This window comes from Pleomorphovibrio marinus, from assembly GCF_003347495.1.
Lineage (GTDB): Bacteria > Bacteroidota > Bacteroidia > Cytophagales > Cyclobacteriaceae > Pleomorphovibrio > Pleomorphovibrio marinus.
On record NZ_QCXY01000011.1, the window covers coordinates 115343 to 230685 of the forward strand.

Annotated in this window: 104 protein-coding genes and 3 pseudogenes (1 of these 107 cut by a window edge); 79 read left to right on the plus strand and 28 right to left on the minus strand. The window is 44.9% G+C overall.

The window, feature by feature from the left end; translation table 11 throughout:
• From DB520_RS21905 to DB520_RS21940, 7 genes are all read left to right on the plus strand, one after another.
• On the plus strand, positions 1-369 hold the 3' portion of the coding sequence (locus DB520_RS21905) for a VapE domain-containing protein (protein WP_198675414.1). It extends 837 nt beyond the left edge of the window; 369 of the gene's 1206 nt are visible here — the last part of the coding sequence; the start codon falls outside the window, past its left edge; its stop codon occupies positions 367-369.
• Positions 370-577: 208 nt separating this feature from the next.
• Positions 578-1453, plus strand: coding sequence for a toprim domain-containing protein (locus DB520_RS21910; RefSeq protein ID WP_114751931.1), 876 nt, complete (start codon positions 578-580; stop codon positions 1451-1453).
• A gap of 639 nt (positions 1454-2092) precedes the next feature.
• Complete coding sequence (locus tag DB520_RS21920; protein ID WP_114751933.1) at positions 2093-2656, plus strand: GNAT family N-acetyltransferase; 564 nt, start codon at positions 2093-2095, stop codon at positions 2654-2656.
• Positions 2657-2661: 5 nt separating this feature from the next.
• Positions 2662-3582 (plus strand): LuxR C-terminal-related transcriptional regulator, encoded by a 921-nt coding sequence (locus DB520_RS21925; protein ID WP_114751934.1) that lies wholly within the window; start codon positions 2662-2664, stop codon positions 3580-3582.
• Between the two features lie 745 nt (positions 3583-4327).
• Entirely contained in the window at positions 4328-7858 is a 3531-nt protein-coding gene (locus DB520_RS21930; protein WP_114751935.1) for a hypothetical protein, read from the plus strand.
• 3 nt (positions 7859-7861) lie between these two features.
• Positions 7862-13279 carry a hypothetical protein gene (locus DB520_RS21935; RefSeq protein ID WP_114751936.1) on the plus strand — a complete coding sequence of 1806 codons (5418 nt, stop codon included), beginning with the start codon at positions 7862-7864 and terminating at the stop codon, positions 13277-13279.
• 343 nt (positions 13280-13622) lie between these two features.
• Positions 13623-16151, plus strand: coding sequence for a hypothetical protein (locus DB520_RS21940; protein WP_198675415.1), 2529 nt, complete (start codon positions 13623-13625; stop codon positions 16149-16151).
• A gap of 39 nt (positions 16152-16190) precedes the next feature.
• On the opposite strand, the gene DB520_RS21945 is transcribed toward DB520_RS21940, so the two are convergent.
• Positions 16191-17447, minus strand: a complete 1257-nt coding sequence (locus DB520_RS21945; protein ID WP_114751938.1) for an IS701 family transposase — start codon at positions 17445-17447, stop codon at positions 16191-16193.
• A 330-nt stretch (positions 17448-17777) separates the two neighbouring features.
• On the opposite strand from DB520_RS21945, the gene DB520_RS21950 reads away from it, so the two are divergent.
• The 3 genes from DB520_RS21950 (at position 17778) to DB520_RS21965 (ending at position 20139) form a co-directional block, all read left to right on the plus strand.
• Positions 17778-18554 carry a phage tail protein gene (locus DB520_RS21950; RefSeq protein WP_114751939.1) on the plus strand — a complete coding sequence of 259 codons (777 nt, stop codon included), beginning with the start codon at positions 17778-17780 and terminating at the stop codon, positions 18552-18554.
• A gap of 292 nt (positions 18555-18846) precedes the next feature.
• The gene (locus DB520_RS21955) at positions 18847-19152 is read left to right on the plus strand and encodes a hypothetical protein (protein WP_114751940.1); all 306 of its coding nucleotides are present in this window, start codon (positions 18847-18849) and stop codon (positions 19150-19152) included.
• 447 nt (positions 19153-19599) lie between these two features.
• Positions 19600-20139 (plus strand): hypothetical protein, encoded by a 540-nt coding sequence (locus DB520_RS21965; protein WP_157972200.1) that lies wholly within the window; start codon positions 19600-19602, stop codon positions 20137-20139.
• Positions 20140-20470: 331 nt separating this feature from the next.
• Here the strand turns inward: DB520_RS21965 and DB520_RS27320 are convergent, their stop codons facing one another.
• The 3 genes from DB520_RS27320 to DB520_RS26825 all read right to left on the minus strand — a co-directional run bounded on the left by DB520_RS27320 (position 20471) and on the right by DB520_RS26825 (position 23107).
• Positions 20471-20677, minus strand: coding sequence for a hypothetical protein (locus tag DB520_RS27320; RefSeq protein WP_157972201.1), 207 nt, complete (start codon positions 20675-20677; stop codon positions 20471-20473).
• 245 nt (positions 20678-20922) lie between these two features.
• The gene (locus DB520_RS21975) at positions 20923-21612 is read right to left on the minus strand and encodes a helix-turn-helix domain-containing protein (protein ID WP_198675416.1); all 690 of its coding nucleotides are present in this window, start codon (positions 21610-21612) and stop codon (positions 20923-20925) included.
• 1267 nt (positions 21613-22879) lie between these two features.
• Entirely contained in the window at positions 22880-23107 is a 228-nt protein-coding gene (locus tag DB520_RS26825; RefSeq protein WP_157972202.1) for a hypothetical protein, read from the minus strand.
• Between the two features lie 351 nt (positions 23108-23458).
• On the opposite strand from DB520_RS26825, the gene DB520_RS21980 reads away from it, so the two are divergent.
• The 3 genes from DB520_RS21980 to DB520_RS21990 all read left to right on the plus strand — a co-directional run bounded on the left by DB520_RS21980 (position 23459) and on the right by DB520_RS21990 (position 26536).
• The gene (locus DB520_RS21980; protein ID WP_114751944.1) at positions 23459-23770 is read left to right on the plus strand and encodes a hypothetical protein; all 312 of its coding nucleotides are present in this window, start codon (positions 23459-23461) and stop codon (positions 23768-23770) included.
• Between the two features lie 773 nt (positions 23771-24543).
• Positions 24544-25113 (plus strand): hypothetical protein, encoded by a 570-nt coding sequence (locus tag DB520_RS21985; protein WP_114751945.1) that lies wholly within the window; start codon positions 24544-24546, stop codon positions 25111-25113.
• A gap of 451 nt (positions 25114-25564) precedes the next feature.
• Positions 25565-26536, plus strand: coding sequence for a hypothetical protein (locus DB520_RS21990; protein WP_114751946.1), 972 nt, complete (start codon positions 25565-25567; stop codon positions 26534-26536).
• Positions 26537-26710: 174 nt separating this feature from the next.
• On the opposite strand, the pseudogene DB520_RS27570 reads toward DB520_RS21990, so the two are convergent.
• Positions 26711-27604 (minus strand): annotated as a pseudogene (locus DB520_RS27570) (IS1595 family transposase).
• Between the two features lie 482 nt (positions 27605-28086).
• Here DB520_RS27570 and DB520_RS22000 point away from each other — a divergent pair.
• The 10 genes and pseudogenes from DB520_RS22000 (at position 28087) to DB520_RS22045 (ending at position 36155) form a co-directional block, all read left to right on the plus strand.
• Complete coding sequence (locus DB520_RS22000) at positions 28087-28416, plus strand: hypothetical protein (protein ID WP_114751947.1); 330 nt, start codon at positions 28087-28089, stop codon at positions 28414-28416.
• Positions 28417-28838: 422 nt separating this feature from the next.
• Entirely contained in the window at positions 28839-29138 is a 300-nt protein-coding gene (gene tnpA / locus DB520_RS22005; protein ID WP_114751948.1) for an IS66 family insertion sequence element accessory protein TnpA, read from the plus strand.
• 3 nt (positions 29139-29141) lie between these two features.
• Positions 29142-29489, plus strand: coding sequence for an IS66 family insertion sequence element accessory protein TnpB (tnpB, locus tag DB520_RS22010; protein ID WP_114751949.1), 348 nt, complete (start codon positions 29142-29144; stop codon positions 29487-29489).
• Positions 29490-29564: 75 nt separating this feature from the next.
• Entirely contained in the window at positions 29565-30890 is a 1326-nt protein-coding gene (gene tnpC / locus DB520_RS22015; protein WP_114751950.1) for an IS66 family transposase, read from the plus strand.
• Between the two features lie 90 nt (positions 30891-30980).
• Positions 30981-32270 carry a site-specific integrase gene (locus DB520_RS22020; protein ID WP_114751951.1) on the plus strand — a complete coding sequence of 430 codons (1290 nt, stop codon included), beginning with the start codon at positions 30981-30983 and terminating at the stop codon, positions 32268-32270.
• Positions 32263-33234, plus strand: coding sequence for a tyrosine-type recombinase/integrase (locus tag DB520_RS22025; protein ID WP_157972203.1), 972 nt, complete (start codon positions 32263-32265; stop codon positions 33232-33234). Before DB520_RS22020 ends, DB520_RS22025 begins: the two co-directional genes overlap by 8 nt.
• A pseudogene (locus DB520_RS27330) lies at positions 33221-33493 on the plus strand (site-specific integrase); the annotation flags it as partial. The gene DB520_RS22025 and the pseudogene DB520_RS27330, both read left to right, overlap by 14 nt.
• A 66-nt stretch (positions 33494-33559) precedes the next feature.
• On the plus strand, positions 33560-34231 hold the full coding sequence (locus DB520_RS22030; protein WP_232835109.1) for a tyrosine-type recombinase/integrase: 672 nt from the start codon (positions 33560-33562) through the stop codon (positions 34229-34231).
• Positions 34232-34351: 120 nt separating this feature from the next.
• Positions 34352-34576, plus strand: coding sequence for a transposase domain-containing protein (locus DB520_RS22035; protein ID WP_394340952.1), 225 nt, complete (start codon positions 34352-34354; stop codon positions 34574-34576).
• A 319-nt stretch (positions 34577-34895) separates the two neighbouring features.
• Positions 34896-36155, plus strand: coding sequence for an MFS transporter (locus DB520_RS22045; protein ID WP_114751954.1), 1260 nt, complete (start codon positions 34896-34898; stop codon positions 36153-36155).
• A gap of 48 nt (positions 36156-36203) precedes the next feature.
• Here DB520_RS22045 and DB520_RS22050 read toward each other — a convergent pair whose 3' ends face one another.
• The 3 genes from DB520_RS22050 to DB520_RS22060 form a co-directional block, all read right to left on the minus strand.
• Complete coding sequence (locus DB520_RS22050; protein WP_114751955.1) at positions 36204-37253, minus strand: hypothetical protein; 1050 nt, start codon at positions 37251-37253, stop codon at positions 36204-36206.
• On the minus strand, positions 37250-38728 hold the full coding sequence (locus DB520_RS22055) for a hypothetical protein (protein WP_114751956.1): 1479 nt from the start codon (positions 38726-38728) through the stop codon (positions 37250-37252). The genes DB520_RS22050 and DB520_RS22055 overlap by 4 nt, the downstream gene beginning before the upstream one ends.
• A 782-nt stretch (positions 38729-39510) precedes the next feature.
• Positions 39511-39855 carry a hypothetical protein gene (locus DB520_RS22060; protein WP_114751957.1) on the minus strand — a complete coding sequence of 115 codons (345 nt, stop codon included), beginning with the start codon at positions 39853-39855 and terminating at the stop codon, positions 39511-39513.
• Between the two features lie 127 nt (positions 39856-39982).
• On the opposite strand from DB520_RS22060, the gene DB520_RS22065 reads away from it, so the two are divergent.
• From DB520_RS22065 to DB520_RS27335, 3 genes are all read left to right on the plus strand, one after another.
• Positions 39983-40144 carry a hypothetical protein gene (locus DB520_RS22065; protein ID WP_198675417.1) on the plus strand — a complete coding sequence of 54 codons (162 nt, stop codon included), beginning with the start codon at positions 39983-39985 and terminating at the stop codon, positions 40142-40144.
• Between the two features lie 370 nt (positions 40145-40514).
• Entirely contained in the window at positions 40515-41765 is a 1251-nt protein-coding gene (locus tag DB520_RS22070; RefSeq protein ID WP_232835094.1) for an IS5 family transposase, read from the plus strand.
• A gap of 620 nt (positions 41766-42385) precedes the next feature.
• Complete coding sequence (locus DB520_RS27335; protein WP_232835110.1) at positions 42386-42451, plus strand: hypothetical protein; 66 nt, start codon at positions 42386-42388, stop codon at positions 42449-42451.
• A 375-nt stretch (positions 42452-42826) separates the two neighbouring features.
• Here the strand turns inward: DB520_RS27335 and DB520_RS22080 are convergent, their stop codons facing one another.
• The 4 genes from DB520_RS22080 to DB520_RS22095 all read right to left on the minus strand — a co-directional run bounded on the left by DB520_RS22080 (position 42827) and on the right by DB520_RS22095 (position 48552).
• Positions 42827-43687, minus strand: a complete 861-nt coding sequence (locus DB520_RS22080) for a hypothetical protein (protein WP_114751958.1) — start codon at positions 43685-43687, stop codon at positions 42827-42829.
• Positions 43688-43879: 192 nt separating this feature from the next.
• Positions 43880-44227: a hypothetical protein gene (locus DB520_RS22085; RefSeq protein ID WP_114751959.1), complete on the minus strand. Its 348-nt coding sequence runs from the start codon at positions 44225-44227 to the stop codon at positions 43880-43882.
• A gap of 220 nt (positions 44228-44447) precedes the next feature.
• Positions 44448-45524, minus strand: coding sequence for a hypothetical protein (locus DB520_RS22090; protein ID WP_114751960.1), 1077 nt, complete (start codon positions 45522-45524; stop codon positions 44448-44450).
• Positions 45517-48552, minus strand: coding sequence for a phage tail tape measure protein (locus DB520_RS22095; RefSeq protein WP_114751961.1), 3036 nt, complete (start codon positions 48550-48552; stop codon positions 45517-45519). The genes DB520_RS22090 and DB520_RS22095 overlap by 8 nt, the downstream gene beginning before the upstream one ends.
• 1487 nt (positions 48553-50039) lie before the next feature.
• On the opposite strand from DB520_RS22095, the gene DB520_RS22105 reads away from it, so the two are divergent.
• The 23 genes from DB520_RS22105 (at position 50040) to DB520_RS22215 (ending at position 68560) form a co-directional block, all read left to right on the plus strand.
• Positions 50040-50420, plus strand: a complete 381-nt coding sequence (locus tag DB520_RS22105) for a plasmid mobilization protein (protein WP_114751963.1) — start codon at positions 50040-50042, stop codon at positions 50418-50420.
• Positions 50420-51922 (plus strand): relaxase/mobilization nuclease domain-containing protein, encoded by a 1503-nt coding sequence (locus DB520_RS22110; RefSeq protein ID WP_114751964.1) that lies wholly within the window; start codon positions 50420-50422, stop codon positions 51920-51922. Before DB520_RS22105 ends, DB520_RS22110 begins: the two co-directional genes overlap by 1 nt.
• Positions 51923-51933: 11 nt before the next feature.
• Positions 51934-52578 carry a ParA family protein gene (locus DB520_RS22115; RefSeq protein ID WP_114751965.1) on the plus strand — a complete coding sequence of 215 codons (645 nt, stop codon included), beginning with the start codon at positions 51934-51936 and terminating at the stop codon, positions 52576-52578.
• Entirely contained in the window at positions 52557-52904 is a 348-nt protein-coding gene (locus DB520_RS22120) for a hypothetical protein (RefSeq protein WP_232835095.1), read from the plus strand. The genes DB520_RS22115 and DB520_RS22120 overlap by 22 nt, the downstream gene beginning before the upstream one ends.
• A 1-nt stretch (position 52905) precedes the next feature.
• Complete coding sequence (locus DB520_RS22125; RefSeq protein ID WP_114751966.1) at positions 52906-53247, plus strand: hypothetical protein; 342 nt, start codon at positions 52906-52908, stop codon at positions 53245-53247.
• A 1-nt stretch (position 53248) separates the two neighbouring features.
• Positions 53249-53569 carry a DUF4134 family protein gene (locus tag DB520_RS22130; protein ID WP_114751967.1) on the plus strand — a complete coding sequence of 107 codons (321 nt, stop codon included), beginning with the start codon at positions 53249-53251 and terminating at the stop codon, positions 53567-53569.
• Positions 53570-53624: 55 nt separating this feature from the next.
• On the plus strand, positions 53625-53930 hold the full coding sequence (locus tag DB520_RS22135) for a DUF4134 domain-containing protein (protein WP_114751968.1): 306 nt from the start codon (positions 53625-53627) through the stop codon (positions 53928-53930).
• The gene (locus tag DB520_RS22140; protein ID WP_114751969.1) at positions 53930-54241 is read left to right on the plus strand and encodes a DUF4133 domain-containing protein; all 312 of its coding nucleotides are present in this window, start codon (positions 53930-53932) and stop codon (positions 54239-54241) included. The genes DB520_RS22135 and DB520_RS22140 overlap by 1 nt, the downstream gene beginning before the upstream one ends.
• Positions 54213-56711: a TraG family conjugative transposon ATPase gene (locus tag DB520_RS22145; RefSeq protein WP_114751970.1), complete on the plus strand. Its 2499-nt coding sequence runs from the start codon at positions 54213-54215 to the stop codon at positions 56709-56711. Before DB520_RS22140 ends, DB520_RS22145 begins: the two co-directional genes overlap by 29 nt.
• Positions 56712-56722: 11 nt before the next feature.
• A complete protein-coding gene (locus DB520_RS22150) occupies positions 56723-57382 on the plus strand; it encodes a hypothetical protein (protein WP_114752058.1) in 660 nt (219 codons plus the stop codon).
• A gap of 3 nt (positions 57383-57385) precedes the next feature.
• A complete protein-coding gene (locus tag DB520_RS22155; RefSeq protein WP_114751971.1) occupies positions 57386-58033 on the plus strand; it encodes a hypothetical protein in 648 nt (215 codons plus the stop codon).
• Positions 58030-58689 (plus strand): hypothetical protein, encoded by a 660-nt coding sequence (locus DB520_RS22160; protein WP_114751972.1) that lies wholly within the window; start codon positions 58030-58032, stop codon positions 58687-58689. Before DB520_RS22155 ends, DB520_RS22160 begins: the two co-directional genes overlap by 4 nt.
• Positions 58686-59486, plus strand: a complete 801-nt coding sequence (locus DB520_RS22165; protein WP_114751973.1) for a hypothetical protein — start codon at positions 58686-58688, stop codon at positions 59484-59486. The genes DB520_RS22160 and DB520_RS22165 overlap by 4 nt, the downstream gene beginning before the upstream one ends.
• Positions 59483-60646, plus strand: coding sequence for a plasmid transfer protein (locus DB520_RS22170; RefSeq protein ID WP_114751974.1), 1164 nt, complete (start codon positions 59483-59485; stop codon positions 60644-60646). Before DB520_RS22165 ends, DB520_RS22170 begins: the two co-directional genes overlap by 4 nt.
• 12 nt (positions 60647-60658) lie before the next feature.
• A complete protein-coding gene (traK, locus tag DB520_RS22175) occupies positions 60659-61270 on the plus strand; it encodes a conjugative transposon protein TraK (RefSeq protein ID WP_114751975.1) in 612 nt (203 codons plus the stop codon).
• Positions 61248-61688 (plus strand): hypothetical protein, encoded by a 441-nt coding sequence (locus DB520_RS22180; RefSeq protein WP_114751976.1) that lies wholly within the window; start codon positions 61248-61250, stop codon positions 61686-61688. The genes traK and DB520_RS22180 overlap by 23 nt, the downstream gene beginning before the upstream one ends.
• Positions 61678-62865, plus strand: a complete 1188-nt coding sequence (locus tag DB520_RS22185) for a conjugative transposon protein TraM (protein ID WP_114751977.1) — start codon at positions 61678-61680, stop codon at positions 62863-62865. The genes DB520_RS22180 and DB520_RS22185 overlap by 11 nt, the downstream gene beginning before the upstream one ends.
• Positions 62866-62884: 19 nt before the next feature.
• Positions 62885-63727: a conjugative transposon protein TraN gene (gene traN / locus DB520_RS22190; protein ID WP_114751978.1), complete on the plus strand. Its 843-nt coding sequence runs from the start codon at positions 62885-62887 to the stop codon at positions 63725-63727.
• Positions 63728-63764: 37 nt separating this feature from the next.
• Positions 63765-65747 carry a type IV secretory system conjugative DNA transfer family protein gene (locus DB520_RS22195; protein ID WP_114751979.1) on the plus strand — a complete coding sequence of 661 codons (1983 nt, stop codon included), beginning with the start codon at positions 63765-63767 and terminating at the stop codon, positions 65745-65747.
• Positions 65748-65868: 121 nt separating this feature from the next.
• Positions 65869-66048, plus strand: a complete 180-nt coding sequence (locus DB520_RS22200; RefSeq protein ID WP_114751980.1) for a hypothetical protein — start codon at positions 65869-65871, stop codon at positions 66046-66048.
• Positions 66038-67033 carry an ArdC family protein gene (locus tag DB520_RS22205; RefSeq protein WP_114751981.1) on the plus strand — a complete coding sequence of 332 codons (996 nt, stop codon included), beginning with the start codon at positions 66038-66040 and terminating at the stop codon, positions 67031-67033. The genes DB520_RS22200 and DB520_RS22205 overlap by 11 nt, the downstream gene beginning before the upstream one ends.
• Positions 67030-67941, plus strand: a complete 912-nt coding sequence (locus DB520_RS22210) for a DUF4099 domain-containing protein (RefSeq protein WP_232835096.1) — start codon at positions 67030-67032, stop codon at positions 67939-67941. Before DB520_RS22205 ends, DB520_RS22210 begins: the two co-directional genes overlap by 4 nt.
• Positions 67916-68560, plus strand: coding sequence for a hypothetical protein (locus DB520_RS22215; protein ID WP_114751982.1), 645 nt, complete (start codon positions 67916-67918; stop codon positions 68558-68560). Before DB520_RS22210 ends, DB520_RS22215 begins: the two co-directional genes overlap by 26 nt.
• Here the strand turns inward: DB520_RS22215 and DB520_RS22220 are convergent.
• On the minus strand, positions 68544-68765 hold the full coding sequence (locus tag DB520_RS22220) for an addiction module protein (RefSeq protein WP_114751983.1): 222 nt from the start codon (positions 68763-68765) through the stop codon (positions 68544-68546). The two genes, DB520_RS22215 and DB520_RS22220, sit on opposite strands and share 17 nt — an antisense overlap.
• Positions 68766-69159: 394 nt before the next feature.
• On the opposite strand from DB520_RS22220, the gene DB520_RS22225 reads away from it, so the two are divergent.
• From DB520_RS22225 to DB520_RS22270, 9 genes and pseudogenes are all read left to right on the plus strand, one after another.
• A complete protein-coding gene (locus DB520_RS22225) occupies positions 69160-69645 on the plus strand; it encodes a hypothetical protein (protein WP_114751984.1) in 486 nt (161 codons plus the stop codon).
• 311 nt (positions 69646-69956) lie between these two features.
• Positions 69957-70448 (plus strand): RNA polymerase sigma factor, encoded by a 492-nt coding sequence (locus tag DB520_RS22235; protein WP_114751986.1) that lies wholly within the window; start codon positions 69957-69959, stop codon positions 70446-70448.
• Complete coding sequence (locus DB520_RS22240; protein WP_114751987.1) at positions 70432-70758, plus strand: hypothetical protein; 327 nt, start codon at positions 70432-70434, stop codon at positions 70756-70758. Before DB520_RS22235 ends, DB520_RS22240 begins: the two co-directional genes overlap by 17 nt.
• Before the next feature lie 15 nt (positions 70759-70773).
• Positions 70774-71505, plus strand: a complete 732-nt coding sequence (locus DB520_RS22245; protein ID WP_114751988.1) for a Spy/CpxP family protein refolding chaperone — start codon at positions 70774-70776, stop codon at positions 71503-71505.
• 602 nt (positions 71506-72107) lie between these two features.
• The gene (locus DB520_RS22250) at positions 72108-72761 is read left to right on the plus strand and encodes a JAB domain-containing protein (RefSeq protein WP_114751989.1); all 654 of its coding nucleotides are present in this window, start codon (positions 72108-72110) and stop codon (positions 72759-72761) included.
• Positions 72762-73057: 296 nt separating this feature from the next.
• Complete coding sequence (locus tag DB520_RS22255) at positions 73058-76972, plus strand: DUF6443 domain-containing protein (RefSeq protein ID WP_262511330.1); 3915 nt, start codon at positions 73058-73060, stop codon at positions 76970-76972.
• On the plus strand, positions 76959-77339 hold the full coding sequence (locus DB520_RS22260) for a hypothetical protein (protein ID WP_114751990.1): 381 nt from the start codon (positions 76959-76961) through the stop codon (positions 77337-77339). Before DB520_RS22255 ends, DB520_RS22260 begins: the two co-directional genes overlap by 14 nt.
• A gap of 15 nt (positions 77340-77354) precedes the next feature.
• Positions 77355-78179 (plus strand): annotated as a pseudogene (locus DB520_RS22265) (RHS repeat domain-containing protein); the annotation flags it as partial.
• A 2-nt stretch (positions 78180-78181) separates the two neighbouring features.
• Positions 78182-78634 (plus strand): hypothetical protein, encoded by a 453-nt coding sequence (locus DB520_RS22270; protein WP_114751992.1) that lies wholly within the window; start codon positions 78182-78184, stop codon positions 78632-78634.
• 39 nt (positions 78635-78673) lie between these two features.
• On the opposite strand, the gene DB520_RS22275 is transcribed toward DB520_RS22270, so the two are convergent.
• On the minus strand, positions 78674-78946 hold the full coding sequence (locus tag DB520_RS22275; protein WP_114751993.1) for a helix-turn-helix domain-containing protein: 273 nt from the start codon (positions 78944-78946) through the stop codon (positions 78674-78676).
• Positions 78947-78974: 28 nt separating this feature from the next.
• Here DB520_RS22275 and DB520_RS22280 point away from each other — a divergent pair, with 28 nt between their 5' ends.
• On the plus strand, positions 78975-79322 hold the full coding sequence (locus DB520_RS22280) for a hypothetical protein (protein ID WP_114751994.1): 348 nt from the start codon (positions 78975-78977) through the stop codon (positions 79320-79322).
• Positions 79323-79873: 551 nt separating this feature from the next.
• Here DB520_RS22280 and DB520_RS22290 read toward each other — a convergent pair.
• Complete coding sequence (locus DB520_RS22290) at positions 79874-80107, minus strand: transcriptional regulator (protein WP_232835098.1); 234 nt, start codon at positions 80105-80107, stop codon at positions 79874-79876.
• Positions 80108-80280: 173 nt separating this feature from the next.
• Here DB520_RS22290 and DB520_RS22295 point away from each other — a divergent pair, with 173 nt between their 5' ends.
• Positions 80281-81978 (plus strand): RHS repeat-associated core domain-containing protein, encoded by a 1698-nt coding sequence (locus DB520_RS22295; protein ID WP_198675419.1) that lies wholly within the window; start codon positions 80281-80283, stop codon positions 81976-81978.
• A 5-nt stretch (positions 81979-81983) separates the two neighbouring features.
• Complete coding sequence (locus DB520_RS22300) at positions 81984-82409, plus strand: hypothetical protein (protein WP_114751997.1); 426 nt, start codon at positions 81984-81986, stop codon at positions 82407-82409.
• A 27-nt stretch (positions 82410-82436) separates the two neighbouring features.
• Here the strand turns inward: DB520_RS22300 and DB520_RS22305 are convergent, their stop codons facing one another.
• Positions 82437-82643, minus strand: a complete 207-nt coding sequence (locus DB520_RS22305; RefSeq protein ID WP_198675420.1) for a hypothetical protein — start codon at positions 82641-82643, stop codon at positions 82437-82439.
• Positions 82644-82858: 215 nt separating this feature from the next.
• Here DB520_RS22305 and DB520_RS22310 point away from each other — a divergent pair, with 215 nt between their 5' ends.
• Positions 82859-84010 (plus strand): hypothetical protein, encoded by a 1152-nt coding sequence (locus DB520_RS22310; RefSeq protein ID WP_232835099.1) that lies wholly within the window; start codon positions 82859-82861, stop codon positions 84008-84010.
• Positions 84011-84119: 109 nt separating this feature from the next.
• On the opposite strand, the gene DB520_RS22315 is transcribed toward DB520_RS22310, so the two are convergent.
• The 4 genes from DB520_RS22315 to DB520_RS22330 are packed head-to-tail and all read right to left on the minus strand — an operon-like array spanning position 84120 to position 85742.
• Positions 84120-84659 (minus strand): hypothetical protein, encoded by a 540-nt coding sequence (locus DB520_RS22315; RefSeq protein WP_114751999.1) that lies wholly within the window; start codon positions 84657-84659, stop codon positions 84120-84122.
• The gene (locus DB520_RS22320) at positions 84656-85174 is read right to left on the minus strand and encodes a stage II sporulation protein M (protein ID WP_114752000.1); all 519 of its coding nucleotides are present in this window, start codon (positions 85172-85174) and stop codon (positions 84656-84658) included. Before DB520_RS22320 ends, DB520_RS22315 begins: the two co-directional genes overlap by 4 nt.
• A 7-nt stretch (positions 85175-85181) precedes the next feature.
• Positions 85182-85445: a hypothetical protein gene (locus DB520_RS22325; RefSeq protein ID WP_114752001.1), complete on the minus strand. Its 264-nt coding sequence runs from the start codon at positions 85443-85445 to the stop codon at positions 85182-85184.
• A 24-nt stretch (positions 85446-85469) separates the two neighbouring features.
• Positions 85470-85742: a hypothetical protein gene (locus DB520_RS22330; RefSeq protein ID WP_232835100.1), complete on the minus strand. Its 273-nt coding sequence runs from the start codon at positions 85740-85742 to the stop codon at positions 85470-85472.
• A 226-nt stretch (positions 85743-85968) separates the two neighbouring features.
• Here DB520_RS22330 and DB520_RS22335 point away from each other — a divergent pair, with 226 nt between their 5' ends.
• From DB520_RS22335 to DB520_RS22390, 11 genes are all read left to right on the plus strand, one after another.
• Positions 85969-86184: a helix-turn-helix domain-containing protein gene (locus tag DB520_RS22335; RefSeq protein WP_114752003.1), complete on the plus strand. Its 216-nt coding sequence runs from the start codon at positions 85969-85971 to the stop codon at positions 86182-86184.
• Positions 86185-86324: 140 nt separating this feature from the next.
• Positions 86325-87674 carry an ApeA N-terminal domain 1-containing protein gene (locus DB520_RS22340; protein ID WP_114752004.1) on the plus strand — a complete coding sequence of 450 codons (1350 nt, stop codon included), beginning with the start codon at positions 86325-86327 and terminating at the stop codon, positions 87672-87674.
• A 508-nt stretch (positions 87675-88182) separates the two neighbouring features.
• A complete protein-coding gene (locus DB520_RS27715; protein WP_394340953.1) occupies positions 88183-88506 on the plus strand; it encodes a DUF6904 family protein in 324 nt (107 codons plus the stop codon).
• A gap of 370 nt (positions 88507-88876) precedes the next feature.
• The gene (hsdR, locus tag DB520_RS22355; RefSeq protein WP_232835101.1) at positions 88877-92086 is read left to right on the plus strand and encodes a type I restriction-modification system endonuclease; all 3210 of its coding nucleotides are present in this window, start codon (positions 88877-88879) and stop codon (positions 92084-92086) included.
• 9 nt (positions 92087-92095) lie between these two features.
• Positions 92096-93559 (plus strand): class I SAM-dependent DNA methyltransferase, encoded by a 1464-nt coding sequence (locus DB520_RS22360; RefSeq protein WP_114752008.1) that lies wholly within the window; start codon positions 92096-92098, stop codon positions 93557-93559.
• On the plus strand, positions 93556-94854 hold the full coding sequence (locus tag DB520_RS22365) for a restriction endonuclease subunit S (RefSeq protein ID WP_114752009.1): 1299 nt from the start codon (positions 93556-93558) through the stop codon (positions 94852-94854). Before DB520_RS22360 ends, DB520_RS22365 begins: the two co-directional genes overlap by 4 nt.
• A gap of 47 nt (positions 94855-94901) precedes the next feature.
• Complete coding sequence (locus DB520_RS22370; RefSeq protein ID WP_232835102.1) at positions 94902-95312, plus strand: hypothetical protein; 411 nt, start codon at positions 94902-94904, stop codon at positions 95310-95312.
• The gene (locus DB520_RS22375) at positions 95309-95746 is read left to right on the plus strand and encodes a helix-turn-helix domain-containing protein (RefSeq protein WP_114752011.1); all 438 of its coding nucleotides are present in this window, start codon (positions 95309-95311) and stop codon (positions 95744-95746) included. The genes DB520_RS22370 and DB520_RS22375 overlap by 4 nt, the downstream gene beginning before the upstream one ends.
• Positions 95743-96201: a preprotein translocase subunit SecB gene (locus tag DB520_RS22380; protein WP_114752012.1), complete on the plus strand. Its 459-nt coding sequence runs from the start codon at positions 95743-95745 to the stop codon at positions 96199-96201. The genes DB520_RS22375 and DB520_RS22380 overlap by 4 nt, the downstream gene beginning before the upstream one ends.
• A gap of 21 nt (positions 96202-96222) precedes the next feature.
• Positions 96223-97719: a P-loop NTPase fold protein gene (locus DB520_RS22385; RefSeq protein WP_114752013.1), complete on the plus strand. Its 1497-nt coding sequence runs from the start codon at positions 96223-96225 to the stop codon at positions 97717-97719.
• Between the two features lie 25 nt (positions 97720-97744).
• Entirely contained in the window at positions 97745-98938 is a 1194-nt protein-coding gene (locus tag DB520_RS22390; RefSeq protein ID WP_114752014.1) for a tetratricopeptide repeat protein, read from the plus strand.
• A 442-nt stretch (positions 98939-99380) separates the two neighbouring features.
• Here the strand turns inward: DB520_RS22390 and DB520_RS22400 are convergent, their stop codons facing one another.
• Complete coding sequence (locus DB520_RS22400) at positions 99381-101831, minus strand: S8 family peptidase (protein WP_114752016.1); 2451 nt, start codon at positions 101829-101831, stop codon at positions 99381-99383.
• A 9-nt stretch (positions 101832-101840) separates the two neighbouring features.
• Positions 101841-102809, minus strand: a complete 969-nt coding sequence (locus DB520_RS22405) for an AAA family ATPase (RefSeq protein ID WP_114752017.1) — start codon at positions 102807-102809, stop codon at positions 101841-101843.
• A gap of 390 nt (positions 102810-103199) precedes the next feature.
• Here DB520_RS22405 and DB520_RS22410 point away from each other — a divergent pair, with 390 nt between their 5' ends.
• Positions 103200-104372, plus strand: a complete 1173-nt coding sequence (locus DB520_RS22410) for a DUF4221 family protein (protein ID WP_114752018.1) — start codon at positions 103200-103202, stop codon at positions 104370-104372.
• A 694-nt stretch (positions 104373-105066) separates the two neighbouring features.
• Here DB520_RS22410 and DB520_RS22425 read toward each other — a convergent pair.
• Positions 105067-105492, minus strand: a complete 426-nt coding sequence (locus DB520_RS22425; protein WP_198675421.1) for a helix-turn-helix transcriptional regulator — start codon at positions 105490-105492, stop codon at positions 105067-105069.
• A 206-nt stretch (positions 105493-105698) separates the two neighbouring features.
• Between DB520_RS22425 and DB520_RS22430 the strand changes: the two genes are divergently transcribed.
• The 3 genes from DB520_RS22430 (at position 105699) to DB520_RS22445 (ending at position 107666) form a co-directional block, all read left to right on the plus strand.
• Positions 105699-106013 (plus strand): hypothetical protein, encoded by a 315-nt coding sequence (locus DB520_RS22430; RefSeq protein ID WP_232835103.1) that lies wholly within the window; start codon positions 105699-105701, stop codon positions 106011-106013.
• Positions 106014-106295: 282 nt separating this feature from the next.
• Complete coding sequence (locus tag DB520_RS22435) at positions 106296-106982, plus strand: SOS response-associated peptidase (protein WP_232835104.1); 687 nt, start codon at positions 106296-106298, stop codon at positions 106980-106982.
• 426 nt (positions 106983-107408) lie between these two features.
• Positions 107409-107666 (plus strand): hypothetical protein, encoded by a 258-nt coding sequence (locus DB520_RS22445; protein WP_114752020.1) that lies wholly within the window; start codon positions 107409-107411, stop codon positions 107664-107666.
• Positions 107667-108048: 382 nt separating this feature from the next.
• Here the strand turns inward: DB520_RS22445 and DB520_RS22450 are convergent, their stop codons facing one another.
• From DB520_RS22450 to DB520_RS22465, 4 genes are all read right to left on the minus strand, one after another.
• The gene (locus DB520_RS22450; RefSeq protein WP_114752021.1) at positions 108049-109044 is read right to left on the minus strand and encodes a CBS domain-containing protein; all 996 of its coding nucleotides are present in this window, start codon (positions 109042-109044) and stop codon (positions 108049-108051) included.
• A 476-nt stretch (positions 109045-109520) separates the two neighbouring features.
• Positions 109521-110297, minus strand: coding sequence for a hypothetical protein (locus tag DB520_RS22455; protein ID WP_114752022.1), 777 nt, complete (start codon positions 110295-110297; stop codon positions 109521-109523).
• Positions 110298-111053: 756 nt separating this feature from the next.
• Positions 111054-111986, minus strand: coding sequence for a CBASS system CD-NTase-associated NAD(+) hydrolase Cap12 (gene cap12, locus DB520_RS22460; RefSeq protein ID WP_114752023.1), 933 nt, complete (start codon positions 111984-111986; stop codon positions 111054-111056).
• Positions 111983-113041, minus strand: coding sequence for a nucleotidyltransferase family protein (locus DB520_RS22465; RefSeq protein ID WP_198675422.1), 1059 nt, complete (start codon positions 113039-113041; stop codon positions 111983-111985). Before DB520_RS22465 ends, cap12 begins: the two co-directional genes overlap by 4 nt.
• A 565-nt stretch (positions 113042-113606) precedes the next feature.
• On the opposite strand from DB520_RS22465, the gene DB520_RS22470 reads away from it, so the two are divergent.
• Together DB520_RS22470 and DB520_RS22475 are read left to right on the plus strand one after the other, a co-directional pair.
• Positions 113607-113846, plus strand: coding sequence for a hypothetical protein (locus tag DB520_RS22470; RefSeq protein WP_114752024.1), 240 nt, complete (start codon positions 113607-113609; stop codon positions 113844-113846).
• A complete protein-coding gene (locus tag DB520_RS22475; protein WP_157972205.1) occupies positions 113843-114076 on the plus strand; it encodes a hypothetical protein in 234 nt (77 codons plus the stop codon). The genes DB520_RS22470 and DB520_RS22475 overlap by 4 nt, the downstream gene beginning before the upstream one ends.
• 38 nt (positions 114077-114114) lie before the next feature.
• On the opposite strand, the gene DB520_RS22480 is transcribed toward DB520_RS22475, so the two are convergent.
• Complete coding sequence (locus tag DB520_RS22480; protein WP_114752026.1) at positions 114115-114345, minus strand: hypothetical protein; 231 nt, start codon at positions 114343-114345, stop codon at positions 114115-114117.
• Positions 114346-115343 lie beyond the last annotated feature (998 nt).

Consider the following 115343-nt stretch of genomic DNA (forward strand, 5'->3'; position numbering starts at 1 on the left):
AGGGTGTGGGCACAGGCTTATCGACTCTTTCTATCAGACTTCCCCTACGAGATGACCGCCACGGAAATCCAGGAAAACGAAATCCTGAACAACGAGTACAAAACCATTTCCCCGGAAGTGGAGCTGGTGCAGAAGTTCTTTTCCCCGGGTACCAAGGAGGACCATGACAAATTCATGACCGCTACGGAAATCTGCCACCACCTGGTGCTTAACATCTCCGGAAACCTCAAGGTCAGTCCTGTTGAGATCGGAAAGGCCCTCAAACTCCTGGGCCATATCCAATACCAAAGGCGAAGAAACGAAAGCCAAACCTTCCCGGAAAAGGGATATTACATTAAACACAATCAACCTACTACTTACTACAAATAGCCTTTAAACAAATGAAAATCAGTCCATTAAACTGTAGTAAGATAAAATAAATCAAGTTACTACAACCTACTACAAAAAGGCATTTGTAGTAAGATGGATTTTGATTGGTATTGGCATTAACTACCTGAATATCAATAGTTAAACACTAAAATGTAGTAATGTAGTAGGTGTAGTAGGTGGTTTTTTCAAAAAATTAAACATTAAAGCCATGAACGCAAATGAAGCAAACAGCTTGTCCATCGTGGACTATTTGGGCCAGAAGGGATTCCGACCAAGCCAGGTAAAACCGGGTTATTGTTTTTACCTGTCACCATACCGGGAGGAAATGACCCCTTCCTTTAAGGTAAACCTCATCAAAAACCTATGGGTAGATTTTGGGGATGCCAATGCCGGTGGGACACTGATAGATTTGGTAATGAAAATAAACCCGGGCTACACTATTTCAGAGGCCATCAGGGAGATATCCACAGTTGCCGGGTCTTCCTTTTCTCTTCGCCAGCCAACAGTTTCCGGTGCCGAACCCCCCGACAAGGAACCCTCGGGAATAACAGTTCTCAAAACTAAACCGCTTGGGAACAACAGGGCCATTACGGACTACCTGCATTCCAGGTGCATTTCCTTGGATACTGCGAAGGAATTCTGTCGGGAGGTTTATTACAAAATCGGTGAGAAGAGGTATTTCGGCCTGGGCAACTCGCACGAAAATGGCTGGGCCATACGAAACAAATACTGGAAAGGCTGTACGGCCCAGGGGGTTTCCCATTACCAGAACAAATCCGATGACCTTTGCCTGTTTGAAGGGATCTTTGACCTGTTGAGTTATGTGGAGATGAGAAAAGGGGATCCCTACCGTCCTGACTTTATGGTCCTCAACTCCCTGGCCAACCTAAAAGGGGCAATGCCCCAACTCAAACCGTACCGTCAGGTGAACCTTTTCCTCGACAGGGATAGTGCTGGCAAAGAGGCAGCAGGAACCTTGATGTCTTCTCTTCTCCATTGTAGGGACCAGTCGGACCTCATCCGCCCATTTAAGGACTTAAATGAGGCATGGATGAACAGGGTGAAACAGGGGTTAAAAAGGTAATGCTGATCATTTGGGAAGTCTATTGGACAAGCTTTGAGCAAATCCTGTATCGTAATTTGGTGTAGGAAGGAAATACCTTTGGTGAAAGGTTTGGGTACCTTGCCTCATATTCAGGAATATCCAATTATCCATATACATCTTGAGCTATCTACATGGCGCAACATGTATACGCATATATAGCTATCTGGATAAAATGCGGTGTCGAAAATTAATTTTTCGGAAGGTCTGTACTGACCCAGACATTCTTCTATACATGGATATTCAGGTATCCAGATACAGGAATAGCTGCATAGTTGGTAGCTGGTATATGTGTAAATTTACTTATATATATTTGTTTTTAATTAGATAAAAACGTAGTTTAGTTAAAAAAATGGTATTATTCGTTTAAGATATCATTGTAAAACCGTTCTTAATTCTACAGCCCCAGGGCCGGATTTCTTCCAAAATTAGGTCTTGGTTTAACCCTAAAATCTGCTGTGCGCGGTCTTTGCAAGTTGTGTCTTTGTCCGACAAAAAACCTATCGGTTTTTTTCTGCCAAAAACGAACTTGCCCCTCCCTTTTCCCAACATGTCCAACGGTTTTGGAAAGGGGGCGGAGAGGAAAAATCCTCGCAACTCGGATTTTTAACACACCAACTTATGAGAAAGGCAACCCAAAATGACCGGGAGAAAGTGGTATCCATTCTTCTGGAAGCGTTCAAAAAAAATAGAAGTGTCAACTACATCGCCGGAAAGGAAGCACACAAAATCCGCTATTTGATGGAGTACTCTTTTGAAAACTGTATGGATGCGGGGGAGGTGTTTATATCGGATGATGAGAACGCTTGTGCTATGATCCAGTTTCAGGACCGGAAAAAGTTCTCCTTGAGAAGCGCATATCTGGATATACAGTTAATCCTGAAAACCATAGGGGTTAGTAATATCCCCAAAGCCTTGGCAAGGGAATCATTTATTAAAAAGCACTATCCCAAGGAGCCTTTTACCTACCTCTGGTTTGTGGGGGTCAGTCCGGAGAAACAGCGCAATGGCTTCGGATCGGAGATCCTGAAGTATGTGCTGGATTACTCCAAAACCCTCAATCGGCCCGTATACTTGGAAACCTCAACGGAGAGTAACCTTCCATGGTACCAAAAACACGGCTTGTACATCTATACCGTATCCGACCGTTTCGGGTTTCCCTTTTATTTTCTGAAAACAGCCTGAACATCATGACTGTCTTCAATACCGAAATACATATTGTAACCCTAGTATTTGTTATCCTGGAAGTACTTATGTTTGTCGTCCAGATGGTTTTTTACCTCCAAAAACCCAACGAGAAAAAAAGAAAATACTACCTGATCCTTCTTTTTCTGTTGATAATCTACAACATTGCCGGTGGACTGTTCCCCGATGAAAATTTACCCATGTCCATAAAGTTGCAATATATCCTCGCCTATGGGACAGGCTTTTTCATGGGTGCCTATTTTCCCTATTATTTTTATAGGGCCTACACCATCACCCACCTGAAATTTCATGCCAGATATGGGGTGGTGATATTTTTGATCCTGCCCTTTATCCTTTTCTTCTGCATTCTTTATCCCTTTGGTTTGGATTTAATGACAGTCATCTATGTGGGCATGATCATACCTTTTATTTATGCGTTCTATATGGTGTACAATATTCTTCTGGGCATCCGCAAGAGATACAAGCACAGAAAAACATCCTTTGATGCCATTTTGTCCTATATCGCCGTCGCTCCCTGGGCGCTGATGCCGCTGCTGGCCTATTTGCAGGTAACCCAGCTTACAGAGGTCTTATTCACCAACGGTGGTTTCCTGATCATCACCTTCCTTTTTTTCCGGAACATGATCGAAGAGAGCAGAAAGGACCTGGAAACCTTGGACATGATGCAAACCAAAGATGAGGATGAGATATTTATCATCCGATGTGAGAAATTGGGTCTTACCAAAAGAGAAATCGAGGTCTGTAAACTAGTAAGGGATGGCCGGATCTACAAAGAAATCGGCGAGACCCTGTTTATCTCCGAAAGGACCGTCAACAAACACATGCAGAACATCTATAAAAAGGCAGGAAGTAATAATAAGTTTGACCTGCTGAATAAGATTACCAGAGATGTTAGGTCGGCGTGAAAGGGGTTGAATTACAAAGCATGGGCTTAAAATTTAACAGATAGGCTAATTTTTGCTAAAGCAGTATCCAGTAGATATTTTTTTTCAACTCCTTACCCTTCACTCCATTTTACAACCTCTATTTCACCCTTTTAACCCCAAAAATACCAAAGCTTTGGTATTGCATGGCCCTTCTGTTGAACTTACCTTGTTTGTCAATATGTATTTTCCATTTTGGGAGTGAGGGGGCGAAGCTGAAGGTTCTTAGCTTAATGTAAAAGGCTGAACTTAATTAAGGGGCTTGCACGACTATAACTTGGGAAAAGAAATAACGAAAGAGAAATTTATTGGCCTTTAGATATAAAACAAAGTTTGTGTCTAAAAAGTAGTTCAGTGGAAAAAGTCTCCAGGTATTAATTTGAATACTTTATATAGAACAACTAATACAACGAAGTAGAGGTCAAAACCAAGGTGTCAAGTGGTTAGAGAATAAAGACTCAGCCCCCAAAAATGTTAGGTAAAATCCGGAGATAAGGAGAAAAATTAAACAGATTGTCTAAAGATTCAGAATTTAGACAATTTTTTTCATACACAAAAATACATCAAAGCATACACGGAGTTGGGTAAGTTATAATACGAAAAAAAAAGATGATAATAATACTAAATATTATCTTAACAAGAAAAAAAAGAGTAATAAATACAATATTATGATTATCTTACTTTTATTCAGGATAATAGTTTATAACTTCCAAATAACGAGCAACACATGACAAACCTCCTTTCCTTTACTCGTCGTATCGCTGGAGCCACAGAGGAGCCGCTGGTCTCCCTGCGGTGGGATCCGCAGGTGGAAGGTCCTCTCGCAACTGTACCACTACAGGCACGCGCATTCTACCCTGGGGAACGCACCACGGATCTGGGGCGACTCTCTGCAGTCATGTTGGACGGCGAAAATACAGATGAGCACGAAGTAAAAATAACGATTAACCTTCCAATCGAGACCATCGAAATCGAGCAGGGGGACGAAAACGCACAGGTCTTGGTTGAAGAGATCCAATGGCTGCTCGTCCGAGGCCTCGGAGATCACTTCGATCCCGAACCAGACATTAACGAAAACAACAACGACGGGGCAGCGCAAGAGATTCGCCAGACCCGCACTCAACACCTCAATAACGGGTTGGAGATTTACGCTGGAATCGCAGGAGCTTGGCGTCTGCAGGTCCGGGTGGAAATGGCGGACGGAACCGTCAGGCTAGGCCGCATCCCGCTGTCGGTGCCACTACACGTCCCAGTTGACTGCAGGGTTGAGGCGGTGGCTACCGCATTGGAAGAAATTGGAGTCCCTGTGGAAAACCGAGCAACCTTATGGGAGAACGTCGTCGAAAAGGCTGAGCTCATCGCTTCTCACATCCTTCGTCCGCTTAACATCCGGCTCTGGTGGCTAGCAACCCAGGGTGATGACCTACCCCCCCCCTTTCAGTTAGCCTTGACGGAGATCGAAGAAGACCACGAAATTGACTTGGGTACAGCCCTGCTGTCTGGAGGGACAGTGGATGATATCCGCCAGGAAGCGCGTAACCATGCTGTAATAGTGGCATCTCCCGACGTTGACTTTCCAGAGCAGTTCCCATGGTTAGCAACCATTTGGAGAGGGATGACATCGCGGCAATTTCCACAACCTGATGCCGAGTGGTACTATGAGCGTTTTCCAAATATCGTGCGGACGGGAGCAGTACGAATCGGACTCGGCGCCTGGACATTTGACGGTGTTGCGGCTGAAAGTGGGGGTGCAGTCGACCAGGTGCTCGCACACGCCTCCGTTCTAGCCGCAGCGGCTGGATTCGTTGTCGGACACCCCGCAACCGCCCGGTGGATCGAGCTGAACGCCCGGCTGCTCGGCGTGGCCGTCGCTCGCGCCGCCGCGTTAAGCGCAGGTGTTTCTTCGCAGTCCTTGCTGCCCGCAGCACAGGCGGAATTAAACCGCCGCCCGGGCATCGACATCATGGACCAGACGCCCAACGAGCCCCTCCGCCAGCTGCTGGGGCTGAATCGTCCAAACGGCGCTCCGATCGCCGACCTCTTCGCCCCGCATCAGGAAGACAGCGAGAACAATCCTACTGAAGAAGGCCCACGGGGGCTCGACTCCCAAGCCGTCGATCCCGAAAGCCACGACCTGCGTAGGTCGTGGACCGACCTTGTCGCGCTCTACCCCCGGCTCTTTCAGTTCGACATCCATCCGCCCCCCAACCACCCCGAAGGAGCCCGGCTGACGGCATATGATGTGCTAGCAGGGCTGGTGCATAATACCACGCTCGACAGTGCAGCGCGTCGGCTACAGTTACCTCCCCCGTACCGCGGGTACTCACTGATCCCCGACGATCGTGACGACCAATCCCGCTATGAGGGGGCGGTACGAACCTCGATCACCACAGACGACAACCGCCACATCCAAGATCTGCAGTATAGCCTTCGGCAGGTCGGAATCACTGTGGGACTTCACGACCCCGGCCGCATAGGCTCCCGCCGTATTGTCGAGCCGAACGCGAATAACCTCAATACGCGACGCAATCTCATGAGGGGTGCCACCGAATGGGCTGTACGAGAGTTTCAGATCGCGATGGGGGACCCCAACGACGTGCGCGTCTGCCTTGACGGGGCACTTCCGTATGCTCACGACCTGCAAGTAGTTCGGGAAGACAATGCGGACATGGATGTGCCTGAGGTCACTGGCCGGGTCGACCCACTTACGGCATCTGAGCTCCGGAGATGGTGCTTCGGACGTCGTGTGTATCCCATCGTAATCGAGGCCCGCGAGCCGGCCCAGGTGGGTCTTGGCGAGATCGTAGCATATGACTCAAGGAACGGCACCTTCAGGAGGGTCAACAATCCTGATCATCTCGCTCCAAATGAGCCTTTCGAACCGACCGATAACCTCATGGGAACCAATGCTATACAACGCAATCAACCGATTTTGTACGCTGTGGATCGTTCCGGCCGGCCTGCCATGGACCCTCCCATCAACCACGAAGGATTGGGGCGGCATCCCCTCGGCCGGTGGGTGCAGCAGGCAACGACTGGCGAAGAGCCTGGTCGGCACTGGTCAGGACCCCGCGTCTACGAGGCCCAGGGCCAGCGACCGCTCGGCGTCAACCATGTGCTCGGCGACAACTGGAATCCTAACGACCTCGCTCCTGGTCATCCGGAACGCCCTGCCCGCGAGCAGGCGCTGCACATTTATAAGGCACTCTTACCCACTGCCCAGGAAGAATCCCAAGGACACTTCGACATCCTCCAGTCCTACGACAGGGCAGTCACCTCCCTGCCCTTATTGCATTTCACCGCCGGACTCGGCAATTTTGGACAAGCTAACGGTCAGCTCGGTGGATTCTTGAGCTTCTTGGAAGCTGCGGGGGACCTTGCCAGTATCGAATTCCAACTCAACGATGAGGATGCAATCATTGTGGGACGGCGCTTGGGTGCAGCAGCAGAGCGCTTGTTCGGCCGATTCGGGGTTCGTGCCGGGCCCGTTAACCGTAACGCCGTCAACATCAACGAAACTTCCAGACTGATACTCAACGGTCGTCAGCCACCCCCAGCGGAGAGAGCTGATGAAAGCAGAATGTGGATCCAATGGTTCCGTACTTGGCCGTGGCTCCACCGGATAACGCGAGCAATACGAGCGGATGCCGACCTTCGCGCGGCAATGTACATCTATGGAGTACGTAGGATCTGGAAGCTCGCCCTTTGGGAGAACCCGAATGGCCAGCGCCGTACAGCGCAACATACCTCACAACGTGCGATGGCAGTCCTACTACGCCAGCATATTTACATGCCAGCAGATGCTCAGGCCGCGGCCCAACTTGTCGCCGAGGGTGACACCCAAGACGACATTGTCGCTCATCACCTCGGAGTGGGATGGCAACATCGCAACGGTCTAATAAATGCGTTGCAGTGGAACGGGGAAGACGAGGCGGCGTTCGGTCATCCGGAACAGGTCCGCTACCAGATCATGCGACGCGACCGTTTCGGGCCGATCGACGCACAGGGTCGGCTGCTAGATGAGGACAATTTCGTTCTTCAAACCAACAATAACGGCCGCACCCGAATCACGGACGCAAATGGTAACTACGTAAGACAGACCGATGCAACTGGCAACCCTACCTTGAGCGCGCCACAGGTCGAGACACGTATTGTGCAGACTCGGCTATCTGGAAACGCTAACTCCCTGCCTGAGCCTAATTCGATCCGCGACCACATTGCCGCACAATTGCGGCGTCTTATGGAAGAAGAAAACTAGACGATGAGAACCTCAGCAATCCATGCATTACATTGGCGCGGAATCGCCGACGGACTCCTTAACCGCCTCTTTTCAGGTGAATCGCTAAGACTCACTGAGGTTTACGAAGAGTGGATTTTCACAGACGCGACACCAAGTCAGGTACGCATCGCTGGTACAGTCGCCTTAAACTCCTCGACCGAGTTCTTGGTCGGCGGATTAGGGATTCGCTTCGGAATGGAAAGCGACTATGGTCTCGAAGTACCCTTTGCTATTGACCTGCCCGCTGCTCCCGTAGCGGTGCTACTTGCCGCACTTTGTATTAAAGCAGGATTTGCAAAGCCTAATGACTTCGTTGACCTCGACGTTGCAGCGGCTGCCGAATGGCTACCTAATGCTGTTGATGGAGTGTCCACTTTTTCCGATCTTGATCTCGATTTACTTGGTGACATGCGTATGTTCCTTTTTGGCGATGATCCAGTCCGTGTGACGTTAGGTCCGTTGCCGGCTTTCCTTGTTCTTCCTGAATCATGGATTGAACAAGGGCGACACATCCTTGATGCAAACAACAACATTACCGGGGTAGAGTCTGATCCGGAAGCGGGTCCGATAAGCATCAAATTGGGTGAAGCCATGCTCCAGGTCAGCGCTGCGGGAATAGATGTTACAATCGAGGGCGGCGGCCCGCTGACACTGCCACCCCTGATGATCAAAGGCACTGGCCTGGCACTCGAACTCAAAGGGCTCAGCATCAAAACAGGGGATGGCAATCTGCCTTCCGAGATCGCATCTCTTGGAGCCGACCGGGGCTTCGATGAAAGCTGGCGCGGTGTCTTTGCTTCCGAGATTACTCTCTGGAACCTCGATAGCGTCTTTCCGGGAGGTCCCGTCGGTGATGCTGCTGGAGCAGGCCATCGTATTACCGCCAGTTACTTTGCAATAGACGGCCGTGGTCTCACCGGTGACATCGCCTGGTCCCGAATAACACCAGAGAATGAGATGCTGGTTCTGAATCGGGTGTCCATTACCTTTGACCGCGCCTGGTACCCGTCAGGGATCGAGGGGGGGGGGATCATGGCTTTCCGGGAACTTGGAGCTGTGGAAAACCTAAAATTCCTTGCCCGTCTCGAACTTGATCCCTTTGCCTCTGACTCGGATCGCTGGAGATTACTCCTCGAGGCCGAAGCACTAACGCCCGGTGAACCCCTGGTTTCCTTTAAATCCCCGTCTTCTGAACTTATTGCTGCAGTTTCCGTTTTGGCAGAGTCACTCGGCGACAGCGACTTAGCTCTTCTGCTTGCTGCGATGGCCGCCGGTGCCGGTAGCCATGTGCGCCTGATCAGGTGGAAAAATATCGAAATCCGCTCAGCCCAGGCAAGCGGATACCGAAAAAATTCCGGAACCTTCAAATTCGAGGGATCTATCTCTATTTCAGCGGAATTGGAAATATTGTTGGGTGGAGAGCCGCAGCCATTAAGTGTGAAACTGGGCAAAATAGAGGTATCCTATGATCAAGCGGCTGAACCGGGACTAAGGGCAAAAAGTTCATGGAGCCTGGATGATGGCTTGATTCTTACACTTCCCCTAGAAGTTGAGGTCGGTGGCGCCGTCACCATCGACCGGATTGGTCTGCGCAAAAGTGATGAAAACACCCTTCTTATTGAGCTCGGCGTGGCTATGGAAGGTACTGGAGACATTTCCATAAGCGGGCTGCCAAATGTGGTCACAATAGTTTATGATCGGGATACTAATGAAATCAGCCTCAAGCTCTCTCGGGACGGCCAGCCGTTTATATTGTTGGTTCCCGGGGTTCTCTATGCTACGGGAACGCTTGTAGAGAGTGGCGTGGAATTCCCTCTTCTTAACGGCGAGGTCGGGGATTGGAGCAAGTCCTTACGCGCTGCACTTACTGCATACCTTGTGGGCAGTGGCAAAGCAGTTGCGCCATTGGACCACATGAAGAAGGAAAACTATCTTTTCGCCCTTGACCTGGGATTATTGACGGCAACCCGCAGCTCTGACGGGATGAAAGCGGTGGTGCTCACAGGCGATCTTTGCTTCAATCCTGGAATCCCAATCGGTTCCACAGGGACAGCATTGTACGGTCTGGGATTAACCTATGGGCAGAACACTGTACCAAATGCACAAGATGGCGATTACACCGGCTGGTTCCTTAGTCCCAACGATGATAGTCTTGCGTTTTCGACGCATGCAAAAAAATGGGTCCCCCAAGGCCATAGCTGGGGTTTTGGAGCCTCCGTTGCGATTGGCTCGCTGCCCGACGCTGGACGGGCATGGAACGTGGCGGCTGGGCTTTTCTTGTTATTACCTGGACCTGTGGTGATGATCACGGGAAAAGGTAATCTTTTCTCCCCACCTCCTGAATTACCGAAAGGGGAGAATGGAGGAAATGTGGAAGCACCTTTCGCTGCAGCAGTAGCCCTCGATTTTCTGCGTGATCGTCTAAGTGCCGAACTCGTAGCAGAGATTAAGATCGGCCCGAATACTTCGCCCCTATTAGAATTGAACATACCTGCTCGGATCGAAGCATCTCTTTCCAGAGCACTAGATATGGAATTGGCTGTAGGACGATTCTCGCCGGAAAATGAACGGGTTTCCGGCCGAGCGCTGGGGCTTTTCGACATCACCACCTATGTGATGGTGACCACGCGGGGAATCGACAACTTCCCCAACCAAGGACGCCGGCTCGAACCCTTCGCCATGGCCTATGGTGGGGCAGGAGGATTATCAGCTGGCTTTGGCTCCAGACTCGCCGAGTTACGACTGAGTGTGCAGGCGGGCTTCGACCTTGGGGCCAGCCTCTCCATTCCACCTCTGATGGTAGGCCAGATTTACGCAAGTGGGCAGCTCGTGGCTCGGGTAATTTGCGTGAGTGTCAACCTGGGTATTGAAACCAAGTTGTTTGTTGTGGCTCCAAAACCTTTTGAATTAAGCGGCACAGCCAATTTCCGTGTGGGCCTGCCCTGGCCATTGCCTGACTTTAAATTCTCTGGATCATTCTCCATCGAAAAACAAGCAGACTGGCCAAAAGCAGAAAACCCGATTCAAAATATTTCACTCTTCCCCCGTACTAATGGCACAGCGGTGTTGGCCAATGGAGAAAGCTTTGATGGGGTGGTATTAGAAGAACAGGGCGAACAAAAAGTAGATGGGGTACCTGTAGATGCAGGCATCTTGATCGCCTTCCGCGCACCTATAGGGAATGAACATCCAGTAATCGGGATGGTCAGCACCCAATCAGACGACATGGCAGATAAGGTGTGGGAAGTCGCCACTACTGGGACCAACAAGAATGGTGACACCGAGCGTATAGGTTGGCGGCACGTTTTGACTAAAGTTAGTCTATTTGAGATTCAGGAAGGCTTTGAAGAGATTGAAATCGAAATCCACGGGGGGTGGAGTTACCGGGGAGTTGACGGAACAACTGAGTATAGCGCAAACGATGCACCGGGAGGTCAGGCTCTACGTACCTCACTGAGGCTTCTTACTCCCCTGGATCCGATTGAGGAACGACGCATTGGCACTGGAGCAGAAGTTCTCGGGAGTATTTTTGAAAGCTGGCAACCCTGCGAAAAAAGCCCGAACCCAAAGGATTACGAGATAGTCTTTGCAATTCCTAGTCCAGATGACTTGGGTACCAATCAGTGGTTAGTTCCAGGGAAAAGTACAGTGCTAGATCGCCGCTCGCTGGTTCCTGGTCCAAATGGCGCAATTTCATACTCTGGTCCACAATCAAGATCATCAAGTTTTTTCGCCGCGTATACCTTCCTATCCCCTGGAGTATTTTATCGCCAAAATTCATTGAGTTTCCCGCTTACAGAGGTGCTGGCTTCGCAGCATTTCATCATCACGGTGCCCGCCATGGTTTTTGGTCGTTTGGTTGATTTGAACGCTGGTGGAATCGACATTTCTTACGAACCTCCTTGCGGATGCCTCGAGATCACGGTTCCAGGCGGAGGATGGAGTCGATTCGCCTACTTTGTTGTACGCCGCGGCGTGGAGTTCGTTCTCGTTGATCATTTAAATGAGGTGAACGTGGGCACCGTACCCCATCAAGATGGGACTTTATATGTTTCAGAAGATGAGATCTTGGAGCTTCATCGTGTCACCCTCGGGCCTGATGCGACTGTCCTACGCGCCCACACGGTACAGACCCAAGCAATCAATCCCGGGTTGATAGGTCGTTTTGGTGCTGCATTTCTTGGTGCGTCATACTATGCCGAGCACGAAACTAGGGAGGCGGCCATAGATCGTCGACAGGAAGCGTCATTCCGACTAATTTCGGACCTCGGCTCACGGGCTGAAGACTGGGCTTCCGGAGGTACAGAGGGGCTGCTCAAACCAGACACAGATTACAAACTTGAGGTAGTTGTTGATAGCTATAAAGTAAAGCAGACTGACAATGGGGATCTGGTGATCGGAGAACCAGAGCCAATCCAACGTCATAGTAAGATCGTTAATTTCAAGACGGAAGCCGACATCAAGCAGCCCCTAGCTGCTTACTTTCCCGGTCCGTCATGGGGAGAGGACTTAGAACAGAATTGGAATATCAAGACTCTACCTGATTCTCAGGCTTTCCACTACCGGGGGAACAAAATCAAGGTTCATGTAGGTGACGCCGTTGTGGTGGGTCGTATTTCCGCCCACAAACGAGCAGTGTCGCTCAGGCTCACCCATGAGTCGGGAAACACCCCCGAGATCAGAGCGGAGGAGTTGCTTGCGGAAAAAAAAGAGGGGATATCGGAGTTGCAAGACATCATCTCAGAAGCCATGGATAAATGGGAATGTCTTGATGGGGAGGCTCCCATTTATCTGAAACTTACATATTACTTCGATACGCTGCTCAAACCGGGGGGATACCTTGCGGAGCTTGTAGCTGAGGATTTTAGTGGAGAAAGAGTGGACAAGCTCCTGTATCGTTGGCGTTTTATCGCCTCACGCTGGTCGAGCCTGGAAACCCATGTGAGAGCCCATCAAGTTAGAAGATTACCACGTGGTGGCTTATCAGCAGAGGTACTTATAAATGTAAAAAGTCGCCTAGGCGCATCTGTTCCTAAGATCATGGTGGATGACATGTTGCTTGACGATTTGCTCACGATAACATTTGGAGAGCCACCGTCGATTTCCCCGGATGACCCCTTATTACTCCTCTGGGTGCGCCAGGATGGAGTTGCAGGTTTGATGCTAGATGGTCCTGAACCTTTTCTAGGGCCAGGTGTGACATTGGAGTTAGCAGGTTCAAGGAACGTTGTACTGCATACTGTCGTGAGGAATGTGCTTGGCAGCCGCGCACTCATAATACCAGAATCAGTTGTCTCTCCTGGCCCGCTCCACCTTCGGATCAAAAAGGAACCTAATACCTACGAGATCGGATTGGAAGTACCCTCATTCTCCGATCTAACCGAGGGGGCGAGAGCATAAATATTTTTGTCTACGGCTTCCGACGAAACTTACCTTTCTACTCTGTAATCTGGTGCTGGCTAATCGATATTCTAATCCTTCAAATTCAACAGTTAATCAAATGATACTTGCAGATCGATCTCTCCTATCACTTTCAACATTATGCCTCTCCGAGGGAGCCGATCCGGCACTTCCCGCAGGAAGTCACCTTCGCTGGCATTTGACTTCTGACCTCGGGTTCCCTCATGCTGGCTTCCGTGTCCGTTCACGACCAACATCCAATTGGCCATGGCCGAAAACAGAATATGAAGAAGGCTATTTCACACGGGGTGAGATCGCGACCTCCGTCACCGGTGTACACGTGGTGAAAAACCCGCTACGTGCTGAGAACGCTTTTCTGACAGCAGAACATCACCTATATTGCTCCTCGCCATCTAATCCCATTCGCTTCGTCTACGAACAGCGTAATGATCGTACCGAGCCGGTTTTCCAGCCGTGGGTACGCTTCGCTGTTTTGGTAAACGCCCAAGAAGAAAGATCAAGTAGCATGGTCCGGCTAAAGGGTTTCGCAACGAGCAATGGAGTCCAAGTTGAAGTAGCCGAAATGAGTCGTCGTTTCAGTTCACTTCCCCGTCTTGACCCACGGAATACCAATAGCCCCCGGGCGATCTTTTTGGAACATGGTGAAATTGATCTGGTTACATTTCAGGCATCGGATGACATCATAGCTATCGGTGCTCTTTATACTACCGCTAATTTCTTCGATGGACTTGAAGATTGGAAAGTCCTTGATTATATAGGACCCCTTACTGCAGCAAATACTGATGATGTGTTAGCTCCAGCAGACCCTATAGAACTCGCACGTGCTCGATTAAAAAACATGCGTCCAATAAGACGAGTTGCCGAACCAGGGACAGGTGGGCTCGGCTCGAATATCACGAACCACAATCAATTTGAAGAAAATTTATCCCGACAGGCTGAGGAATGGGCGGAAATGATGAAGCTCGCATATAAGTGCGAAATTAATGAAACGGGTCCGCGCCCACCAGGCACAATTACCGTAGATGATCTCGTCGATACTGACTTTGATGGGGAGCACCCCGATAGCAAACTTAAAATCCCATTCTATGGTCTGATCCAGGCGTCAAGCTTTCAACCTCATATCGCCGCTATACTGGGCCTAGGTTATTTCGATGAAGAAGGCAAGGACGGGATAAGTCGGGACTATGCTGTTGATGGGGTCATTTCGACCATCTGGCACCGATATGGAGCCTATACTGAAGCCGCGCGAACTCAACAAAACCTCCAGCAGATTCGCAAGCACCACATTGCTCATGGTCTAGGTTCCGATTCTTGGATGGAACTAACGAGACTAAATCCGCTGCTATTTCAGCGTCTTGTCAGCTATGCTATTAACATAAAGGCAGGGAATCCCGATCCTATTCCGCATCCAATGCTAAATTTGCGTTCAATTCCCGACGCGTCCCAGTCGCCGGTCCAAGCCCGGGTAGAGTTGACAGTAAGCAGTACGGCCACCGAGACCCGGCCACTTGTTTGGCGTACCAAGCCAAACTCATCCGGGGAGGTAGAATTAGACCTTATGCCACTGGATGGAGAAAGTGGTCTGCTATTGGCAGCACTTCCCTCAGAAGAAGGCAAAGTAAGTGTCTACGACGGGAGCCTCCCAAGTTATGGTATAACACAGTACGGTGCTGTTAATATTGACGTCTTTGGCCGGGCTAGTGCAGTAATCAACGCATCAATCAACGTGAGGGACCTCGTGCCGCCACCATCCCCGGGCACGCCAGAAGTCACGTTGGGCCAGACGGAGACTCCGGAAGGCCGCATTTTTACCGGCAGTAGCGTGAGCTTTCTGTGGAGCAAAGGTGCGGCGGAGGCGGCAGCTGATGTCGTTGGCTTCAACCTATTGTGGAAAGCCGGTTATCATTTACCAGCTGAAGTACTTAGGCGACCGGATGGCCAGAAGGCTATTGCCTGGCAACCATCTCCCAATGAAGGATATACCGAGGATACGATATTGACTGAAAATTTAGATCTGCCTACTGTTTACCGAAATCGCCGACGTGAAGTTACAGTGGTCTGCACCGCAAAGGACAGGGCGGGAAACTTCTCAGCACCATCGCCCCCCGGACATGGCATCCGTATTGATGAGATCAAGGTGGCCGCTCCTACCCAGCCCGATGAACCGGAGTGGTCGAGTTGGCCAGATGCAAAAGGTGAAGTCCGATGGCGATGCAGGTGGGCGGTACCGGCCGACGTACAAGCCTCACGTCTTCTGGTAGCCTCGGAAACACGAATCTTAAGCCTTTCATCCACTGATCGAACTGCACATTTGGCACTCTCACCCGCAGCTCGCGCCACTGCTCTAAAAAGGATTGCAAGCAGAACACCGTATGCCTTTATGCCAACAGAGCTGGCCCTGCCTGCGCCAATTGATCATGCGGATGTGGTGATGAAGTCAGGTAGTCAGGACTGGTGCGTGGCTGTAATCGAGTTCATCGGCGCTACTGGCCAGAAGGCAGATTGGCCGGAAAGAGAAGATGCCTTCGCAGTTATCCGGCCAAGAGGTCTGGAATTGCTACCCCCACCTTTACTGAGAATTAATCTGGAGAATAGGATTGCCAAGTTCACTGCCGAAGGAAGTGTTCCGGGCAAGGTTGAGATCTTCACTGTAGCCCACCCACGCCTTATCGAGGCGGCGACGGCACTTGGACCCGTAGCTAATATCCTTGTCCCACGAGGTGAGGATCAAGAGACACCTAGTGTTGATCTTGAAGAGTGGCAAAACGAATGGGTTGGGTTTGCAGCTTGGCTATGGGCCGACGACGGCCGACGGTCGGAGCTCTCTCCAATCCTATGGAGACGACTTTAAAAATAAGATCTTTAGAATTAATAATACTACTTTACTAACTTAAGTTTTTTTATCGTTTTGGTAATGCCTATCGATGTCCGCCTTTCTGTTTTTATGCCTGATTTCCATCTGCTCCAGTCTTTTCTCATAATCTTCGGGAGTTCCGAACAGCAGCACGATCATCAGGATCCTCAGGTCCCTGACACTCAACAGGGGGCAGTTTATCCCGTTGGCGATCCTTTCGGTCATCATAAAGAGGGTGGCCATAAAGACAAGTGAATGGTGGTGGTGCCAGCCACTCCACTTCCTCACCTGGTAATCGGAAAGCCCAAGCTCGTTCTTGCTGTCGTCGAAAGTCCTTTCCACCCAGTATCTCTGTGCCTGAAAATACCCGTAATCCTTTGCCCCGTATTCATCCACCCCACCGTTGCTGAAACTGTACTTGATTTTGGGTTTTTTACCGGTCGTTTTAGTAATTACAAGCGTCCTTTCCCTGGCCCTGTCCTCCCGGCCGTCCCAGGACCATACCCGGCAGGTGTGTACCATAAGCCTGAGCCATCCCTTGGCCGTTTTTCTGATCTTTGCCTTTTTCCAGTGCTGGTCCAAAAGGCAGCCGCAATAGGTGTCCAGCCGGAAGGGGATCCTGTCCGTTTTCGGGTTTGTGAGCTTCCGTCCCCTGTTGCTTACGGGCTCCGGAACTGCTATCGGGGGCTCCTCCAGATAGACCATTTCATCCCTGTGCACGTCAAGGACATAAAACAGCCCCCTTTCATCCAGGCCCCTGGTCAGTTCCCCGCTGTGGCCGTACAGGCCGTCGCCCCTGATCCAGTCAAAGCAAACACCGTTTCCCACACATTCGTCTATCATTTCCAGGGACAGTTCGGGCTTTGTCCTGAATTCACGCCGGTCCATTGGAATTCCGGCCCTGTCACATCTACGGGTGTCTTCTGTCCAGCTCTCCGGCAAAAAGAGCTTTTCGTGGATTAGGGTGGCGGAGGTATCGTTATTCAGGCTGGCATATACACCCACCTGGCAGTTGTCGACCTTGCCCACTGACCCCGCATACTGCCGGGACACGCCTACCGACTCATTGCCCTTCTTGACGTGCGAGGACTCGTCGATGAGCAGGCCCACAGGAAGTTTGTTTATCTTCTTTTGCGCCGCCAGGGCTTCCAAGGCCTGTGCCTGGACCTTATGGATCACTGCCTGATGGTCCCATTTGGAAAGGGTGAGGAAATGCTGGTACCTCCTGTACTCGGCTGAATCTATCTCTTCTTCCATCCGCTCCATGTTTGCCGTGTTTTTTTCACAGGTCATAAGTCCCAGGGTGTATTCAAAAGCAGTTGGGGTGTTGTCGTGCCGGTGACAGATAAAACAGGATTGGCAGGAATTGACAAAGTTTTGGAGCTTATCAGTTGATTTACAGATATTTAACCTAAAATCAAATTTTTTTTATCCGATTGAAAAAGCATGGGCTTAATTCAATCGGTCATGGTTTAAGATTCTTTATATTTACCCGAATATAGCAATTTTGGGACTCCCAGCCAAGTAATTTTTAACTCCGTAAAGTAGTAATAAATAATGGAAAAAAAGGAAATAGAAAAGATCATAGAAGAAGAATACTTTTTTATTAGGTAAACAAATTCGTTGAAATTTATAGGTGGCTTCATTGGCGCAATATTAGCTATTCTTGGGATTTCATTCTATACCTTCGTTACAATCCTTAACTCTAAGGGAGTTTCTGAATTAATTTCACGAATAGAAAATAACAAGATAGAATCCGATAAACTTCATGAGTCTATAAGAACAAATGATGAGATTATTTCTCAAATCGATGCAATCAATTTGCCAGTAGGGTCAATAATCGCTTTTGGGGGAAGTTTGGAAACTTTGAAAAATTCAAAAAAATGGCACGTATGTGACGGGAAAGAGTTAGATAGAAAGGAATATAATGAACTGTATGAGTCGATAGAGATCAATTGGGGTTCTGGTAACAGTATGAATACATTTAACATACCAGATTTGAGAGGTCAGTTTCTACGTGGTGTTGATATGGAAAGTAATAATGACCCTGATACAAGGAGTAGATCAGCCAAGTATATCGGTGGCAACGAAGGTGATAATGTAGGTAGTTTTCAAGATGATATATTTAAATCTCATGGTCATAAATCAGATGCATCAAGGGGTGTAATATCGAACTGGGCCGGTGGCGCACAACTAGGTGAAATAATGAGTGAACCCGCAATATTTGAAGAAACTGGAGGAAGTGAAACCAGACCTAAAAATGCATATGTATTTTGGATTATTAAAATAAAATACAATCTATTAAAAGACTACGAGCCATATATAAGAAGTTGTTCAATTAATGTAAATGTTTGCTTTCGGATGCCGGAGAGCAGATCCCAAATCACATCATTTAATTGAGTATTATTCATTTTTTTTTAGCTATAAATCGCATTTACTCAATAAACCATTAACCTAAGAGGAGCAATGCGGTTTTTTGGTTTGGGATCCCGGGTTGAGCCAACAAATTTTTAAATCAACCAAAAATTAATTCGGAAAAATGAAAGGTCAGTACACCTAACCTCTAATTATTCCAGAAAATGCATTATCAGAAGCCAGTATCGACCAGCTGGACCACTTCCTCGAGCAGCGTCACAGGCTCAACCTTAATAGACTATACGGAAAAGGCATCATACCCGGCCTCGATGTTGAAATGGGTGCCAACCATGCTATTACCATTAAGGAGGGATTTGGGTTCACTTCGCAGGGCTTGCCCATGGAAACTGGCGAAACCGAATATACCCACTTTACACCTTATCATCCCCCACCGTTTCCTTCTTGGTTCGCTGATTTATTGCAACTTGAAGCAAACAATAACATGAACCTGTCATTTTATCAATCCAATAGTATTTACCGACTGATTAAGGAAGATGAAGCCGATAAGGATAATGTTACCCACCTAAAAAATAAAGAGGACTTATCTGAATTTGTGGTCACTTGTTTTTGGAAGCCAGTGTAAAAAAGGCAAGCAAGGATAATCCATACATTTTTGATTTCCCTTAATTGCCATTTAACAATGATATTCTGACTTATTATTGATTTGTGCTGTGGCGATAGAAAAAGTGCTTGTTTCCTAAATTTAATCTGTCCAACCACCCCCCTTTTCCCCCTCCTAAAACAGGAGGAGGTATATGTGAATTACTATCCTTCCTCCTATTGCTTGTTTGGTTTCACGAAACTGCTTCCCAATTCCAAGTTAATTAAATTCTATTTTTCTCAATACCCATTCGCCTTAATTCCAGGCACCAATTAACCTCAATAAGAAGAAAAAACCACATTATTGGACTGACTAGCCCCCCTCCTGCTATAAGGAGGGTGGTAGAAAATACCAAATCTTTGGTATTGCCTGGATCATAAAGAAAAATTACCTTGACAATGCGATATTTATTGAATAGCAAATTGGGTCTTGAAGAGAATCAATCCTAAGCAAGCATATTCATTTTATATCATCAATACCCACACCATGTACCTAGCACCAGAAGCATATACTAAAATTCGCGAACAGGTACTGGAGATCCTTCATGAAAAATATCCCGGCCAGTTTATCGTGGGGGAACCCTGGGACTATATAGCCCTATTTCCAGCCAAACATGAAAAAGTGGGCTATTTGAAATTGTACCAGGACATAGAGTTCATCACCTATGTAGTGCAATATGTCAATCATGGACACCTGAATTGCCCCGAAGACGAAACCCCGGATTATACCGCCAACTACATGAAATGGGAGGTAGTGGAATTGCTCGAGGATCTTTTGAACGACAACATGTTATTCGGTGTGGACAGGGGACTGACCTTTTCCATGGGTATTCCAAGATGCCCGCCGGAAAATTGGGAAGACTATATGGAACCCGGAGTCGACTATTTTGTATGGTCTGGGCCAATTCCAAATTTAGCGGAAGAAAAGGGTAAGGATACTGCTGTTTTCAGAAAACGGCTCGAAGAATAAAAGGCTTCCACCCTACTCATTGTAATGGTGTAATATCAACATTATAATCCGTGAACAACTCCTCCAGGCAATGAAGACTAAATACGGGGACACCTTTAAAATAGGCGACCCATTGGACTACGTTGCCCAGTTCCCCGCCAAACTATCCCACAATAATGGAAAAGGATACAGGTAAATAGGGGTAATTTGAAATTACCCTATGGATCAAATCGGAACAACAAATAAAAATCCAGTCTGAAACATGAACCTGATCCATTTTTCCCTGCACTAAAGGAAGTCAAAAATGGATTTGGAATCGTATTCAACCAACTCAGTTTTCATGGATTCCCTTCTATTCACACCACGGCATACTCCATTCGATGTGTGAAGGACTAGGAGCAACATGAACACCACCGTCGTACCCAAGCCCCAAATAGTCCTGTCTGCATATAAAGGTAGGGTGGCATAAAAAGTCCCCAAGAGACTGCCGATATACAGCACCACACTCAACTCGCAGCACTGGCCGGTGCAAGGGCAAAAACCCGTAAGTGAGTTTCATTTTCCATCGATTTTTCCGATCCTTATAAAAGCTCCGTTCATATCGTCCGTACCTACGGCACTATCCCGTTGGTGATGCACGTACCAAATCCATGGGTTAATAACCATGGTTAGTACATCGTTCGCACCTACGCAGCTGTTGGATCCTTCCATCACAAAAACTGAATAAAATTAAATAGAACCACAATCTATTCCTTTAATTTCCTAAGGATATCCCATCACTCAATAGAGGAATCCATCAATAACCTACACCAAGTCAAACGCATATGCATATTCCAGGATATCCCTGAGGCTGCGGATTTCCAGTTTTTTGTTAATGTTCTTTCGGTGCTCCTCCACGGTGCGCCGACTGATAAAGAGTTTTTCCGCAATGCAGGGGTTGTTCACCCCCTCCGCCAAGAGCTTCAGCACTTCCATTTCCCTCCTCGTGAGGGAATCAAAAAGTAGCTGATGGTCCCTTTTAAACAGTTCCTCCGAGATTACCCTTTTGATTTTAGCAGATATATCCAGCTCCTTATCCAAGGGAAAAATAAAGGAAAGGTATCCTATCCGGAACTTTTTGGTAAGTACCAGGCAAATGGTATAGCATTGCTCCCGGGGGTGGTACAACTGCTGGTAGTTTGAATAGATTTTGTCCCCCCGATCGCTCTTATAAAAGCTCCTTATTTTTGGGAGTTCGTAGGCCAGGGTATCGGGATGATAAAAGGCATCCAGATTGCCGTTTTTCAGGTCTTTCATTTTTTGCGCATTCAGTCCAAACCAGTCCCTTCCTTCGGGATTGAGGTAAAGGCAGCGAAAATCCTCGTCGCTATGCTGCAAAATATCCCCACATTTCCCTCCCACCTCCTCCAGGGATTTGTCACTTTTGGTAATCAATCGATCGTACTTGATCAGTTGCTGTTGCTGTTGGGTTAACATGGAAGCCAAAATTTCCATAGTTGAAAATGGGTTTATACATGACACAGTTCTTCCTCCCCACCCCTATAGGGAGGATTACTTAAACATCATCGTATCCTTTGAAAACATCAGAACAGGTTCAAACGAATAGTAGGGTTAAAACAATCAGTTTGCACCTTTCAAAGAATAGGTCATAAAATCCACTAAAGTTGCGTGGAACCAGTTGGTTTAGGTTAAATAACTTGATCAGGCCCACAAGAAACAAGCATTCCATATTGGGAAAATAATCTTGTTCACCTATCAATGATCAATAAATAATTTTATGATTTCAAATATAAAATATTAGAGTTAAGATGCAAGAAAATACAGATCAAATAATAGTCTTTGGATAAAAAATAAATTAATTATTTGTAAAAAGATTATTTTTTCCCAATATTATTCAAAAACGTTTTTGAATTTACAACTCAAAACGGTTTTCTCCCCTAAAAAGCTTAAGCTACTATTTGATATCCGAAAGTGGTAGTTGGTCTAAATTAAATTCTTTTAATGGGACCAAAAACGTCGTTCATAATTAAAAGGACCCTTCCTCAGTAACCCTTCTTAATTGGTAAAAGACTAAATCAAATACCCCAATGCGATAGGTACGCCATGTAAATAATGTTTTCCGGGTTGAGAGTTTGAGAATGGAAAGTCCCTAAATCGTCGCTAAATGCTCCCACCTTAACTAAAAACAAATGTACAAAGGTTTAAGGGGGTCCCATTTTAAGAGTGATTGTCATATTTCTGGGTTTGATGCTTTACTTGAATTCAGCATTTTAGTATTTGAAAATGATTGGGGTGGTCACTACTACCAGGACTGGTGGTAGTGCTGGAAAGCAGAAGGTTGGACCAGCCTGGGCCGCCACCAAAATTTTAATTGGATGCCTGTGCAGACGCCGAAGGTGTTTAAGAAGGTATCGTTTGGTTGACGCTTTGATGAAAATATGGATATATACTTTTTATTGTTCCACCTAACCTTACCTCCGTTTTCCAATCATTATCACTTCCTTTTTCACAAAATATACCAAAGCTTGGGTATTGATTGGCTTTGGTATAATAGCTACTTTGGTTGTCTATATGGTAGTTTCCATTATGGGGGTGAGAGGGCGAAGCTGTAGGTTATTAGGTTAATGAAAAGGAGGAATTTAGTAGATGATTAGGATGATTTGGCCCTGGAAAATATATCATATTAGCCATCATTGTTGTTTCTCAATACTGGCGTTACCCCCATATGGATTTTCTTTTCTGGTCGTAAGCCGTAGCTAAGTTACTCGAACGTAAGTTCGTATTTGGTCATCAGCACTTGGTTTACCGACAGTTGAAGCCACCTATCTATTCTGAGGGAATCCCCAGTATTCTGGACTTTCTGTTGCTCTTTGGAATTTCCACTCCCTTGATAGGTTTCGGTAAACGTGTGGTTCAGAATAGATGTGGCGATAATGTCCCTGTGGCTTTCCAGATGGGAACGCCTTTCTGTGACCTTTATGCCGTCCACCACTGCAGAACCCTAGTTCTGCATCACCTGTCGGTAGGCTTTGTGGAGGTTCTTACGGTTGATTACTTTTTCTATCATGATTTAAACTATTAAACAAGTGAAAGGAGACTTTCACGCATTCCGTACGAACGGGTTGGGAACGTAGAGGTGAAACCCCAGTGTGGTTCAATTATAAGCAAGTTTAAAAAAGACAATGGTTAAAAAAGGCTGATTACCAGTAGTGACTAGACAAATAATCGAATTTAAATGGAGTCCTGAAACCATTAAAAAAACGGGGCGTCACCGAAAAGCCTTACGAGTAGGAAAGTCAAAACCCATTACAATGGCAAAAAAATTAAAGTAAATCAAAAAATGTGGAGTGAAATTACTCCTGAAGAGCAAGGTGAGATTAAAGATGACCTTGTTAAAGCAGGTCTTATTGAGAAATCCGATACAATTGTCGGTGATCCTTCTATTGACGAATTAGAAGAAGACCAAATTGATGCATTTGTTGCAAAATTGGAAGCTAAACATGTAAAAAATCCGTGCAGAACTGCGTGTAAAACTGCTTACGATATTGCGCGAAATGCATGCAATTTACATCCTAGAAGTAAAAAACGGAAAAAATGTAGAAATGCAGCTATGAATGCTTATCAATTGTGCTTGTATGCGTGTGGCGAATAATTTCGAAATGTGAAAATAAGTGTAAGGATAGAAGAATTGCTTTTATCCTTACACACTACACTCATTTTCAAAAAGATTTGAACCGGACGATCATCCAGCACATAGTCGAGTAGGTAAAGTGAATTACCACCCCAAAACCTTTCAAAAGTTTAACCTGCCCAATAAGATAACAAGGGGGAGGTCGGCGTGAAATGGATTATTCTTGGGGAGTTGAATAAAAAGAAATTGGTACCTGGGTTCTAAAAAATAGCATCAAAATGGGTTATGATTGGTATCAAGAAAATATTGCAAATCCGATTATTTATATTCATATTTGACCACAAACAAATTCATTTTTAGGAGTCAAAAATATCAAAAAAACATGTTGTGCAAAGCACTGTCTTTCAGCTTGTTTAAGATAGTAATTTAAGTGCAAAAAAAGAAGTCTAAAAAAGACATTAATTAGTCTATTTCATGTTTTTACTTTATTTTTTTTAGTCTTTTATTAAAAGCATTAAACTAAGTTCTTTTTAGAAATATTATATCAATGTCGTTTAGTTAAGAAAGTAACGATTAAATTTCATATATTGTAGGGGTATATAAGGGGTAACTTAACTACGAGCCAGAACAAAGATTATAGACTAAACATAACCAAACATATTGACCATGAGCTTGTCGCAGAAGCATTTATTAGCCGTACAAAAGACGACCATAAGGGGGTGTTTTCCAGAAACAGAGATCCGATTATCAGGCAGTTATATTTTTTATCATGTCATTCAAGACTGCTTTGCAACGTGATCGGGACAGGTTCTATAAAGCACTTTCCAACAGTGATTTCAAATAGGGAAGTCACAAAATCTCCCTTGAGCCAGGCAAGGGCTAAACTTAACCCAGGGGCATTCAGAAGACATAATGAAGTTGCCGTTAACGGATTTTACGGGGAGGCCTCCTACTACATCTGGTACGGGATGCGAGTGTTGGCAATGGACGGTAATAGACTTATGCTTCCCAAGTTCAAAACTGTAGTGAAAGAGTTCGGCAGACTCTACCATTACCGCTGGAATGAGGAGGAGGCTTACAAGCTTCTCAAGAGCAGGATGGAATTGGAAGCTTTCTCTGGAAAAACCGCAATTGCCATTAAGCAGGACTTCCATGCAAAAGTATTCATGATGAGCATGTGCGCGGTTTACGCGTATCCGATCGAAGAAAAGGTACTGGCTGAATATAAAGCGGAAAAAGATAGAAAATTCCAACAAAAGATCAACAGAACAAATGCACTAGCCACGGTGATGGACATGTCCATACCCATGTTCCTTAAACGGAAGTTTCAGGAATCTTTGGATGCTTTTGATGAATTGGTGTAAAACACAAGGGAAATTGTAAGGCCGGGAAGAAAACTACCAAGACCCAAAAGGCCTAAAAAAGTGCATCATATGAATTACAAACCGCTTTTTTTATTTCGCATCAGCGTCAGTGGCTTTTCCTTCCATTGTTCCGCCTATTTCATCACCAATAATTTGGCTCTTCAATAGAACGACTGCTTCCCTGGTGAATGCGCATTGAAAAATTATATTAATAGCCTTTGTTGCTATCCTTAAATTTTGAGAAATGAATGAAATTTATAATCTTGAAATAAAAAATGCGGAAAATGTATGGATGCTTATTAATTGTAGTTTTATGCCGGTGACGATTAATTCGAAATACGAAAAAGAGTGAAAGGATAAAAGAATAGACTTTTATCTTTTCACTCTTTTTCAAAAGGATTTATTAAATTAAACATTTTACGAGAGGACTGACAGGAAAACGGCTTTGGATATGCTCGTAGTCTTAATTCTAACCTTAGACAGCATTGATAATGATTTAGTGAATATGATAGGAAGGACAAATAAAAGACTTTTGATAGGTGTATCAAGTCCTGTAGGATATCTTTATGAAAAAGTAGAAGTTCATGGCAAACCCGCCCCAGTTTTGGAAAGCCCATTGAGCTATTTTTTACTTTATGACGAGATTTGGTTTCTGTCGAAAAATCTATGTCCCAATAATATGGAAAAACTAGATTTCGTTCATTTTGTTGATAGGGAATTGATGTCAGAAGGACTTCCCGTGGACTTTTCAATGGGAATGAATCCAAATCCGTTCGGTGATTTTTCTTGGACAAATTGGAGAGAAGTTATTAGAAACACCATCGGATTAAGATGGCGCTGCGACAATCATACAAGAAGTTTTAATTTTGGTGAACTTTCACTTTTCCCTACACCTGGAAAATATTTAAATCTGCTCGTAGACAGATATATAGCGACAAGTTTTGATATGGATTTAGTTGAGAATTCTGCAAATTTTATTTGGAGTCAAGAAATAGATCAAGCTCAGCTCAAATTAAATGTCAGTGAACAGCTTTTGACGTCTTCCATTTCATCTTTTCAGACAATTGATGGTCCTTGGCATCCTGAAATATTAAATCTTAGAGGAGATAACCTATTAAAAAAGTACAGGAAAAAAATACAAAATGTGACATTGGATGATATACAAGATGTTGATAAAAGAGTGGGAGAGCTATCAATGGAATTTGAAAAAGTTACATCTAATATAGTTTCAGAACATTTCGACACCAGTGGGATGTTTAAGAGTACAGCTATGTTCTTGGTGGGACTAATTCCATTTGTAGGAAATTTTATTGGTGGTGGACAGGTTATGAAGGAAATATATGATAAGATTAGGCTAAGACAAGAAAAGGGGTGGATTGGGTTTTTAGGTAGGGCACAAGGGTCATTGCAGGGAAAGAAATAACTGTTGCCAACAATTTAGCTGTCATTGCGGGAGTTGCCCAAACAACGAAAATGCTTAATCACGAAATCGGTGAAGTTCTTTGAGGGATTTGGCCAGGTTTTAAATGTTTAATAAATAAAACTTTTAAATAGCCCGGGAAAATCTGACCAAATATAGCTTTTTTTAATAAGGCACTTAATAAGTAAACTTCTTGTATGGATACGGTGGCTTTATCACCATTCTCTGGATTAAATTCTCGAAGATCCCTTCGCCCATTTTGTGACGGTTGAACCTGTTGGTGTACTCGTTGATGTAGTGCTGCAGGTTCAGGACCGAATGATGGTGGGTACCCCTAAGCCATGCTTTCAACATCATGATTACTCGGTGCGTCTGCTTGAAGTTCTCCCCCTTCTATCCCGATTTTTCATGAGACAGTCTGGGATAATGGGCTTCAATGCCCTTATACTTATTCCAATAGTCAGTCTTGTTCGGTATCGCTTTTAATTCGATCCTTCATAAATCATCCCAAAATAACCTTGGAGGCAGTTTCTATCACCCTTACATACCAGCAGGAAACACCTATTGCACCCCTTTCTATGCCCACCCACTACCATGATTCCCTTTTCCCCTCGTTTCTTCCTAATGCTTGGTCGTCTTGACCGCCAACATAGGTTTCGTCCACTTCTACTTTTCCCGTCATGGGAAAGTTTGGCTGCTTTCCATCGCATTCATCACTTTGCGCTTAAAAAGCCAGCAGGTTTTTTGCCTAAGCTCAAGCCTACGGCTCAATTCGCCGCTACTGACGCCATTCTTGTCAGTAGAAACATAATAAACAATATAAAATGCCTTGCGAAGAGAGAATTTGCAATTATGAAAAAGGGTGCCAGCCTTTGGAGACTCTAGCCGACCACATTTAGTACATTCCCTGTCAAATTCTTTTACTCCTTTGCAATAGTGGGTATGATCACACTTTCTACAACTAAATCCAACCTTCCACTTGATATTTGCCAAATATTCATAACATGACCTATCGTCAGGAAACCGCTCCTGAAACTCAAATATTGACAAACTCCTATACCTCTTTTCCATAAAATCGTCATTTAATTGTAATATAGCCCTATTTTGTTTATTAAAAAAGCACCTTATTAAGAGGATTATTTAATCTCAATATTATTCAATTATTTTCTTTAAATTTAAATACACTTGTAAATCAGAGTCCTAATTTATTCCTAAAAATTTGGATCACTGGACTTTACTTAAATAATTTCGAGGATTTATCTTAAAATAGAACTAAAAACCGAGTTAAGACACCAAGTGAATTTGGAGGTTGTTTGATTAGGTTGATTTTAATAAATATCACATTTGGGGGGTTGGCCTTGGAGAGTGTGGAATAGCTGATACGAGTAAAGCAATATCCTTAAAAAATTTTATAACCTATCCCCTCCCAACTTGCCAACATTTCATTTTATTAATTCTCCATTTTTAACCAAATATACCAAAATTTGGTATTGAATGAGTATTGTTTAAAGTCTACCTTGTTTAAAATAAGATAATGAATTAAACTAAATATTATGAATATCATTAAAAATCCATTTAACACCTATCGAATCACGTACGGTATCGTAAGTCACGACAGGACCGACTTCAAGGACTACGCACATATCGATTGCTACCGCGGAACGAAAAAGGTGGGGCAGATACTATTTGGCTCGTCGATTAGCCCTGGGAACAATGCAAACATAGACCATATAAACCAAATAAATCTCTATTTCCCCCTTACGCATTTTACGCCCCTTTTACAGGTCCTAAAATTTTGCGGTTCACAATCCATCGCTCTCTATGTTGAAATGAATGAGCATAAAAACACGGCTTGTATGGGGGGAATAGCAACGGAAACCTAGGCTGAGTTTGGAGATTCAATCTAGCGTTCAAAGTCCTACACAAGCAGATAAAAGAGGGCGATGATTTTTCAACTATGGTAATGTTGGTTGCCTAAAACCTCAGCTCCTATGTCAGCTTTTAAAAGTTTTTACTTTACCCCGAGCCTTATTTTAAAAGCATATTTAAAAAAGATCTTCAAAACTTGCAGACCAAACTCTTGCTTTCAAGGTAGAGGTACATTTTGGGAATTAACAAAAAAACCCCTTAAAAAGATATCAAGATGCTTTATTTTAATTTCTTAAATTAGTCGGACGACAGTAGTAATTATATTTAATTTAAAACAATATATTGCGTGAAATCTCTTTTAAGATTATGCAGTTAACGGTATCCATCCGATAAACCCCATCTTCCACGGCTGGCAAATTGTGGTTAGACTTGCACCATGAAAAGACAGAGCGAACAAGAAATGAGAAACCTGTACCTGGAATGGTTGTCATCCGGCAGGAACAAGTCGGATTTTGCGGATTCAGTTGGCTTGGTCCGCACCACTTTTTACTATTGGGCCAAAAAATTCAGCACCGAAGGGGAAGCACCCCCTGCCGGCAGCGGTTTTCAACAGCTGGACCCGGGACCAGTCGTTGGCCGTGGGCGCGTGACGGCCCATATCCATTACCCCTCGGGGGTGAGCCTGGAGCTCTACGAGGGTGTTTCCGCCGAATACCTAAAAACCCTGCTCGGGTAACCCATGCTGGCCCTATCCACTTCCTGCCGCTACTTTCTCTACGGCAGCCCCACCGACATGCGCTTCGGGATCAACTCCCTGTCGGGGCTTGTCCGTAACAAACTCGGCACCGACCCGATGAACGGCGACGTGTTCATTTTCATAGGCAAGCGGTCCAACCAGGTCCGGCTGTTGCAATGGGACGGGGACGGTTTTGCCCTGTACATAAAAAAGCTGGAGCGGGGTACTTTCGAGCGCCCCCTGCTTGCCGGGACGGCCATCACAAGCGCCCAGCTCACCCTTCTCCTACAGGGGGTAAGGCTGGAATCGGTGCGCTACAGGAGGCGGTACACCCCCTTAAAAAGGGCCTGAAAAAAAGGACATATTCAAGGGAAAAAAGTGCCTCAAAACCACTTTAAACCCGTTTTTTATGCGTATTTTTATGTCATGGAAAACACGGCAACCGACTACAAGAAGCTATACGAGCAAGAGCTCGAAGCCCACCGGGTGTCCTTGTTGACCATGTCCGAAAAGGAGGACACCATCTCAGACCTGCGGTTTGAACTCGACAAGCTCCGCAGGCATATTTTTGGGTCCAAAAGCGAAAAACGCGGCAGCCATGTCGGCGAAAACCAGATGGGGCTCTTCGAACTGGGCACCACCAGGGCCGTACAGGAGGAGCTGTCCGGGTCTGTGGGCAAAGAACAAAAACCCGCGCCCAAGAAGAGGGCCAAGGGCACCGGGCGTATGAGCCTTCCAAAAGAACTCAGAAGGGAAGAAACAGTGATAGAACCGTCGGAACCTACCGAGGGGTGCGTGAGGATTGGGGAGGAAGTCACCGAAGTACTGGAAGTTGTGCCCGCATCATTCTATGTGAGGCGTTATATCCGTCCGAAGTATGCCAGGCCGAACGGCGAAGGCATACTTATCGGGACCCTTCCCGACAGGGTGATCGAAAAGGGCATCCCCTCCGAGTCCGTAATCGCCCAAATGACCGTCGACAAGTATGTCTACGGCATGCCGCTGCACAGGCAGATCGACAAGTACGGCAAAATGGGGGTACGCATCCCCGCCTCAAGCGCCTCGGACTGGATCATGGGGGGCTGGTACCAGCTCAGGCCGCTCTGGAAGCTCCTCCGGGTGATAGTCACCCTCCAGGAGTACCTCCAGGTTGACGAAACGCCGATAAAGGTCCTGGACAGGGATCACAAAAAAGGGATCCACCAGGGATACATGTGGCTGTACCATGCCCCGGTGGACAGGCTTGTGCTCTTCGACTACAGGAAAGGCCGGGACCGGTCCGGGCCCGTGGAAATGCTTGCGGGTTTTAAAGGCATCATCCAGACGGACGGCTATAAGGTCTATGACACCCTCTATGGGAACCATCCCGACATTCATCTGACTTTTTGTATGGCCCATGCCAGAAGATACTTTGTCGATGCTGTCAAGGACGATGAAAAACAGGCCAACCACGTGCTGGATGAAATGCAGAAACTATACCTGCTCGAAGAAAAGATGAGGTCGGAGAACATGGGCTGGGAAGAAAGGACAGAGGCAAGAAAGAAGTATGCCGACCCGGTCCTGACCGGCCTGGGCCAATGGCTGGAGGAAAACCAATACAGCTACAGGCCGGAAAGCCCCATGGGGAAAGCCATAGCCTACGCACATAAACGGTGGGCGGGGCTGAGTGCGTATGTGATCCATGGGCAAATGGAAATAGACAATAATTTAGTTGAAAATGCAGTGAGGCCCCTGGCTGTTGGTTATGCATAGTAAAAGATTATGTAAAGTAATCGGTAAAAATCCTCTTTCAGTTATCCTTTGTGAATCAGTACTTTACATAATAATAAACGTTGGTTTTTAATGATTGCAATTCCGCAATTATTAAAGCAACGTATTATGAGAAAAATGCAAACCGCTTTCGATCAACTCATTTTTGACGCAGGCGAAGTATTGAGGAGCAAACTGATGAGGGCCGACCTGACCATTATCTGGTACCGTAAGTATTGGCGGCGAATGCAGCGGCAGTTGTTGGCTAAGGGTATCACTGAGTTTACCTCCGAAATTGGCAGACAATATCTATCCGGCCAGTTTGGCGAGTCTGACTATGCTAAATTGCCCAAAGGGAGCAAGGATATTGTAAAAATCGTCAATGTGCTCTGTGAGTTTTATGACACGGGTACCTTGGCCGGTCGTAAGGAACGGATCATCCTGGACGGAGTGATTGGCGATCAGATGTGCCAGTTTACTGCTCATCTGGCTTCCCTCAGGTTAAAGACGTCAACAATCCGGGAACGGGAACATTACCTGAGCCGGTTCCTTTTTCACCTGAAGGGAAAAGGTCTGACCTCTATGAGTGAAGTGCATCAATCTGTTATACTGGATTATCTTAAGACTTTGGATGAGCGCTTTCCAACAGTGGCCCACATGACATTGACAGCGATAAGGACCTTTCTGAAGTATCTTTTTGAACAAGGGATACTGGAAGTGGATACGTCGCTTTGCGTACCGAAGGACAACTACAGAAAACAAGCCAAGATACCTTCTGTCTTTAAACCCGAGGAAATCCAACGGGTGATCGGCACGATCGACCGTAGCAGACCTTGCGGAAAACGGGATGTTGCAATTGTACTCCTTGCCGCCCGGCTTGGCCTGAGAGCATCCGACATTGCGGGACTTAAGTTTGAGAACCTCCTTTGGGAAAAAAGTACGATCTCGCTTTGCCAATATAAAACGGCCAGAGAATTGGAATTGCCCCTGCTCGCAGAAGTTGGTGAAGCAATCATCGAATACCTGAAGTATGGCAGGCCGGTCTCCGGTGAACCCTTTGTGTTTCTGACCGGCCATTCACCTTTCGGGCGGATGTACGGCAGTGGGATTACCTGTGCGGTCAGGCGTGTTTTTCTGGCGTCCGGGGTCATTATCGGGAACAGACATCACGGACCGCACGCACTTCGCCACAGCCTTGCCAGCTTACTTCTGGAACAGAGCACTGCAATGCCGGTTATCACAGAAGTGCTTGGTCACGAAAACTCCCGTTCCACAAAATTTTATCTACGGATCGACCTGGCATCCATGAAGCAGTGTATGCTTGATGTTCCCCCTGTCCCCGATGATTTTTATGACCAGAAAGGAGGGTACTTTTATGCGTAATCATTTCATCGGAATCTATGCACAGTATCTCGAACAATACATTGATTTCAAAAGACAGTTAGGATTTAAACAGGAAACTGAAGAAGCTATACTCTCTGTTTTTGACCGTTTTACCGTCGAGCGTGGCGAAACCCGGTTAGGCATCACGCAGGAACTTTCACAGGCATGGATGAAAACCGGGGAAGGGCTTTCGTCATCGTACAACTATCATCGTGCGGTTCTCATTAACCAGTTCGCTTCATTCCTTGGCAATCAGGGTATCCGTTGTTATCTCATGCGTTTGCCGGTATGCAAAGTAGACTTCGCCCCACATATTTATTCCCGGGATGAGCTCCACAGGATTTTTGCTGCCGCTGACAATCTCCGCGCAAGAAAAGGCCTCCGCCAAATAATGTTTTCGCTTCCCGCACTCATTAGGTTACTTTATGCTATAGGTCTTCGAAGTGGGGAAGCACTCGCCCTATCGGTCCAGGATGTTGACCTTCGGGACCAGATCATTGTTGTTCTTGACAGTAAGAACGGGTTGGAACGTATCGTCCCCATTTCAGACTCCTTGACAACAGTACTTAGGCAATACGTCTCTTACAGGGAACGCTTGCCGCCCAGTCTGGCCAAAGATGACCGCTTTTTTATCGGACTCGACGGAAAAAGAATCACACAGGATTGTTTCTCAGGTTGGTTTCAGCGTTTGTTGTCCATTGCCGGTATTACCCATGGCCGGGGTGTAACCGCTCATGCTTTACGCCATTCTTTCAGTGTCCATTCACTGGCGATGATGGCTGAAAGCGGCATGGATATCTATTGTTGCCTGCCTATTCTTTCAACCTATTTGGGTCATAAAGCAATCGAATCAACAAATCACTATGTGAGGCTGGTAGCTACCATGTACCCGGGGTTGCTTAAGGATATTGACAGGATATGCATAAATGTTTTCCCCAATTCGACCGGTTATGAAACCCACTGACTTTTCAAAACACCTTTCTGGGTTTTTGACAGGTTATCTCGCCCACGAGCGGGGAGCAAGCAGGAATACCATCATTGCTTATCGGGACTGTTTTATTCATTTCATCGGTTATATGGAAAAGCAGGGCATATCTGTTTCGCGACTGTCGTTGGAAAACATCACCCAAAAAGCAGTCATCGGTTTCCTTGACTGGCTCCAGACGGAACGCAACAACGGGAATTCGACCCGGAACGCCAGGCTGGCTGCGATCCATTTCTTTTTCAGCTATGTACAATATCAGCATCCCGAGCATCTGTATGAATGCCGGAAGATCCTTTCCATACCGATGAAGCGCAAGGCAAGTGTTCCGGTGAACTACCTGTCAATCGAAGGGATAAAAGTGCTCCTGGAGCAACCTGATACCAATACGGTCAGGGGCAGACGTGATCTGGCTTTGCTTTCGCTGATGTATGATACGGGTGCCCGGGTGCAGGAGGTCATTGACCTTAAACCGACCAGTTTGAGGTTGGACAACCTAAATACTATCCGGATTATGGGCAAAGGAAGCAAGAGCCGTATTGTTCCCATGCTTGAACAACAGGTAGGCCTGTTAAAACCTTACCTCGCTGAGCACTGTCTTGACCAGTCCTGTAACAATGAGCATCCCCTGTTCTTCAACAGCCGGGGTGAGAAGTTGACACGGGCCGGGGTGAACCATATCCTGCTCAAATACGCTGACATGGCCAGAAAAAAGGCAGGAGTTTATTTACCGGACAGGATCAGCTGCCATGTGCTGCGCCATTCCAAAGCGATGCACCTGCTTCAGGCAGGTGTAAATCTGGTGTACATCCGCGACATACTGGGACATGTATCCGTACAGACAACAGAGGTGTATGCAAGGGCCGATTCTCGTGCGAAAAGAGAAGCAATAGAAAAGGCATATGTGTCGGTGGTACCGAAGAAAGAGCCAGTATGGTTGTCAAATGATAATCTTTTGGAATGGTTGAAGCGCTTCTAAGTGATATTTATTATGTAAAGTGGTGTGACCTGGAACCGCCTTCAGGTGCATTAAACCCTGACGGATAGTTGCACACTTTACATAATACTCTACTATGCATAACCAAGCTTATGCAAAGCTTTGCATAACCTGGGCAGGAAAGCCTTTTTATTCGCAGGATCGCATCAGGCAGCAGAGATGACCGCAGCCATGTACTCTTTCATGGCGAGCTGCAAAAGGAACAAAATCAATGAATTTGATTGGCTAAAGGATGTCTTCGAGAGAATCCAGAGCCATAAACAAAAGGACCTCTACCAGCTACTGCCTTCCAACTGGGACGAATACCGGCCCACAACCGACCAATAAACATTCCCTCCCATAATTCCTAAAGTAATTTAATGGGTTCGTCGGATGGATACAGTTAACGGACTCTCATTTCTGCTACATGGAGAACTTAGCAAAAAAATGCTTGTTATTTTGCTGAATGAAAGAAATGTCGACGTTATTGATGCCAGTTTAAAATTCAAATATTGAATTCCGCTGATTTGAATGGAGTGATGTCTTTATTTGCTTCATCTGACCTATGCTTCATCAGAATCATTCAATGCCCGTATAAAATTGTTCTGTGCTAACCAAAAAGGTGTCAGAGATACAAAGTTTTTCTTGTAGAGGATTTGTAAACTGTATGCGTAAACCACCGAAAAATCACTTGACCAAATCTCTAATGACTGATCAATTCTTACAGGTGCTGTTTGGCAGATGGGGTTGCGTCGCAACTCACAATGCGGGGCGCATCCTCATAGTCTCCCAAGGAATTCTTGCAACCGCCACGATCCTGATCAGCCCCCTAATAGCTGACCTCGCCACAGTTTTTGCGATCTCGGAGGCGGAAAGTGGTCTTTTGATTGGTGTGTTTTCTGCTGCAATCCTTTTCACGTTCCCGTTCTCGGGATTATTTGCAGACCGATTTGGTGCACGAAGGACAGCGATCTTTGGGTTGACCCTTTTTGGCCTTTCCGGCTGTACATTCGCTTATGTACACACATTCGAGTTTGCACTCTTTCTTCGAATCATCCAAGCGATCGGCTTCGGTCTGGCGCAACCCTCCCTAATCGCTATGTTCGCGGATTTCTTCTCCGGGATACGTGAAACGACGATCCAGGGAATCAATACCTCCTTCAAGAGCATAGTGCAGCTTGCCACACCAGTGATTTCGGGACTGCTCTTCGCTCTCTCCTGGCGGGCTCCATTCCACCTTTTCTTGCTTGCCCTCCCCGCTGCTGCCCTGATTTGGTCTACAGTTCCTGAGTGCGAATCGATAGATGGGCGAATAGGCAAGACTTATCTACGAGGTATAGCCTGGTTCTTGACGAAACGAACGACCCTTTGCCTCATGAGTGGGTTTTTCACACGCACGTACATGTTGTTTGGAATGTATACCTATATTTCGGTGCTCGCCATTCGAGAGACGGGAATGACAGTGGCAATGTTGGGCTTGTTGCTTGGCACGAATTCCCTAATGAAGTTTGCGGCAGCGAGTCAGGTAGGTCGTCTGTCTGGGCACAGTAGCACGAACCTTATCGCTATCATCGGATTTGCTCTATTTGGTACCGGTCTCGCGCTCGCTGGTTTCGTTCCAACGGTGCCAATTATATATTTTGCCATCGCGATTGCGGGCGTGGGTGATGGATTGATCGACCCCGCAATGAAAAGCATGGTAAATTCTCTCTCTTCTCCTGCATACAGAATCAGTTCCATGGCTGTTGCACTCACCTTTCAGGCCATTGGCAAGACGGTGAGTCCGATTTCCGTAGGCATTCTCCTGGTATTCCTCGAACCTGCCACAGTATTCATCGTACTGGGAACCGTCGGTGGACTGTTGGGCGTATCTGTCCTGTTTGACATTTGGATAAGAACGAGAGAACGAAACGGGCTTAAAACTTGATACCCGAAGCAGTCCAACGACCCTAAAACGTGGTACCAGATGCGTCAATCAAAAGGCATGTTGTAATAGATGGATATCTTTTTCGGTCATGTTTGGAACAAGATATTCACCAGCGGAATCGAGTGTCTGGCTGATCTTGCCAGTGCATTGCTGTAAGGTGTGGAGTGGATGCAACTCGTTCCATCCGTGGTCAAGATCGGTGACATGAACGCCGAAAGCGGTTACGCATTGGCCAGCTTCAGGCTCCCATCCCTCGTCAGTGCCCTCAATGACACCATCCCGGGGATTCATAGCTGCGTCGATGGCATCCCCGACTAAGCCACCCAATGTGCCCACTACTGCAGAGACCACAAGTGCAATTACCACTGCGACCGCAGCACAGAGCAACGGCCCCACCAAGGGAATGGCGTGGCAGATCGCCTCAATGGGTGCAAGCAACGGTGCAAACATTATGGCCAAGACAAGAATGGCGAGCGCAGCTAGAATCCATGCAATGTGCCCAGCGTACTTCCTCATCGAGTCAATCTCAGTGTGAAGTGTCCAAGCGCCATCCTGGGCACACCTGACCGTTGCGGGTTCACCACCGCTTGTTCTTTCGACGAACGATGTAATGTTGCCGGTGATGATAAAACCACCAACAGTTGTTTCCACGAGACTGCCATTGTCGGTTCGGATATCGTATAGGTAGTCACCATCGTAGAACGGGAAAAACTGATACCACTCGTCACCGTACCGTCTCGACAATTCCAGGTTTCCCTGGACGCATTTACTCTGGCTGGGATCGTGTCGTCCTGCTAGCGAAGAAAAGTCTTGTTCATTGAAACGTACCTGCATCCGGCAAAGGGAGAAGACCAGTACCCAGACGAAATTGAAAAGGAGTCCCATCAGGATCCCGGATGATGGGAATAGCCCAATTGCCCCCAAGACTGATCCTATTCCGGGAAGCCCGATAAATGGCCCAAGGATGGGTGCCAGAATAAGGGTTGTATTGACCGTCACCGCCGCCATTGTAGCCGTCAGGAATGAATAAGCGAAGTACCACTGAACGTCCTCGTTTCCACCGACGATATCGCAATAATTATGGCTAACACCGCTCATGATTCCTCCACTTTTGCTAGAATAGTAACGCCTCCGATTAGGCTTTCATCAAGGAGGCCCGACACCTGAAATGCGGCAACTTCTCCAGGACTGCTATTCCGTGGGATTCCGATCGACAGAGACACGGTGGCAGCTTGGGGCGAAGCCGCATCACTGGACTCAGGCCATATTTCCAGTATTGTCGCATCGAGTTCGTGTCGCCAGCCGGAGGGGGGGATACCACGGTTGGGTGCTCCATCACTTACTTCAACCGTCACAAGTTCTTTTGTTGGGCCCGTTGGGATCGAGTTCGGCCCGGTTTTACGGGCTTTCAATCGGTGTGCCGCATAGAATCGATACGGTAGCGCCCATACCCATAACAGGGGAGACAAGACCCTACGCACTATTTGGAGGATGCCAGAGTTTGTCCGTCGTGCAGCCATTCGATCCACCCTTTCACTTTTCGGCCCTCTGGGGGCTCGGTTCCAGAGAGCAATTTCGGTAGTAACGGTTTGTCCAGCCGCACCCTTCACAACGCCTAAGTTATGCTGACCCACGTTGTTTAGCGGATTCGCATCGTCAGGATGGTGCACGCTGAAAATTGCGCAGTAAGATCCCGGATTCGCAGGTGAAATCCAATCCTTTTGAACGATCTGCACAGAAGATGGATCCGTAGCAGATCGTGGCGTCTTCGGGATAAGTGGAACAATAAGAGGGCCTGAAGAAGGGATGATCCATTCGAGGTGTCCACCCCCAATGCCGAACTGGCGGAGCTCGATCGTTAACTCAGTGCCTGCGGCAGAAACTGGGGCCGGAGTGGCTGCAGATCCGTTCTGTATCTCAACGAAAAACCGATAAAGTGTACTTGGGCTCAACTCCTTGGGAGCGACTTCCAAATTTGTAGTTGGGTCTATTATGGTCACCGATGGATTGTCCCATACAGGCTGAACTCCAATCGACCGTGCCCACTGCTGGGAATAGAGCCATGGGTCGGGGCGCAGCCAAACATTGTCGGGTATTGGCAACGTATTTCGACCATGATCGCGAGCTTTGTCTCCAAACCGGAACCTGCAGGCAAACCAACCAGCGATCAAGAGTATTAATGCCGCAATGCCGACACTTATACCCACGATCCAGAGGAGCAAGTATTGTGTCGTTTCCGCCACTTCAAGAGTAGGTAGTGCCATGCCTCCAAGAACGATGGCGCCGAGGAGGTAGAGTATCGCACCTGCAGCCAACCCCTCGGAGGAGGGGATCGGACGGCGTCGTAAAGGCGTCGGACATGCGCAGGGTGCCCTCAAGACAAGGAGTGCGAGTGAGAGTAGTATGACGACCAGATACGCTCCCATCACCAAAGCCGCCTGTGGGTCGATATACGCACCTTGTATCAATCCTAGGATGACCAGGCTGAACCACAATGCAGACAATACTACAATTAACACTTTTAGTAGCCGAAGTCGTTGCTCACTTGATTCTCTAGGATTAGCTACGTTCATTGATTAAACTAGTTTACCTTAGGTTTTCTTTAAAGTAGTGAAGTTTGGTTATTGTCAAGATTAAGATACATGCTTAAATGTGTAATCTGGAATATTACCAAAAGCTTTTTTAAATTTATATCTAATATCCCTAAATTCAAAGTGCCTAGGCACTTTTTTATTTGATTGTTTCAAACTCTAAACCGATGTATGATTCCAGCATCCATTCGATTCATACTCTTTGTTCTTCGTGAAAGTAGGATGGTGGTCAGGGTGTATCAAGATGTGAGCAAGTTCATAATTGGTGAACTTTCACAAACGAAATGGCGAATAGTTAACTTAACAGAAGATCCTAATATCTTTTTACTTTCCACTTTTAGAATAGTGATGAATGAATTGTGTATTTGTTCCAGAATCTTATAAAAGCAATAGGTGAGTAATCTCTACCATTTGTACTGCAGGGCTAATAACTTAATTGAACTATACATTTATTTAAAAATTTTTTATATGAATAGAGGTAGTTTAGAATCCATTCTCTGCATTAAATTCTCGAAAATTCCTTCTTTCATATTGAGGCGATTGAAACGACAGGTGAACTGGTTAGGTCTATGACCGAATAGAGGGTCCCTTTTAGCCCAATGCTAATAAGTTAAGCTTTTAGGGGCATTCGGTCGATAGCCCTTCAATGGTTTTTTTGTCCTTCACGGGCAATTTCCCAAACCTAAAGGGCATAGTTGATCACCCTGCGCAATGCGGGGGGTTCGTGGCGATATGTTTTTTTGCTTTCTTGTCTTTCTTTCTGCCTATTTGTAGTACTGGGTTATCCTGGTGGCCCTCCCCAGGCCACTCCTTGAAAACTTCCTCCTCTTCTTTATGGCGACCACCGACCGGGAAATATGCCCGACCAGGGCCTCGAGCAGATTTTCGGCGCACTCCCTGCTGAACAACTCCACGATGGCGGCCCTCAGGTGCCTGAAGGCGTTTTTCCAGTTGTACTTGTAATTCAGTTTTCTGCCTTCCGTTCGTCTACCTATGTCCCCGGAGGCCGCCATACCCGCCATGGCCACCAGGTTCATCACCAGGATGTGGGCGTAGAACTCCTGGTAAACCCCGTCGGGCTTCCTGCAGCCGAACTGTTCCACCTTCATCTTGGGCTTCAGGTTTTTTATCCCCTTATGTAAAGCTTTACATAAAGGGTTCAAGCAGGTTAAGCAGAATTTTGAGCTTAAATACTTTTTGTCGGACAGTGAGAACGGGATCAAAACACAGATATGGGTGGGACTGATCCTCAACCTCCTGTTTACCGTGCTGCACAAGCAGGTAAAGGAGGCCGAGGATTTTTCAACAATGGTCATGGTGGCCGCTAAAAATCTCAGTTCCTATGTGAGCCTTGAAAAGTTCCTTCTCCACTCAGAGGCTTACTTTAGGGTCTGCTGATAAAGTTTAATATAGCTGAAAGAATCGGTTATTAGAAGATTTTTTCTGATTTTAAGGGTGTCCAAGTGCAAGGGATTATGAAAAAGAACTCCAAAAGGCGTGCACCGCGCAGTGTATATACAAGTCCAAGCCAGTTGTCTTTCTCGGGGTTTGAGACTCCTTTTTATAACCAGCTCGACCCGAACAACCGGTGGGTCGTACTCAGTTCCCAGATTCCGTGGGATGATCTGGTGGGTCTTTTCAACAAGCGTAATCCCCCAAAACAGACAGGAAGGCCGGCACTAAACCCACGTGTGCTGATCGGTGCTGTGATCATCAAGCATATCCTCAATCTGGATGACCGTGAACAGTGGCGCAGATTACCGAAAACATGTATCTCCAATACTTTCTGGGCTACAGTTCCTATATCAAGGAAGCCCCATTTGATGCATCCCTGTTTGTGGATATCAGAAAGCGTCTCGGTCAGGAACTCATAGAGGAGATGAATGAAAGGATTCATGGATTTTCGATGGAAAGGGCTACCAAAAAAGAGGAAAAGAACCGGGGAAAGAACAACAGTGGTGATGGTCCTACCGGCGGAGAACCCGGGAACAAAGGGGAGGTGATCTATGATGCGACAGTCTGTCCCCAGGACACCGCTTATCCCACCGATCATGGACTGCTCAACAAAGCCCGTGAGCTCACAGAGGAGATCATAGATGTGCTTCACCGAAAGCAGCCTCTGGGGAAGAAACCGAGAACCTACCGGCAAATTGCCCGGAAAGCCTATCTGAAGGTGGCCCAGAATAAGAATCCTTCAAAAAAGACAATCCGAAAGGGGATAAAATTCCAACTTCAATACCTGAGAAGGAACTTCAGGACGATAGAAAAACAGCTGGACCGTTTTGAGGGTTTTCCCCTTGAGCATAAGCTTCAGCGGAAGTACTGGATCATCCAGACGGTTTACAAGCAACAGCTGATGATGTTTGAAAGCAGAAGCCATCAGGCCGAGGATAGGATAGTCCGTATCCACGAGCCCCATTTGCGCCCTATTGTAAGGGGAAAGTCCAGGGCAAAAACCGAGTTCGGAGCCAAGATCCACCTGAGTCTGGTAGACGGGTATTCCTTTCTGGACACGGTATCCTGGGATGCTTTCAACGAAGGGACCCACCTTATGGATTATGTGGAAAGGTACCGTGAGAGATTCGGCTACTACCCGGCAAAAGTTCTGGCAGACAAACTGTACTGCAGCAGGGAAAACAGGAAATGGCTGAAAGAAAAAGGGATAAAACTGGCGGCCAAACCATTGGGCAGGCCATCGGCAAATGCAGTGGAAAACCACGTAAGTCCCGGAGAGAGGAACCCGATCGAAGGGAAGTTCGGTCAGGCAAAGAACGGTTACGGAATGAACCGGGTCAGGGTCCGGCTCAGAAACACCAGCCAATCGTGGATCGCCTCCATCATCTTAGTGCTTAACCTGGTCAAACTGGCCAGGGAGGCACTCCAATGGCTGGGTTTTTCAGCATGGGAAGAGGTTCGAAGCATGCTCTTGGCAGACTTTGAGCTTGTTCTGGAAGCCGTATCAACAAAAAACCAGTCCAGATTACAATCTGGGCTGGTTCTAGGAAGTCGGATTACTTGAGTTTTTCAGCAGACCCTACTTTAAAAGTATATTTCAAAAATACCTTCAAAAAGTGCAAAACAAACTATTCCTTTCAGGGTAGGGGATACTTTTTGGGAATTGACAAAAAAGCCCCTTAAAACAATATTAAAGGGCTTTATTTTAATTTTCGTAGATTAGTCGGAAAACAGTAAAAAATATTATTTTTTCCCGATATTATTCAAATTATGATTTTTAAGTTTTTCACATGTCTTCACGCAATTACCTTTTGCCTAAGTTCGCACAGCAAATTTTTTAGATGTTAATTTTTTTAATGAGGCTAAGGGCAGAGGTCATTTGCATAACTACTTTACCCCCTGTGATTCTGACGAACTGATTAGATGTTAATTTTACAACTTGAACTTGATAGGTTCCATGTTTTTAATGTCCCCGGGTTGCTGGTTGTGAAGTAAGTTCGTAATAGCTACAGGCTTCCGCAATTACCTTTGGACTTGATCCAAAAAACGGAAAAGAACTGGATACCTTGAACCACTTTTAGGACAAAATATTAGTCATCCGCTGCATCAATCAACCCAGAGCAGGAAATCGAAATCTGAGATCTGATTAAGAATGGCCGGATTTACAAGGAAATAGCCGAGGACCTGTTTATCTCCGAAAGGATCGTAAACATGAACATGCAGAATATCTTCAAGAAAGGCAGGAAGTAATTATAAGTTTGATCTGTTGAGTAAGATTACCAGGGATGTGAGGCAGTGAGAAATCACTTAGAATAAGGAAATCCAATTTATGTTTAATACGACACTGGGATTGAATTGTAGTTACCTTGGAAAGCTTTATCTGAATAACAACAAAATGAACATATTCAGTAAATTAATCGACTCCTTATTTACAAAATGGTGGAATGATGTGTGCACAGTATGTATGTGCTGTGGCCATCTCGGTTACCACCAGAAATTTTTTATATACTTTCACAGGGCAAAGAGTTGTCAGGCAGGAAACGACTCAACATAGTAACTTATGATTTATCTTTACTTTTTGAAATTTAAGAAAATATGGACGGAGAAGTTACAGGTGCATCTGCACTACCGTCCTAATATGAAGCATGACACCCGAGTGCTGCTATTCGTTTCAGGTTGCACCTGAGAGGATAGCAGCCCCTTGTAAGTAAAGCACATTGGGTTGTTGTGTTGGTTGCAATTATCTGGCACGAGTACCACATCAAAATCAATTTGCGAGGTCGGTCGTTTTCGGTATTTGTTGACACCCGAGCTAAAGGCGATAGTGGATGTGACAAACATACCCATTGCGCCATCGTCGTTGGCCAGAGCAATTAACTCATCGCGTACACTATTTCTCACCAAGTCTGCTACAGTTTCTGCTTGTACTCCAAGCGGAGTATTGGCAAGTACCACGATCTTGTCCATACCCCTCGCATTTGCACCTAGCCCCTGCGCTAAATCGGCAATAGGTTGGAGCTCCACCTGGAAGTTGGCTATATTCGTCATGGGCACTTCAAAAATTAGAAAAGCCGGAATAATTATCCGTAATTTGCCCAATGGTATATACCCAGACAGGGGTTCATGTAAATCAATAGTACCTTCAAAATAAAATCCCATACCTTCTTGCCGTATGGGGCGATTATTGCCATCTGTTACGCTTCCTTGCTCATTAAATTGGACTTGAGGCAAATAGTGAAGACGAAACTCCCCGGCTCGGTCATCGCCTCCCAGGGATACCCGCACGATAGGGAGCTGAATTCCGCCAGGAAGGGTTAGTGGGAATGCAGTCATACCTTCTACCGCAGTAGTCAATGCGCCGGAAAGCTTATCAAAAAGCAAGCGGCTGAGCATGCGTATGTCCAGATGCATGTCATCCGAGGTAATTGCCTGCAAATCTGGGATACTTTGATCGGGAACATCCGGATGGTCCCAGGGAATATACATTGTTTGATGGGTAAAAGTAGTCAAGAATGATGCTCCGGTCTCCTGGTATACGGGGCGCAGAGGCGTGTTCAGGCTGTGTGCAGGAGCCAGATTAATCGTGGAGTCGGAGGTTTGGTATCCAAATGAATCTGCCCCGTGCTCAAGCCAGAGGGATTCGGTGCAGATGGCAATGTTTCCTGTCCGATTACGCAGCTATTCAATATTGCCGGCAATTCCTGCAAACCCTCTCAGTAGGTCTATGTCTCTTCGAAAAAATGTCTGTGAAACGAATGCCGAAAAAGGGGGGATCCGATTGCCCTCTGTGCGGATAACCGTCACTCCGATATCGCTCACGACTTGGGACACCTTCTCCTTGCGGACAGCCATGCCTGGAGGCGTATTAAATTTGAGAATCTGGGTTTGGGTAAATTCGGCAGGAATAGTTTTTTGGTGAAAGTGCGCTTTTACCTCGTACACATTGGGAATCTTTTCTGATTCATTGCAAGCAATAATCAAGAGGAATAAAGTAAACCCGCTTAAATTCAAATGAAATTTTCTCATGATTCTGTTTTGGATTTTGTTATTAATTCAAAATAAATTGTTACAGGTTTTATCGATGCCGCAACAGATTTTAATTGATCCCAGTAAATAGAATGAGTCTAAAATTAACTAAACTAAACACGGTCTATTTTTTTGAATGTAATCTCTGTTCCAATTGAGCAGGAGTCAACCAGATGCTAACACGCCGAAAGATCGTTTCAGAATTCAAATGCCTAGGTTATTACTGCCTACAGCCTCGGACACTTTGCAATCCAGCAGTGGTGTTAATATTGCAAAGAGTTTGACGCGCAAGCTGGGGCAGGTTATCCAGCCTAAAATAATACCTAGGCTCGAACAGTATTCCGACCAGTTTTTCAACAATCATATTCATCCGTGTCTTGTGAGCACCAGATACCGGATGGAGCAGCCGGACACTTAAACTTCCCCAGCCCTTGCGAAACCGCAGGACAAGCCACTCCGCATCTTCAACGTTCTTCTGAGAAAAACCGAGTTGCTTCAACAAAGCGGGAAGCCACTCTGCGCAAACCGGAACTGGAAGACGAAGAAAAGCTTCAGCAATCGCCACTCTCTGAGTTGGATGCTTTATCAAAATGTCAGACAGTACTCTGACATATTCCCACTTTTCAGTCACAAGTTCCTTCACATATACGGTAACAAAAGCTTCCTGTAGCAACTCGTTCAATCGTTCTGTAGCATAACCGATAACCGAAGTCGACATGTTACTGGTTCTTTTATTATCAATCAGCAGTTGAGCGCCAACCGAACCAACAGCACGGAATGCGTTGGCTACCGGCCGCACCAGCTTGTTCACTACGTCACCGCCCAGCCGACTGCTGATTTTATCCTTGATCACTTCCTCGGCAACCGCTTCCAGTCCCTCACGAACCATTTGGGGAATGGTGGACAATCCGGTAACTATTAACGGTGCGTGTTGAGAAAAGGTCTCCTGTAACCCCAACTCATGTTCCAGTGATGATTGGGGATGTGATTTTTGGATGCGTTCACGGGCGCGTTCTGCCTCCGCAACAAATTCCGAAACGAACGTTTCCGTGAGACTACCGATCATGTAGGCGAGCCCTGTCATCGGAACGCTTTTTATTAAAGTATCGCGAATCTCCCTGTACGACTCGTTAAGAAGCGGATGCCCCAACTTCAATTCCCACACCGCTTCAAAGGTGCCGCGTCGGGGTTCCGCCCTGGCGAAGCGCTTATTTGCGAAAACGCGCGCCTCCTCCACCATTTCGTTGCGGACATCTCCGAGAAATTGATTCAGGTATTCTTGGTCGCGATTATTCATTTTCGGGTTTAGCTTGAACCTGAACTGTGACGCTGTTCGCACCTTCGTACGGTGTGGGATCTCCCAAGAGATCCTTTGCAAGGCGTTTCTTGAACCGTTCCGCTTCCAGCACTGCCTGCTCAGCCTCGGCCTTCGCTTTATGCACTTCAGCCCGGCGCACATTCAGATCTAGCTCGCGATGTGTGCGAACGAAATCTTCACAACCGTTACAAAGCCCGAGTGCCGGTTCCACTGTCATGCCCGCTGTGGGCATCGTAAGGCAGAGCGGCTCCCGTGTGTCTTTTAAGATCTCCTCGACAACCAACTGTTCTTTTGCTGCTGACCAGTCAAAGTCGTCACCCAAGACCGATTCGGGATCCGTAATGAGCACGGCTGCACGGTTCCCAACAAAGCCAGACCATCGGTGTTCTACAGCGTAAAGAGGAAGGTCGAACTTTTCCAGTAGTCGCTGAATATCCGCGGTGCCCATCTGTGTCCAGACAACCTGTGCATAGTAGGCTAGATTTTTACGGATATGGCACACAAGCCGTTCGTATTCAACCCGCAGTTGGGCGTATTTGCGCTGCTCTTGCCTTCGCTCTTGTAACATTCGCTCGTACTGGGCACGCTCTTCAATGGTGGCGTTAGCACCAAGCATTGCGACCTCACCAGCAAACTGAGCCATGCTAAGGTAATGCCCGTAGAGGCTCATCATATGGTTCTTTAGTCCCTCATCATCGGGTATCAAATCCAACATGCCGTTGTCATCCCCAAAAACAGCCAGCAGGGTGGTGATTGTTGCGGATATTGCAGTCGAGATCATCGCCCCGGGGCCCCCGACACTGGCTAGTGCGGTAACGGCGGAGATCCCACCCACACCCATAGCAGTAGTGATCATATCAATTTTACTGAAGGCTGCTTGCATGTCGCCAGCCTGATTAATGAACGTGGCGACTGCTTCCACTAAGGCACGGTTACGTTGGGCTCCTTCCGGAAGCATTCGGACCTGCTCGTAGCGCGCTGCAAGCGTTGCGAGTGCCAGCTCGAGTTCTGGTGAAACAGTTCGCAGGATTTGCCAGTAGAGGTAACTGCCAGGCCCAGCTTCGAACCCTCCAGGAGAGGCCAACAGGGCGGTCGAAGCCGACATCTGCGGCTGTACTTGTGTTCCACCTCCAGTACACATAAACGCACGCACCACCTCTGGTGCGATAGAGCATAGGGCACTCACAGCTTCGCCACCGCAGCTAAATGCCTTTTGGGCCACGTCTTTCCAAGCCTCCAACGCATCACCATCAAGAAAGTGGGTGGGTATGGGTGCGTTCTCCGCCATTTCCAGCATTTCATCTATACAATTGGCGACATTGTCCGGTATCAGGCTCGGACCGGTTCCTCCACTACTTGGCTGGTCAGAATCTAGGGAGAGAAAATTTGCTAACCATTCCCATGTAATATTTGCGCATTCCCTAGGGTTAGTTACACAACTCATAGCATCATCCAATGGACTACCGGAAAAGTCGCCACTGAAGAAAATGTTGGCTTCTGCTAGCTTCCGGTAAATACCAAGGACCATCTGCACCAACGTTTCCATCGCCGCCGCAGAGTTGTTTACAACAGGATCGCTCAAAGCACCTTGGAAAAGTCCAAGCTTTTCATTTGCGAGAAGCTGCTTTGCCGCATCAAACCCATTGTAGTAGGTTTCGCACGGAAGAAACCGCCGCAGGAGACATTCATGGCACAGGAGCCACTCTTTAGTTATGTTTGGGTAGCCGAGGGGAATCAGGAGGTACGGCGCAACCTCCTCGGCTCGTGTGAAAACACTGAAGTCCTCAACTACCTCAAAATAGTGATAAGTCAGTGAATGACAACGGTTCGTGTTGCTGATGCTCTGCGTATGCGTAACTTCACGTCCGACCTCGTGCGCCATCTCCACTGTGGAGGTAACGCTGTTCTTCAAATGGTGGGCCGAAGTAAGAGTAGCCTGCCGAATTTGTTCTTCGGTCTGTTTGATGCTGGATTCAAAGGTTCCTTTTGCACCGATGTCCCCACCCATTTTTTCACCCAATTTGGCTCCTAAATTAATCACCTCGATAGGGAGGGACACTTCAACTCCTTTAGAAAGGCTTGAATTGAGGTTGGCTGAGCCGGTGAGTGTTGCGGAAACCTGTTTAGTCGTTGATAGAGACCACTTCTCATCGCCGACGAATTCGGTACTAATGTCCTCCTGCACAGATTCTACTCGCTGGCGTCGCTCTGTGCGCCGATCCCACATCTTGGTGATGATCTCGACAGTCTCGTTCGGTGTTAGCGGAATGCTTCGCACGAGCCGACCACGTCGGTACCCTTCGCTGCACCACTCCTGCCGGTAGCGAACACCTAGGGCGAGGAGAGGCTCGAGAGGCGGTTCTGTCTTCGGCGGAGAGGGTACAATGCCCATACCGACAACCAAATCCTTGAAGAGCTCATATGGATTACGGGGTCCCGTAGTGTTGTGAGGAGGTATTGGGGTAAGCTTTGAGGTGCAGTTGGCTGGTTGCAGAATATGGAAAGCGGGTTGAGCAGCAAACTGCTTTGACGATCGATCACTGGTAACTTTCGACGAATCTTCCTCGCTTTTAACATTTCGCTTCAAACCTTCCATCTGCTGGGCCAGCCTCGCTCGAGAATACAAGATGGCTACAGAAGCATCTAGGCGTCCTTTGTTCTTGAACATTTCGGCAGTCTTAAACAGATGCTGGAGATGTCGACTCTCAATACGTTGTTTTCGCCGCTCCACCTCGTTCTGCATGCGTTTCACAGGTACGATGTAGGTGTGTTGCGGCTTCACCTTGCCCTTCCCCTCTGATTCTTCGCCGCCGTTGTCCTTACTGCTTGTGGATTCGCTCTTTACAAGCATAAATTGCTTGAAATGTACAACATCACAGTTTCGCATTGCCTGCAGTTGCTGGCAATCGTCGAGCTGCGAAGAATTAGGAAATTCACAAATTTTTTGTGGTTGCTTGATGTCATTAGAATCATGCTTGGTAGTTACCTTTTTGGTGGCTTTATTCATAATGTCTTCTGTTTTGAATTAATACTATTGAATTAGGTGCTTATTAAATTGGTGTCGCGACCATACCTTCTCATCAGATTTCCCAAGATTCCTGGTTTCTTTTTGTGGGAGTTGAACCTATATGTATACTCATTGATATAGAGTTAAAGATTTATGATTAAATTGTGAGTATCCCTAACCTAAGCATTGAAAATTTTGACCGCTCGGTGCATCCGTTCTGCACCTTCTATCCCGATTTTTCTTGAGTAAGTTTCGGAAAATGTGCCTCCATGCCATTTCAATAGTCGATATTGACTTCGGCCTCGCAGTGATATGATCTTTCGTAAATCCTTTCAAATTGACCTTGAAGGCGTATTCCACCATCTTGCCCTACCAGTGGAAAACACCTTTTACGTCCCTTTACAGGCCCACAATCATGATTTTTTTTTGTTACCTTCGTTTCTTACTAAGGCCCTGTCGTCGGAGAAATATTCCCACATTTAAAGATGGAGAGACTCTTATACCTTTTTCAGCAAAATTTATGTTTAACGGAAATTATAATTATACTTTTCCCATTTAAAATCCGCCTAATTAAGAAAATTTAATAATCTACTATATAGACGCAATTCAATAGATTTAGATCTATATTTATTTAGCCTTCCCTACATGAGTTTTGAAGGAAGAATCAGATGCTAATTAAGGAATTAAATGGTAAAAGGGTTGAAATATTAAACGCTAGGCCAGAAAAGAACTTAAACTACAGAAATCTTTAAAAGACGATTAAATAATAAGTTAAAACCATAGGGATTAAAACTTAAAATTACCGATAACCGATAAAACTCTATTTAAATATTCTCATGTATTCCCCTTATGTACAGGGATTATTTTGTTCAATAAACTAATATAGAAATTTATTTGGTAATAAAAAACGTTTTTAAACTTTTTTTTATTTGTAACCCACTTTTAAACAATATTAAATTTTTTTAATCCAATCCATATTCGGTTGGAGATGTTTAGATTTGAGCAAATAAGGTGCATTGTCCCAGCTTTTTGAAGTACTATTTATGGGTTCTATGTCATTTGTCAGAATGCTATTATAGTTGTAGGCATTTCCCGGTGAATGTATCGGTTTGGAATTCTCTTATCTTTTACCCTGCTGAAGATAGGACTTAAGGTTTCGATCTGAAATGCAAAACTGTAAAAAGCGGCAAAACGAAAATACGATCTTGATTATTAACAAAATTTTTGAGAGATACAGGAAATCCTAAACGAACTTAATCATGATTGACGTGTCTCCATATTAAGGGACATACTGGAAAGGTAGGCTTCGACTTTAATTTTTTCACCTACTAGTACTTTTTTTGACTCTAATATCCTTACACCACCCCCCACCCCCATATACGCATACCTACGTACTTCCCTAAAATATACCTTTTTACGTATTTCATCCCATTTTTTTTCTACTTCTCTTTGGGTCAAGCAAGCAAGGGCCAGGCTGACCCATAACCATGAAGGATACCCAGGAAAACAGAACGCATAAAATCACCTTCCGGCTCAATGAGCGGGAGGTGAAATTCCTGGATGAGTTTTCCAAAAGTGCGGGTATTTCCAGAAGCGATACGCTGAGGAACCTGATCAGGAAGATCCAGGGGGATGCCTCCATTATCAAGACGGATAAGCTGCTCAAGACGCTGAACGAGCTGGCAGCGGAGCAGGGCCGGGTCAACAACAACATCAACCAGCTGGCCAAGCATGCCAACCAGTATTCCAAGGTGGAAGACATGGACCCCAAGGTCTTTGCGCGGTTCAACAGTCTCCTTGCCACCTACCTGGACTACCAGGAGGATATGAACAGGACGTTCCGGAAAATCTATAAATCCCTCAGCTGATGACCGTCAAGATCCTATCGTCGACCAGTACCTTCAACGGGGTGTCCTACAACACCAACAAGACGCAGTCCGCCAAGGGGGAGCTGATGAAATTCAGGAATTTCGGTTACCTGCAATCGGCCCAGCAGGTGACGCCAGCTGAGATGAAAACCTTTCTAAAAGTGCACTCCAACCGTAACACCCGGGTGAAACACCAGCAGTTCCATGCCATGATTTCCTGCAAAGGGCGGGAATACGACAAGAAGGAGCTCACCGGGATGGCCGAAAAGTGGCTGCACAAAATGGGCTATGGAGACAACCCCTACCTGATTGTGTTCCATGGGGACACCAACAACAACCATGTGCATATGGTCTCCTCCAGAATCGGGAACGATGGCAAGAAGATCAACGACAGCATGGAACGGATCAGGGCACAGAAATGCATATTGGAAATCATGGACCGGAACCCGGGAAAGGAATGCCACAAGGTGCTGGATCAGCTAAAAACCTTTTCCTTTTCCACGGTCAGCCAGGCTAAGCTATACCTGGAAACCCTGGGGTACAGTCTAAATGAAAAGGAGGGCAAGCTGGTGTTATACAAATTCGGCCTTTTACAGGGCGAGCTTACGCTTAATGAATTAAATGCCAAAGCCGATTCCTATTCCCCGGACAAAGGGAGAATAAAGCAGCTCCATGCCTTATTCGACAAATACAGAAAGGTGTACAGCAGTGCGCCCGTGCCAATATTCGAACCGTTGAAGGGCAACCGCCTGGGAAAACCAACGGGATACCGCTCAGAAATGGCGGAATTCCTCAAGGAAAAATTCGGTGTGGAGCTGATTTTTCATGGTAAGGATGGCAAGGCCCCTTACGGCTATTCCATCATTGACCACAGCAGGAAAATCATCCTCAAGGGCAGCGAGGTGTTCCCCCTCAAAAACCTGACCCGGGAAGAAACTACGGATAAGGTCAGAGTAGTCAATTTCGCATCCCAATCGGATAAAGCCGCCTACGAAAACATCACCGGGACCACGGATACGGTGTTCCGGTTCAAACGCCTTCCCCGGCAGGCTGCCTACAGGCTAAAATTACTTTCGGTGTTGGAGGAATTTTCCAATCCCCAAAAGGGCTTGGAGGAATACCGCTTACACCTCCTGGTAAACGACAAACGCTTATTCCTGCTGGATACTCGTGAAAGGTACTTTATCAGCCTGGAAGCCATCCTCAAGACCGACGAATACAACCGTTTTGCCCGGCTCTGGAATGTACCCGAAAGGAATGACACCGAACAAGGAACCACTATCAGAACTGCATCGGATGCAAGAGACCACTTACCGGTTCAAGCGGACAACGAAATTCTTACTCCCAACGCTCAGGATAGTGGTTATGCCGATCATGAGCGGGAAACGGCCCCTCCCCTTTCCAACTTTAAACTGGACATCCATCAGGATGTGGACGACGAGGCCCTGCATGGCAGGCGAAGAAAAAAAGAGAAAGGCAGCAAAAAAAGAAGCATCAGATAAACCCATTGCATATGATTATCCTATTCGCAAACCAAAAAGGAGGAGTTGGGAAAAGCACCCTTTCGGTCCTGTTCTCCAACTACCTCACCCTGGCCAAAAACAAGCCGGTAAAGGTCTATGACATGGACTTTCAACGTTCGCTGTACAACAAGGCACAAGCCGCGGAGGTGATTGACAACACCCCCCTGTACCCGGTAGAGGCCGCCGAACTATCACAGTTCGACGCCATCCAGAAAAAGGCCAACAAGGAAGGAAACTTGGTCAGCATCATCGACCTGGCCGGCAAAATGGATGACGATGAACTGGTCCCGGTATTTAGGAACTCCGACCTGATCCTTTGCCCCTTCAGCTATGACGAATACTCGGTATCCTCTACCATCGAGTTTTCCTTTGTGATCCTGAAGATCAACCCAAATGCCAAAATCATTTTTATACCCAACAGGGTGAGGACCAGTGTAAAATACGAAACCATGAAATCCGTCCAGGAGGCACTGAAAAACTTCGGGGTGGTCACCAACAGCATCACGGAGCGGATAGATTTCCAACGGATCACCACCTACGACATTCCGGCCACCATCATAGATGTGATCGAACCTGTTTTTGAATCCATTTACAACGAATACATCGATCCGGCATGGCACAAGATGATTACATAAAATCGCTGATGAGCAACTTCCGTCCCAACGGCCATCCATTGCAAAAGCAGGGAAAGGAAAGGAAGCTCACCGTCACCAAGCAGGGCAGCACCACCACCTTGGGCAGCGGCATAATCCCGGTGTTGGAGCAGGTCAGGGACATGAAAATTGAAGGGGAGAAAAAGAGGCTGATCAAGATCGACCAAAAGCATGAGGAAATCCTAAAGGTGATGTATCCGGTATTCTCCGTGGATGTGACCCGCTTTATCAATTTCCTGTTGACCCGCTTCTTTCAGGACCACCCGGAACTTATTGAGGAAATCCGCAAATCCTTTAAAAAACTCTGACATGGGATGGACTGAATTTATCAAATACCTGGCATCGGGCTACCTGCTTTATTATGGGATCCTGATCGTGCTGGACCTGCTGAAACCCCAAAAAGGGGCGCTCATCATGGGTGAGGAAGACCTGCTGGAATTTCCTGAGGACACCCAAACCACAGTCGTCGAGGAAGAGGAGGTCACTAGTTACGGTGCTTCGCCTTCCGGGGTCCAACTATCACAGGGTGAGCAACTGAAACTCTATGGGGAAAACATCAATGTTTCCACCGGAGGGGTAAGCAGCATGACGGAACTGTTCAGGTTGGCGCATGATGAAACGATCGAGGTAAAGAAGCAACTGGTTTATTGAAATGAAAAAGTTACTCCCCATGCTGCTGCTTGTCTTTGTCTTCTCCATGGGCATAATTGAATCCAAGGCTCAAGTCCCTCCCGGCATCCAGGAGATCAACGAAGGAAAAAACATGATGGCCAGGAACTTCAGGGCCCTTTCCAGCGCGGTGTTGGTTTTGGGAGCCCTCTTCGGTTTGCTGGGGGGACTGAGGGTGTACAACAACTGGCAATTGGGTAGGAGAAACATCGACGTGGAAGTAGCCGGGTGGTTTGGGGCCTGCATTTTCCTTTCCGTTTTGGGAGTATTCCTCAGTGCCCTGTACCAGGTTCCTCTAGCCTAAAGCAATATCAATGAAAAATCAAGCAATACAATATATCCATTTAAACCCTTCAATCATGAGTAAAAACATCAAAAAAACCATTGCAAGCGTGGGGCTGGGGGCACTAGCTCTTGCCCATGCCAAAGCGCAGGGTGTACAGGGCATCACTGCGGCAGAATCTTCCCTCATCGGATATGTGGATCCCGTGGCTTCCCTGTGCCTGGTCATCGGTGCCGTGGTAGGCATCATCGGCGGGGTAAGGGTCTATATCAAATGGAACAGCGGAGACCAGGACATCAACAAGGAACTGATGGGCTGGGGAGGCTCCTGCCTGTTTATGGTACTGGTCAGCGTGGTCATCAAGGCCTTTTTCGGGGTCTGATGGGCAAGCAGTTTCCCATCTACAAGGGCCTTCAAAAACCGCTGATGTACAAGGGCTTTCAGGGCAAGTTCATTGGCTGGGGCATCGCATCCCTGGTGATGGGCTTGGTCCTGGGAGGCTTGATCGGCAGCCTCACCAACATGGTATTTGGGGGCTTCCTCACCATTGGTACCATTGCAGGGGGACTGTATGTGACCAGCCTTCAACAGAAAAAGGGCCTGCATTCCAAAACACGCAACCTGGGCGTATTCCTGCCCCCAACAGACCTTAAGCAAATTCACCATGCCAAAGCGGAGAAAGACACAGTTTAAACTACCCTACCTAGGGGTGGACCATTGCAAGGGGTATGATATCCTTTACAACGAGAAAGGCGACTTTGGGGTGGTGTTGGAAGTCAAGAACCCCGTCCTGCAGTACGCGGCAGATCCGGGAAACTATGACAATTTCCACCAACTCTATGTCAATTTGATCAAAGTGCTGGGAGAAGGCTTCCTGCTCCAAAAACAGGATATCCTAAGCAGAAAGCAGTTCAACCCGGAACCCTCCAGTGAATATCTCCAGCGGAAATACGATGAACATTTCCTAGGCCGGATTTACACTTCCCACCAAACATTCCTTATCATCACCAGAAGGGCAAAATCCGGTTTCTACACCTACAGCCAGAAACAGCTCCATGAATTTACCCAGTCCATTGACAAGGTAGCGGACCTGTTTGTCCGTGCCCACCTCCCTGTTACCGCACTGAACAACAATCAGATCAACCGCTACATCAAGCGGATCCTAACCATGAATTTCCATGACTCCCAACTCTGCCTAAACAACCTGCTTGCCGGGGATGAGCAGGTGGAGATGGGAAAAACGGCAGTCCGCTCCATCAGCCTGATCAACACGGACACCATTGACCTGCCCCAAACGGTGGGTACCCATCAGGAAAGGACGGACAAGGATACCCTAAAGGGCTTTCCCATTGACAATATGGGCTTTTTGTTTTCGGTACCCCATTTCAACAGCATCATCTATAACCAGGTGATTGAGATCGTGCCGCAGTCCATGACCCAGCGGAAATTGGAACTGAAGCGGAAAAGGCATTCGGGAATTCCCGATCCTGCCAACAACATGTGTGTGGAAGACATTGACCAACTCCTGGAGGACATCACCAGAAGCAACCAGTTGCTGGTCAACTCCCATTTCAACATCCTGGTGTCCGGGGAGAAGGAGCTGATACAGGGAACCGCCAACTTTATTGAATCCTCCCTTTTCCAGCAGGGCATCATCCCCTCAAAGAATGCCTACAACCAACTGGAACTGTTCAGGACGGCCCTGCCCTGCAACACGGCAGAACTGAAACCCTACGACTATTTCCTGACCACCTCCGATGCGGCCTTGTGCTTCTTTTTCAAGGAAACCATGAGCCGGGACGAGGTCAGCAATTTCCAGATCAGGTTGACCGACCGTCAGGGCATACCGGTAAAGATTGATCCCGCGGACCTGCCCATGCAGACCAACCGGATCAACAACCGTAACAAGTTTGTCTTGGGGCCCTCCGGATCGGGCAAGTCCTTCTTTATGAACGCCCTGATCGAGCAATACTGCATGTATAACAAAAGCGAGACCCCCAGGTGGCTGATGGATGTGGTCATCGTGGATACCGGACATTCCTATTTTGGGCTCTGTGCCTATTATGGGGGCAAGTACATTACGTATTCAGAGGAAAAGCCCATTACCACCAACCCCTTTGCCGTAAGCAGGGAAGAATACAACATCGAAAAAAAGGATGCCCTCCTCACGCTGATCAGTGTACTTTGGAAATCAGCAGAGGGCAACATCTCCCAAGTGGAATCCGACGTGATTTCCACTACCCTTTCGGCGTATTATCACGCCTATTTCAAAAAGCCCTCGAATGGTGATCGCCTCAGTTTTGACAGCTTTTATGAATTTGCCCTGGCCTATATTCCGGAGATGATCCAGAAGGAAAACATCCATTTCAACATCGATGAGTTCAGGTTTGTCCTAAAGAAATTTTACAAGGGAGGCGAGTACGATAGCCTGCTGAATGAAGAAGTGGACCAGTCCCTGTTTGGGGAGGCCTTTATCGTCTTTGAGATTGATTCCATCAAGGAGCACAAGGTACTCTTCCCCATTGTCACCCTGATCATCATGGACGTGTTTATCCAAAAGATGCGGTTTCGGAGCAAACAGCGAAAAGCACTGGTCATTGAGGAGGCCTGGAAGGCCATTGCCTCACCATTGATGGCCAACTATATCCTTTACCTATACAAGACGGTGCGGAAATTCTGGGGAGAAGCCATTGTGGTGACACAGGAACTGGGAGACATCATTGGCAACAGCGTGGTCAAGGACAGCATCGTGAACAACTCGGATACCATCATTTTGCTGGATCAGGCAAAATTCAAGGACCACTACGATGAGATCGCCTCATTGCTTTCCATCAATGAACATGAAAGAAAAAAGATCTTCACCATCAACCAGTTTGACAACACGGAGGGCCGGGGCAGGTTCAAGGAGGTCTATATCCGGAGGGGGGCCAGCGGAGAGGTATATGGCGTAGAGGTCTCCCTTCACCAATACCTGACCTACACCACCGAAAAGCCCGAAAAGGCAGCCGTGGAAATCTACCTGGATTGCTACGGCAATTACGAAGAGGCCTTGGACCGCTTTGTGACGGATTTCAGGGCTTCAAGAACGGAATTGAACCGGTTTTTCTCATTGATCAACCAATGGGGAACTCCCTATGGGGAAAAAAAGGAATTAACAGCTTAATACTATTCACCATGAAAATCCTGACGATTCTACTTTTCATTTTCACCTGTGGCTGGTCGATAGCGCAGGTATACGTTGACCCTGCCGTTGCTGGAGCCCAAGCCGCCCATGCAGCGGTGATCAATACCCAACTGAACAACACCAATGAGCGGTTGACTTTGATAGAAAGGGGTCAACTGGCCGTGACCGGAAACCTTACCATAGTGAATACCATGCAGGAGAAGCTGTATGCGGGATTGACGGAGGTGAGTGCCATCCTTACCAACCTGGCCAACGTAAGGGAGATCGCTCGCATCGCAGCGGGTATTTCAGGAGATGTTCGGGATATCATGGAACTGGCCAGGGAAAACCCGGTATTTCTGGTGTTCGCCGAGCAGAACGCCACCCTGTTCCAGCAGCGGGCAACCGCCCTAGCACTTGAGGTGCAGCAGTTTGCACTCAAGGGAGGCAAGGATAACTTGATGGATGCGGGGGAAAGGGCAAAAATCATCAACACCATTTTGAATGAATTGCTGATCCTGCGGTCCTATACCTATGGGATGTACCGCTCCATGCAGTTTACCGCCATGAAGGGACTTTTCAAATCGCTGAACCCCTTTCAGGGATACATCGAAATGGACCTTGCCAATATGGACAATATCCTCAGAAAAAGAGCAATCCTAAGCCGATAAGCCATGAAAATTCTATTGTTCACCATAAGCCTAATTTTCTCCTATCCAGTCCTTGGGCAGATCAACATTACCCTGCTGCATCAATTGGTGGAAGACTCCAAAAACGAACACGATAGGCAATCAGAGGCCAAGGCCAACCAGGCCAAAAATGCCATCAACGAAGAGGTAAACAGAAATTTGATGGGAGAAGTCAAGGAGAAGTACAGAACGGTGCAGGAGCGCTTTGCCAAACTCAACCTGCTAATGGAGGCGGTGGGCCTTGCCGCTATGACCGATTCCTTGGTCAGGACCATCATAGGCCATCAGGAACAAATCGTTATCTATTGCCAAAATGACCCTTTCCTGATTCCACTCGCATTGGAGACGGAAAAGCTGTTCGTGAAGCGATCCTTTTCCCTGATGAATTACCTCATAGGATTAATGGCCTCCATCGGTGAGCTGAACCAGATGAAGGTTTCCGAAAGGCGCTTGTTGCTGCAGCATGTTCTGTATGAGCTCAGGGAAATCAACAGGCTATCCCGGGCGACCTCCCAAACCCTGGAATCGCATATCAGACGAAAACTGGGGGGCAGCCCCTATCCACAATACCTCTTGGAAGTATCGGGAACCGTGGATGAAATACTGGCTAACATTCAACGGATAAGAAATTGAAAAAGCTACTGACATTGTTCCTTTTGACACTTTCCTTTGGGCTGTCTGCCCAAATACTGGTGTATGACCGTGACCATTTTATGATTGTCAATGAAAATGCGGCCATGAGGAATGTTTCCGAGATTGGCTACCAGGAAAGCCTAAACGGCATCCGACAAAACACCGATGACATTGGCCTGAATGTATCCAGCCTGGCCATGGTGGAAACTATGATCCTCCGCTCCCTCAACCAGGTCAATCAAGGCCTTAAAGATGCCATCCAGGTAAAACAGATCGGGAGGGTGCTGCAAAGGATATATGCCTTAAGCGATGAAACCATCATCTTGGCCTCCCAGAACCCCATATTACTGCTTTTTGCCGAAACCTATATCCGACAGGCCAAGGAAAGGAGCTTCACCCTGGTTACAGAGGTTTCCTCCTTTGTGCTGGCGGAGGGGAATAACCTCCTGATCAATCCCAATGTGAGGGATGAGCTTCTGGGGAAAATTCAACTTGAAATCCAACTCATTGCCGCCTACCTGTTGGCGGTTCGGAATGCCATGTACTGGGCCAATATAAACGGGGTGCTGAAAAGGCTGAACCCCTATCAGGCCTACCTCAACCAAAACAGAAACCTTGTCAATCAAATCCTTCTCCAAAAACAGTTGCTGCGATGACAAAGAAAAAAACATATTGGCTACTCCTTCCTGTTATCTCCCTCTTGTCCCTGGCAAGTGCCCAGGCACAAACCCCCATTCGGGACAGGGCGGTGATAGCCCAACAGGAAAGGATGGTGTTCAAGCAATGGAACCAAAACCGTTTCCACCCCCTGCCCTACCGAATTCTTGGTATCCCTACCAATCCCAACTGGTACCTGACCTGGGCCTTGCACCCCAACTATCCCAACCTGGACAGGAGACCCCTCTCCCCTGCTGGGGAACAGACCCAGAGGCTTGGATTGGCAGCGGCCATGAAGATCTCCTCGGACTACTACAAGCAGCAGGCAGATACCGTCAAAAACCTGGCAGTTAGGGAAATGACCCGCATATCCGGTGCATTATCCGGTACGGATCCGCTGTATTTGCTCTACTACAAAAATGAGCTCGCCCCGCTGGAAAATATCGAAGCCCATGCCTTCCAATACAGTACCGCACAGGTAAGGGACTATATGCAGGAAAACGGTGCCTATGACTGGTACCTGGAACACATGAAAAGCCTGGAAGAAAGGTACGGCTTTGCAAAAACGCAGGACATGGAAAGGGGGCAACGGATCCTTATGTACCACCGCATCCTATTGGACTTGAGGAGACTCCAAAGCAACTGGGAACATAAGTTGGCCCTTTCGCAAAAGATGCTGGCCTTCCGTGAAAGCATGGAAAGAAGACAGCAACGGATCGGTCAATTATCGGAACAAGCCAATCAACAGGAAGAAATGCTTTCGGGAATCTTACAAAGACGAATCATAATGCAATGAAGATAATACTGACTACCCTACTGTTAACGCTGCTTTTGCTGCCACTGGCAAAGGGCCAGGTACCTGTGCCCCCGGAAGAGTACAAGGAGGCCATCTCCTTTCTCCAGGGAAACGGGATATATGACCGGGGGATCATGCGCTTTTTTGAGGGGATGCGGGATTATGCCTATAGCCATTTTGGCCCCTTTATCCGGGATGCCCAAGCCCTGGCCTGCATTTTTATGCTGATTTTCTTTTCCATCAAATCCTACGAAATGATGGTAGGCGACAAAAAAATGGAAATTATGCCGCTGCTACGACCCTTTGGGTTGCTGATGCTGACCATGTGGTGGGGAATGTTCTGCAGGATCATCGCTTTTCCCACCGACCTCATATCGGCAAAAACCGAGGCCATGTTTTCCACCCAAAATGACCGGATCAACGCCTTGAGGTTGGACAGGGCGGTGTACATCATTGAGGTGGCCGACAAATTGGTGGAATACCAGGCGACCACCGAACTGGCCTCCCAGCAGGCCCAGGAAGCGGATAAGGGCTTGGGCACCGTCATGGTGGATGGTATAAAGGGCTTTTTTACCGACAACGTATATGGCCCTTTGGTTCAGATGAAGATCAGGATGCAGACCAACTTGCAGCTATTGGTCACCCAATTACTGGAACTCCTGGCCATTTGGATACTGAGAATTTGTGTCTATCTGGTCTTTTTTATCCAGATCATCTATTCCACCATTCTGGTGATTTTGGGTCCCTTTTCATTGGCGGTAAGCGTGCTTCCGGCCTTTAGGGATGCCTTTACCACTTGGATTGCCCGTTTTGTGGCCGTCAACCTGTATGTGGGCATTGCCTACTTGGTATTATACGTTTGCGGGCTGATGCAGGAATATGCCTTTCTGCAGGAAATACAGAAATACGAGGCCCTGTTGGACAGTTCGGGGGGTGAGGAGGTGTTGTCGAAACTGGCCTGGATGGCAGGCAACGGCATCCTTTCTTTCGGCTTGGTCATCGTCAGTTTTTTGGTGGGAGCCATCGCCATCACCACGGTGCCCTCCATCTCCACTTGGATCATCAGTACCTCGGGCATCACCGCAGCGGCAGCAACGGCGGGACGGACAGGCTCCATGCTGGGCACCCGCATGTCCAGAGGCGCAATAATGGGAAGATAAACTCGTACAACCATGATCATAAAAAACATCGAATCAAAAATCAAGCTGGCCACATTCCTGTCATTGGGGAGCTTTATAGCGGCCATCATTATCAGCGTTTCGGTTTCCTTCTTTGCTTATCGGCAGGTGGCCAATGCAAGGCAGTCCATTTATATCCTTGACAATGACATCCCCATCCTGGCCAAGCAGACAAACATGCAGATGAACCGTCCTGCCGAGTACCGTGCGGCGGTGGATCTTTTTCACAGCCTCTTTTTCTCCCTGACCCCGGATGACAGGCACATAGAGTACCAAATGAAAAAGGCCATGTACCTGGCAGACGAATCAGGGGTGTTGCAATACAACAACCTGAAGGAGAAGGGCTATTTCAACTCCATTCTCAGTTCCAGTTCGGTATTGACCCTTCAGACCGATTCCATTGCATTGGCCCCCAACAATAGGTTCATCTATTACGGCAAGCAGAAGATCGAAAGAAGAAGCGCCACGATCACCAGGTCCCTGATTACAGAAGGGTATTTAATGGATATCCCCAGGTCGGAAAACAACAGCCACGGGGTACTGATCACCAATTGGAAAACGCTGGAAAACAAAGACCTGAGCCATGTTTCAAAAAACACCTTCTGAGGACAGCATCCTTTTCACCGAAATAAAAAAGGAATTCGGCACCCTGCACGAAAAGGGCAAAAAAAGCATGGGTAACCTGCTGGCAAACTACCCCAGACAGTGCTTTGGGGCTATGGTGGTCACGCTGATGCTCTCGGCGGTGCTCGCCTTTATCGTCCCACCTTTCAATGGTGAAAAACGGCAGGAAGAAACCCGACTTATCGATGAAGTCAACCACCTCGGATCCGGGATAGCCGATGAGTTCTCTACCCTCTTTAAAATAGGGAATGAGGCAAAAAGGATTGGACAGTTAAAAAGTGAAGTGGAAAGGATCATCGCCCAGGAGGAAATCGACTTACAGGACAGCATTTTTCTGGAAAATGCCATCCTTGAGCTAAAAAGGTACCACCCTATTAACCCGCAACACCATGAGGATTAATTTCAAACAACCCAAATACATGCTTCCCCTGATCCTGCTGCCCTTTATGCTGCTGCTGAATTTTGGCATGCAGTCCTTTACCGAGAAGGATGAAAGGCACCATGACAAGGGAAAGGAAGACCTGCAGGAATCTGTGGGAGATGTTTCGGATCAAATCCGGAACCGTGGCATAGATGGCAAACTGGATGCCTTTCGGTCCAGGTACAAAAGGGCAGATGGCTACACGGCCATCAAAAACCTGAGGATTGACGTGGAGCAGGAAGATGAGATCTTTTCCCAGTACAACGAAACAGAAAAAAGGATGCTGGATTCCATTGACCTGGCCTTAAGAAACGCAATGGATAAGCCGAAGCCCCAAGCAGCACCCAGAACGGTTCCGGCCATTGGTTCGCATTATACCCCCGCTGTCCAAACTGACGAAGATAAGCTCATACTTCAGGCACTCAACCAAATGGAGCACCAAGCCAACAGCAGGGAGAAAGCCAGGTATGAAGATCCCATGGACCTGTTCCGGGCACAAATGGCCTTGGTGGATTCCATCTCAAAGGCCAATGATCCTGCCTTTCAGTATCCCCATTCGGAAGAAAGTTTTATCGAAGAAGAAATTTCCCGCCCCAGGCTTAAAGTTTCCAAGGGCAAGCAGCCGGATCACCATTTTAACACCGTGGTGAAGGACTCCCCACCTTCCTTTATTCAGGCCATCGTGGACCAGGAAATCCAAAAAGGCATTATGGGAGAAAGGATCAGGATCCGATTGCTGGATGATATCCAGGTCGGCACGGCAGTGCTGCCCAAAGGCACCTACCTCTATGCCTGGATCAGCGGCTATCAACCACAACGGGTAAAACTGACGGTCAGCTCTGTGATGGTTGGGGACAAAATCCTGCCCATTGCCTTAAGTATTTACGACCAGGATGGCATGGAGGGACTGTATGTCCCTGCCAGTTCCTTCAGGGAATTCTCCAAAGACCTGGGCGGCAACGTGACGGGAGGCATGAACCTTCAGTTGCAGAACCCCGCCTCCATGAACCAGATGTACATGTCTGCCCTGCAACGGGTATTTACCTCCAGTTCCCAGGCTTTGTCCAAAAGGATTCGGCAAAACAAGGCCAACCTCAAATATGGCACTGTCATTTACCTCATCGATTCGGAAGATCTGAATTCGGACTTCCATTAAACTCAAAACCCACATTGACATGAAAAGGATAACCCTAATTACATGCATTTATTCCCTTTTCGCCTTTTCCGCTTTGGCGCAGAAGACTGATTATGGCGCTTCCCCTACAAAAAGGCAAAAACTGTTTATCCGGGAAGACATCACCCTTCATTTTACCTCCCCCGAACCCATCCAGTATGTGGATATTTCCAGCAAAAACCTGGTGGGTGACCTGCCCCTTGACAATGTGTTTCGGATTAAAATGCAGGAGGACAGTGGCCAAGTTGGCAAAGCCCCCCAGCAGGACTTGGGCGTGGTGACCATCATCGGGCAAAAATTCATTGCCCAATATGAACTGCAATATACCTCAGGAAACAGGGAAGTGCCCACCTTGCTCGAAATCGTACCCGCGGACATGCATCCCCTGGATATAGGTGCCACGCCGCTTACCCAAAATGAACTGAGGGGGTTTTCCCTGAAGGCCTATAAATTGAAGCCGAGCATCAAACGCCTACACCATTCCGAATACGGGATTACCGGCTATGTCGACAATATCCACACCTTGGATGACTACATATTTCTTGACATCACATTCACCAATGAAACCAACCTGAAATTTGACATTGACCAGGTAAGGTTCAGGGTGGAAGACAAAAAAATCACCAAGGCGACAAATGTACAGGCCATAGAAATTGAGCCCGTTTTCACCCTTGTTGAAAAGGAATCCTTCAAACGAAAATACAGGAACATTTATGTGTTGAAAAAATTCTCCTTTCCCAACAACAAGGTGCTTACCATAGAACTGACGGAAAAGCAGTTATCCGGAAGAACGCTGATCGTGCAAATCGATTACCTACACCTATTGCGGGCAGACACCTTATAAAAAGTGTATTTATGGACCTAAGTAACCCGGAAATCAGATGGAACAGAAAAGGCAATTGGAAAAGCTCCATGGATTGATCCAGTTTCTGGTATACGCCATGGTGTTTCTGGAACTGTTTCTTTTTATCTACAGCCCTATCGTGCTAATTCCAGGGGGGAAGGCCATGCACCTGGCGCCCATTGTGGACAAACTGATGAATCTACCCATTTACCAAAACCTGTTATTCAGCAAGTTTGCCATTTTATTGGCCATCTGCTTGGCAGCCATCGGCACCCTTTCAAAAAAGGAGCTGGATATAAACCCACAAACGCAGATCGTCTTTCCGTTGGTGTTGGGGTTTATCCTGTTCTTCGGTGCACTGTTTTTCTATTCCATGGAGGGCAGCTCCATGATCCTGCCTTATACCAGTTGGCCTGACCTGGCCTTTGCCCTTTCTTCCCTGATGGGGGCGGTATTGATCCATACCTCACTGGACAATGTATCCAAATTGATCAAGAGTGGGCTGGGAAAGGATGAATGGAACATTGAGGGAGAATCCTTTATGCAGCAGAAGGAGAAAATGGATACCCCCTATTCGGTCAATATTCCCATGCGGTTTTATTACAAAAAGCGCATCCATAAGGGCTGGATCAATATTGTCAACCCTTTCCGGGGCACCCTGCTGATAGGTACCCCTGGCAGTGGCAAGTCCTTTAGCGTGGTGAACCCCTTTATCCGGCAACTGATTGCCAAGGGGTTTACCATGTGCCTGTACGATTTCAAGTTTCCAGACCTGGGACAGATTGCCTACCACCACTTTTTATTGGGAAAGCAGCAAGGCAAAATCCGGGATTACCGGTTTTTGGTGGTGAACATGGACGAGGTGGAATATTCCAAACGGATCAATCCCCTGAAACGGGAATACATCCAGACCCTGGCCGACGCTTCCGAGACGGCAGAAGCCATCGTGGAATCCCTGCAAAAAACCGAATCCACAGGTGGTTCGGACAAGTTCTTCACCCAATCCGCTGTCAACTTTTTGGCATCGGCCATTTACTTTGTTTCCAGGCATCAGGACGGTAAGCACTCCACCTTTGCCCACCTTCTCGCCTTTTTGAACAGGACCTATGAGGAGATATTTACCTGCCTTTCTTCTTTTCCGGAACTGGAATCCCTGCTTAGCCCCTTTCGCAGTGCCTTGGAAAAAAGGGCTTTTGAGCAGTTGGAAGGCCAGGTGGGCACGCTAAAAATCTTTATCTCCAGGCTGAACACCAAAGAAACGGCCTGGATCTTTTCTGGGGACGATTTCGACCTTAAAATTTCAAGTCCTCAATCCCCGGCCATACTGGTGCTGGCCAATAGCCCGGCCACCCAGAACATCAACTCCACCTGTTACTCTGTAATTGTAAACCGCCTTACCCGACTGATTAATACCAAGGGCAATTTACCCGTTGCCATCGTTGCGGATGAGGCACCCACCCTCTATATCCACAGGGTGGAAAACCTGATTTCCACCGCCAGAAGCAACAGGGTGGCTGTGTTGTTGGGATTGCAGGAACTGCCCCAGTTGAGACAGCAACAGGGCAAGGATACGGCCAACACCGTTACCGCGGTGATCGGCAACGTGCTGAGTGGTTCGGTGCGGAACAAGGAAACCCTGGAATGGCTGGAAAGGATGTTTGGCAAAAAGAAACAACGGGGGGAGAGTGTTTCCATTGACCGCACCAAAACCTCAATAACCCTTAATGAAAAATACGACCCCTTGATACCTGCCGGGAAAATAGCCGGCATGCAGGCGGGGGAGCTGGTGGGCCTTTTGGCGGTCGATGCTGAAAAATTCGACGGAGCCTATAAAACGGCCAACATTCACTGCCGGGTAAACCTTGACCCCGGGGAAATAGAAAACGAGGAGAAAACCTCCAGACCCCTTCCAAAATGCTATGAGTTCAAGGGCAAAAAGGAACAGGTGCTGACCCGGAACTTTATGCGGATCCGGGAAGAGGTGGAGAACATTATCGATTACTATACGGCATCTGCCTAAGCAAACTATACTTCATTTAATCATAAACTCCATGAAATCGAGCATCACAAAAACGCCCCCTAGTGGGATGATTATAGACTGCGAGATTCCATATGGCCTTTAAAAAACAAATTATAATCATATGAATTCAAAAGAAGAAAAAACACTACGATCCCTGTTGGGGAAACTGGACCGTCTCCAAACAGAAAGCCAGGTGCAGCTGACGCATGATGAGGCCCGGTTGTACCAGATAGAAACCTTGGACGAGTTGCCTGAAGAAGACCATGTGGAACCCGAAATCCCACTAGGAAATGGCAGCTAAGACCCAAAAGATGTATGAGGCAGTGGCAGAGAAGATCATTGCCCAGCTCAAGGAAGGGACGGCTCCCTGGCAGCAGCCATGGGAGAAGTCGACCTCGGTTTTTGAAAAGCCCTTCAACGCCGTCACCAACCAAGCCTATAGGGGCTTGAACTCCCTTTACCTGCAACTATTCTCCCCCTTTGAAGACCCCAGATGGGCCACATTTAAGCAGGCCCAGTCCCAGGGGTGGCAGGTGCAGAAAGGAGCAAAAGGCATGGCCATCAACTTTGTAAAGACCCACCAGTATTTACCCAAAAGGGACGAAAGGGGGAAACCGGTAGTGGATCAAACAGGAAAGCCCGTCACAGTAAGGAAGGTGTTGAACCCTCCCATTGTCACCAAAGCCTGGGTATTCAACGCGGAGCAGATCAAGGGGGTGTCCCCCTTGGAAAAAAGTAAGGAGGTCAGCCAGTGGGAAAAGCTGGCCCGGGTGGAAAATTTGATTAAAAACACCAGAGCCAGCATTACCCATATTCAGGGCAACAAAGCCTATTATTCTCCCCTAGGGGATAACATCCGAATGCCGGAAAGGACGCAGTTCAAGTCTTCCGACAGGTATTATGCCACCCTCCTGCATGAGCTGGGGCACTGGACAGGGCATAAGGACAGGCTGGACCGGAGCATCATGAACACCTTTGGGTCAAGGGAATATGCCAGGGAGGAATTGAGGGCGGAAATCGCCAGCATGATGATGGGTGCGGAACTGCGGATCGGCCATGACCCCAACCAACATGTGGCCTATGTGGAAAGCTGGATCAAGCTACTGACCGCGAAACCCTTCGAAATCCACCAGGCGGCAGCGGACTCCCAAAAAATCATGGATTACCTGATGGCCTTTGACCGAAAAAGGGAATTGAAGCAAGATGATGCAAGGTCGGTTGTACCGGAAAAGGTCGACCAGGTACCGCAACAAGAATTAGAACCCACCTTAAAATTTGGAAGATGATCAAGGAAAAAACATTACCCATGCAGGAGTTGAGACTTTTCGGGATCTATAAAGACGGAAAGTTCACCATTCCGGAAGAACAGGTCCGGGCACTGCAGGACGGAAAGATGACCGATGTGGTGGAACTGAAAGACCTGAAAGGCAAGGATATCCATATCGAAAGTCTTCCGGCCAGGCTCTCCATTGTAAGGGGAACGGACGGAAACCCCTCCCTACGCATAGACCCGGTGTACAGGTTCCCCGATTCCCATCCCAAACTTTCCAAGGAGGAAAGTGAGCGGCTGATCCGTGGGGACATTGCCAACATCCGGAAAAACTATGTGGACAGAGAAGGGAACGTAGGCACTGAAATCATCGCTTATGACAAAGCAACCCGGCAGTTTATGAGTTATGATCCCAGGGTCGTTCAGGCACCGGAGGCCGTCAACAACGAAAAGTTGACAGCGGAGCAAAAGCGAAAATACAAGGAGGGTGAAACGGTGGAATTGTCCGATGGCACCCAATTTCAGTTTTCCACCGTGGATCGAAAAGGCATCCGCTCCAACCGAAAAGGGTTGGTATTGTCCGTTTTGTTGGATGGGGGGATTTCCTATTTACTGTTTACGGGCGTACGCAGGATGATGGGTATAAAAAGCAGCGAGGAACAGTCCTATTCCAAGGGCTATCAGGACGGACTAAAGAAGATGCAGCAAACCATGGAACGAAGAATTGCCCTTAACCCATCTGACAAAGATGCGGTCAGGGACCTGAACTTGGTGAGGGAGGAACTCTCAAAGGTAACCTCTGCACACCCTGGGAAGTACCAGCATCGGGATGGGGATGAGGTAAAGCGGTTTAACTCCGTTGATAACGAGGTAGACCCTCCAAGCCAATCAGAAGTCGATGAACGCCGTCAACGAAGGAGTTGAGCTGTTGGACAGCCTGGGGATAAACAGGGAGGTTCAGCAACTGTTTTCGGAGGTGTTGAGGGAAGATGCCAGTGGCAGGTTGATTGCGGATTATAGGGACGGAAATGGAAAGCTGGTGGACCGGGAAATCCATGGTATTTCAACACATAAATTATCGTCTTGCGGAATCCTTCAATGTTCCCCAGCCCTGCCGGAAAATGTCAGGGCACTGTATATTTCCGATGCCGTTATGCAGCTGGTCTTTATGGTGCAGCGTAAAGTCAAGCGCAGGGATTTTGCCTACTCCGCCTTTCTAGCCACCGGAGCCAGGTTGGATAAAGCACTGGTATTAGCAGGAATTGACCAATATCCTAAGGGTATAAAGATATATACCGTATTTTGCCATTCCCTGTTGGGTAGGATCAGGGACTGTAAGGTGCAGCACTGGGTCAAGGGGTTGGATTGCCGTTTTAGGATAGAGGGAAATAAGGTTGTCGCATTATTTAAGGGCAAGGAATTTTGGATGTCGGTTGGGGAGTTTTCACTGAGGAATCACCTAAGGCAGGTTGGAGTGAGGCAAACGGTGACTACCATTAAACCGGTTATTAAGCAATCCTATAATTTCAATTGTCTTTGGTAACTTTAAAAATCCCCTTTTTAGCTTCTTCCCAGGGGCGGGTTTTCATTGAACCACTTTCGATTAATTCCAGGCGGCGGTTTACCTCCTCTTGTTGCCATTGTGGAATCGAATCCTCATCCTTTTTAATGGAAACGTAATCAAGCGTTCGGATAAACTCCAAAAAGGTTTCAAAGCGGTCGTCCTGTATTTCCAATGTGATTTTCATCTGTTTATATTTTCTTTTCAGTGGTCAGATGGAATCTTCGCATGATCAATAATCATCCCTACGTGTGTCGCTTGCGTCATGCTCGATTTCATACTACAATATTAATTTTTTTTCTCATTCCCTCAAATATGTAAGTAATACCAGAATGAGCACATTGTTGGAAAAAGGGCTTTTTGTATAAAGATAGTTATTATTAAGATTACGATCAATTACAATAAGGCAAAACCAAAATCCTTCTAATCATAAGAAAAAATATACCACAATTCATCCTTTAGTATTCAAATACAAAATTTTAAATAAAAAAATTGCCAAAAAATATTTAATTGATTATTTTTAGTTATTGGTTTTACCTTTATGGAAGGTGCCATTTTTCCCAGCTTTTAAATGGAGTATAATGAAAAGACTGCCTCTTGTATTGATTTTGGGAATTCTTATCTTTTCCTGTAGCGAGGACCCGGAGGATCAACCCCTAGTGGAAAAAACAGCCCGGGTAGAAATTGATTTCGAGGGTAGTCTCGATCAGTATCTGGTTAATTTTGGAATCCACTCCCTCTACAAAGGTGAGAGCGGCTTTGTAAATGCGTCCATCGTCCAGCCCGGGGAACTGGAATGGACCCAAGTCATAGCCCAAGCGAACACCTTCAACCTTTCCACCCCCCTTTCCTTTTCAAAACTTATCGTGGAATCAGAGGAGCCTGTGCATACATTCGGATTTATCTTTAATGCCGTCCACACCGGGAATATTCCCGATGAGAATTTCGTGGATCTAAGTGCCACCATACGGGTATTCGGCAACAACACCGAATATCAGACCTACCAGTACGCAGCAAGGCCAGTTGGGCAGGTCTCGGAGCCCTTGAGTGAGACGGTCAGGTTTTAAAGCGAATATTAAATGGATAGAATTGAGTTGAATAACCTACTTTTCTAGAATAGGTATTTATCACCGGTTAAAACTCCCCTCGTTTATGATAGGGGTGTTTTTTTTGCCTCATGATATTTCCTACGTGGAGAACTTTATCATACTTCAGCCAGTCATCGGGGTTTCTGGAACACATTCAACTATTTTCAAACCATTATTCTTTCCTTACGCAGAATCATTGTTTAAAAAACATAGGCAGAATCGAAAAACTTTTTTAAAAAAACTGGTATCCCTGTCATATAAAACTAACTTTTAGATACTAAAGATTAAGAATGAAAAAACCTCAACTGGAAAACCTCCTTAAAGAACTTCACCAAGCAGCTTACCACTGGTCAAGGCAGTGCTGCTCCTTTGATGAGGATTTGGCCAAGGATGTGTTGCAACAGGTTTATTTGAAAATTCTTGAGGGGAAAGCCATCTATAAAGAAAAGTCCCAAATTAAAACATGGCTGTTTTCTGTCATTAGGTTTACTGCTGCGGAATGGAAAAAGAAGGTAAAAAACATCTATCCACTTGAAGCGGAATTCGATGTAGCAGAAACAGAAGATGAAGTCACAGCTGCTTCCCATGAAGAATTGATCGAAAAGCTGCCAGAAAGACAAAAAGAGGTATTACTATTGGTGTTCTATCACAACCTTACCTTGGAAAAAGCCGCTGAGATCATGGAAATCAGTATCGGTTCAGTCAGGAAACATTATGACAGAGGAAAAAGAAACCTCAAAGAGCTTATCTTAAAGAAGACGTTGCATGAAAACAATAAATAATTCCGAAGACCAAGACCTTCAAAATTTCTTTAGCGAATTGAGAGCTGAGGATTCAGTAATAGTGGCTCCCCAATTTCCAAAAATTAGGAAATCTAAGTCATGGAGGTTGATTCCTATAGGAATTGCGGCTTCTTTGGCTTTATTGGCTTGGTTTTTCAGTGGAGATAAAGCTATCCAAACCTTGGATCACGACGTGATCATCATTACCCTGGAAGCAGGACAAAACAATGAGCTCCAATTCAAAATTGAATCCACTACCGAATTGGAATCTTGGGATTCCCCTACTTCTTCTCTTTTAACTGATTTCTAACAAATTTTAACCTATATGAAAAAGCTATTGATAATTGGGATAATACTTTGCTCTGGTACTGTCAATGCACAGGATATATTTCATGAAGCCCTGTATTCGGCCGAACTGGTATTGCAAAACAGTTTTGCCATTTCCCTTACAGACCAACAGGCAGAAAAAATAAAAAAGATACATAGTCAAAGTTCCAAAGAATTCTATACCGGCAAATTGGATCTGGATGAAGCTTCTGCAAAGTTGAAGAAAATGCTCGCCGAGTCCAAACCCAACCCAGAGGCAGTTTCCAAGCAAATGAATATAGTGTTAAACCTGGAAAATTCAATGAAGAGAAAAAGGTTGTCAACTTTGGTTGCCATAAAAAATGAACTCAACGAAACCCAGCAAAATGAGCTTTCGGACCTGAAAGCAATCAGCAATACCAAGGAATATGATATCTCCAATAAACCATTAATTATTGGGCCATTGACTACTGTGAATGGCGCTGAAAAAAGAACCGCTAGTGATGCCACCACAAATCCAAACGTAAAATTGAGGGTTTCTGGAGATTCGAAGAATAGTCCGTTGATGTTAATTTCAACGAAAGACGGAATGGTTGAGATTGAGGATATTGATAAAATAAATCCGGATGGGATTTCAAGCGTGTCGGTCCTAAAAGACAAATCGGCGACCGATAAATTTGGTGAAAAAGGGAAAAACGGAGTGGTAATCATCACGTTGAAAAAAGACATACAGGAGCAATTTGAGAAGTAGGGAACAATAGACCTTTGAGGTATGGAAAACCTCCAAGGTTCCGAGTGGCGACCTTTGAGGTTTATGAAACCTCAAAGGTTTTTTTGGGTAAAGCCTTTTATTTATCTCTTTTACGATTTGTTTTTGGGAAATCCTTCGGCGAACTCTAAGGTTGTACCTCGTTGAAAGAAACCTACAACTATTTTAAATTCTTTCGTAAATCCTCATTTCTAATTTTCGCACGAAATAATTCTATAGTTGGTTTAACCATTTTGGTGAAATGTGATCAAACCAATAATCAGGGATTAGAACACATTCAATTATTTTTAGGGCATTTTTCTATCGTAACGCACAATCAGTGTTAAACAGGATCAAAATTACACGTTAACCCAATCCATATAAATTGGCCAAATCAATGACCCGCCAAAGTTATGGGCTATTTTTTCACATGCATCCGGATTGTCTGTCTGAAATTTTCCAAGGAACTACGGCATAATAGGATGTGACCGACTGACGTGACTTATTCCGTTCCTCCTTGCGCTAAGTGAAAAACTCCCCAAGGCATGGGCTTATCATTTATTTAGCCCTCCAGCGCCAGGAGTTTTAAAGTCGGCAAGCTCACCATGAAACGTTTCAATCAATTATCCGAACCCACCGAGATGCTCTACAACCAGGGGAAATCCGCCATGAGGGATTACCACCTGATCGCCGCAATCGCCAACATTACCGTGGACAATGCCCGGGGGATCCTTGCAAAGGCCGATTTCAGGCTGTCCGAACTCGCCAAATGGGACATGGAAAGGTGGCTCAGCATTGAGGGCATAGGTTACGCCAAGGCTACCGCCCTAATGACCTCCTTCGAACTGGGAAGGAGAAGATTGGAGGAACAACCGGACACCAAAATCAGGATCAGCTGTTCCCGGGATGTGTACTACCATATGGTACCCTTCCTCCTGGACGAGGTGGTGGAACATTTTTACATCCTCCTATTGAACAGGAACAACCGGATCATCAAACTCCATAAGATCAGTTCCGGTAGTACCCACGGCACCCTGGTGGACCCCAAGTTGATCTTCAAAAAGGCCCTGGACCACCTGGCCTCCAGCATCATCCTGGTGCACAACCACCCCTCAGGGAACCTGAAACCCTCCCAATCCGACATAACACTGACCAACAGGCTCTCCGAAGCCGGAAAACACCTTGAAATCCCCGTGGTGGACCACCTGATCTTCACCGATGACTCGTATTTTAGCTTTACGGATGAGGGCCTGATATAGGCCTTCATCCTATCGTTGAAGTACAAGGATGATGGGTGCGATAAAGAATACGAAAAATAATAAAACTATAAAATTCTATGATAATTATAAATGAACTTTAAAATGTTAAATATACAAACCCATCATTTACCACCTTTAACATATTTTTGAAAATACATTTAGAATGAGTTGTTACACCTTTAAATATTAATTTTAAAAAATGTATTTAATAACTAACTTTTTGTTTATGAAAAGTATTTTAAATCTTTAATGATATATTTTACGATGCAAGAAACGCCGGGTTAACCGAATCCACAATAAAATCCGGGAGTGCCAGCCAGTCCTATAAAGATTTCACTTATTTTGACGGCCTTGGCAGGCCTATGCAGAATATAAGGAAACAGGCCTCATCTTCAGGATGGGACATCATCACACCAGTCACCTATGATGAGGTAGGGCGTCAGGCCATGGAGTACCTACCCTATACCCGGAACAACGGCAGCGCCACCGGCAATTTCCGGCCTTCAGCGGTAACGGAACACGGCACTTATTATACCGAACAACACGGGGACTCGAGGGGCTACTACGAAAAGCAGTTTGAACCCTCCCCTCTGAACAGGACGATAAAGCAGGGAGCCCCTGGCGATGCCTGGAGACTGGGTGGGGGCCGGGAAATAAAATACGAGGAGCGCCCGAACATGGCCGAGGAAGAGGTACGGATCTGGACGGTGAACAGCAATGGGTTCCCTGCCACCTCAGCAACTTACGGTAGTGGTGCGCTTTGGGTAAAGGAAACTAAGGACGAACACAACAAGCGGACCTTGGAATATACGGACAAACTAGGAAGGACGGTACTGCGGAAATCAGAAATCTGGGGGACGCCCACTGTTCACAACCAAGGGTGGCTTTGCACCTATTACGTATATGATGACCTGGGTGACCTGCGGGTCGTGATACCCCCACTTGCCGTGGAACGGCTGCTGTCAAACTGGCCACAAAGCACCAACAGTTCTTTTGCCAACGGTTTCTATTTCTGGTACCGCTATGACGGCAGGAAAAGGATGACCGAGAAGAAAGTCCCCGACAAGGGCTGGGAACATTTCGTTTACGACATGCAGGATAGGCTGGTGGCCAGTCAGGACGGGAGACAACGCACAGACAACCTCTGGCATTACACCAAATACGATGCACTTGGTCGGCCGGTGATGACCGGCATCACCAACGACAGCCGTACAAGGAGCGAGCTGCAATCCGATTTGGACAATATGCCCACCCATAACAATGCGGAACTGAAAGCAAACACCGCTAGGGTCAGAACTGGTGAGAACATTACCTCCTCCCAATACGACGGGTATGAGGAATACGTGGCCACCGCTGGCATTACTTTGCAGCCAGGATTCAGCTTTAAAGCTACTGCAAATAAAAGCTTCACAGGAAGGATAGGCACCGCCTCCTCCGGCAATGCGGGCGCCTTCCCGGAAGACGAGGGGGAAATCCTTACGGTGATGTATTATGACGGTTACGGGATAACCCCTCCAGGGAACTACGAGGCACCCGCCGGTTATTCCGCTAGGACCACAAGGACCAGGGGACTGCTGACGGCCAAAAAAGTGAAGGACCTTTCCACGGGGATATTCCATTCCACGCTATATTTCTATGACGAAAAAGGCCTGGAGATACAGGCCCTTGCAGAGCATCAGCTCGGCGGTACCGTGCGGACTTCTGTCAAATACAACTTCGAGGACCAGCCCACCGACAGTCATGTACAGTTCAGCACGCCTGGGGCCTTGGACATTACCAGGAAGTTCAACTACAATACTGCGGGTCTGCCATCCAACGTTACCCATAGGATAGGAAACGGGGATGTGGTGACTCTTTTCACAAATACCTACAACCAACTCGGGCAGCGGACATTAAAATCCCACCCCAACGTGGGGGTAGGCCTTAGCTATGCCTACAACATCCGTGGTTGGCTTAAGCGGATCAACCAACCCACAGGCACCGACCCCATATTTGGGATGGAGTTGTTTTATGAGGGAGGTGGCACCAACCATCAGTGGAACGGCAACATCTCCCGCATGTCCTGGAAGGGTCGGGACAACGTGACCCGGCGATATGATTATAGCTACGATTTCGTAAACCGGTTGACCGGGGCAGCCTTTACCCCGGGGTCGGGTAACTTCAATTTTTCGGTGAACAACATTTTCTATGACGGCAATGGAAACCTGCTGGCCATGCAACGCAGCGGTCAACGGACTTCATCCACTTATGGGGTCATAGACGCACTTTCTTATACCTACCAGGCCAATGGGAACAGGCTGCTGCGTGTAGAAGACGGTTTCGACACAAATTCCTACACTTCAAAGGACTTTAAACCCAACACGGACTCAGCACAGAATTATGACTATGATGCCAACGGCAACCAGACCAGGAACGCCGACAAGCGGATATCCTCCATCACCTATAACCACCTGAACCTCCCGGAAATAGTGACCTTTTCGGGCAGCATTGGCAGGATCGAATATAGCTACGATGCCGAGGGCAACAAGCTGCGGCAGCAGGTGTACAACAACACGACACTTTCCTCCACCACCGATTACATAGGGGAGTTTGTGTTCCGGGACGGACAACTTGACTACCTGCTCCAGGAGGAGGGCCGGGTGGCCTATGAGGGGGGCAGCCCTGTCTATGAGTATTTCGTCAAAGACCACCTGGGCAACGTGAGGCAGGTGATCAGGAACCCGGAGACCGAACTGCTTATGGCAACGATGGAATTGGGGAACGCAGAGGAGGAAGAGCAATACTTTGATCAGTTGCAGGCCAGCCGGCAGTTGGGACCGGAGCACAACGTGACCCCCGGGGGCGACAGGGTGGCATGGCTGAATGCCGGCCGGGGCCGGATCTTGGGGCCTGCGCGGACGCAGGAGGTTCAGAATGGCGGAAAGGTGAGACTTTCCGTCCACGGCAAATATGAGGTCCCCGGGAAAGAAAGCCTGAGCGCGGGGGCGGTGGCGGACTGGGGCTCCAAAACTACGCTGATCGAAGACCTGCTTGAGTTCAGCACGGTGACCACCCGCTCGGCATCCCCCAACGCCGTTACGGTGCTGAACATCCTCGATATACTCATCAAAGACCTACAGCAGAAGGAGGCCCCCGAGTCCTATATGATGTACGCCCTGTATGATGCCGACAGCATGCTGTATGAGACCGGCAAGGAGGTACTGACAAAAAACGCGGCCAACCAACATGAGGTTTTGGAAAAAGAGCTTTATATTGCAAAGGACGGCTATATGGAGGCATTTCTGGTGAACGAAACAGAGGAGGACGTATGGTTCGACAACTTCACCATCATGAGCGAGGGGCCGTTAATTGTGCAGGAGACCCATTATGACCCCTGGGGGTTGGAGCTTACGGGGCTGGGGTACCAGTATGGGGGGATTAAGGTGAATAAGTACCTCTACAACGGCAAGGAACTGCTGGAAGACCTGAATCTTAATCTATACGACTATGGGGCTAGAATGTATGATCCTGTGATAGGCAGATGGAGTGTCATAGATAAACTTGCTGATGATGTAATGCAGGTTGATAAATCTCCTTATCAATACGGATGGAATAATCCCGTAAACTTAACAGACCCCGATGGTAACTGTCCTTGGTGTATAGGCGCAATAGTCGGAGCGGTAGTTGACTATGGGCTTCAGGTAACCGAAAATGTTTTAAAGAACGATGGTAAGATCACATTAAATGCATTTACGGATGTAGATGGTACCTCTATCGCTTTGTCAGGTGCGGCGGGAGCAACAGGTGCCGGATTAGCAACGAAGATTAAAAAAGCATCGACCCTTGTGAAATTAGGGGTAGAACTTGCAACTGATGGAGGCGCTAGTGCTTTAAACCAGTACGCTAAAGATGGAAAAGTTGATTTAGAAGATGTTGCTATTGACGCGGCTGCAGGGCAAATAGTAGGAAAAAGTGTTGGGAAAATGTTAAAGGGCCAGAGTCAAAACACCGACTTAGGTAAAGCGTTGAACCGTGATGCAGATAGAGCGCAAAGAGTAGCAAACCAACCGAAAAGAAGTCCTGCAAGACAAAATGCTAAACAACAAAAAGCTGATGCTTCCCTTGAAAAGTATGACTCCTATGGAGAGTCGAGAGCTGCTGCGGCAGGTACGTCAAGCGCAGCAGCAGCTTCCCAAATAGTAAAAAAGGTCAAAGAAGATGAAAACCAATGAAATGTCATCAATAAAACTAGAGCGGAAGGACTTGATTTCAGTGACTATCGTTATTGTATTAATTGTTTTGGCTTCAAATAAGTATGGGATTATCCCTGTCTTAAAAGGGTTGGGGATATTTACGGCGATACTAATGTTTAATTTGGCGGTTATTAGGGTATATCAAGAGTGTATGGCCTATCTCAAAACGAAATCGTGGAAAATTAGCCCCTTATATGCTTTATTTTTAGTAATGCTAGTAATAGGGATTCCATTAATGTTTGTTCTTTATTTAAAGGATACTTATTTGACCTTTGGGGTAATACTTAGCGTCGTAGTGCTAGGAGGATTGTTGATCTATAGTCTTGTTGGTAAAGTGTTTAGATAGCGTTACCTCTACAACGGGAAGGAACTGATCGAGGACCTGAATCTTAATTTCTATGACTACGGGGCAAGAATGTACGACCCCGCAATAGGGAGATGGAGCGTTGTTGACCCACTTGCAGCGCAATTCCCAAGCTGGTCTCCATATAGTTTTGGGTTCAATAACCCTATGCGGTTTATTGATCCGGATGGTAGAGCTCCTTGGGATGTAATCATTAGAGGTTCAGAAAGTCAAGCTGCTTTTAATGAATTGCAAGCCTCAGTACAAGGACAACTTAACCTATCTATGGACGCAAATGGTAAAGTTACTTATACCCAAAGTGGTGATGGTAAACTTTCTAAAGATGCTCAACAACTTGCCAATGCAATAGACAACAGTTCGATTGTTGTAAACGTAAATGCTGAGAATACTACAGCCACATCATCCGGTGATTTATATATTGGCGGTGCTTTTGCCGGGAATACCGTTACAAAGGGAGCAGACGGTAATACAGTTGTTGTCGAGCAGGAAGTAAACCCAGGTGTTTTAGGGAAGATGAGTACAGCCCACGGAAAACCGGGAGCCGATATGTTACACGAAGTTACGGAAGCTTACCAAGGTGGATTGATATCACAAAAGAAAGGAGTATCATCTCCAGCATCTAATCAACCAGGTTCTGTTTACCAGAAAGCGCATAATAGAGCGACTAAGCAATCAGGGCCAGTCCTTGAAAGGATTTATGATGCATCAGGTAAGGAAATGCAAATGTTGCCAGGAAATGTCTATCCCCCTGGGGTTCAACGTGCTGACTGGTATGTTAAGGACAGGAAAGGCAATAAGGTTGTTATCCAAGAATTGAAATAGTTATGAAAATACTACTGTGCATCTTTTCGGCACTGGCACTTCTTTCTTGTTCGACCCCAAAAGGGATAACTCAAGGCCTAAAGGAAGAACCAGGTTACCTGATTAAGAAAATAAAAAGCAAGAATTCTTGGCACATCATTTATGCCCAAAAGCAAGACAGTCTGTATAAGATAGTTGTTGGGAAAGAAGTTATGGCAGGTGATGGTTGTAACAAGATAGTCGTTGGGAAATCCTATGATTTTGAGTTGAAATCAAGGAAGGAAAATGTGCCAGTAATTAATGGGGTTAGATTAAAGCCAGTTAATTATCTTGATGTTAAAACCCCCGCTTACGACAAAGGAGGGGTTGAATGTTACTCATATGATGAAAAAACAGAAATTTGTACAGAGCCAAAGAAGGGGATATATGACCTGTACTATACGGATGATCTGAAAGGGTTGTGCTATCTAAAGTAGAATGAAAAATCGGAAGCCCGGCAGCAATGTCGGGCTTTTTCATATCATAGATATTTTGCTTGCCTTAATAAAATGGTCAACGGTGGTTAGCAGGCATTCCTTTTCCTTTTCGGGGAGTGTTGCGATATCCTGAAACCTTCGGAGCATAGCCGGGTCTTTAAACAGGTCGGCCTGTTCGTTCTCCCCCAAAAGGTATCCTACTGATGTGTCCAGGATCTTGGCCAGCTTCTTGGCCGCTTCAATGGAGGGTATCATCTCATCCCTTTCATATTTACCGATGGTGGTATGTGAAGTACCGAAAACCTTTGCCAACTCTTTTTGGGAATTTGGTAATCAGCCAATGACTTCGGCGACAAGGCCTATAAGTAGGTTAGCTCCATTAGGAAAATCATTATCTAGTGGTGGAACGGCTCTATCTGTTGTCAGTTTAGGTTTTGATGTTGCGGATTATTCGAGCGGTGATTTAAGTGGCTCCCGTTTAGGTTATCGGGCAACAGGAACAGGTGTTTCTATAGGCGTGGCATATGGGCTTGGAGGTCCTTATGGAGCGGCGGCTGGCGGCTTGTTTTTCATGGGAGAAAAGGCATGGGATATGACACAGCCAATGAGGAATGAAATAAGCCGTCAGTACTGGCAATTTAAGAATGACTTTGATAATGCTTTAAGGAGTGGATGGAGGCCAAGATAAAGGATGTATACTTACAGGATTTCAATTAATCACCAATTCAAACACCTTTGGGTGATTTTCTACTATGTCCTTGTAATAGTAAGTGGGGCACTTTACTTTAGTCATAGTAGATATGGGTTTATCGATTATGGAAAAATCATACCGATTTCATTGGTGACAATTCTAATATTCCTCATTCCCCAATTAATCCTTCACATTAATTATTACAGGAGAAACAAAGGCGATATATTTTTTTATGATCCTGCAGGGCAAAGAGTCACGATAAACCGCAAGGGTGAGTCGGCGAGCTTTTCGTTCAGTGATATTGAACTGATAAAGCGGTTTAAATCTTATCCATTGGCAGACAACCGGATGCAGTGGTTTCCTTGGGATAATTACAATTACTCGATTATCCGATTAAAAAATGGCCAGGAATTTATAATTACCAGCTTACTTGTTCCCAATATGGATCTTCCCATTAATTCCAGTAGGATAAAATTGAAGAAAAGGTTTTATCCAATTATACAGGACATGTAACCAATGAAAAAGCCCGGCAAGTCCGGGCTTTTTGCTTATAGTGCTGCCACGTTCTTCTGGAAGAAGTCTTTGAATTTTTTGTTGGTGAGCATCTTGTCGATCAGCTTGAAGATGGTCTGCCGGTCCTCTTCTTCGGTCTGTTGGATAAGCCTGAGCTGTTCGACGGCGGTTTTGTCCTCGATGACGACTTCGGAGGGGATATCCCCATCGTATGCGAATATCTGGTCGGTGGTCATGTTGAAAAGCTGTGCCGCCTTAGTAGAGTTCATCTACGGTGATTGTTAGGGGCCGATCCTATGATAATCATTAAATTGTCGCCGACAAGCGGATATCCTCCATCACCTATAACCACCTGAACCTCCCGGAAATAGTTACCTTTTCGGGCAGCATTGGCAGGATAGAATATAGTTATGATGCGGAAGGAAACAAGCTGCGGCAGCAGGTGTACAACAACACGACACTTTCCTCCACCACCGATTACATAGGGGAGTTTGTGTTCCGGGACGGACAACTTGACTACCTGCTCCAGGAGGAGGGCCGGGTGGCCTATGAGGGGGGCAGCCCTGTCTATGAGTATTTCGTCAAAGACCACCTGGGCAACGTGAGGCAGGTGATCAGGAACCCGGAGACCGAACTGCTTATGGCAACGATGGAATTGGAGAACGCAGAGGAGGAAGAGCAATACTTTGATCAGTTGCAGGCCAGTCGGCAGTTGGGCCCGGAGCACAACGTGACCCCCGGGGGCGAAAGGGTGGCATGGCTGAATGCCGGCCGGGGCCGGATCTTGGGGCCTGCGCGGACGCAGGAGGTTCAGAATGGCGGAAAGGTGAGACTTTCCGTCCACGGCAAATATGAGGTCCCCGGGAAAGAAAGCCTGAGCGCGGGGGCGGTGGCGGACTGGGGCTCCAAAACTACGCTGATCGAAGACCTGCTTGAGTTCAGCACGGTGACCACTCGCTCGGCATCTCCCAATGCGATTACCGTGCTGAATATACTGGACATCCTGATCAAAGACCTACAGCAGAAGGAGGCCCCCGAGGCCTATATGATGTACGCCCTGTATGATGCCGACAGCATGCTGTATGAGACCGGCAAGGAGGTGCTGACAAAAAACGCGGCCAACCAACATGAGGTTTTGGAAAAAGAGCTTTATATTGCAGAGGACGGCTATATGGAGGCATTTCTGGTGAACGAAACTGAGGAGGACGTATGGTTCGACAACTTCACCATCATGAGCGAGGGGCCGTTAATTGTGCAGGAGACCCATTATGACCCCTGGGGGTTGGAGCTTACGGGGCTGGGGTACCAGTATGGGGGGATTAAGGTGAATAAGTATCTCTACAACGGGAAGGAGCACCTGACAGATCATAACCTTAATTTTTATGACTACGGGGCAAGAATGTATGATCCTGCTATTGGGAGGTGGAGCGTCATAGATCCGTTAAGTGAACAAGGCAGGAGGTGGAGCCCATATTCATATGCTTTTGATAATCCTATGCGATACATAGATCCGGATGGGATGTGGCCAGAAAGTCCGATCTCTGATTTTGTCAATGCTACAAGAAATTACTTTGTTTCTAAGACCGAAGAAGCAGTTATCCAAACAACCCGGGCAACTGTTCAAGGGGTTAAAGAGTACGCTAAGAGTTTAGAAGTTAGTTTATTCGGGAAAGCCGATGCAAAAGCTACAAGTGGACTTAGAATGGCCGGTGAAATAAAGGGTGTTGGATTTGACACAAATATCAAATCAGCAGATTTAGTTTCTGTTGAAGGGAACTTAAGTGTGAATGTTGCCTCTGGGGAACTTAAGAGTGACGGGGAATTAGGGTACATGGGGAAAGACGGAAATGTCAAAGGAAGCAGTGGTGGCAGTTTGGGTTATGTTGTAGAGGGAGGTCATAGTCAAGGATCCACAGTAAATATTAGTACAAGCGAAATCCAAGGGACAAATTCAGAGACAACCATCAATGCGGGAAAAATTGTGACTGGTCAAGTAAGATATTCAACCCAATCAAGTGGAGAAGGAAGTAGACAGGAAATATCAGGGGGAGTTGCGACTGGTGGAAAGTTTGGCATTGGGGTCGTAGTGGAAGGAAATATTGAATTAGGTATTAGGGTTAGAAGAAAAACAGAAGATTGATTCGGATGAAGTATTTAAGTGATAAACATATACGTATAATTCAGCTTGTGAACTTACTTGTCCTTGTACTCGTATTTTTCCTGTCGATTTTGTTATGGAAAATTCACGGATCTATCTTTGTTGGGTTGAAAGTACTATTGATTGGAGCTGTATTTTGGGGACCGGTATTTCTTCTTTATCTTAAACTGTTTGAAATAAAATTGATTACACGGGAAAAGATTGCGGTATCTAATTTACTTAGGAAGTATCAGTTTAAAAAAGATGATATAGATGAAATAAGCCCTACCTTGTTGCCATTGGTTTACAAAATATCTTTTAAAAGGTCTCATAAGTTCTTTTTTATGATTCCAGTTGAAAATATCTTTAGAATCCTTTTTGTAAACAGTGAAAAGATAATTGCAGAAATGAGATTGGCGATAGAGAAAGATTGAAATACTCCCCTAAGCAAACCTTTTTGCTTACAGCGCTGCAATGTTTTTCTGGAGGTAGTCTTTGAACCGTTTTTTGGAGACGAAAGTCTCAATAAGTTTCAGGAGGATGGATTTTTCCTCTTCGCCGAGTTCGTTGATAAGCTGTAGCTGTTCGAGGGCTGCCTTGTCGTTGACGGAGACCTTACCGGGTACCCCGTTCTTTTCATTGAAGTAGATCACTTCGTCCACCGACATGCAGAATATTTTGGCGCTTTATATCCGGCCACGGGTAATAAAAATATAAATTCACCTGTTAGTGAAAATTTCGCGAAAAAAGATGGGGCTCTTTCGAAAAAATATATGGCATTTGATTTCCCCTACCCCATATAATTTCCCCTAAATTTTCTTATTTTTGATAAGTTTTTCTGGCTTGAAAATTTAAAAATATGTTTTTTAAAAAATTCGTTTTTTTGTGTTTAGGAATGGCTTATGGACAAAGTGTTTATGCCCAGGTGGGAACAAACCTCCCCTCTTTTAGCAATCAACCCCCAATAGTCCTGCCCGGGGCCGATTATCAGCCCGCGTTCGGGGAGCTCGAAAATTGCATAGATATAATCCGGCAACTGAACCAAAATTACACCGCTTCGGAGGAAAGGTTAAACCACCTAAACCAGGAAACTGACCATGCCAAAAGGGACTCCCTATGGAAGGTTTTAAAGGAGGAAGTGGAACAGGTGAATAATGAACAGATCAATCTGTTCTCTGAAATGGAACAAGACCTTCCCGAAGAGTTTGAAAGCCTTAAAAGTGCTGCCGCATATAACGGGAAAATCCTCCAAAACCATGGCAAGGAAATACCGGAATGGCAGGATATAGGAAGGATGGAGTATTATCTGGACAACGGAAAGGAAAACCTAAAGAATTTTACGGATTTCCATCTGGCAGAGTCTGGAAAGGATTATTTCGGGGATCAAAATGGTCATAATTTTTCGGGAATGCTGCTTTCAGAGGATTATGGGGAATTCCTTATTTTGAATGAAAAAACCCTTCCCGGTGGGGAAAGGCAGGAGGTCGGCCATTTGAACGACCTGAAAACGGGAACTGACCAGGCAGTGGGTAAAAAGAAATTTAGCCTGATAGAAAAAAACAAACTCAAAGGAATCCCCCTAAAAAATCGGCTTACAGCAGGAATAGCCATAAACAGCCTTGAATCCCTCACGGAGGGCTTTAACCTCAATTTTCACGGTGGTTTCCATATCACCCATCAATTCACTTTGTTCTCCGGGCCTACCTTAAAAAAGGATTGGAACAATACCAGTATACTTTTAAGGCCTGAAAAAGAAGGTATAGGAATCCAAACAGGTGGACGTTTCACTTATTCCAAATGGCTCGGGCAGGCCGCCTGGGAAAGAAACAAGGTGAATATTAGCTATCCCTCTGGTGCTCCCCGCGAAAGCTATCACGGCATTACGAATTCCCTTCTAATTGGGCTGGGTAGAAAGATCCCTCTGAAGGAAAAGTGGAATGCTGTGATCACCGGGGTCTATGACCTGGGTTTCCAACATGACAGAAGATTGCACAACAGCCCCTTTTTGTTGAGAATGGGTGTAGAGTTCAATTGAATTGTCCGGAATATAACGACCTAAAAGTAAAATGGAGTTAGACGCCGGATGAAAGGCAACTTCAAGCGGGTTTTAAATTGACCAATCTGTCTATGGTGAAAAAATACGCTTAGATGATGCTCAACAAAAACCTCCCCATTACCACCATCACCGTGGGCAATAGTGCAATACCCGTTGCTTTTAAAAACCCCATTTCAAACTCATGCCGGATCAGCAGGATGAAAAACAGGTAGAAGCCTCCCCAAAAAAGGTACCCCACCCGTTCCATGTCCATGATTCCCAATCCAAAAATAGGCCGCTGCATGGCCATCTCCGAAAAGGTGCCGCCTTCATGAATGCCGTAAAGGACGGCCAAAAAAATCAAGCAATTAAGGATCACGGGAATAAAGGAAACGGACAGGGCGAAGGCCAGCTTCCGGGCACAATACGTCTCATCCAACAGCCCGAACATCAGCCATGAGGTAAGCATGTAAAAAATCGACAGCACCAAGGGGACAAAAAAGGCAATCAGGTTGCTGATGCCCATAAAAAGGCTAAAGAGCGCCACGCCCTCCAGTTCACCCGCCTGTAGGGTATACGACCGCCTGGAGATCCAGTAGAAGAGGATACATACCGTAAGGGGGATCAATAGGTGGGCCTGTTTCTTCATCCGAAAATACTTAAAAACACCTCCAAAAAGGCCGCAGCCACCAAGATGGCCAGGGAGAGTGCTGCCAGGAACATAAATTTGCGGTACTCCATACCGGGCTCCCTATTCAGGATGATGCGCCGGAAAAGGGACATTCCCAGGTAAAACCCCAGGGAGCAGGACAATATAATGCCCACAACCTCTATGGAATGGGGCAGCAGGTGGCTTGCTATTAGACTTAAAGGCATATTATCTCCTGCTACGGATAAGGTGTACCCCAGTACAGCTCCGTTATAAAAGGTGTTCAACGCCGATACCATTCCCAGTGAAAACCCACCGAACAGGTTGATCAATGCCACGGAAATATTGTTCACGGCGATAGCCCATACCAACCCTGACTTTGTCTGACCCAAAGGCGAAAAAATGGCACCGTCCCCCTGAGGGGCCAAATCATATCCCGGGTCAATGTGGAACCCTACCAACCCCCCAAGGATATATACTAGGGAGGCCGATAGGGTGAGGGTCCTTAGGTTCATGACCCTTTTACATACCGGAGGCAGCCCCGGCGATCACCCCGCCTGCAGGGCCCGCGACCATGCCCACGCCGAAGCCCCAGGCAGCGGCATCAATGATCCCGATGGTGCCAATGGCCAGGGTCGCCTCCGGGGAAGCACCTCTTTTGGCGGCCACATAACTGATGCCCGCCCATAGTTTTCCATCCTTGGGGGCTAAGCGGTCCACACTCCCCAGGGCGAAGCTGCCACAGATGGCGGTCAACAATACGAGACTTTTCACTTTGTTTTTCATAGTTGTTTTGGTTTGGTGAGACTATCATATGATATGGGAAGATGCTTTGATAAACCTTGTGTGGAGATAGAGATAGAGGGAGACAAGGAAAAAGGCGGTTACCGCATGCAGCGTGCCTATCAGAAATGCCAGCCAGAAATCTCGGTGCAGGTATAGGACGATCTGTTGGGGTATGGCAAAGGAGAGAAAGCCGATCCCATATCCCCAGGCAAAGGACTTGGTCTTTTTGGGCACCACCCCTCCCCCACAGAAGGGGCATTCGAACTCATGCTCGTTTTTCACCTTCAGGATCAGCATAAAGGGCAACTTTTTCCCACAATGGGGGCAGCAAAACGGTTCCTTTGTCTCCATAGGTCACAACGGTATCTTGTCTTTCTAAACTAGAAATGCAAGTTAACGAAACGAATGTTTCTACTTTCTAAACAAACGTACAGAAATAAAACCTATTTTCAAAACAGTTATCCATTTTTTAGCAACAAAAATTTAGACTTTCTAAATTGCTGTACGATAAAACAATACATTCATGACAGCATTGGGCACATATTTAGCCAAAAGGACGGTAAACAAAGCAGAAGTTTCCAGGCGCACCGGCATCAGCAAATCCCGCCTCACCCAGCTCACCTCCAACGACTCCGCCAAACTCCGGGCCGACGAACTCTACCTGATCGCCCTGGCGATAAATGTGGATCCCGGGGAGATGTTTAAGGAGTTGTTTGGGGGGTTGGGGTTGAGGGGGTAAATAAGAAAAGGTGAAATCAGTAATCGTGATAATGGGGAAAAAGGTAATTGAGGTATTGCAAATCTAAAAGGATGATTAAGAATATACGCTAAATGTATTTTTCCATTTTTTAAGGTAAAAAGGGTAAAAACTTTATAATAATGAGTTCAAAAATTGATCTGACGAAGGCTTATGAAAAGCCTGATAAAAAATGGAGAGCGTATGTGTGGAGTCCAGATGATCCTGAAGAAAAAGCTCCATGTACGATTTCAGTTATTAATGGTAAACCAATAAAAGTTGAATGTTGGGAAAATATAAATGCATTTGATCAGTTGTTTTGTGATTTAAATTTTCATAATCCTTTGGAAGGGTTGCATGGGGTATTTGATGATGGGAAACATTTCTCATTGTTTTACCTGCGACTTGAGACATTTCGTTTGGGAACTGGAATACCCCATATTGGCTTATTAGCTAAATTCTTGGTGAGTGGAGTTCATTTACAAAAAAAAGAAAAAAAAATTGAGGCTCTTTACATTAGGCAACAATTAATAGATGAGTGGAGTAATTTGACCCCAATTGAATTTAAGCAGGAAAGTGATCAAACTTTTGGAAAATTTAATGTAGAAATTGATTTACCTGAAAAAACCACACTCTTTCATTCTAATGAATTGGAGGTTTTCCTAGGCCATGAAATATCATATTCTTCACAAAAGGTAAATAGGATGATTTTATATCCCATTCCTAGAATTGCGCTAAAGTTCAATTCCCCTATATTATTGGATAAAGCAATTACATTTAGGAATGCGATAAAACATCTGATGAAATGTTTTATAGGGATAGAATGTGGAATAGTAGAATCTACAATCAAGACTGGAGATTACCAAATCCAGGAAATTTTTACTTATGAGAATAAATTACGATGGGATTTTAATTCATTAAGTCATCGCAATATTTTTTTGAATATGGAAGTGGTTCTACCATTTTCAAATTCCATACTGAGCAGTTGGTTTAGAATTTTTGGTGAGAATCAAACGGCTATAAATGAATATTATAGGATTTCTGGAGAGAGAACGCTGGTCAATCAACGTGAAATTTTCATGAATTCCATCCAAGGCGTAGAAATGTTTTACAAAATTTTAGAGATAAAAGTTAAAATCGACCCAAAATCAAAAAATGGAAAAAAGAAGGGGGAGCTATGGAAAAAGTTGGAATCAATGCTTGTTATATTACATGGTTTAATTTTTGAATTCATTCCTGATAATGAAATTTTTCTGAAGAAAGTTATAGAAACAAGAAATCATTTTTCCCATTATAATTTAAAATCTAGAGATAATGACCCATTAATTATTCCACAAAATTATTTAGGAATTTACTCCAAGAGGATTGAGCTAATTTGCAACTTGTGCCTACTAATAAAACTTGGACTTCCCATCAAGATCGTTTCAGAAAGATTTAAAAAGCATTATTATTTTTTAATATTAAAAGGAGAAAATATGCATTTGAATGGATAGACCATGGCCAAAATGGTCCTCATTAATTTACAATTTTTATGGAATTGAAGGTTTCTACTAATAATAATATGGCTACAGTTAAAGAAAAATAAGGACCGGAATAATGGATGGAATTATTTCAAGAGGGATTACAAGATTTTTAAAGATTAATCACTTAATTTTACAAAAGCCGATTCCATCCTCCAAATTAAAAATAACCTCGGCAGGGTATTTTATGACTAGGAAGAATCTGAATTTATGAGGATTACCCAACGGGCTTGGGCAGGGCATAAGGAAAATCCCTCAAGGTATCTTTTACCATGATTGTTTTAGCGCTTCAAATTCAAAAAATCCTGCAGGGTAAATTTATTGTCTAAATTTCCAATTAAAACAGTTGATGTTTTATTCAAGACCAACTAAACATGGTTTTGGTGTTGAACTTTGGTGTACTTCCCATGCCTTGAGGACGATCTATCAAGTTTTTTCTGACCTTTAGGATTTTAATCAGAATGATAAATTAACTGAAGATATCCTAAGCGCTTTTTTGTACGAAGTTCGACACACATATCAAGGGGATCGTATAATCCGGGAGAGCAGCCATTTTTCAATTGAAAGGGTCTCATATTATGGTTGCCAAATTTCTTGGGTTCAACTTCTATTTTTCATCGGATTTGTCAATCATAAGAAATCACTATTTCCACAAAATAAACTTTTAGACGCAATAATTCTTCAAATAGAGTACTGGACAGTTGAAGCTTTAGTTGAGTACGAAAAAAAAGCCGGCCAAAAAATGCTTTCATACGATGGAAAATCCCTCGATGGTTCAAATCCCTATTTGTATTTGATTATATGAGATTGACTAACCTTAAATTTTTCGAACTTAAGGGAGGTAAAAACGCTTTTCGTCAATTACCTAAATTGATGAAATCCGGAGTACGTGGGACCTCAGCTTATCATAGGATAAAAAGAAGCCTTCTGCTAAGGGCAAAAGAATTGGAATGTGATCCAGGTGAACTTGATTTGGTTTAGGATAACGCTGTCTATAATGTCCCATGGTAAAATTGACTCAGTATCGTATTTCTTATTAATCAATACTATTCAATGGAATATAGGCCAAATTCGACAAAAAAATTATATTTTTACCTAAAAGCTGTTCATACATGTTGTCAAATCTTAATTTAAAGCTGTAATTGTATTCAATGACCAAATCCAATTTTTTACATTTGAAAACTGAATTCCCCATTCTTTTCAATATCGGTCAAGCAGCGGAGTTCAACCTCTTTCAGGATCCGGTCACGTGCCTATGGAAATTGAGACAGTTTGGGGAAAGGGTCAGTGAACTCCTTTTTGAACTGCATCACCTGGAATTCCCCTATGACAATTCCTTCCATAGCCGATTGAAGACGTTGGAGTTTGAAAATATCTTGCCCCCGCAGGTAAAAGATTTATTGCATGCCATCAAGCATAAGGGAAATCTAGCGGTGCATGACAACAAAGGCTCGTTGGAGGATGCCAAGGGCCTACTGTTTTCTACCTTCAAGATAGCCAAGTGGTTTTACCAGACCTATTCCGAAGAAAATGATGACCTGAGTACCGTAAAATTCCATTTGCCCGAAAATAAGGATGCCCGACATGCGCTGCATGTCTTGGAACAGGAATATGCGGACTTGCAGCAAAAGTTCGAAGAACTGCACCACGAAAGAAGCACAGCCCAACTACCTGAAGAAAAGCGGGAAGAAATCCAGTCCAGATCCCAGCGAGCCGCACGCAAGATAGAAATGTCCGAGGCGGAGACGCGCTTGTTGATTGATGAACAACTGAGGACCGCAGGTTGGGAAGTGGATACCCAAAAGCTCAATTTCAAAAAACATAAAACACTTCCTCAAAGGGGTAAAAATTTGGCCATTGCCGAATGGCCCTGCGGAAGCAAATGGGCGGACTATGCACTTTTTATCGGATTTGATTTGTATGCCATGGTGGAAGCGAAAAAATATGCTTCCGATATTTCCACGGATTTGAGTCAATCCAAAATTTATGCGGAACTGCTCGAACCCAAATATGAAGCAGCACTCTTGGGCGAATGGCAGGGCTACAAAGCACCCTTTCTGTTTTCCACCAATGGGCGACCCTATCTGGAACAGATCAAGACTAAAAGTGGGGTTTGGTTTTTGGATGTAAGAAACAACCATGGGCGCTCCAAGGCCCTTAAGGGCTGGTACAGTCCGGATGGTTTGATCAAATTGCTTGAAAAAGATATACAAGCCTCAGAGGAGAAACTGAAGAGCGAAACGGTAGAGTTCCTTGAAAGTCCATTGGGGCTTGGATTAAGAAAATACCAATTGCATGCCATTGAGGAGTTGGAAAAAGTCCTGTTAGGAGATCCTAACCGGGCCAGGGCCTTGATTACCATGGCGACTGGTACCGGAAAAACCAGAACGATCATCGGTCTTTGTTACCGACTAATCCAATCCAACCGTTTCCATCGGATTCTTTTTTTGGTGGACAGGACGCTCCTCGCTACCCAAGCCATCAATGCATTCAAGGACAATAAGATCGTTGGCCTCAATACCTTCTCGGAGATTTATGGGGTCAAGGAGTTGGGGGAGAAAATACCCGAGCTGGATACCCGTCTGCATTTTGCGACAGTTCAGGGTATGGTCAAGCGGATTTTTTACAGTGATGAAAGCGAAGTCCCACCTGTGGACCAATACGACTGCATCATCATCGACGAGGCGCACCGGGGCTATCTTATGGATAGGGAAATGGATGAGAATGAGCTGGATTTCAAAGATCAGCGGGATTATGTGAGCAAATACCGCATGGTGTTGGATTATTTTGATGCTTTTGCAGTTGGGCTGACAGCTACTCCCGCGCTGCATACCACGGAGATTTTTGGGCCGGCGGTCTATACCTATTCCTACCGGGAAGCGGTGATCGATGGCTACCTGATAGACCATGAACCGCCCTATATCATCAAAACCCAATTGGCTGAAGAAGGCATTGTCTGGGAAAAGGGAGCACAGCCCAAGGCATTGGATAGGGAGACTAATCAAATTGTGGAACTTGAGAAGCTGGAAGATGAACTGAAAATCGAAATCGCAGGATTCAACAGAAAGGTAATTACCCCGAGTTTTAACCGAACTGTTATTCAGCAATTGGTCAAGGAACTGGATCCTGACGGGGAGGACAAGACTTTGGTCTTTGCCGCTACTGACGAGCATGCGGACATGGTGGTGCAATACCTGAAAGAGGAATTTGAAGCGATTGGCGTGGAGGTGGCCGATGATGCGATCCAGAAAATCACCGGGAAATCCTACAATCCCCAGGAACAGCTGAACCGCTTCAAAAATGAAAAATACCCCAATATAGCCGTGACAGTGGACCTGCTGACCACGGGAATTGATGTGCCTTCCATCAGCAACCTGGTATTTTTGCGCCGGATCAAGTCCAGAATTCTCTATGAACAAATGCTGGGCAGGGCCACACGTCGCTGTGATGAAATTGGCAAGGAGGTTTTTCGGATTTATGATGCCGTAAAGATTTACGAGACCTTGGAGGATTTTACCCAAATGAAACCGGTGGTTGCCAATCCAAAAGTCAGTTTCCAGCAATTAGTGGACGAACTCAAGGTAATTGATCAGGGGGATCGTGCCAAAAGACAGGTGGAACAGTTGGTCGCCAAAATACAGCGGAAAAAGCAATACCTGGAAGACGATCAAGAAGAGAAGTTTATCTACAATGCGAAAGGTGCCCATCCGGATGAATTTCTGGAAGACCTGAAAAACCTGGATACCCCTGCCGCTGTGGAGAAAATCATGCAGCTTTCAGGACTTTGGAAATTCCTCGATGAACTCAGGCCTGAGGTGGCTTTGCCTTTGGTTTCAGATCATCAGGATAAATATTTGGGAACCGAACGTGGCTATGGTAAGGCCAAAAAGCCGGAGGACTATCTGGATAGCTTTGCCCAATTTATCCAGGAAAACCAAAATAAAATCGAAGCCCTGAAAATCGTCTGTAGCCGACCTACTGAACTGGATCGTAAGGCCTTGAAGAAATTGATGTTGGCACTGGATCAAGAAGGGTACAATACCCCTACCCTCAATGCTGCATGGAAAGCAGCCAAAAATGAAGATATTGCAGCCGATATCATTTCCTATATCCGAACGCTATCTTTGGGAAGTTCACTAATCAGCCATCAAGAGAGGGTCAAAAAAGCCGTGGACAGCATCCGTCAGCTCAAGGATTGGAACAAAACCCAACTCAAATGGATAGACCGCTTTGAAAAGCAACTGCTCAAAGAAACGGTTCTTAGAAAAGAAGACCTTGACGAGGATCCATTTAATAAAGATGGTGGGTTTGATCGCTTGAATAAGATTTTTGAGGAGCAATTGGAGGAAGTGATTGCTAAGATCAACAAGAATTTATACGCCTAAACTAGAACCATGAGTGCTGAACAGATAGCCAAGAAACTTTGGGAACTATGTAATTTGCTTCGTGATGACGGAGTGACCTACCACCAGTATTTGAACGAACTGACCTATATCCTTTTTTTGAGATTGTCCGAGGTGAAGAAATTTGATCAGGACATCCCTGAACAATATCGCTGGTCCAAGATCAAAGCCATCAAGGACAACAAGGAGCTGTTTGATACCTACCGTGACCTTTTGGCCAACCTTGGCACAATGTCCACCAATGCCACCATCACTGAAATCTACACCAATGCCTCCACCACGCTGAGGAAGCCAGTCAACCTGCGTACCTTGATCACCAATATCGATCAGATCGACTGGTTTGAGGATGAGGAGCAGGACAAGATCGCCAGTATCTATGAGGAACTACTGGAAAAGAATGCCGGGGAGAAAAAGAGCGGAGCCGGGCAGTACTTTACCCCAAGACCCTTGATCAATGTGATGGTAGGACTGTTGGCTCCCAAGGTCGGAGAAAGATGGAATGACCCGGCGGCGGGGACTTTCGGCTTTATGATCTCGGCAGATGATTACCTGAAGCGCAAGTATGACGATTACTATGCCTTGAGTCAGGCAGAGCGGAACTTTCAGATCCATGAAGCCTTTTCAGGATGCGAATTGGTGCAAGATGCCCATAGGCTGGCTTTGATGAATGCCAAGTTGCATGGCTTGGAAAGCCCCATTGTCCTGGGAGATACCCTGACCGAACTGGGAAAGAGTTTCAAAAACTACGATGGCGTGCTGGCCAATCCCCCATTCGGTACCAAGCAGGGAGGAGAGCGGCCTACCCGGGATGACTTTACCATTAAGACCTCCAACAAGCAGCTGAATTTCCTGATGCATATCTACAGATCCCTAAGAAGGGATACGGGTACGGCGAGGGCTGCGGTGGTGCTTCCTGATAATGTACTTTTCGAAGACAATGACGGGCAAAAGATACGCCGTGACCTGATGGACAAATGTGACCTGCATACCGTGCTGCGTTTGCCTACGGGTATTTTCTATGCGGCCGGTGTGAAGACCAATGTGCTGTTCTTTACCCGGGGCAAAAAAGAAACCGGCAATACCCAGCGGGTATGGTTTTACGATATGCGGACTAATGCCCCAAGCTATGGGAAGCGAACCCCCTTTACCCGTAAGGCATTTGCGGATTTTGTAAAGGCCTATACAGGAGGCTTGGGTTTGGAGGAAGTGAAGGACAACTACGATGGAACGGTGGATGATGCCAAGCGCCAGGCCATTCAAGATCCCCGATGGCAGGTGTTTACCCGGGATCAGATCGCTGCCAAAAACGATTCCTTGGATATAGGCCTGATCGAGGATGAGAAGATTAGCAAAAATGCCGACTTGGGTCAGCCTTTGGATATTGCCAGGCAGGCAGCCAGTGAATTGGATGCCATTAAAAAAGAGTTGGATCAGATAATTGGGTTGTTGGAATGATGGAGGATAAGTTACCAAAGGGGTGGACATTTCGTAAAATTGGAGATTTGTCAGAGCAAATCAATGGGAAAGCTTTTAAACCTAGTGATTGGTCGAATAAAGGAACACCAATCATTAGAATTCAAAACTTAAATAACTTCAAAGCTGATTTTAACTATTCAGAAAACATAATTGATGAAAAATTTCATGTATATGATGGTGACCTACTTTTTGCATGGTCTGGAACTCCTGGAACTTCATTTGGTGCACACATTTGGAATAGAGGAAAAGCTTATTTGAACCAGCATATATTTAAAATAAAGATCATAAATGACCAATTAAATCAATCCTATTACTATTACGCCTTAAAAATTACTGTTGAAAAATTTATTATTCAAGCCCAAGGAACAGCAGGATTAGCTCATATAACAAAGAAAAAATTTGAAAATACTGAAATACCCCTCCCTCCCATTCCCGAGCAGCAGCGGATTGTAGCCAAATTGGATGCTTTGTTTGGGCATTTGGATAGTTTGCGGGAGAAGTTGGATGGGATACCTGCCTTGCTGAAAAACTTCCGTCAGCAGGTCCTGACCCAAGCCGTGACGGGGGAGTTGACGAAGGCGAAAATGTCTATTGTTTCATTGGGGGAATATCTAGAAGATATCAAATATGGGACTTCAAAAAAATCTGAATTTGGTTTAGATGGCACTCCAATTTTAAGAATTCCAAATATTGAAGTAGATAAAGGGTTAATATCTAATTCTGATTTGAAATATTCCCAATTAGATGATAAAGAGTATGAGAAATTGAAGCTTCGCCTTGGTGATATTTTAATTATCAGGTCAAACGGTAGTGTCTCTCTGGTTGGGCAATCTGCAATTATACAGGAAACCGAAGAAGGTTATGGCTATGCAGGATATTTGGTAAGGTTAAGAACTAGCGAAGGATTGTTGCCAAAGTTTCTAAATTATATGTTAAAAAGTAATTATTTAAGGAGTCAAATTGTAGAAACAGCACGATCAACAAGCGGAGTAAATAACATTAATTCGACCGAAATCAAATCTTTAAAAATCCCTATTACGAGTTTAGAAAACCAAAAAGCAATAGTTGAAAGAATAGAACTGCTTTTCAATATTTCAGACAAAATCGAATCTCAATACCAAATCCTTAAAGCCAAGGTAGATCAATTGCCTCAGGCGATATTGGCGAAGGCTTTTCGGGGGGAGTTGGTGGGGCAGGTAGTGAAGGAGTATGTGGTGGAGGAAAGAGAGGGGTTGATGGCGGCGGAAGGGAAAAAGGAGTATGGAATAAAGTAAATTATTTAAACGGTTTGTAAAAAATTAACCTATTGCTTAATTTTGACATGAAAAGAAAAGCAGAACTGATAAAAATTTCGAGTGATGGTAAAAAAGCCTTTTACCTGGATGTGGATAATTCACAGGAAATCAAGGCGTTTTTACAATCGGATCCTGCTAATCTTAAGAAGTTCAAAACTGCATTAGAATTGATTTTAAACCACCGTGCCCCAAGGGATCTATACGATAAAGAGAATATTGAAAAGGGATGTGAGCAAGTCACAGCCATCAAATTGTTTAAAGGCAAGAAAAACCCCAGAATTTACTGTCAGCAGTTTACTGACGGTGACACAGAACGTTTTGTAATCATCGGTGTTGAGCTTCTGGAAAAGAAGAAGTCTCAAAAACTTACAGCAGCAGAAAAAAGTATCATCAGAAGAGTTGCGCAATACGAATACGATTTAACCCAAACATCATGACGAACTCAATCAAAAAAGAATGGGATGCACTTTTTGGCACCATGTCCCAAGAAGATCTTGTTTCCTCCAAGGCTGATTTATTGGCCATGCAATTTTTGGGTTTGGTAGACCAGAAAATGGAGCAGGAAAACATCTCTAAGAAAGATTTAGCACAAAAAATCGGTACTTCCGCGTCCTTTATCACCCAACTGTTCAGAGGTGACAGAAAGCCCAACTGGAATATCTTGGCCAAAATGTCTTTGGAGCTTGGAATAGAGTTTAAGGTGATGACTGAAGGAATGATTCAAGAAAGAGTTACTGAGGAATTGATGGATTACCATAAGCGCTGGACCAAAACCCAAGAGTATCTTAAATTAAAAAACCAAGTCACCAATCCTCAAGCGGTAATGGCGGTAAGCCATGCTGATCAGGATGTAATTGCCATGGCAGGATGAAAGCGAAGTTTTCACCTTTACAGTTATTGGATTTCAAGCTTTTGGAATCGCACCTTGAGTTTATTGTACCGGATGAAGGAGAACTTGACGTCCAGGAATTATTTCATTCTTATTCCGTTGACATAGATTTTGGCATTAAGGAGAATGAGGAGGATCAAGAGATACAATTATTCACAATGATTCAAATCAATTCCGGTGAAGATGATAGACTTCCTGGTTACAAGATCATGGTGGAAGGCGGGGGCACTTTCCGTATCCAAAACCCTGATGAACTCGCGGAAAGTCTCAAAAAAAATCTCACCCAATTTTCTACCTTGAACATGATGATCAACAACCTCCGAAACATCATCTATCAAATCACTAATTTAGGGCCCATGGGCGGGTATTTATTGCCACCGATTGATATTACGCAGTTGTTGAAGGATAAGGTGGGGGAAGGAAAGAAAGAAAACTAATTCATTCACAATCAATATGTAATGGAATTCGAATTAGATATTCCGAAAAAGCAGTTCAAGGAGCACCTTGCAATACCCAATAACCAGCGCATTATTTTTTCCGGTGCTTTTGGGACTGGGAAGACCTATTTTTTAAACAGGTATTTCGAAAAGCATGAGCAGTACGAAGCCATTCATATCTACCCTGTTAATTATTCAGTTGCCTCCAATGAGGATATTTTTGAATTAATCAAGTATGATATCTTATTTAAACTTCTTGAAAAGGGGCTGGATTTTGGTGAAGTGAAAATTGATAAGGGCACTTTTCTTCCATTTTTCTTAAAAAATCATGCTACTGAAATCATCCCATCCTTATTGGGAGTTATACCAAAAGTCGGTGGCTCAATGAAAGACATTGCTAAAGGTCTAATTGATTTGAACAATAGGTTTGAAAAAGAATTTAAAGAAGCAAACCTTACGAATAAAGACAGAATCATTTCTTATTTGGAGACCTTTTCCAAAAACCAAGGATCAATCAAAGAGGAAGATTTTTTTACCCAATTAATTTGTGGGTTAGTTGGGCAGTTAAAGGAAAAAGGCAAGGAAATAGTTTTGATTATCGATGACCTGGATCGTATTGACCCGGAACACATTTTTAGGATAATGAATGTCTTGGCTGCCCATGTTGATATCAAAAAAGACAGCGATCAAAATAAGTTTGACTTCGATAAAATCATCCTTGTCTGTGATATCGAAAATATCAGGAAAATCTTTTCCAACCGTTACGGAGCAGATGTGGATTTTTCAGGATATATCGATAAGTTTTATTCCAGATCGCTATTTCATTATGATTTGTCGGGGGAGGTTGTTAAGAATATTGATTCAGTTTTTCAGAGTGTAATCATAAATAATGGAAGAAGCGAAATGCGATTAGCTGAATATAGAAACGATGGTTCCACTATAATTATAAAATATATTATCCTAGCTTGTTTACAATATAATTTGATTCCAATAAGGGTTTTAAAAAGAATACTCTCAGGATCTTCTGCTCTAAAATCTAGAAGGTTTTGGAAGGAAGGGGACGGTAAAAGCATTGATAGTGAAGAAATTGAATTAATAAAAGTTGTAGACTTTCTTTCTTATTTATTTCAAGGGTACCAGAGCTTAGTTAGCAAATTAGACTTTTTAATAGGAAGAGATATAAAAAATCCCATGACAACTTCAAGAAGCTTTCTGGTAGAGGAATGGTTAAAAGCTGCGTGCTTCAAAGAATATGCATCATTTGTGGACAGGACATCTTTAAAAGATATTACAGAAAGAGAATTAGAAATAAAGGGAATGAAATTTAAATTTTCGATTTCGAGGATTGGAATGAAGCAAGACCATTGGAAGGACTTTTACGATTTCAGAATTCAGTCAATCTGTATTCCTGAAAAAGTAAATGTCAGGATAGATTCTCTCGATTTTTTTGAATTGTTAACTTGGCTTTTAAGAGAAAGTGATTTTAAGCAGTTATTTAATGAACGGGCATTATATTAATTAAAGTATAGCCAAGATTGATCAATTGCCTCAGAAGATACTGGCGAACGCTTTTCGGGGGGAGTTGGTGGAGCAGAAGGTGAAAGGTTATGTGATGGAGGATTGGGAGGGGGTGATAGGGGCGGCGGAGAAAGGGGGGATGAGGAAAAATATAATGAATAATGAAATAAACAGTAAAAAAATGAAATTCATAAAATCAATTATTGCCCAAATCATTTCGGTTACAGGCCTGAGTTTTATTTTGTATTCGTGTCATGATGATCCAGACAAAGTTATTAATAATTTTAATGATGCTACCATGAATATGGAATATCAAAAAGCTATGATAATTCTAAATAATGGATTCCCCGACAAAATTGATTATGATCATTTTTACTATTATGGAATTGCCTTTAAAAATCTTGGTGAATTAGATTCAGCAGAGATCAATTTCAATTTGGCCATTTCTTTGGATAGTAACAGATATGAACCATATTTAAGACTTTCGGAGGTTTATTTGGCGCGTAATGAAATTGATGTGGCATTACCCTACATTCATAAAGCTAACTCTATTGATCCAGACAATGTCAATATTTTATTTCAGTTTGCTAATTACCATAGCTTGAAGAAAGACAAAGATAAAACACTGTATTACTTCCAACTTGCGGCTGATCGAGAACCAGACAATGCCTTCGCATTAACTAACCTTGGAGTTTTTCATTTAAAGAATGGTGAATTCGATGAAGCGGAGAACAATTTTAAGCAAGCTTTGCTATTGAATAGTGAACCTGCCGTAAAAGCAAAAATAAATGAAAATTTAGGATTAGTATATTTCAATAAAAGTAATCTTGATCAAGCAAAGCAATATTTTCGACAGGCTTTCAATCATTCTACAAAAAATGAAAATGTTAATTTTCATTTAGGAATAATCTACGCAAAAGAAGGGAGCCATTCTAAAGCTATATCTCACCTTACCAATTCTATAAGCTCAAAAAGTAATGATGATAAAACATATTTCAATAGAGCTATTTCATATTATGAGTTAGATAAATTCCAAGAGTCAATTACTGATTTGAATCGAGCAATTGAGTTAAATGGAGAAATTGCTGAATACTATGTATTGAGAGGACAAGTTAAAATTACAATTGGCCAAGATGATGAAGGGTGCATTGATTTTAAAAAAGCCAGTGCTTTAGGATTTAAAAGTATTTCAGCTGCAATAAATGAATTTTGTTTATGAAAAAATTATTCTCAAAAGTCCTAATCTTTCTTTGCGTCGTTTTATTCCTGACAAGCTGTGAAGCTTACATTGAATTTGAAATTTTCAGGACAAAAGCTTTTGTTATTGTCTTTATAGTTACTTTAGTCATAGGTGTTATAGGGCTACTTTTTAGTAAAAAGGACTCATTTATGGGGGGAAGTCCCTTGAGTTTAATAATGATTGCTTAGTTTTATGGTTGTAAAGTGGTCGTATTTTAAATTTAAACTTTTAAAGATTTGGAGTGGAGATTAAAAATAACTTCCGACTTTATGAGTAGGCTTGTATTGGTGATTTTATCACTGTGCTTACTTGTATTTCTTATGTAAATGAGATAGGGCCATTAGTGGAACTTTCAAAACAGGATAAATTTCCACTATGCCTGAGTCCAGAAGTCCTGTGACCGACCACTTTACTTTAATTTTCATAGAATCACCTCAACCCCCATCTTCAATTCATTTAAAATCGTTGTCAGGATATCTTCTGAGTCTGTCTCTATGCTGATGATCAGGCTGTATCGGACGGATTGCTCGTAGCGCTTGTGGACGGATCTGTTTTTCCACCAACCACCGGTTGGGATAATGGCCAGCTCATTTTTAGTTGCCAAATCTGCGGAATTGCCTATCCAAATATCCCGATGTATAGAGCCTTTATCCCGGATATTTTGACCAATGATCCAATTTTCTTTTCCTTCTTTTTGATACTCCTCTCCCAAAGATTCTCTAGCCTCTTTATTGATTCTTGCTAAGAAGGCTTCAGAAGATTCATTGCTATCCTTCAATTTGAAGCGGAGACCATGTGAGGCATAGTTGTTGGCTTTAGCATAGCGCTTATTTCCGGGATTAGGCTCAACAAAATAGGATAGCGTAACATTTAACCGAACTTGCGAACTACCCATTTCCAAAAGTTGCTCTTTGGGCCAAGGCAATACAAATACATGGCATTCATTTGCCTGAGCCCTGCTTTTCTCGAATTTGTATGGTTTGATGGTTTCTTGGACAACCAAAGAAACAGAATTCTGTAAGGTATATAGGGCATTGGGTAAAAAGGGCACTCCATAACCAACACTTCGAAGAAGTTGATTTTTATCATCTGTGGATAGTTTTTCGATTTCCCTGTTTCCAAGCATTTGATCAGTCCATTGAGCAGCATGAACCATCAATGCCCGTACTGTTTCTGGCCAAATTGTCGGGTAATTGTCCAAAATACTAGCAGCAAATTTGGTTGCAAATGCCGTGGCGGAGGAGGTTTCTCCAAAAGTGGTGAACAATGAGCTTGCCATTCCTCCTTTGGAAATACTTAATGGCATCAAGGAATCAGGATCACAAAGACCGTTATTCCATACTGCGGAATTTCCTCCCTCAAAAACAACCTCTGGTTTGATAGCCCATTCTTTTTCCCAAATAAGGCTGGTACTGCTTGAAGGAGCTAATTGACCCCTTTGAGCCAAGAGAGTCGCTCCCGGGTATCTGGATAGATCAATTTTGTCTTTCAACGTATATGCCCCAACCGTCAGTGCATTGAAAGCTTGGGCGGGGTCATGTATGCTGTATTCTTGATTGGATAAAGGATATTCCAGCCATCTTTGATTCGGAATATTTCCTGCAGAAACCAATAGTAACCGCTTCCAATATTCTTCTCCGAAGGCTGATTTGTCAATTGCCGCAGACCAAGAGCTAGGTCTGCCAAAGTGCGAATCTCCATCAGCAGTAATGGCCATACAGAATACTCTTTGGCCTATAGGCTTTGTCTCTGCCCTTGCAATAGCTTCCTCGGTGGTTGGCCCATAAAATTCCGGATCTGAGGGTTTTGATTCCTGTATTAGCTTTACACTTTCTAATCGATGGAAGATTCTAATAGTATCGCTTGATAGTAATGCTTCAGTCAAATCACCAAAAAAGATGATTCCTGACATGGGAGTTCCGTGACCTGAAAAGCTCCAAGAATCATTAGTCCCCCATGAGGGGTCCACACTATCTACTTGGATAATTGATTTCAAAGGAGCCAGTAAGGGATGGTTTTCATTGATCCCAGAATCCAAAAGGCATACTGACAAGTTAGGATTTTCTTGAACTTCTAATCGCTGGGCCAAGTTGGCTATCCAAGCTTTCTGTTCAGGAATATTCATGGATGTAAAAGCATCTGATAACTCTACTGGCTTTCTTAATTCATCCAGGTATTGAGAATACAGCAGTGGTTCTGCCAGTTTTTTGGCGCTTCCCTTAACTAGTATCACCAGGTGTTCTGGAAAAACCAAAAATCGAGAGGAGATTTGTACCCCAAACGCTTGTAATCGTTCAGCAATCTCTGTTCGGACGGCTTCCTCTGATGAGGTAATTATATCTAACCACACTTCCCACCACACTTCTTGTTCAATATCAGGGAAGGGGATTTCAGGTTCCTGCCAAAAGGATTTTAAAGTAGCTTGATGGATAGACTCAAGGTTGGATAAAAGGCTTGCGTTTCTTGGGTTTCCAGAATCAAAATTTCTTTCTATTTGAGAGTAATCATTGATTTTTTCAAGAAAAGTTTTAATTCCTTTCTTGGAAAGATAAATCGAACTGATGGTTTTTTCCTGACCTTTTTCCTCCTTTTCTTGTTTTAAAGAAGCAATTCTTATATCTCCGGCTTTTGCTTCAAATTTTTTGATATCAAGTTCAAAACCGGGAAAAGTTTCAAGCTCTACATACACGAAATCACCTGGTTCACCCTGCCAAAAGTCTTCTAATGCTTCTTCAAACTCGCTCTTTAGCTTACTTCCATGTTTGGTTTGATCGATATTTTTGTTCGTTTCAAACCGACCAGTTCCTAGGGGAGTAAAACTTATTGAATGGGCCTTATTCTCAAAAAATATATGCTTAAAAAATCCATCCATGTGTTTTGATTAGTAGGTTTTCTTTCTTGCCATTATATATTGAATTATTTTTTCTTCGGTTACATGATTTTCCCCGTACAGTAAATAATCTTTCCAGGTATCTTCACATATTTTATGCACTTCGGCATAGCTCAAACCTATAGACTTTTTGGATAACTTATCAAGATCCATCTCTTTTAGGGCCCCTATTTCAGCTAACCTAGCGGCAAAAATTTGTTTGATTTGTACCTCGGTAGGATTAGTATAATTGATGATATCATCAAATCTTCGGAAAAGAGCATTATCCAAGCTTTCCGGTAAATTGGTAGCTGCAATAATCAAACTATTGGATTTGTCTTTCTCTATCTGTAACAAGAAACTGTTTAATACCCTTTTGATTTCCCCCACATCTTGAGTCTGAGTCCTTGTACTACCGATGCTGTCAAATTCATCAAACAGATAAACAGCCCTAAAGTCCATCATGGCATCAAAAATCAACCGAAGCTTGGCAATCGATTCACCAAGGTATCTGCTGATTAGTCCATCCAATCGTATGACAAATAAAGGAAGTCCGAGTTCACCCGCTAATGCATGGGCCGTCATGGTTTTCCCTGAACCAGGAGGACCCACGAGAAGCAATTTCCTTCTAGGTTGTAGATTATGGCTTAATAATTTGTCTAGATGTCTTTGTTCATGGATTACCTTTGCCAAAGTCTCTTGAACTTCACTTGACAGCACCATGTCTTTCAATTTAGTTTCTGGACTTACCAACTCCAAAAGGTCATTCAATTCCTTTTGGGCAGCATTGACAGGTAATCTTTTGACAACAGCTTTGGAGGATTTACTCTTGTCTATGAGTTTTTTCAATTCCTCGGCTAATGCTACATGACCTTTCCTGGCTTCTGAGGCTGCAATTTGCATAGCGGTAGCATAAAAGCGGGATTCATCCCCTTCACCAAAAGATTTGATTAACATTTTTATTTGATCTGCTACTGCCATGGTTGGTTTTCCAAAAATATACACTTTGAAATACTAACGTAAAATAATACAATATGCCCGAACAAGCCATGAAATTCCTTAGTTTCTTTTTTTGATATAAAAAATTAGGGGTTGATTTCTGAAAATCTCCACATACAATTTTCAATGGGCGGGAGACTTTCTATGGTTTTTCGTATGATAAACTGAAGCTAGCTAAATCATTTTTAGATACGATTCGATGATTCTTTTGGATATGGTTTCAAGATGATCGAGTCTGATAAATTTACGGTGTAATCAGGTGTCTGGAAACTATAGAAAGGTCTCTAGAAAGGTCTCTGATTCAGAATTTGTATATGGTTAATCTTAGTTAAACCTCCCTGATTTCCCCCACATTTTTTTTACTTTTAGCGAATGCAGCCACCAAAACAAGCATTCAAACTCCTGTCCGCCGTCTTCCTTACAGGACATTCGCTGTTTTTTTCTTGCACAAGCAATCCGGATTCTTCCCATGAAAGACTTCTTTCCTATACTATAGACACCGTGCTGATAGACTCCAAGGATGAAATTTTGTTTTTACAACGCGATTTGCTCGTCTCGGATTATTCTGAATTCGACGGGATGCTGTATAATTTAAATGATAGAACCCATCATGTCGAACAAATCAACCTCAACAACTTAACTCTCGAAAAAACGATCCCATTCGAGCAAGAAGGCCCCAATGGCACAGGGTTTTGGACTCCTAACCTTCAAGCAGTGCCCGGGATGAAGCTCTTTTTAGGTGGTGAACGTACTGGGATCTATAACCTCAAAGGGGAATTGCAGCATAGATTTGATTGGACTTCTGTAACTAAAGAAAATGGGGGGCTCTTGAATGAAGAGCGGGTGTTTTATCAAGTGGTCAACCCCAACTTCCATCATCAGGTCTTTGCCGTTGTCGTACATGATCATGCCAGTTCAGTATCCCTTCGACGCCTCAATAGCTCAAGCAATTCCATTCAATCCTACGACATAGACCCCCAGGAACACTTTAAAACCTATACCTTAGGTGAATTAAACACTTACAACAAATGGTATCCAAAAATTCACTTCAGCAGCATCAAGGATCATGTCATCGTTTCCCACGAATTTGCCAATGATTTTTATGTTTTGTACCCAGAAAAGGATTCACTGATTTCAATCCAATACGATTCACCTTTTCTACCATCAAAAGTAACTCCTACTACAGTAGGAGACTTGGAAAACTCAATAGAGGATCGAAAAAATGCACTCAAAAACTATCGGAGCCAAGTTGTGTACGGTCCACTTGTTTTTGATACTAAAAACAAACACTATGTGCGCCTGGCCGCGTCCATTCAGTATGGAGAAAAAGAACGGGAAAGATCTTTACTCCCAGAAATTAGCGATAGCATGCTATATATTTCAATTTTTGATGAAAATTTCAACCATCTCGTGGATCAGGAAATCCCCGAGCTCAAAAAAACAGGAATCCCCAAATATTTTGCCCGGGAGGGGGCACTTTGGATGTATCTAAATATGGAGGATGAATTAGGCTTTATACGGATTTCACAATCAACTGGGGTATAGGGTCAATGAACCGGTAGATTATGAAGGAGTTGAACATTCCAGTAGGTTTTTCCAGCTTTTATTCAGGGCATTGGCGGAGGAGTCTATCAGCATCAGTAAGGCAGGGGCCTTGAAAAATCTAAAATTCGCCCGGTCAAAAAAAAGAGTTTTCCGGGGGAAGCCTTCCACAATTTTTTTGGGGGCTTGGGAGTCCCTGGCAGCCCCCGTTCTCTCAATCAAATTGAAACAGTTAACGTCATGTCAGAATTTGAAATCGAGCCTGTCCTGACGGCAGTCAGGGCATGACGAAGGCGACCTATGGAGGGATGATTTTAAAACACGCGAGATTCCCCCGAATCCTGATAATTATCGGGATGGGGCAGGCTATATGACCTATAAAAAACAAATATAAACACATGAAATAACCTACATCGGCAAAGGAACAGGTAAAAGACCTGGACATCATCCGGGTATCCATCTCCAAAGAAACACTGGGGGAAATCTTAAAGAACCATCTGGTCGACTACTGTGGCAATGAATAGCTGGTATTTGAGGTCGCCTCGATGAAAGAGCCTGACCAATATGGAAAGACCCATTGGGCCTATATTAGCAAGAAAGTGGTCGCCCCGAAGAACCGGAAGTCCAAATGGGCAAAGCCATAAAAAAAAACCCTCAGGGGCTTTTTTCGGTTTCATATAAAATATTTATTCTCGTCCTATTCCCGGTGCAGCAGCTTTTCCAACCTAGCCATCATCTCATCCTTCTCCTTCAACATACGCTCATAAAGCGCTATCTTTTCTTCATGAAGCTTAATTAATTGATCCAAAGGGTTTATTTGCGAATTGTTAAAAATAGATGCAGGCTGATTACAGTTTTCAAATGTATTAGCAATAATATTCACCGCCTGCTCCTCATCAAAATTCTGAATGGCTTCCACGGGGATGTTGAGGATTTCGGAAACCTGGGCCAGGATGGCCTCTTCCACCGTTTCCTTTTGCTCCAGTAGGGAGATTTTCTTTTGAGACCAATCGGCTCCCAGCTCATGGGCCAAGGCTTCTTGCTTGATTCCCAGCATCTCGCGGAAGCGTTTGATATTCCGGCCTTGGTGGATTTTTCCCGGCATGTTGTTGCTTTCTGTCATTGATCAAAATTAACCATTTCCGCAGATTTGCCTATAAGGTATAAAGGGAATTTTGATTAAAATATCCGTGGGAGGGATAAATTATGCTTGTTCAGAAAATAGAGTATCCCCTATCAGCATAGGATAGTTGCCTGGGATGATTGAATTTTGGAATGCTGCTTGCTGGCGGCAGGATCCTGGGGACAGCCGTCGTGCCACCGAAAAAAATGGATGTTAAGATGAACATGACCTCGGACGAGTTGATAATTGAACTGATCCTTCAGGACCTGAAACACAATCAGTTGATTTTGGGGCTGGACAGGTTGAACCTAGATGCAGGTTTCTGTCATTATTTGGGAATTTTGGATCTGATTCAACGCATAATGGGGGTTTCGGAAGATAAGGTGGACGAGTTTTCGGCCACATATATGGGTGCCATGAATCGGTGCCTGGATTTCCCCATTTCCCGTTCCGGGGAGGAGCTCAGGCCATTGGCGAGGGAATGTTATAGTTTATTAAAGGATAAGAAAGTGAAAAAATGATTGCTGCCACTTACTGAATGTTGGTAGAAAAAGGGGTGAACGGAACTGTGTTGGGAGCGAAAACACAAGTTGATATAATGCTGTAGCCGATAAGGTATTTTTTATTAGGTTTTTAATTTGTTGGGGCTTACCCTACGGGTCGGGCTACCACTTCGTTTCCATTCCAATCTTTTTTCCCCACACCTCCCTCCCAAAAAAAGGATTTCCATTCCTATCCCTAAGCCAAATGGCGGGAGGCAAGGTAATTGTAGGCATTTTATCAGTAAATTCATTGTTTACCATATGAAGGAAACCATGTGCGGCAGATATTCCGAAAAACAAGACCTTAAAAAAGTGGAAGACCAACTGAAGTTGAGGTTGTCCGAAAAGGCCAAAAACTGGAAGCCTTCCTTTAACATTGCTCCTTCACAATTGGCACCGGTGGTCACCTCGGAGGAGCCTGAACAGATCGATGTCTTCCATTTCGGCTTGGTGCCACACTGGGCAAAGGACAAAAAGGTAGGGTACAAAATGATCAATGCCCGCTCGGAGACCCTGCTTGACAAACCATCCTATAAACCCCTTGTGGTAAACAATAAAAGATGCCTCGTCCTCGCTGACAGTTTTTTTGAGTGGAAAAAGGATGGCAAGGAAAAGCAGCCATTCCGGATTTACCTTCCCGATCGGGAGGTCTTTTTTTTCGCCGGACTCTGGTCGAGTTGGAAGGATCATGAGGGGGAAACGTATAATTCATACGCCATTATCACCACCGCTCCGAATGCTCTGATGGAAAAAATCCATGACAGAATGCCTGTGATTTTGACCAGGGAAGAAGAAAAGTTATGGCTAGCTCCTGACCAAAACCCCAAAGATCTGCTAAAACTGCTAAATGCTTACCCTGCCGATTCCATGGAGGCATACGAAATATCAACTGAGGTTAACAAACCCGCAAATAATCACCCTGGTATTCTGGATCCGGTTGCCAAATAAATCCCTTGCCCCTTCGCATATTTCGGAAATCCCATCTGTATAAACCGGATTGGGTGTTCCTATTCTACCTTCACCGTTAACTCCAAATTTCAGGATCCAAAATCGCCGTTCGCCCAGGCCCTTCTGATCCACCAGGTTTATATAGCTGGATAATCTCTTTTTCTGTACAGCACCATACCGTGATTCCTTTTCTATCGCAGCTTTTCCAATGCCATGTACTATCCTGTTCCCGGTTGTGAATTATGATTTATGCAAAGATGGGGGCAGCGGTCCACCCGCCAAGGGTGCGCTTCTCCCGTTCAAAAAAACAGGGTTTTCCAAAGGAAGCCTTCCACTATTTTTATGCCCAGCCCTTGGCTTGGGTGTCCCTGGCAGCCCCCGTTCTCTTGGGCATAATCAAATTTCAACCCTTAAACAGTTAACGTCATGTCACAATTTGAAAAAACCTACATCGGCAAAGGAACCCAGGTAAAGGACCTCAACATCATCCGGGTATCCATCTCCAAAGAAACACTGGAGGACATCCTAAAGACCCACATGGTCGACTACGACGGCAAGGAATACCTGGTATTTGAAGTCGCTGCCCTCAAGGAGCCGGATCAATATGGAAAAACCCATACGGCCTATATCAGCAAAAAGGTGGCCGCTCCGAAAGGTGGGAAGGCTAGAAAGGCCAAAGCCTAGAAAAGAGCCCTGAGGGGCTTTTTTTTGATTCCAGGTGCTGGTATAAATGGGTATGCATATTTCATATATAGGCATATTTGAATTCACAATAAACCATATTTTGTAGCATGGAAAATTAAGAATTACTGCCCAAGATGACGATCACGAAAAGAAGCCTGAACGTAAACCTGCCTGCCCTATATAGGAACTTGAACCGATTAAGAGTACCAAGAGAACGCAAATGCATAGGGCAGAAACAAAAAAGGGGATGATCTTGACCCAGTCAGGGTACATGACCCGTATCCTCAATGACCACCAGGAGTGGTGGGAGCTTGCCTCCCGATAGGTAGGAGGCGCACCGTGAGCTTATGGCTCACGGACGTCTACTCAGTTGTCTATAGTTTTAATTGAGAATTTCTCTTAAAAATAAAGCAGTTTTTCTAAGCATGTATTTCTGTTCATCATCGATATTATCTGTATTAAAATGCATAACATCATTTCTAATAAGTCTAATATTGTCTAACCTTTTGGTCAGTTCATCTTTATCTAACGGTAATTTTAATTTTTGCCAATTTTCATCTTGACGCATTAACTGGATGTATTCGCTAAAAGTTAAATCAGATATTGTTTGAATTTCTCGATTATCCTCACCATACTTCACTTTCTGTAATTCTTCTACAGAAAATTTATCATCCAAAATTTCCCTTATAGCAGCTTCAATTTGACCAATTATAAAAAAAGGTTCGGCTAAGGCATAGAATTTTTCCGCTATATCAGTAATTGTAACTAAACCACAAATACTTTGGGATTTATCTCTTATAAGGACCACTTCATTCTTTTGAACAATTTCTACGGCATCTAAAAGTGGGCAAGTATCATTAATAATAGTACAACCTTTATTCATGAAATCTGAAACTGTTTTTTGATTTTTACCAAGTGCCTTCTTCCAGCCTATAGAATGCCAACTAATCATTCCGTCCACTTGTTTTGCTGATTGTGAATTCATAACAGGTAACTGCGAATAATCATTTTCCATCATGATTGTCATTGCTTTTTCAATTGTATCACTTTTGGTTATATATGTTGGCTTAGTATTCGCTGCCTCAAGAAGTTTAACTCTGGGTATTATTGTATCAATTTCCTTCTCTTGTTTCTTTTTGTTAATAATCTTTTCGGTCGTCAATTCAATTTTAGCATGAATCCATCCTGATTTATAACTTGGAATGGTTTGCAGATCATTCTCTTTTAAGGCTCTATCTACCCACCACATCACATTAGTTCGTCTTGTAGTTACTCCAAAATACGCTAATAACTCCTTTGGTGTTAATTCAACTGAATCTAATGATTTATGAATTTTTTGACTTAATTCTTTGAATTCTTTATTAGGTAAGTATGCCATTTAAAAATATTTTGTTTCTTTATAATTAAAGCCAATCGGTTCAGACGGGGGAATTTCACCCCTACCTTCCCACAGAACTCCCGTAAAACGGGACAGGCTGTGCGTGAGACTCTCACCTCACACGGCTCTTCATACCAACAACCACTTAAAGGTAATGCGCTAATTTGATCAATTAACGGTGGTCCTGCTTCTTTTCCATAAATCCTCCCCTGAATGAACAGGGTTGTAAATGAAGGCGAAACATGGTATGCTCACCCCTTCGCTCCACTCCCATTACAGGAGTTTCATCACTACTATGAATGAGTTTGTCCCCTACATCTCTTCCCCATTCCTTGAAAGTCTACTTTCTCTTTCGATTTTAGAGATCAATTTAGAGTTCACTTGTTCCCCCGCTATACGGACAGGCTTTTAAATGTCCTGTACGGACGGTGGTGTGAGGTGTCCTCCGCAGACTTATAGCCTGCGGCCATCCACGATTAGCGGCTTTCAATTTCTTCCTTGATGGTTAGGAAAGATTCAGATAGCCAGTCCATCATTTTTTTGATGTGCTTTAGATCAGCGTACAGTTCTTCTTTCGGAACAGTTATGCCATATCTAAAAGCAGTACTCTTGGGATCGGTATAGTTAAATACCTCAATGATATTGTTAAACCATTGAGGAATAACAGTATTAAATTTTTCCTTAAGTATTCGATTCAGACTTTTCTTGAGTATGTTCAAATCATGGATTTCTTCGACCCCCGAAACTGCTTTAATGTATAATTCAATAGCATGGCGATAATTGTAAATGGCAGGTTGAAAAAGTTCTCGTTCTTCATAGTTGTGGTGAGCAATATCTACCAGTTTGTCTCCAGCTAATTTGAATGAGTTTGCAGTTTCAAAGATGTTAGAAAGTTTAAATTCTCCTCCAAATACTACTCCACGCCACGATTCACCAATATCCTCGGGCATTTCCCGAAAAATTGGGATTAGACTTAAAATGGTATTGTCGATTGGTTCATTGTCCCAATGATTGTTCAAGTTAAGTCCGTATTTTATATTTTCTAAATCTGGATCATCTTCCCAGTACATATATACATAAGCTAAAACTCGAATATCTTCAATAGTAAAAATCCGACTAGTTCCCTTTTTAGGGTTCGCTCGTGAACTTAAATATTCTGAAAAATGATATGCCCAGGATTTTACAGTATTTCTATCAACTTCAAAAATACCTGCAACTTCAGCAACTCTATATTTTAAAGAATAATTGATCATTTGTCTATTTGCTGTTTACTAATTTCATCCTATGTTGAAATTTTTGAAAATTTACTCCCTTGATCGTGCCAAGAATTTTTAGGACTTCGTTCAGAAAATTAATTTCTTATCATTCCTTACTTTTTGAAATGTTCCACAAAATATCTTCCGTAAGCTGGACTTTTCAAATATCTATAAAAATATCCTTTTGCACCAGCCTTTGCAAATAGCTTAGTAAGCTTATGGATGCTAGTGTAAGTGTGTTCCCAGTATGGGCATCTAGTATCGAAGATACCAAATTATTCCAGAGGGTTTAATGCCTGTGCCAATTTCTCCGCTTTGTTTTTGTGTATGGTCACCAAACCCTTCGAGAAATGAAGCCTGAACGGAAACGTGAAAACCTGATCAAACTGGGGCTAGACCAAGACCATTCATATGCTTAGGACTGAGCGTTAAGAAATTGTCCCTTCGGACATTTTTAGCGAGAGCTTGTTCCGATAGTGTAGCGTATCGGAAGACCAGGCAGAGGGGAGCAACCAGAAAAAGGGGATGGGTAGTAGCTCGATTCTGATCACGACTATCATTTTGTCACGACTGAGAAGAAAGGGATACAAATCCATACTTTCCTATTACCTCAAATCGCAACCTTTAATCCAGTGAACCACCATATACAGTCTGCCCCGAACTTGTTTCGGGGAGATCCGTCCGCTCGGTGTTGTGAATGCCTCAACCTGCGCCAAATGGCTCAGGTCGGGCTATTCAATTAGCCACAGGGTTTTATTCAATTTTTTCAAAAGTTATCATTTCGTCAAATCCACTTCTTAAAGCTAGGTCTTTTAAAGTAACTATGAATCTTTCAAGCTCTCTACTTAAAATTGATTCATAATCTTCACTCATTGCGTTAAAGTCATTAGGTAAGAGATTTTGAATCGCGTAATTGATTCCTGCTAGAATAGTCGGGAAATCAATAAATATTAGTTTGTTGTCTTTAATTTCTGTTTCTAGATTTATAAATCTTGGTCGGCCCGCATAATGGAATGAAACATTTTTAGTTGAAAGACCATTTTTAATTTTTTCAAATTGCAGATTTAAATCTGTATTTAACTTTTTTGGAATTATAATCTTTATAATGCAGGCTTTGTATGTTGTCCCTTCTTCTTCAAATCCACCTTGTTCAATTAGATACCGACAAGTAGGTGAGATAAGGTTTTCAAAGTAGACTGAGGCAAGGGTAGAAGAGGGAAAGAAGTTTACGGACGAATCTTTTTGATTTCTGAAAAGGTCCCCAACTGTTGAAATTGCGTCTACAAAGCTTCCATCTTCTTTTTTAGAAAATCGAGCGAGGGAAATTCCTTTGATATCAGATAATATTTTTAATTCCTTTTCTACAACAAATGCACATTTTGATAATCCTAATCGTCCCATGAATAGACCTAACTCAAAAAGAACATTATCCCGAGATTGTAACATTTCCTGTTCACGTACAATTACATTATCATCAGTTGTTCCCAATAATATTCCAAAATCGAACTGAAGAGTTGCCTTCAATAAATCGTGAAGGAAGTTGTTGTTTATTTTAAATACTGCTGTATCCCAAACCGTATCATTCCAAATCGTAACTTCAAATTCAGGTTCTAGAATTTCCTTAGCAGATTCAGCTAGTTTTAACTCTTCTGAAGACGAACCAATAAATATCCTTTTCTTTCTCATAATGCAACTGCTTTCTTCAAATCAACTAGTATTGAATTAATCTCAGTCATTAAGTTTCTCAGACTGTCAAGTTTAGAGGTATCATTTCTAAATATATATTCGTTGCCGTCAACAGACTTTAAATTATTAGAATGTTCATAGTTGTCGGCTAGACTTTTCAATTGTATGTAAACAATATATACTAATTCATAAAAGTTATTGCTAGAGTACTTGAAAGTCTCAATGTCATAGCAAATTGCATTGAAATCGAAACTTGTTAGTTTTATATCTAGGTCTGAGTCGGCTTTGATATTTTTTAAAAATCGAATCATTTTCTTTAGTCGTCCATTGGTCTCCGAGCTTCTTTCGTTAATTCGTTTTATGCTTAAAAATGGATAATCAGGTTCGCCTTTCGAGTTTGTGTTTTTGTTGTAAACTTGAATGCCACGAAAGTCTGTGTCTTTATCACTTAAAACTGCGGTTACATTGTCATACCAATTCGAAATGACAATATCTACATCCCTGATCAAGCTTTTATTAGTGATTTTTATTGCTTTTGAATGTGATATGTCGCATATATCATAAATAGGAACTAACAAATTTTCGCAATCCAATCGATTCTTTTTTAAATCATTTAACGCACTGCCTGAATAACCTGCATTATCTATTTCTCCTTGAAGTTTTTTGACTTGAGTATAATTTAATTGATTTTTTAAGCTCTCAGTGGTTAATACTGTTGTTATTGATTTGCGGTCAAATGTGTAGAACTTGTCACAAATAACTAGTAAATCAATATCACTAGTCCCTTTAATGTGAGTATTGGTCATTACTGAACCTTGATACTTATAGACGACATCATTTAGGTTGCCTTTCAAATGGTTTTGAACTCTTTCCCCTGCCAATTTACTTTTTTTAGTGTATTCGGGCTCAACACCTTTCATTGCATATCGGACATATTTTAAAATGTCACTATATGAAATAGAAAATAGTTCGTCTCGAAAACCTTTTTCGAGGATGATATTGTCAGGATTGGTTCTAGCCTGAATGTTTTCAATAAGTCTTCTATAATCTTTCATCGATGTTGTTTTTCGGTTTTTCACCTTATGGCTAACGCCTTTATTTCCTTAGTTTTCCGTTCTCTATCACCTTATGTTGCAGACTCGATCCATGTTAAGCTTTTTTACCTTGCCTATTAGGAAAACCCAAAAACTCCTTTACCTCATTTTGATCTTCCAAAGTGGAGAACTGCAAAACCGCCACAGCTCCGCCACCTAAGCCCCATTAAAAGACCCGCCAAATCCTTATTCCGTGACTTAAAAATAGAAGTTAATCCTTTGGCAAAAAATACCGTGATCGGGGTATATTTTGGTTTTTGGTCGGGATATTATATTTTATATGGGTTTATTTTAAAAATTTAAGATATCCCCTTCCTGAGCTCTGTCCATTATCAGAAATAAACTGACAAAAAATGGGTAAAAAACTCTATGGCACTAAAAATATCCCGAAGGATACTAGGGCTTTTACTCCAAGAGTAGACTTTTCTGGCTGGCGAAAAAAGAATTCACTTTAATTTCCTGGATTATTGACTCTCCCCTTCTGATTGTCTATATTATTAACCTAAAAAAGTTAACTAAATTAACAATGAAAGATTTATCCCTGGTTGTGCAGAAGTTGAAGGACAAAGAAATCCAGATTGATCGAAAGATCAATCATATCCTGGAACAAAACCCGGATCCTTTTCCTTTTGTTAGATTGGCAAAGGGCAACAAACTCCTAGAGTTGATTAAAATGACGCTGCAGTCCATAGAGGAGGACAACTTGATTCAGGCAGGCATGCATATCAGGGACTTGGAAACCGAGGGCTTAAAACTAGACCTTTGATAATCTACATTCCATCCCTTATCTTTAACTACACCAAATCAAGCGGGATGGAATTATTGATCGTATTTATCCTTCTCTTCGCCGGATGGCTACTTGCCGAAGTGCAGCATAAGCATTTGACGCGTCCATTTCTGAGCAGAAAGGGTTTTGCTTTGGTTAGTCTGGGCGCATTCGCCTGCTATATGCTGGGGGCTTTCGCTTCGCTCGGATTCCTTTTTGGGGGAATGTAGAGAATTGAAAAAGTTAGTGGGATAAATAATCCCTTGGATCAGTACCCCCTTTGTTCCAGTCTACGGAGAAGTTCCTCAATCCTGCGCTCCCGCTCTCTTATTTCTCTTTCTGAATGAGATACCCTCGGCGTTGAAAGCGAATAGATAAACCAGACCCAAACAACAATGGCCACAATCAGTCCAGGCCATTGGTTGTCGCTTCCCAACGCCCCGAACATGGCAAACGTACAAACAAAGGACACCAGGATTAGTTTGATCAGGAATTTCATGGTAATTAAAGTTAAAATTGATACCTTAAGTTACTCATTTTTGAGGTGGGATAAAAGCATTTTGTCGGAAAAAATATATTTATTTACCTAATAATCAATACGTTAACAACACGACTACCCTACCCTATTCCTGTTTTCTTCGCTGGGACACCCATTTCAATTTTGGTCAGATTAATTGACCAGGTACCTTTTTTCCTCAATGTTCTTGATGGTTTTCCGATGGTTTGATGTGACCCGATTATCTTGATCTTTTAATTGTATATTGGAGAAAAACCATATTCTCACTTTAACTTCCGCCTTGCAGATTTTGGCGTGAAGAAATCCGGGCAGCGCGGTGGTAAAGGCAGAGGCATGTCTGACGAGGTTTTTGGGCTATAAAATATTTTGTAGGACGTGTACTTTCTAAAAACCGAGGAGTTTGCCTATGCGTGGGCTGAGCACGGATTTTAGCCAAAAGATGCACAGCGGCGGGGTTTTTTGGTTACTTTTTTGATCCCGATTTGCTTCGCTTCGGGACAGGCTCTGCAGCAAAAAAGTAACAAGGATTGAATATGCATACAGTTGGCCATGTGAAGGCAAACGGCCACTACACCAGTGCACTGTTATAATACCTGAAAAGTCAACTTTTTATCTTCAGCTTATTGGAGGGGTTTTCATGCCTGGACACGACTCAAAATAGCAAAAATAATGACTGGGACACCCAAATTCATCAAAAATATACCCTGAGAGTGTCTGAACGGACTTCCGGAAATCTACCGAGGAAAACAGGAGTAAAAACTGATAACTTAAGTTACTCATTTTTGAGGTGGGATAAAAGCATTCTGGCGGAAAAAATATATTTATTTACCTAATAATCAATACGTTAACAAAACGACTCCCCTACCCTGTTTTGGTTGATTTACCAAGCAATGCCAACCAGAAAAAACAAAAATAAAAGCGACGCACAGAAGCCAACGCTTAAAAATTGAATGTATAGTAAGAAAGAAGAGAAGCGCTTA

What these genes read in the sequence shown, in the direction of transcription:
- DB520_RS21910 (WP_114751931.1), top strand. Translation starts at nt 578, where the DNA reads ATGAACGCAAATGAAGCAAACAGCTTGTCCATCGTGGACTATTTGGGC.
- DB520_RS21920 (WP_114751933.1), top strand. Translation starts at nt 2,093, where the DNA reads ATGAGAAAGGCAACCCAAAATGACCGGGAGAAAGTGGTATCCATTCTT.
- DB520_RS21925 (WP_114751934.1), top strand. Translation starts at nt 2,662, where the DNA reads ATGACTGTCTTCAATACCGAAATACATATTGTAACCCTAGTATTTGTT.
- DB520_RS21930 (WP_114751935.1), top strand. Translation starts at nt 4,328, where the DNA reads ATGACAAACCTCCTTTCCTTTACTCGTCGTATCGCTGGAGCCACAGAG.
- DB520_RS21935 (WP_114751936.1), top strand. Translation starts at nt 7,862, where the DNA reads ATGAGAACCTCAGCAATCCATGCATTACATTGGCGCGGAATCGCCGAC.
- DB520_RS21945 (WP_114751938.1), bottom strand. Translation starts at nt 17,447, where the DNA reads ATGACCTGTGAAAAAAACACGGCAAACATGGAGCGGATGGAAGAAGAG.
- DB520_RS21955 (WP_114751940.1), top strand. Translation starts at nt 18,847, where the DNA reads ATGGGTGCCAACCATGCTATTACCATTAAGGAGGGATTTGGGTTCACT.
- DB520_RS27320 (WP_157972201.1), bottom strand. Translation starts at nt 20,677, where the DNA reads ATGAAACTCACTTACGGGTTTTTGCCCTTGCACCGGCCAGTGCTGCGA.
- DB520_RS21975 (WP_198675416.1), bottom strand. Translation starts at nt 21,612, where the DNA reads ATGGAAATTTTGGCTTCCATGTTAACCCAACAGCAACAGCAACTGATC.
- DB520_RS21980 (WP_114751944.1), top strand. Translation starts at nt 23,459, where the DNA reads ATGTGGAGTGAAATTACTCCTGAAGAGCAAGGTGAGATTAAAGATGAC.
- DB520_RS21990 (WP_114751946.1), top strand. Translation starts at nt 25,565, where the DNA reads ATGCTCGTAGTCTTAATTCTAACCTTAGACAGCATTGATAATGATTTA.
- DB520_RS22000 (WP_114751947.1), top strand. Translation starts at nt 28,087, where the DNA reads ATGAATATCATTAAAAATCCATTTAACACCTATCGAATCACGTACGGT.
- tnpA (WP_114751948.1), top strand. Translation starts at nt 28,839, where the DNA reads ATGAAAAGACAGAGCGAACAAGAAATGAGAAACCTGTACCTGGAATGG.
- tnpB (WP_114751949.1), top strand. Translation starts at nt 29,142, where the DNA reads ATGCTGGCCCTATCCACTTCCTGCCGCTACTTTCTCTACGGCAGCCCC.
- tnpC (WP_114751950.1), top strand. Translation starts at nt 29,565, where the DNA reads ATGGAAAACACGGCAACCGACTACAAGAAGCTATACGAGCAAGAGCTC.
- DB520_RS22020 (WP_114751951.1), top strand. Translation starts at nt 30,981, where the DNA reads ATGATTGCAATTCCGCAATTATTAAAGCAACGTATTATGAGAAAAATG.
- DB520_RS22025 (WP_157972203.1), top strand. Translation starts at nt 32,263, where the DNA reads ATGCGTAATCATTTCATCGGAATCTATGCACAGTATCTCGAACAATAC.
- DB520_RS22030 (WP_232835109.1), top strand. Translation starts at nt 33,560, where the DNA reads ATGAAGCGCAAGGCAAGTGTTCCGGTGAACTACCTGTCAATCGAAGGG.
- DB520_RS22045 (WP_114751954.1), top strand. Translation starts at nt 34,896, where the DNA reads ATGCGTAAACCACCGAAAAATCACTTGACCAAATCTCTAATGACTGAT.
- DB520_RS22050 (WP_114751955.1), bottom strand. Translation starts at nt 37,253, where the DNA reads ATGAGCGGTGTTAGCCATAATTATTGCGATATCGTCGGTGGAAACGAG.
- DB520_RS22055 (WP_114751956.1), bottom strand. Translation starts at nt 38,728, where the DNA reads ATGAACGTAGCTAATCCTAGAGAATCAAGTGAGCAACGACTTCGGCTA.
- DB520_RS22060 (WP_114751957.1), bottom strand. Translation starts at nt 39,855, where the DNA reads ATGAAGGTGGAACAGTTCGGCTGCAGGAAGCCCGACGGGGTTTACCAG.
- DB520_RS22070 (WP_232835094.1), top strand. Translation starts at nt 40,515, where the DNA reads ATGTATCTCCAATACTTTCTGGGCTACAGTTCCTATATCAAGGAAGCC.
- DB520_RS22080 (WP_114751958.1), bottom strand. Translation starts at nt 43,687, where the DNA reads ATGTATATTCCCTGGGACCATCCGGATGTTCCCGATCAAAGTATCCCA.
- DB520_RS22085 (WP_114751959.1), bottom strand. Translation starts at nt 44,227, where the DNA reads ATGAGAAAATTTCATTTGAATTTAAGCGGGTTTACTTTATTCCTCTTG.
- DB520_RS22090 (WP_114751960.1), bottom strand. Translation starts at nt 45,524, where the DNA reads ATGAATAATCGCGACCAAGAATACCTGAATCAATTTCTCGGAGATGTC.
- DB520_RS22095 (WP_114751961.1), bottom strand. Translation starts at nt 48,552, where the DNA reads ATGAATAAAGCCACCAAAAAGGTAACTACCAAGCATGATTCTAATGAC.
- DB520_RS22105 (WP_114751963.1), top strand. Translation starts at nt 50,040, where the DNA reads ATGAAGGATACCCAGGAAAACAGAACGCATAAAATCACCTTCCGGCTC.
- DB520_RS22110 (WP_114751964.1), top strand. Translation starts at nt 50,420, where the DNA reads ATGACCGTCAAGATCCTATCGTCGACCAGTACCTTCAACGGGGTGTCC.
- DB520_RS22115 (WP_114751965.1), top strand. Translation starts at nt 51,934, where the DNA reads ATGATTATCCTATTCGCAAACCAAAAAGGAGGAGTTGGGAAAAGCACC.
- DB520_RS22120 (WP_232835095.1), top strand. Translation starts at nt 52,557, where the DNA reads ATGGCACAAGATGATTACATAAAATCGCTGATGAGCAACTTCCGTCCC.
- DB520_RS22125 (WP_114751966.1), top strand. Translation starts at nt 52,906, where the DNA reads ATGGGATGGACTGAATTTATCAAATACCTGGCATCGGGCTACCTGCTT.
- DB520_RS22130 (WP_114751967.1), top strand. Translation starts at nt 53,249, where the DNA reads ATGAAAAAGTTACTCCCCATGCTGCTGCTTGTCTTTGTCTTCTCCATG.
- DB520_RS22135 (WP_114751968.1), top strand. Translation starts at nt 53,625, where the DNA reads ATGAGTAAAAACATCAAAAAAACCATTGCAAGCGTGGGGCTGGGGGCA.
- DB520_RS22140 (WP_114751969.1), top strand. Translation starts at nt 53,930, where the DNA reads ATGGGCAAGCAGTTTCCCATCTACAAGGGCCTTCAAAAACCGCTGATG.
- DB520_RS22145 (WP_114751970.1), top strand. Translation starts at nt 54,213, where the DNA reads ATGCCAAAGCGGAGAAAGACACAGTTTAAACTACCCTACCTAGGGGTG.
- DB520_RS22150 (WP_114752058.1), top strand. Translation starts at nt 56,723, where the DNA reads ATGAAAATCCTGACGATTCTACTTTTCATTTTCACCTGTGGCTGGTCG.
- DB520_RS22155 (WP_114751971.1), top strand. Translation starts at nt 57,386, where the DNA reads ATGAAAATTCTATTGTTCACCATAAGCCTAATTTTCTCCTATCCAGTC.
- DB520_RS22165 (WP_114751973.1), top strand. Translation starts at nt 58,686, where the DNA reads ATGACAAAGAAAAAAACATATTGGCTACTCCTTCCTGTTATCTCCCTC.
- DB520_RS22170 (WP_114751974.1), top strand. Translation starts at nt 59,483, where the DNA reads ATGAAGATAATACTGACTACCCTACTGTTAACGCTGCTTTTGCTGCCA.
- traK (WP_114751975.1), top strand. Translation starts at nt 60,659, where the DNA reads ATGATCATAAAAAACATCGAATCAAAAATCAAGCTGGCCACATTCCTG.
- DB520_RS22180 (WP_114751976.1), top strand. Translation starts at nt 61,248, where the DNA reads ATGTTTCAAAAAACACCTTCTGAGGACAGCATCCTTTTCACCGAAATA.
- DB520_RS22185 (WP_114751977.1), top strand. Translation starts at nt 61,678, where the DNA reads ATGAGGATTAATTTCAAACAACCCAAATACATGCTTCCCCTGATCCTG.
- traN (WP_114751978.1), top strand. Translation starts at nt 62,885, where the DNA reads ATGAAAAGGATAACCCTAATTACATGCATTTATTCCCTTTTCGCCTTT.
- DB520_RS22195 (WP_114751979.1), top strand. Translation starts at nt 63,765, where the DNA reads ATGGAACAGAAAAGGCAATTGGAAAAGCTCCATGGATTGATCCAGTTT.
- DB520_RS22200 (WP_114751980.1), top strand. Translation starts at nt 65,869, where the DNA reads ATGAATTCAAAAGAAGAAAAAACACTACGATCCCTGTTGGGGAAACTG.
- DB520_RS22205 (WP_114751981.1), top strand. Translation starts at nt 66,038, where the DNA reads ATGGCAGCTAAGACCCAAAAGATGTATGAGGCAGTGGCAGAGAAGATC.
- DB520_RS22210 (WP_232835096.1), top strand. Translation starts at nt 67,030, where the DNA reads ATGATCAAGGAAAAAACATTACCCATGCAGGAGTTGAGACTTTTCGGG.
- DB520_RS22215 (WP_114751982.1), top strand. Translation starts at nt 67,916, where the DNA reads ATGAACGCCGTCAACGAAGGAGTTGAGCTGTTGGACAGCCTGGGGATA.
- DB520_RS22220 (WP_114751983.1), bottom strand. Translation starts at nt 68,765, where the DNA reads ATGAAAATCACATTGGAAATACAGGACGACCGCTTTGAAACCTTTTTG.
- DB520_RS22225 (WP_114751984.1), top strand. Translation starts at nt 69,160, where the DNA reads ATGAAAAGACTGCCTCTTGTATTGATTTTGGGAATTCTTATCTTTTCC.
- DB520_RS22235 (WP_114751986.1), top strand. Translation starts at nt 69,957, where the DNA reads ATGAAAAAACCTCAACTGGAAAACCTCCTTAAAGAACTTCACCAAGCA.
- DB520_RS22240 (WP_114751987.1), top strand. Translation starts at nt 70,432, where the DNA reads ATGAAAACAATAAATAATTCCGAAGACCAAGACCTTCAAAATTTCTTT.
- DB520_RS22245 (WP_114751988.1), top strand. Translation starts at nt 70,774, where the DNA reads ATGAAAAAGCTATTGATAATTGGGATAATACTTTGCTCTGGTACTGTC.
- DB520_RS22250 (WP_114751989.1), top strand. Translation starts at nt 72,108, where the DNA reads ATGAAACGTTTCAATCAATTATCCGAACCCACCGAGATGCTCTACAAC.
- DB520_RS22260 (WP_114751990.1), top strand. Translation starts at nt 76,959, where the DNA reads ATGAAAACCAATGAAATGTCATCAATAAAACTAGAGCGGAAGGACTTG.
- DB520_RS22270 (WP_114751992.1), top strand. Translation starts at nt 78,182, where the DNA reads ATGAAAATACTACTGTGCATCTTTTCGGCACTGGCACTTCTTTCTTGT.
- DB520_RS22280 (WP_114751994.1), top strand. Translation starts at nt 78,975, where the DNA reads ATGACTTCGGCGACAAGGCCTATAAGTAGGTTAGCTCCATTAGGAAAA.
- DB520_RS22290 (WP_232835098.1), bottom strand. Translation starts at nt 80,107, where the DNA reads ATGAACTCTACTAAGGCGGCACAGCTTTTCAACATGACCACCGACCAG.
- DB520_RS22300 (WP_114751997.1), top strand. Translation starts at nt 81,984, where the DNA reads ATGAAGTATTTAAGTGATAAACATATACGTATAATTCAGCTTGTGAAC.
- DB520_RS22305 (WP_198675420.1), bottom strand. Translation starts at nt 82,643, where the DNA reads ATGTCGGTGGACGAAGTGATCTACTTCAATGAAAAGAACGGGGTACCC.
- DB520_RS22315 (WP_114751999.1), bottom strand. Translation starts at nt 84,659, where the DNA reads ATGAAGAAACAGGCCCACCTATTGATCCCCCTTACGGTATGTATCCTC.
- DB520_RS22320 (WP_114752000.1), bottom strand. Translation starts at nt 85,174, where the DNA reads ATGAACCTAAGGACCCTCACCCTATCGGCCTCCCTAGTATATATCCTT.
- DB520_RS22325 (WP_114752001.1), bottom strand. Translation starts at nt 85,445, where the DNA reads ATGAAAAACAAAGTGAAAAGTCTCGTATTGTTGACCGCCATCTGTGGC.
- DB520_RS22330 (WP_232835100.1), bottom strand. Translation starts at nt 85,742, where the DNA reads ATGCTGATCCTGAAGGTGAAAAACGAGCATGAGTTCGAATGCCCCTTC.
- DB520_RS22335 (WP_114752003.1), top strand. Translation starts at nt 85,969, where the DNA reads ATGACAGCATTGGGCACATATTTAGCCAAAAGGACGGTAAACAAAGCA.
- DB520_RS22340 (WP_114752004.1), top strand. Translation starts at nt 86,325, where the DNA reads ATGAGTTCAAAAATTGATCTGACGAAGGCTTATGAAAAGCCTGATAAA.
- DB520_RS22360 (WP_114752008.1), top strand. Translation starts at nt 92,096, where the DNA reads ATGAGTGCTGAACAGATAGCCAAGAAACTTTGGGAACTATGTAATTTG.
- DB520_RS22365 (WP_114752009.1), top strand. Translation starts at nt 93,556, where the DNA reads ATGATGGAGGATAAGTTACCAAAGGGGTGGACATTTCGTAAAATTGGA.
- DB520_RS22370 (WP_232835102.1), top strand. Translation starts at nt 94,902, where the DNA reads ATGAAAAGAAAAGCAGAACTGATAAAAATTTCGAGTGATGGTAAAAAA.
- DB520_RS22375 (WP_114752011.1), top strand. Translation starts at nt 95,309, where the DNA reads ATGACGAACTCAATCAAAAAAGAATGGGATGCACTTTTTGGCACCATG.
- DB520_RS22380 (WP_114752012.1), top strand. Translation starts at nt 95,743, where the DNA reads ATGAAAGCGAAGTTTTCACCTTTACAGTTATTGGATTTCAAGCTTTTG.
- DB520_RS22385 (WP_114752013.1), top strand. Translation starts at nt 96,223, where the DNA reads ATGGAATTCGAATTAGATATTCCGAAAAAGCAGTTCAAGGAGCACCTT.
- DB520_RS22400 (WP_114752016.1), bottom strand. Translation starts at nt 101,831, where the DNA reads ATGGATGGATTTTTTAAGCATATATTTTTTGAGAATAAGGCCCATTCA.
- DB520_RS22405 (WP_114752017.1), bottom strand. Translation starts at nt 102,809, where the DNA reads ATGGCAGTAGCAGATCAAATAAAAATGTTAATCAAATCTTTTGGTGAA.
- DB520_RS22410 (WP_114752018.1), top strand. Translation starts at nt 103,200, where the DNA reads ATGCAGCCACCAAAACAAGCATTCAAACTCCTGTCCGCCGTCTTCCTT.
- DB520_RS22425 (WP_198675421.1), bottom strand. Translation starts at nt 105,492, where the DNA reads ATGACAGAAAGCAACAACATGCCGGGAAAAATCCACCAAGGCCGGAAT.
- DB520_RS22430 (WP_232835103.1), top strand. Translation starts at nt 105,699, where the DNA reads ATGGATGTTAAGATGAACATGACCTCGGACGAGTTGATAATTGAACTG.
- DB520_RS22435 (WP_232835104.1), top strand. Translation starts at nt 106,296, where the DNA reads ATGAAGGAAACCATGTGCGGCAGATATTCCGAAAAACAAGACCTTAAA.
- DB520_RS22445 (WP_114752020.1), top strand. Translation starts at nt 107,409, where the DNA reads ATGTCACAATTTGAAAAAACCTACATCGGCAAAGGAACCCAGGTAAAG.
- DB520_RS22450 (WP_114752021.1), bottom strand. Translation starts at nt 109,044, where the DNA reads ATGGCATACTTACCTAATAAAGAATTCAAAGAATTAAGTCAAAAAATT.
- DB520_RS22455 (WP_114752022.1), bottom strand. Translation starts at nt 110,297, where the DNA reads ATGATCAATTATTCTTTAAAATATAGAGTTGCTGAAGTTGCAGGTATT.
- cap12 (WP_114752023.1), bottom strand. Translation starts at nt 111,986, where the DNA reads ATGAGAAAGAAAAGGATATTTATTGGTTCGTCTTCAGAAGAGTTAAAA.
- DB520_RS22465 (WP_198675422.1), bottom strand. Translation starts at nt 113,041, where the DNA reads ATGAAAGATTATAGAAGACTTATTGAAAACATTCAGGCTAGAACCAAT.
- DB520_RS22470 (WP_114752024.1), top strand. Translation starts at nt 113,607, where the DNA reads ATGAAAGATTTATCCCTGGTTGTGCAGAAGTTGAAGGACAAAGAAATC.
- DB520_RS22480 (WP_114752026.1), bottom strand. Translation starts at nt 114,345, where the DNA reads ATGAAATTCCTGATCAAACTAATCCTGGTGTCCTTTGTTTGTACGTTT.